Here is a 115,343-nt window from a genome sequence, read left to right on the forward strand (position 1 = left end):
GACGACGGATGGGCTTGCGCTGACACAAAACGCGTTCAATGGAACGGCGCACATTGTGACGGTCGGCCTTACCTTCTCTCCGCGATCGAAGCGCTTCGGACGGCCTTAAGGAAAAACATGCTTGGACATCGTCCCCTGAAGTTGGAAGATTACGTTGCGATTCTGAAGCGGCGCGCGCTGTTCATCGCGGCGCCCGCAGTTCTGTTGCCGATTCTTGCATTGCTGTTCTCTGCCACAATTCCCCCGCAGTTTGTCTCGCAGACACTTGTGCTCATTGAGCAGCAGAAGGTTCCCGACGAGTATGTGAAGCCGGTGGTCTCGTCTGACCTGGACCAGCGGCTTGCTTCCATGAAAGAGCAGATCCTCAGCCGTTCGCGCATCGAGCCAATCATTCAGCGTTTCAACCTGTATCCCGGTGCGTCCGCAGACGATCGACTTGATCGCGTTCGCAAGAACATTGACATCAAGCCCATTAAGTCAGAGATTGCCGGCGCAGGCGCCCTGCCGGGTTTCTTCATATCGTACCGCTCGTCCGATCCGCACACGGCACAGCAGGTATGTGGCGAGATCACATCCCTCTTCGTGAACGAAAATCTGCGCGCTCGCGAGCAGTCTGCGCAGGGAACGACATCCTTCATTGAAAGCCAGCTTGCCTCGGCCAAGAGCAATCTTGACCAGCAGGATGCCAAGCTGGCCGAGTTCCAGCGCAAGTACATCGGTCGTCTGCCGGGTGAAGAGTCGACCAACCTGAACATGTTGAATAGCGTGAACTCGCAACTGGAAGCCGCTACGCAGGCGCTTTCCCAGTTGCAGCAGCAGAAGGCGTACCAGGAATCGATGCTGACGCAGATGACGCACGAAGCGTCCCTCACGGCGCCCGTTGCGAGCAAGGCAGCCCCCGATGAGCGGCAGACACAGCTTGACGCTCTGCAGGCACAGGCCAACGAACTGAGCACACGCTACACGCCCGACTATCCCGACCTGATTTCGCTCCGCCGGAAGATCGCCGACCTGCGCCGCGAGATCAGTCGCTCCCCTTCCGCAGCAGCGGCGGCGGCAGCGCGCACGTCGGACTCCGCCGGCGTGCAGCAGATTCGCGCACAGATACAGGCGACGAACCAGGGCATTGCGGCCAAGCAGTCAGAACAGATGCAGTTGCAGAGCGCCATCAACGGCTACCAGGGCCGTCTGCAGGCTTCTCCGCAGGTGGAAGAGCAATACAAGGCGTTGACGCGCGACTACCAGACTGCTCAGAAGTTCTACGACGAACTGCTGGCCAAGATGAACCAGTCGCAGATGGCAACCGACCTTGAGCATCGTCAGCAGGGAGAGCAGTTCCGCGTGATGGATGAGCCGAACCTGCCAAACAGCCCGGAATATCCGAAGCGCAGCCGTTTCCTGCTGGGCGGCCTTGCTGCCGGCCTGCTGCTTGGCCTTGGCGTTTCGGCATTCCTTGAGTACCGCAATACCGCAATTCAGAACGAGGATGACGTCTTCGCATTCACCAAGTTGCCCACGCTTGCCGTCATTGCGCGCGCCGCAAATGCGTCCGATGAAGAAGAAGTGAAGATACCTGCCTGGAAGTTCTGGCTGAATCAGAACGCCCCGCTGCCCGAGAAGAGGGGCTAGCGCATGTATCGTGAGTTCTTCCAATTGGAAAAATATCCGTTTAACAACAGCCCTGATCCGGCGTTCCTTTGCATGCTGCCGCATGCACGCGAAGCGCTGGCGTGCCTCGAGTACGGCATCGCTGCAAGGAAGGGTTTTCTTGTGCTGCTGGGCGAAGTAGGCACTGGAAAGACGACCTTGCTGCGCAGCGCCATCAACACACTGCGCGGGACGTCCGTCCATACTTCCTTCATCTTCAATCCGCGGCTTGAGATGCTTGAGTTCCTGGAGTTCATGCTCTCGGACTTTGGCCTGACGCCCGTCAATAAAACCAAGTCCGGCATGTTGCTGCAGTTGAACCGTTGGCTCGTCGATCGCTTTGCGGCCGGCGACACCTGCGTGCTGATTGTGGATGAGGCACAGTCTCTTTCCACAGAGCTGCTCGAAGAAATTCGACTGCTGACCAATCTCGAAACGGACACACAGAAGCTGCTCCAGATCGTTCTCTCAGGGCAGCCTGAGCTCGAGTCGACACTGCGGGATCCCGGACTGCGGCAGCTACGGCAGCGGATTGCGCTATGGTGCAGAACGCAGCCGCTCACGCGGGAGCAGACCGGCGAGTACATGCAGCAACGATTGACCATTGCCGGCGCGAAGGAAGCGATCTTCCTGCCGGACGCCATCGACACGGTGCATCAGTTCAGCCGCGGCATCCCACGGCTGATCAACCTGCTGTGCGAACACTCGATCATCCTTGCGTACGTCGAGCGTCTGAAGCAGATTCCCGGATCGCTTGTATATGCCGTTGCCGCCGATCTTGATCTGGGCGACGACAGCGCGACATCACTGACCATGACAGGCGGGCCCCGGCGAACCGAACAGATTACCGCGGCTGCACGGCCGGATGAAAAGGAACGCTTATGAGCAAGATCTACGAGGCGTTGCTGCGCGCAGAGTGGGAGCGACTGACTCCCGAGGAACAAAAAGAGTACGACCTCAACCCCGATGCATTCCCAAGCATTGCATCCATCATGGGTCGCACGGAAACCTCTGCATCGATTGGTTCGATGACAGACGAAGCACAAGCGGTGCTTGAGCACCACCGTGCCTCACGCCCGCTTGGTAATGTTCGCCGAGCCACCTGGAAGCCCGATCTCGAGAAATTGCCGGCGTTGCAAAGCCGCAGTGCTTTCACGGAACAATTCCGCAGCCTTCGATCGCGGCTGTATGAGTACCGCGGCTTTAACAAGCTGAAGACGGTGCTGGTCAGCAGTGGCATGCCGAAGGAAGGCAAAACGTTCGTTGCGGCGAATCTCGCCCTGAGTCTTGCACGGTATAAGAACAACCGCGTGTTGCTGATTGATGGAGATCTGCGTCGGAACTCTCTGCACACGCTGCTCGGCTGCTCGGCGTCACCTGGCCTGTCGACCTACCTGAGCGGAGACGCAACCGCGCTTGAGGTCATGCAGCGGTCTGACCTGGAGCCGGAACCGGACTCTGAACATCCGCCGGTGTTGAGCGCTCTCACTTTCATCGCAGGTGGAGCTGGCGGAGACGCGGCTGCCGATCTCTCCGGCAACTCGCGCTTCGCGGAACTGATTCGCTTCGTGTCGCCACACTTCGACTGGATCATCGTGGACTCGTCGCCGGTGAATGTTGTGTCGGACGCTGTGAACCTGGCACCTGCCTGCGACGGAGTGTTGCTGGTGGTACGCGGCGGACAGACGCCTTACGAAAGCGCGCAGCGTGCGCAGAAAGAATTCGCCACGGCCAATCTTCTCGGCGTTGTGTTGAACGGCGTTGAGAACGTACCTCATCAGGCCTACTACGGCTACGGAACGGAGCCAGAGAAGTAGATGATCCGGTTCCTAAACGTCTATTACCCAACGCGCTCGGTTCTACAACTTCTCTCCGAGGCCTTCATCATCTGCTGCTGCTACCTTGCAGCGGCTTCGCTGGTGCTGCGTTCCGACACCATCAAGGTACTGACGTACGAACACAACCTGGCCAAGGTCTTCGCCCTGACGCTCGTGACTGTCGTCATCGCGTACTACTGCGACCTGTATGAGCCCCAACTGATCTCGGGTCCTGGTGAGATCCACCTCCGCATCTTGCTTGTGCTGGGCCTTGTAAGTTTTCTGGCTTCGGCTGTTCTGTATGTCTTCCCTTCCTTCGGGATTGCGCGCTACATCACGTCTGCGGGCATCATTCTGATCGCCTTCGCCCTCATTGTCTGGCGGCAGGTGTTTGAGTGGATGCAGGAACGCGAGATGTTTCGGGAGCGCGTCGTCATCTTTGGCAACGGCCCCTACGCCGAAGGCCTGGCGAGCCTGATCAGCAGCCGCCGCGACGTTGGCATGGAGCTGGTGCAACCCACCGATGCCAACGGCGATCCGGTCACTGCGAACCACATCGTGGAATGGATCGAGGCTTATCAAAAGCCGATTCATCGCATCGTCGTTGCAATGGAAGACCGCCGCGGCGGGCTTCCGGTCGATGACCTGCTGGCGGTGCGCTTTCGTGGCATACAGATCGAAGAAGCAAGCGCGCTGTATGAGCGGCTATCCGGCAAGATTGAACTCAGCAGCCTGAGGCCCAGCAGCTTTCTATATGGCGGAGGATTCCGCATTCAGCCATCGCAACTGGTTACCCGGCGTCTTGCCTCGATCCTTGCGGCAGGCCTTGGACTGCTGATCTTCGCACCGTTCTTCCCGCTGGTCGTCCTGCTCGTCAAGTTGTCCTCGCCAGGGCCCATCTTCTTCCGACAGGTCCGCGTGGGTGAAGCTGGCCGGAACTTCTATGTGTACAAGTTCCGCAGCATGCGGACGGATGCAGAGAAGGGCGGCGCACGATGGGCGAGCAAGAACGATCCTCGCGTCACAAAAGTCGGCATGCTCATGCGCAAGACGCGCATCGATGAAGTGCCGCAGCTATGGAATGTCCTGCGCGGCGACATGGGTTTCGTTGGTCCCAGGCCGGAGCGTCCCGAGTTTGTGCCATGGCTGGCGGAGCAATTGCCGTATTACAACCTGCGGCACCTGATTCGTCCGGGACTCACCGGCTGGGCGCAGGTGCGCTACGGTTACGGCGCCACGCTGGAAGAGAGCCGCGAGAAACTGCAGTATGACCTGTACTACGTAAAGCACTCATCCCTTGGCCTTGATTTGCTGATCATGTTTGAGACGATCAAGATCATCCTTCGCCGCCGGGGCGCGCAGTGAAAGCGCTGTTCTTCGTATCCATCGCGATCGTGCTGTACACCTATGCCGGTTACCCGTTGCTGATGGCGCTGATCGCGTGGCTGCGACCGAAGCCATGGGTGAACTCCACGGAGCCGCGGTCAGCGAGTGTGATTCTGCCGATCCACAATGGCCACTCGCTGCTGCCGTGGAAGCTTCATAGCCTGCTGGCGATGGATCCAGCCGTTGTCAAAGAGATCATCATTGTTCTCGACGGCTGTACGGATGGTTCCGCCGAATGGCTGGCATACATTACCGATCCGCGGCTTCGCACCGTGGTGATGGAAGAACAGGGTGGCAAGGCGGCTGCGCTGGGCCGCGGCATGTCGCTGGCAACGGCCGAGCTGCTGCTGTTCATCGATATCCGACCTGAGGTCACCGAGTCTGCGATTCGGCAATTGACCAGCAATTTCGCGGACCCGACCGTCGGTTGTGCCGTGGGCGAGTTGCGCGTCCGTATCGATTCCGCACATGGCGAAGGAACATCCGCCATTGGTGGCCTGTACTGGAAGTACGAGCAGTGGATTCGCAACTCAGAAGCCGCGTATGACTCTCCTGTCGGTGTCTACGGCGGCTTCTACGCGATTCGTCGAACTCTCGCTTCCAACCCTCCGGAGGGTCTCATCCTCGATGATATGTTCCAGCCGCTGAATGTCATCCGGCAGGGCTATCGTAGCGTCGTGGATCAGGAGGCGCTGGTGTACGATCGCTGGCCCAGCACGGCTGCTGGAGAGTTCCAGCGCAAGGTGCGCACGCTTGCGGGGAACTTCCAACTGGTGGCTGAGAATCCGTGGATCCTCTCGACGGAGAACCGCGTGCTCTTCCAGCTCGCCTCTCACAAACTGCTTCGCCTGATTGTTCCCTACTGCCTGACGGCCATGTTCGTCAGCGCAGCCTGGCTCGCGCCGCACTCCTCCGCGTGGTTCGGTGTTGCGTGTGTCCAGACCTTGTTGTTGTTGGTGGCGCTGCTCGGCCTGCGTATGCAGGTGCCGCTCATCGGCAAGGCGGCGTCCGCACTGAGCGCTCTGCTGCTGTTGAATGCCGCGGCTGTCTGGGCACTGTGGACGTTCGCCTTCACGCCCGGGCCGCTCTGGAAGATCTGGCGACCCACTCCTGTCCAGCAGGAACCCGCAGGTTAGGCTGAAAGAGAGCGCTTGCCGGTGCGGTACAGCCTGGCATATGCGGCTTCCATGCATTCCAGGGTAAATTCACGCTCGTAGGTTTCTCGCGCGTTCCTGCTGAGCTCTTCCCGCAGCGCTGGATCCTGCATGATCCGAAGAATCGACTCGGCCATGGCCTTCGCATCACCGACAGGCGATATCAGTCCACCGTGTGAAAGAGCAAGAATCTCCTGCATGCCACCCACCGCAGTCACCACCAAGGGAAGTCCAAGCGACATGCCCTGCAGCAAGGACATGGGAAGCCCTTCCGAAGTGGAGGACATTGCAATGGCATCGGCCGCGCTGAAGAAGCGATCGGTACCTACCTGCTGCCCCCAGAAGGTGACGACATCAGACAGGTTCAATTCACGAGAGAGAGTCTCCAGAGAGGCACGGACCGGTCCATCCCCGACGATGGAGAGTCGCAGGCGCGGATCGACCTGATGTGCGAGCGCGACGGCCTTTAGCAGCGTGCCCAGATCCTTGATGGCGGCCACCCTCCCCACGAACAGCAAGCGGAAGATCCCATCCTGTCGCAGATCGGAAGGAGCATGCTGGACGGCTGAAGCTCCGTTGTAGACACGGACGATTCGATCAACGCGTGCCAGGGGGGTTCCACGAAGATTCGTGCAGGTGATGTCGCAGATGCCGACGACCCAATCCAGGCATCTCGAGATGATGTTGAACTTAATCTCAGCCGCAGTGTCATACGGAGGGGAAACCAGGCTATGCCGCGTGGCCAGAACACATGCCGCTCCGGAAAGCCGGGCGCCCAGGGCAGCCTGAAGCGTCGGCGCGGGATTATGACAGTGAACGACGTCAGGCCGCATGACACGAAAGAGGCGCAGATAACGCAACACCGTTTTTGCGGGATGCGCCTCGCCCATTACATGAATGTTGATACCTTCCTCAAGAAGTCTTTCTCCTAGTATTCCCAGCGTGCTGTAGGCGCATACTGTTACATCGTGACCTTTTTTGCGCTGCAAGCGGCTGAGCTGCGCAACCAACATCTCGGCTCCGCCCATCTCCATGCTGTAAACAACGTGCACGATCTTCATCCGTAATCAAACGATACGCGATGGAGACGATGCCACTGGATAAGCGATGAATCTTCCTAGACACGCCGAGCTGTGGCTTGCGCCATACCTCAAGAACCGGCTTGAACACGCTCTGAACCGCACTCCCCCCAAGCGGTTGTGGGTGTCCCTGACAGACCACTGGGAGCCGTGGGGAGGAAACGCGAGCGAAGAGACGGCTACTGCGCGCGTCAAAGCATGGACCGATCACTGGCCCAAGATCGCATGGGACGCACCGCCCGACGCAACGGGCCGGCCCCCTTGCTACACCTTCTTCTATCCGCAGGAGGAGTACCACGCGAAGACGCTGAGTGCCCTGGAGCCGATGGTGGCGGACGGCGTCGGCGATGTGGAAGTCCACATTCACCACAAAGACGACACAGCGGAAACTTTCTCGGAAAAGATTCGGCACTTCTGTCAGCAGCTTCGGTACGACCACAACATGCTGCGCGAGCGTGACGGCCAGATCATCTTTGGGTTCATTCACGGGAACTGGGCGCTGGACAACTCCTACCCCGACGGACGCCTGTGCGGTGTGAACGGTGAGATCTCCGTGCTGTCGAAGCTTGGCTGTTATGCGGACTTCACCATGCCTTCCCTGCCCTCGGTGACGCAGGGTCGCGTCGTGAACCAGGTCTATTGGGCGACTGGATCGCCTGACCGCAGCAAGAGCTACGATCGCGGCGTACAAGCGACAGTAGGCGGCGGGCGTCAGGGCGAGTTGTTGCTGATTACAGGCCCGCTGGGCGTTCGCTTTCGCGGCCGCCTGGTGCCGCGTATCGAAACAGGTGAGATCGCCGTCTATGACTGCCCGACGGCATACCGCGTGGAGCGATGGCTTGACCTTGCCCCGCGCATTGGCGACGATCTGTTCCTGAAGCTGCACGCGCATGGTGCTCGCGAAGACAACGCCCGCGCGCTGCTTGGAACGGGAGGACTTGCTCCCATGTTCCGCTGGCTTGCACAGGCGGCGGCCCACCGCGGTATGGAACTACGGTGGGCCAGCGCCTTTGAGATGGCCTCGGCGGTCGAGAGGCTGACGCAATCGCGCCCGGACGCTAGTTCGCTGCCGGTGGCCGAGAGGGCTTCAACGAAAGCTTTGTGAGATCCAGCACGGGCAGACCACTGTTGCGGATCGCGGCGGCTGTTTCGGCGGTGGGTTTCTGCGCAATCACGATTGCGTCGACCGCGCCGAGCAGCCCGTCAAGGGTCCGCTCCATCAGGCGACCGATGTGTGGAAGGGCCGAGACCACGAAGCTGAGATTGCTTCCATAGATCTCATCGAGACGAATATGCGGATCGAAGATGCGCGTCTCACGACCTTTGCCGAGCAGGTGCTCGACGATGGTGATAACAGGGCTCTCACGAAGGTCGTCCGTGTCTTCCTTGAAGGCAAGGCCGAAGATGCCAATTCGCTTGCCGGGTAGAGCAAAGATGTCCCGGATGCTGCGACGAAGATGTTCCTCGTTTGCCGGCAGGACCGCTTCCAACATCGGCAGCTTCACGTCCAGGCGTGAGGCACGGAAGGTCAACGCTCGCAGATCCTTTGGCAGGCACGATCCACCGAACGCAAATCCGGGCTTCATGTAAGCAGGCGAAATATTTAGTTTCACGTCCTTACACATGGTTTCCATGACCTGCATAGGATCGACCCCAAGTTCGGCGGCAAGCGAACCAATCTCATTCGCGAAACCGATCTTGACGGCATGGAAGGCATTGCAGGCGTACTTGATCATCTCGGCAGTGCGCAGGGATACGACAGCGCGTTCGACGGGCAAACCGTCATACAAGCCCGCCACGAGCTCAGCAGCAGCCTCTGTGGTCCCGCCAACGACCAGCAAGGATGGCTCCAGGAAGTCCTTGACCGCAGTGCCCTCACGGAGAAACTCCGGATTGGAGGCAACGGCGACATTCGCGTGCGAGGAGAAGATGGTCTCCTGCAGGCTCTCGCAGGTACCGGGAAAGACTGTGCTGCGGACCGTAACGACCAAGGGACGCTCGCGTGGCTGCATCAGATCGGCGATCTCCGCACACACGCGCCGTAGTTGGCTCAGATCGATGTTGCCGTTTGCCTGGGAAGGCGTGCCGACACACAGGAGCACGACGTCGGCCTGTGCGATCGCCTCAGCATCAAGCCCACCCGCCCGTAAACGTCCCGCGGAGACGTTCTGCTCGATCAGTTCTTCGAGCCCCGGCTCGTAGAAGGGCGAACGCCGCTGGTTGATGGTGGATACTTTGTACTGGTCCCGGTCAACACCGAGAACTTTATGGCCCAGGGAAGCAAGACATGCGGAACTGACGCATCCAACATAGCCGAGCCCCATAACGATTACATTCTTACTTGAAGCGCTTTCCATGAACATCCTTGCTGCGGCGCGTATGCACGCGGACGCACGTGAGTGTTATACGTAAAAAGGTTTGAAGGAGTTGTGCCGCAGACATGAAGATCCTCTGGGTCAGTCCTTTTTTCCTTCATCCAACAGATCGCGGCGGCCAGATACGGACACTCGGCACTCTTAAAGAGTTGCACAAACGTCATGAGGTCCACTTCTGCGCATTGAATGCTTCCAGTAACACGGAAGGACCACAGCGCGCCGGGGAGTACTCCACCCGATCCTTTGCAGTTCCTCATGATCCCATCCCGCGGGCTTCCCTTCGCATTCTGCCGCAACTCTTTCAGGCAATCTTCTCGCCGATACCACTCGCCGTCTCTCGATACCATTCCACCGCGCTGGAGCGGGTCATCGCCGAAAGACTGGCGGAAGAACGCTACGACTCAGTGGTATGCGACTTCCTGGCATGTGCCCCGAACTTCCGCGAGATGGAACCCGCTGTGCTATTTCAGCACAACGTAGAGACAACAATCTGGCAACGTCATGCGGAACAAACTTCATCGTCGCTTCGCCGACGCTTCTTCGGGTTGCAGGCCCGCAAGATGGCGGCGTATGAAGCACAAATCTGCCGTAGATCGCGGTTTGTCATCGCCGTCTCAGACATTGATGCGAGTCGCATGCGCAATGACTTCTCGGTCACTCGGGTCGCCAGCGTGTCGACCGGCGTGGACGTCGATTCGCTCGCGCCACCACCCCATGCTGACCCGGTCAGCGATCTGATCTTCTCAGGCTCGATGGACTGGCTGCCCAACATCGATGCGATGGAGTTTTTTCTGAAAGAGATCTTCCCGCTGGTGCAGCAGGAGCTACCCAGAACCACGCTGACCATCGCGGGGCGTGCGCCGGACGAGCGCGTCCTGCGCGCCGCAGAGGGAGTCGCAGGCGTCACCGTGACTGGCAGTGTCCCGGACATGCGCCCTTATCTTTGGGGATCGAAGGTTTCGATCATCCCCTTGCGTATCGGCGGCGGGACACGCCTTAAGGTCTACGAGAGCATGGCTGCGGGCGTGCCCATTGTCTCAACGACCATCGGAGCCGAGGGCCTTACGTATACTCCGGGTCGTGACCTTTTGATTGGCGATACTCCCCAGCAGTTCGCACAGCAGTGTGTGCGGATGTTACGCGATGCGGACGATCGTGCCGCAGTAGCCGGTAATGCCATGCGACTGGTCCGGGACAACTTCTCATGGGCCGCTGTCACCCAGGAGTTCGAAGCGATTCTGCAGCAAAATCGCCTATAGGTGCGAAGCAAGGTATGTTGAGCGAACTGAAGCGGCGAAAGCTGAAAGTGGCAGTCATTACCGATTACTTCCCAACCTCCGTGCAGCCGTGGGCCGGCCACTCTGCGTACCAGACGCTTCTAAGGCTTGCGAAGCAGTGTGATGTGGAAGTGTTTTACCCCGAATCGGTGTATCCCAAGGTCTTCACCCCACGGAGCCGGACTTACCATTCGCTGGACCGGACCTATGAACCACCTGGCTTGGTCACACACTATCTTCCGTTCTGGGCGATGCCTGTGATCTCCCGTCCTTTGAACGGATGGCTCGCGGCTCGCGCCGTTCGCAAACAAGTGGAAGCGTTTGCACCGGATGTCATCCTGAGCTACATCGTCTATCCGGACGGGTATGCCGCAGTCCGAGTCGCCAGGCGCCTCCACATTCCTGCCGTACTCACGGCGATCGGCTCTGACCTGAACCGCATCAGCGGTTCGCTTGTGAAGCGCATGACACGCTACGCACTGCGCAGGGCGACGGCGGTTGTAACCGTCAGTCGTGATTTACTCGTGACGGCTCGGCGCCTGGGCGCACGGGTCGAGCGCAGCGAAGCCATCCTGAACGGATGCGACACCCAGAAATTCAGGCCAAGGGATCGCCTCTCCGCACGCAAGACGCTGGATGTACCGCTCAACCAGCAGATCGTGCTGTACGTCGGCCGGCTTGACCTCCGCAAGGGCCTCATCGAACTCATCGAGGCAATGGCAGCCCTGCGCCAGCGCCGGCCCAAAGTGCACTGCTACATCGTGGGCGAAGGAGCGGATCGTACCCTGCTGAACGATTGCGTGGCGCGCTGTGAGATGGAATCGCACATCACCTTCGTCCCATCCTGCTCGACCGAACGCGTTGCGACCTGGATCGCCGCTGCAGACCTGCTCACCTTGCCTTCGTATAAAGAAGGCTGCCCGAATGTGATCCTGGAGAGTCTCTGCTCCGGCCGGCCAGTGGTTGCGACGAACGTGGGCGGCATCCCCGAGCTCATGGACGAGGCGAGTGGCAGGCTCGTCGCACCGAAGAAAGTGGATCAGCTTACCCGGGCGCTCGATGAAGTCCTATCGGAGCATTGGAACGCGGACGCATTGGCGGACAAACACCATAGGAACTGGCAGGATGTCAGCGATGACCTGTATGCAGTGCTGGAAAAGGCGACCGGAATAACCGACCGCTCCTAATAGTTCGCGGCGTGAAGGGCGCTGGAAGGAATCGTATGCACGTTGGACTCGTTATGCTGCGAAGCACCGTAGTCGCTTAGCTTGTACAGCAACGAGCGGTAGCTGATGCTGAGCCACTTCGCCGTCTTCTGCCGGTTCCAGCCGTTCGCCTGCAGAACCTTCAGAATGATCTGACGCTCGAGATCCTGCGTGACTTGCCGCGTGATTTCTTTCAACGCGACAGGGTGGCTCACGTCCACCTGATCCAGTGCCCAGTTGCGAGTCAGACCATTCTTTGAATCCATAAGCTCACGCGTGATGAGTTCTTCGGACCCCATGAGCACGAAGTTCCGGAGCAGGTTATCCATCTGGCGTATGTTTCCCGGCCAAAAGTATCCCTCCATCATCTGCATCACGTCCTGGGAAAGAATCGGTCGCGGCCGCATGGTTTCGCGTGAGTGCTTCTCAAGAAAGAATTCGACCAGGCCACGGATATCCTCTGACCGCTCTCGAAGAGGTGGCAGAATGACCTTGACCGCATTGATGCGATAGAGCAAATCAATTCTGAATTTGCCTGCGTCAATCAAGCCCTGCAAATCCACAGTGGTCGTGGAGATCACCCGCACAAACCGCCCGCCGGAAGGCCTCGTATCGTGCTGATTCAGTATGATGAGAAGCTTCGACTGTGATGTCAGATCCAATTCGTGGATACCATCCAACAGCACGGTGCCACCGTCACGGAGCAATGTCGCCAGTTCCGATTCCGCTGAACTAGCTTCGAGCAAATCGTCTAGTACTGTTGTGATCTCTTCCCGGGAGACGCAACTCAGCTTGGCGAGGCGATCCGAATTCTTGGACTGCAGATGAAGCAGTTCAGCTACAACATCCTTGCCGGTTCCGCTCTCACCTTCAAGCAGCACCGGAAGATCCGTCTGCGCGAGAAGTTCGAGGTTCCGCCTGATCTGTTGCATATGGAGCGTGCGGCCGAAAAACGAACTCGCAAACGTCGACGAAGGCGAGAGAAAGGGCCGCTTTGCAGGGTTCAGAAGTGTCATCAGATTGCTGCTCAAAGTTGTGTTGTGCACACCAACAGCCAATCGCGAAAGCGATTGCACGACACGCCAATTTGTGCCATCTTAAGCAAGTTTTAAGTGGTGATGTGCAAACTGGTTGCCTGCCGAGGCGAAGGTGGGCACAGACAAATTAGGCCCGGTAAAACATTTATCGCTTTTATGAAATAAATCACCACTATGACGTCACGACCTAAATAATTTTTGGCCCACTTTAGCCCATATGCAACGTTTTGCATGTATTGCCTATCAAAGGGAAAGGCGGTACTTTGGTTAGCAACAAGCACCTCAAGTAGCGATCCATTTACCACTTCTCTCCCCGGAGTTTCCCGTGTCCACATCAGCACTGCTGCCGCAGGCTCGTCAATTCACAGCACGCCCGCAGGTTGTTGTGTTCGATCCGAATGTTCGCCTCCTCGAGTACATCCGGGAGAACCTGGGCGATACCTACTCTCTGCATCTCTTCTCCGAGAAGGCTTCGCTGTGGCGTGAACTGACGTCGGACCGCAAGCCGGACATGCTGCTCTTCGCCTGGGAGAACGCTGGCGAATCGCTGATCCTGCTGCAACAGATCATGGGACAGGCAGGATCTATACCAGTCCTCGTACTGGCTTGCACGCCAGACACACACGAGATGCGCCTCATGATGACTATGGGTGTGCGGGCTGTCGTCCTCAAGCCTTTTGACGAGCAGGATCTTCAGCGGGTCCTCGAAAAGCATCTGCGCCCAGCCGGCCCCGAAGCTCCGTTCGTCATGTCCCCGCAGAAGGACGTCGAGATCCCCCTGGGCGACGATCGTTACTTCGTACGTGCCAGCCCGGCCATGCGCGCGCTCGAGCAGCAGGCGAAGATCATTGGTGCGTCGGACATCCCGGTGCTGGTGCTTGGTGAGAGCGGCACTGGCAAAGAAGTGCTGGCACTCTTCCTTCATAAGAGTTCGGCACGCAGCAAGCAGACATTTCTAAAGGTGAACTGTGCGGCAATGCCCGCAGATCTTTTGGAAAGCGAACTGTTCGGATATGAGCAGGGTGCCTTCACCGGTGCGGCGAAGGCCAAGCCCGGCAAGTTTGAAATTTGCAACGGCGGAACAATCTTCCTGGACGAGATTGGCGAGATGCCGGCCTCACTGCAGGCGAAGTTGCTGCATGTATTGCAGGACGGTACCTTCACCAGGCTGGGCGGCAAGACCCCGCAAAAGGTCGATGTTCGCGTGATCGCGGCGACCAACATCAACATGAAGCAGTCGATCGCGCAGAAGAGCTTCCGCGAAGATCTCTACTACCGCCTCAACGGTTTCTCTCTGGTGTTGCCACCACTGCGGGAACGCCGCGAAGAGATTCAACTGCTTGCCGACTACTTCATGCGTCGTGCGGCCGCAAAGTACAGCCGGAATACCCTGCCCTTCACACAGCGCATGATGCAGGCGATGACGGAATACTCCTGGCCTGGCAATCTGCGCGAGTTGGAAAACATCGTCTCGCGCTATCTCATCCTTGGCGACGAGATGTCCATCCTGTCGGAGCTGCATTCCGTTGCTTCAACGGCACACGCTGCGACGCCCACACTGACCCAGATGATCGAAGCACCGCGCACACGCCCTGAGCCCGCTGCGGGCGAGGGTCTCAAGAGCCTGGTGAAGAGTCTGAAGGGAGACGCAGAGGCACTGGCGATCCTGGAGGCTCTGGAAGCCAATCGTTGGAACCGGAAGGCCGCAGCCAAGAATTTGCAGATCAGCTACAAAGCACTCTTGTATAAGATCAAGAACTACAACCTTGGTGCGACGAAGTAATGGAAGAGCAGAGCAAGATAGTTATCAAACTTCCGGAGGGTATGGTCAAAGGCTATTTGACTGAAGATTCCCTGCGGAGTCTCCATACCCCCTCGGCTCATCCCGAGACCGTGATGGTCAAGCTGGCCGAAAACGGAACCGAGAAGGAGATCACGCTGCAGGATGCCAAAGGCATCTTCTTTGTGAAGGACTTCAACGGCAACGTCGATCATTCTGATCTTCGCTTTCACGATGGAGCGTCACCCGCAGGGTTTCTCTGGGTTCGGCTTACCTTCCTGGACGGCGAGATCCTGGAAGGCATGGTCAAGAACTCCTGCAAGTTTGTCGTCGCGCAGGGCATCTGGATCACGCCGACCGATCCCACAGGGAACAACCTGCTGATCTACGCGACCAAGTCGCACCTTCGCCACTTCGAGATACTGGGACTTCGGCAGAAGTCGCAACGCAGGGACGCTTAGTCCCTGCGCAGCATCTTTTCCAGCCCCTCTTCAAAGCTGACCGAGACACGATAACCTAGCACATCCTGTGCCCGTGAGATATCGGCCACGGAGTGACGAATGTCTCCCTCGCGCTCAGGCAGATAGTTCGGCCGCCCTTCAAAACCAAGCACGCGGCTGATTGCGTCAAAAGCCTGGTTCAGGGTCACCCGATGGCCCGTCGCGATGTTGTATACGCCTCCAGACGCCTTCGAAGGCGCCCGTACCGCCAGCAGATTTGCCTGCACGACGTTGTCGACATGGGTGAAGTCGCGACTGGTCTCGCCATCACCGAAGATGGTTGGGCACTCGCCGCCGGACATGAGAGAGATGAAACGCGCCAGGACACCCGAATACTGTGAGGATGGATCCTGCCGATCGCCGAAGATATTGAAATAGCGCAGTGCGACCGTCTCCAGACCGAAGACCTGGGCATAACTGCTCATGTAGAGCTCACTGGCCACCTTCTGGACTGCATAGGGCGAGACCGGTTCAGGGATCATGTCTTCGCGCTTGGGCAGCTCGGGGTTGTTGCCATAGGCTGCTGAAGATGCCGCGAACACGAAGCGTTTGACGCCCGCGGTGCGCGCCGCTTCCAACATCTGCAATGTGCCCTTCAGATTCGGGCCATCGGTGCCAATCGGGTCAGCTACCGACTTCGGAACAGAAGGTATTGCTGCTTCATGGAAGACGTAGTCCACGCCACGGCAGGCGGCCATGGTGGCATCGGGATCCTGAACATCGCCCTCAATGAACTCAATGCGATCGCGAAGGCCCGAGAGGTTTTCCAGGTTACCCGAGCTCAGGTTATCGAACGCTCGAACCTGTGCTCCTTCGGCTGCAAGACTATGCACTAGGTGCGATCCAATGAAGCCCGCCGCACCGGTAATTAAAACACGTGACATCCTGCTCCTATTGGCTCTGTGCGAACACTTGAAACCCAAATACCGGATCACGATACCATCTACCTGCAGTGCGGTGGTATGACGCATCCGGGGAATGGAGGAGCATCTTGCGCGTCAGCGTTGTTATACCCGCTTACAACGCGGAACCCTATCTCCACGAGTGCCTAAGCAGCGTGCTCACGCAGACACATCCCGTCGAAGAAGTGATCGTCATAGACGATGGTTCGACGGATCGCACGCGGAGTATCGCTGAGTCGTTTGGTTCACCGGTTCGCCTGCTGCAGCAAAAACAGGGTGGCCCCGCACGCGCGCGCAATCTCGGCGTCAAAGAGGCGCGTGGCGAATGGATCGCATTCCTGGATGCAGACGACCTCTGGCTTCCAGACAAGGTGAGAAAGCAACTGAGCGCGTTGGCTGCCGCTCCGGAAGCAGTCCTTTGCTACACGGGCCTGCTGGCGCTGAAGCTGGATGGCAGCAGGGTCGCGGTTCAAGCTCCAAGCCTGTCGCACGTGGATGCCATGTTGTCCTTGACGAACGTGGGCATCCCTCCATCCGCCGTGATGCTCCGTCGCGAGACCCTGTTGCAGGTGGGCGGCTTCAGCGACGTGCAGAAGGGCTGTGAAGACTGGGATCTCTGGTTCCGCCTTCGCAAAGTCGGCACGTTCTGCATTGTCCCGGAAGCTGAGACGGTCTATCGCGAGTCGCTGGGTGGGCTAAGCTCCAACGCAGAGCATATGTATCAGGACTTCCTGCGGATGCTCGATCGAGTGCTTCTGGCAGATAAGCATGGGTGGCAACGCCACGTGTGGCGCCGCCGCATCATGAGCTACCAGCAATACAAGGCAGCCATGACCGCCAGGCATGCAGGTCAATCAGCGATCGAGAGAAAGTTCCTCGCAGCGTCGCTCGCCACATGGCCTTCGCCGCTGTGGCATCCAGAGCGCTTCGCAGCTTCACTCGTCCATCTGCGTCGATCGCTCACGCGCTAGTGACCGGGACTGATGGGATTCACGCGTCCTGAGTCTGGCAGCAGACGAAACGCTGACTCATCCACGGCTTCGAAATCCTCTGCTTTCAGGAGCGAAAGCTTATGGAGATCATCGTCACTCCATCGCGAGTCGGGTACGCCGCTGAGGTAGAGCGCCCCGCCATTGTCGGCAAGGATCATGCCGTACTGCTTGAGCGCCACGGCGATGACACGCGCCTGCGGTGGCAGCTTTTGCACATCGAAGCTTGACCGTAGTCGAAAGCGCTGTCCCAGCGGGGCGTAGTTCGGCGACACCAGCTTCGAAGCCACATGCCGCGCAGGCCAGACATAGGCTGCCTGCGTCTGGGGCAGGGTGAAGCGAATGGCATGTCTGATCTGGCCTGCTCCGACTTCTTCGTATCGCACCAGGCCGGGCAGGATCGGCAGTCCCGCAGCGTCAGCCGACGTCTTATGTTCCGGACGGAGAGCATTGCTGGTCAGGTCCACGACGATGCCGGAGCCGACCTTCCATCCGTCACCCTTACGCTCTGCTGCAAACAACTCGTAGAGCACGCAGCGGCCCTCATCGATCAGCAGGATATGGCGATCTCCCATCCCCTGCGAGCCACCTTCAACCTTCGGATTCGGCGGGATGGGGTAGGGCACCGCATCGCTCTCATCCGCATAGTCAAAGCTGACCGTCTGCCCCGTCGTACCCGCGGGGACTTCAGTGATCGGAATACCTGCGATCTCCGACGTTCCGAAGTCGGGATGCACGCCGTGCAGAGGACCGATGCTGTCGATGTAGGACTGTGACTGAGGGGCCCTGGGCAGCTTGTCGATGCGTGTGTTCCACACATTGTCAGCGGGCAACACTGGACACGGCCCGAAGGATGGCCCGCCAGCGGCGGCCGTGGATTGAACCGCCCCAACCGGGCGACTGGCTTGGGGAACAGGCTTCGGCTGAAGAAGCACGTAGACCAGTAGAAGGACGGCTGCGATCACACCAAGGCCAATCCAGTTCATCTTTCGCTGCGGGGTCATTCCATCTTTTTACTACGCTGCTGTGAGGATGCAGTTCCGGCCGGCTGCCTTTGCCTCATAGAGTGCGCGATCCGCACGGTCGAACATGTCCTCAATGGTGTCTTCACCTCCACGATAGCTGGTGACACCCAGGCTAACGGTGATGCGAAGCACCTTATCCTCACCGCGAATCCTTAACTTGATGGGCTCTTCGATGTTTCTGCGGATGCGCTCTCCTACCAGTTCTGCAGCGTCTACCGACGCACGCGGAAGGAGTGCAACGAACTCTTCCCCGCCCCACCGTGCCAGAACATCGATCCCTCGAACGGAGTCCTGCATGCGCTCAACGCAGATGCGAATAACTTCATCGCCGGCATTGTGCCCCATGGTGTCATTCACCCGTTTGAAGTGATCGAGATCAACTACCAGTAAGGAGAATGGAACACTGGTGCGAAGGCTACGGAGTAACTCGCGCTGCATCCATTCGCGAAAGACGCGTCGATTCGCCAGGCGGGTCAGTGGATCGGTTCCGGCCATGTTTTCCAGCTTGGTCGTGAGTTGCAGCGTGGTGAGCCAGAAGAACCCTGCGAGCGCCCACAAGAAGCTGAGCAGATACAGGAAGATCGTGATGTTCTGGTACCAGTTCCCCATCAAAGGGCTTCTTGGAATCCAGTACCGGACAACAATGATGATCTTTGCGCCCTCTAAGAGCGCGAAGCTGCACATACCGGCAAACGTGAAGCGGATGGCATGGCGCAGGTGCTTCTTCCGCCTGGTCCACAGCAGTTGAGCATTGCGGCCCACCTGCAGCATCATCATGGCGCTGATAAGGATCACCCGCGCGCGATAGTCGTTATGTTCATAGGTTACAAACGGCAATGCGAGCATGCTGATCGCGACAACGGCGAGATTCAGCTTCGGGACACGCGCTTCGTTCTCCAGCAACTCAATCAGTGATAACTCGATCAGTACGTTTGCAAGTAGCCTGAGTTCACTGGCAAGGACCACGGAGAACATTAAGGGGAGAGTTCCATAGTAAGCGGCGAGCAACAGGCTTCCGCCACTGAGAGCCGCAGCACCAGACAGCCAGCCGAGCCCACGGAGCGCAGAACTGCTGAGGCGCACGGCCAACAGCCAAAGGCTTCCGGAGAGGAGCAGCGCCGCCGCAAAAATCATGACAACGCGCATTTCGATTTGTGGGCCGGAGCCGAAAATTTGCTCGTAGATGTCAGACCTACCTGGGGAACAAGACTCCATTTTTTTGAAACAGTTGCTGCAACTTCTGCGTTGGCGTTAGGGAGCGCAGAAGGGCAAGCCCGCTTGTATTCACGGCTGGCTTGTTTCAACCATGCTGTCATTCAAATCAGTGAGAACCACTTCCTGCCAGTCGCCACGTTCTATGCCCGCACGGATCTGCGCGACAGTCTTACCTTCACGATGCTGGGTGTAGGCATACGCGGCTTCTGACATACAAGTCGTGCAGACAGCTGCATGTGATACTTCGAAGCAGGAATGAAGGCTCTTATGCTTCATGGCACGGTCACATCGGCAGTAACAGGGCAGCTGATAAAGAATTTCAGGTATTGCATCGGCCATTTTGTAGCTGGTGATCTGGAACGGCCTTGAAAAATAGACACCAGTTCGTTCCGCCTGCGCCAGCAGTCGCGGCATGGGGCCGCGTGCTGCAGCAGCATGGAACGCTGGAACGTCGGTCCCAGACCATTGAGCAGTTGCAGCAACGGTTACCACCGCAAGAGCCACTGCCCCAAATGCTCGATTGATATTCAAGTATCTAAATCCCATTCTTGTCATATTTCATAGTGCATTTCGAGAACCAATTGGCCAGCAAGCTGCATACTGGTTGGGTGTATGAGCAGGAATTCAATCATTACAACAAACGATGACGAGAACGGCATGGAAGACCGTTTCCGTTGCGACCCTTTTGAGCGAGCACAAGCTGGATTGCGCGCGATACTCGCTGCCCACTTTCATACAAATCGGCGGCCGTGGGGTATCGTGACTCTTTGCCGTCAGCGCATCCTCATCTCGGAAGCTGAAAGCACCATATGCGACATCTGCATCGTAGGGTCGGATGCGCCCGTTTCTCGCGTGGTACGCTCTCCACCCATGATTTGTATCGACGTGATGTCCGAAGAGCCCTTGGCCATGGTGCAAAACAGGGCTGATCTTTATGAAAGAATGGGCGTTAAGCATATCTGGCTATTGGACCCCACCTATCGCGCAGCATGGAGAGCTACCTCATCCGGCCTTTTTCAGGTGCGTGACGATCAGTTAATGATCTCTGGTACCTCCATAGGATTCCGGCTCAGCAGCATTTATCAGGAACTCGACGAAGTACTTCGACCCTCACAGCGGATGTCTGTTTCCGCAGCGATCGACCGGTCGCGCAACCGCGAGTAGCATCAAATCCATGACCGACTCTACACTGCATATATAGGGAAAACCATTTCCATTTATGAGTAATAGGATTTCCTTCCAACTTGTAGTAGCAGGTGCAGGCCCGGGAGGCCTGGCACCGCTCTTCGCTGCGGCCCGATATGGGAAACTTCCGGAGCTTCTTGCAGGCGGAGTCCTGGTCGTTGAGCGATCAGCCACCATCGGGGCGGGCTTGCTGGGAAACTACTCGATACCCTCGGATAGTCCGGCGGAAGCCTTTCTGGACTCCATTGAGAATTCGTCAGAGCCTGAGCTACGCGAGCTTCTGTCACACCCTGAGGCAAAAGCGCTCGCTGACCTGCGCGGCCAGACCGCTCCGCTGCGTGTGGCAGCAGCGTTTCTAGCGCTCGCTGCTCAGCGTCTCTGCTCCATGGTGGAGCAGTCGTTGCACAGCGCGGTGCTCCGCGAACACGAAGTGCTTTCGGTTCGCCAAATCAGCAACCGGCTATGGGCGGTCCATGTGCGGGATCTGCGCACTGGCCGTGAGCACACGTTTCGGAGTCGCTCCGTCCATCTGGCGACGGGTGGGCACCAGCCTGCTGACCGCCTCCGCACGGAGCGGGTTGGCGATGCTCCTCTTACGCCCCGGTTCTCCGAAAAGCTGATTCAGTCTGGTGAACTATTTGTATGGCACGGCACAGATGCAGTGATGGATCGTCTTCGCGACAAACCGCAGCCGCGGATCACGGTCGTCGGCGGATCCACGAGCGCCGGGGCTATCGCAGTACAACTTTTGCGCCAGACTTCCCTTGCATTCCCAGCGGGTGGTCTCACCCTGCTGCACCGGAGCCCACTTCGTCTGTTCTACGCGTCGGCAGAGGAGGCGAAAGCGGATGGATACTACGACTTCAAGTCAGAGGATATCTGCCACATCAGCGGACGCGTCTTCCGCCTGTCCGGCTTCCGATTCGAGGCAAAAGACCTGGTCCGCAACGCTCTGGGACTTCAAGGGCGTGTGCCCGACCCACGGCTGAAGCTGATCGCACTGAATGGCGACTCAGCCGCCGCGGAGGCAGCTCTGCAGGAAGCAGATCTGATCATTGCAGCCATGGGATATCGTCCCCGGATGTGTCCGGTTCTGGATGCGGAAGGAAACGCGATCCCTCTCCACGACCCTGTCTCCGGAGATTGGGCAACCGTCGATCAGCGTTGCCAGGTAATGACCCGCCAGAAGGAGCCCCTGCGCGGTCTGACCGCCATGGGCCTGGCTGTCGGTCCCGCTGCGAGCCATGCGCTGGGCGGCGAGAAAGACTACCGCGGCCAGGTAAATAGCCTGTGGCTGTGGCAGAACACGTTGGGACTGCGCGTTGTGGAAGAGGTTCTCAAGCGAACCGCTGACACCACGCTGCCTCTTCTGCGCCCTTCAGTACCCGCTCTGAGTCAACACGTAGCTGCGATACAAGCAATCGAAGAGTCGAACACCTACTCAAACTTCGGTCCCGTGAACACTCGCTTTGAACACGAGGTCGTTGAGTCGATCTTCGACGGTGAAGGTTACTGCGTCACGGCCTGCAATGCAACGCTGGCGCTCATGCTCGCTATGCGCGATGCGATCGGCGAGACCTCGGCGTCGAAGCGCTACGTGCTGATGCCTTCGTTCACCTTTGCGGCATCCGCACAGGCCGCACTCTGGTGTGGTTTGACACCCCTGTATTGCGACATCGATCCAGACACCTGGCTTCCTTCACGCGAGAGCGAAGAGCAGTTGCTGCGCGACTACGCGGAGCAGATTGCCGTGATTGTTCCCAACGCCACTTTCGGGAACAACCTCGACCTGCAACGGTACGAGGAACTCGTGGACGGTACGGGTATCCCAGTCGTCATCGACGCCGCTGCGTCACTCGGTTCGCGCAATGATCGAGATGAAGCGTTCGGCAAGGGATCTTCTTTGCCGCTGATCTTCTCCATGCATGCGACGAAGAACTTCGCGACCGGTGAAGGCGGGTTGTTGTACTGCTCGAAGCCGGACAAAATCGAACGGCTGCGTACCATGGCCTCGTTCGGTTTCGGAGAACGCAGGGTCGCTACGATGCCCGGACTGAACGCAAAAATGTCTGAGGTTGCAGCGCTGACCGCAACGCTGCAACTGAAGCAGTTCCCCGCGCTGATGTCAGAGCGAGACAGCATCTCTCGGATGTACGCGACGGAACTGGCCGGCAGACTGCAGCGCCAGACGACCCGTGGCCAGCGACAGGCTCGCACGTTTGAGAGCCTCCTGCTTCCCCGAACCCTGGCGCCTTACCGAGAAGAGATTATGCGGCGGATGCTGCAGCAGGGCGTGACGACTGGCTCCTACTTCAGTCCACACCTGGCCCGGCAACCCTTCCTGCGCGATCGCTCGATAGTCCCGCCGCTTCCTGTAAGCGACGATATATCGGCACGTATCCTCTCCCTTCCCCTGCATAATGGGATGACTCAGGCCGACGTGACAGCCGTGGTGGGGGCTCTGTTTGAGACCCTTGAATCGCTTGAATCCTGAAAATTGGGTTCAAGTGCAACGTATCGGACATTGAAATCACTCTCAGGTGCAGTGACGAACGATCGCAAAGCAGCAGTCGAGCCAGCGGCCACACCAGCAGCTCCTTCGCTGGCGATCGTGATCCCTGTCTACAACGGCAGAAAGCATCTTGCGGAGACGTTGCAAAGTTGCGTGCAGCAGCTGTGCCCGGCCGATGAGATCATCGTCGTCGAAGACGGTTCGCCGAAATCATCGCGTGACATCGTAGAACTTCTACCCGGCGTCCGATATGTCGACCAGCCGAATGGCGGCGTCTCCAGCGCGAGGAACCACGGCGCTTCCGTGGCAACCGCTGATTGGATCTGCTTCCTGGATCAGGACGATCTGCTTCTTCCCGACCATCTGGAACAGCTTTCCAAAGCGATTCAGAGCGGTGTTCGTGCCGATCTCTTTTACACTCCGCGCGTGGTACTCTCGTGCGTCGACGGCGTCTGGACCACCCGAGAGTCCCAGTCGCCACCTGCTGCGCGGCATCTCGCGAGGGTGCTTCCGATTCGCTGTCCGTTCCCGCCGAGTGGAACCTGTGTGCGGCGATCCGTCTTCGAAGCTGCAGGCGGATTTCGATCAAGATACGACCTTGCCGAAGATTGGGAGTTCTGGCTGCGCCTCAACGCGATGGGCGCAGTCTTCCATCTGCTGCCTACTCCTACTGTCTGTTACCGCGTACATATGGAGAGCAATAGCCACAGGCCTCTGCCGATTCTGAACGCGAACCTACGGGTCATCCGGGAGCAGATACTCCCTTCCGTCTTCTTTCTGAAGCGGCTGTGGGTTGGAAAACGACTAATCAGTACGCAGGAGGCCGACGCGGCGATCCTGCTGCGGCAGATGGGACAGGACGGCGGCCAGCGCCTGCTGTTGCGTTCGATTGTGCGACTGCCACTCGGCAACTGGCGGCGCTACAAGATCGCGGCTCACATGCTGACCCATGGCCTGAGAAATGTCTCTCATAAGGACACGTCGCGCTTCCGCGCCTGAACTACTTGCCAGCAACCGTCGCCAGGTAAATTCGCAGACTCTGAAGCTTGTTTGTGAGCGCGTCGGTATCGATGAAGCTCTCGTCAGGTGTTCCAAGGTTCGTTACGTTGCCGGAACCAAAATGAACGCTGTAGTCCGACGCACGGTACTCGCCCGCACGTTCCCCATCGAACGCGGGAGTGACCCCGTGCAGCGTCACGCTCTTGTCCCCCGGCTTCAGGGAAGCTTGCGCAACTCCCAGGACGGCAACCAGGTGTAAATCCTCTTCGGCCTTCTTGCCTTTAATTTTCCGCGTGAGGCTCACGTCCAAACGAGCGGCTCCCAGGTTGACGGGAATCGACGGACGCAATGGTACCGAGATCCGAAAGCGCTCCTCTGGTCCCAGGTTGGAGATGCCCGACGCATCCAGATCTCGCTCCGGCTGCCCGCCTGCGACTGAGCTTCCCGCGCTTTGAACAGGGGCGGCAGACGAAGTCTGCGCCGCGGCAAGAGAGCCGAAACACGCAGTCATCAGAGTGAGAGCCGCGATAAGGCTGGATCTGGCGATTTGCAAGAGGAACCTCGGATGCTTCCAAGTTCAAAATCCTGACGCTCGGTACGCGAGATCGGAATGCCTAGCTGCGAGATCATTGCAGTCGTGACCTCGAGTGAAGCAACTTCGGTCTCGATAATGTTGAAGATACGTCACGCCGCAATCTTTCCACCAGCGATTCTTCTTGCGAGTGGAACCGGAATGAATGGCGGGTCCCCTCGAATCTCCCAGAAGCGACTTCGTTCAGGGGATGTAAAGAACCTCGCGCTCCGTAGTCGTGTGGGTTAGCTGGCTTGCCCAGAAGCAAGGGCAGGGTTGGGGAATGACTCCCCCGACCCTGCCCAGTTCGCTCCCCAGGAGATGCCCTTAAAGCGCTGCCATGACCTCGCGGTAAAGATACTGGGCGCCTTCAATACCGTCCCAGGGACCATCTTCATACTCCAGTGCAAAGACACCCTCGTAGCCGCTGTTCAGCATGATGCGCACGTTGCGCTGAACGTCCGGATTCTCCCAGCGGTCCCAGAACTTGGCATGGCAGGTGGTGTGGGCGTAGGGTGCCAGGTCCGCTAGTGCGTGGTACAGCAGGTACTTGTGCTCCCAATTGCAGAAGTCGGGCGAAGCCTCGCAGAATGGGCTGTTGACTTCATCCACGATGATCTTGATGTTGATCGGATTCGCGGTCAGGCCCCAGTGGTTTTCCAGTGTGACTTTGACGCCCAGCTTCGATCCGTATTCTGCCATCTCCTGGAATGACTCGATGCACTTGGCGAGGTACTGCTCAAGCTTTGGGTTCTTGGGATAACTGGTCTCATTGGGTTCCGGCCATGGTGCGATGCGTGGGCCGCCGCTGTTCACACGCATGCTCTTCGCGCCAATGATTGCGGCGCCATCGAGCCACTTCTTTGCGACCTCAACGCCTGCGCGACGCTTGGTCTCATCCAGTTCGCAGATGTCACGCGGTGCGTTGTTCGAAATGTGATGACAGAAGACACCCTCCGCCTTCTGCTTCGCTGCCATGCGTTCCAGCCACTTGCGTGCGTTGGGCTTCGATGGATCGAACTCCGTAATATCGCGCGGCTTGCCGTCGTAACCGAAGATGGTCGACTTCACATACTGACTCTCGTCATTTGCATCACCGAACAGGCTCGACCACATGTCCATCTTGGTGACGCCTTCGAAGGTCTTCTTCGTAAAGGCAGGAAAGTCCAGCATGGTGATGGTGCCGTACTTCGCCTGCATTTTGTCGACCGTCGCCTTGTCGCCAACGTTGCCACGGTTCTTGAAGATCCAGCGGATGGGATAGCTGTTCGACGCGATGCGGGCGACCTTCTCGTGGTCGCTGAGAGCGCGCTTCACACCGGCATGCGTAATCGGCTCGGGCGTGCCGCCCTTGGGCAGCGACTGTCCCGCTGCTTCTGCCGCAGGGCCAGCCAAGAGGGTGGCCGCAACAGCACCACCGGCGCCACGAAGAAAGTTTCGTCGATCAAGACTGTTCGTCATCTCTGTGCGTGAAGTCATGTATTTCTCCCTTGCTGAGTCGTTCGTTGGAGTGACGCCGCGCTGTGGCAACGCGCTTATGTGAGAGGTTGCTTCCACTGATTGAGTCGCTTCACTCCAAGCTCGATGTCGGCCTTCCGCTGTGCAGCATCAGGCTCCTCACGCTCGATCGTCAGCAGCCCCTTATAGTTAATTTTCTTAAGCAATTTCAGAAAACCGGGGAAATCGACTTCGCCTTCTCCAAGCGCCACTTCATGCCCGAGCTCGCCTGCCGCCTTCGGGGAACGGCCATCCTTGCAATGAACAGACAGCACCTTCTCACCAAGCAACTCAAGCGCCTGCAGAGGGTCGCCGGAGCCGTAAAGAATCATATTCGCGGGATCGAAGTTCACCCTGATGTTTGACCGCTCGACATCACCGAGGAAGCTCAGCAGCGTGGCAGCGCTTTCCTGACCTGTCTCCAGCACGAAATCCTGTCCATTGGCCGCGCACGCATCACAAAGCTCGCGCGCGATGGCAAGCAGCTCCGTATAGAGCGGTGTGGACTTGTCCTCAGGGATGAATCCGATGTGACAGGAGAGGGCGGTCAGCCCCAGTTCCTTCGCGAAGGCAGAGACTTCTTTCGTGCGTGCGATGCGCTCTGCGGCATAACCCGGCGCGGTGAAGCCTACGGTCTTATGAACCTGCTCCAGGTTTGCATAATCCTCGCCCTCGTAAGAGGCAACCGCGCTGCTGCAGAAGACACCGGCACTCGCGATGGCGCTCTTCCAGGCCGCAGCCGATGCCTTGCAGTCCATGCCCGGTGGTACGCCCAACTGACATGCGCTCAGGCCGAAGCCCTTCAACTCTTGCAGGTGTGTCGCTGGATCTTTCTCTGCCCAGAACACCAGTCCAAGCTCCATTGCTTCTACCGCCATGACAATTCCCTTCCGTTCTCATCCCTGGACTGCTCAAGCAGCAGTGCCAGTTTTACTGCCTTTGCCGAATCTGCCGGCAGACACATTGTGGGTAGCTCCGCCTTGCGGCAGCAGTGTACAAAGTAGGCGATCTCGTCGAAATAAGCATCCTGCTCTGGCTGCTCGACTTCTTCAGTCTCTTCGTTGCGCGTCAGATACAGCTTGCCGTCCTGAAAAGCCAGCTTGCTGTCCGTCGTCTCAAGGGTGTAATTCGCCGAGAATGGAACGTCGGGCTGCATCCATCCACCTTCCACAACGACCTGCATACCTCCTGAGTAGCTCATCGTTGCGCGCATCGTGTCGACCTCACCGATGGACACGGCGCTCACGCGATCAGGTTCGCCAAACCACTGCAGGGCCTGGTCGAGATCGTGACTCAAGAGATCTAATACAGCACCGCCACTGACTTCCTTCTTGCCGAGCCACTGGCTCCATTGCGGATATCCTGTGCTGCGCTGCAGGGTGCAGGCGGTGACGGCATCGCGGCCGACGGTGCGCACGAACTCCAGCGCAAACTGGTACGGGAACATCCAACGGAGCACCTGCGCGATCATGAACGTCCTGCCGGACTTTTCTGCTAGCGCGAGCAGCTCCGTACAATCGTCCGGCGTCAATGCCATGGGCTTCTCGCAAAGGACATGCTTGCCCTTTGCGAAGGCCCGCTCGATCACCTGCTTGTGCAGATGCGTCGGCAGGCAGATGTCGATTGCGTCGATTTCGGGATCGTCGACAATCTCTTGCCAGTTGGGAGTCCAATGCACCGAGTCGGACAACGGACCCGCTTTCAGATCAAGGTTGCCGCGCACCGGACCGTCTTCCGACGGACGGGTCCGCGACGCAACCGCAGCAAGCGTGACACCCGGCAGCTGTGCAATGGCAGCAGCGTGTGCGCCACCCATGAAGCCGTAACCAATCAGACCAATCTTCATTCCAAACCCCTCGTCTTCTGTTTTACGCGTGATGCGGCGCGCGGACGGAAGTGTAGACGCTGGGCGTGAAGGTCAGGTCATCGACGAACGGAAAGGTAGGCGGCCGAAATTTGTTCTTCGGCAGGTGCACGATGTCCTGAGGGATGGCGCCATCGGTCAGCGCCATGATGTTGTTGCCGTTTGCAAGCTGCTTGATCTGCGGCTCAAGGTAACCGGACTTCACGACAACGATCTTCGCATTGTGCGGATCGATGCCCAGCTTCGTGAAGTCGACGATCTCATGATACGGGCGACGATAGGCGCTCAGAATGAGCGTCACACCATCGATCTGCACGGCCGCTTCGCGCTTGGCGGGATCGACGTTTGCGAGCAGCGCCTTCACGGTCGCCTTCACCTGCACCGGCTTACTGGCGTACGGATCGAGCGTAGCGCCAATCGTAAGCGGGATCGTCGCCCCAACACCTGCCTTATAGCAGGCTTCGGTCGCGGGACGGTCGGCGATGCCGCCGAAGACAACATCCTTCGCACCCGCCTTCAGCAAAGCTTCCAGCACGGTTGCCTGGTCGCCGTTGCCGCCACCAGTGGGGTTATCACCAGAGTCTGCAAGGACGATGGGGTGCTTCGGTGCCTTCATCGCCTTCGCAAGGCAGGTGTCCAGATCACAGACCTCGTCACCGAAGGCGAACTGGCGGCGCGCATCCCAATACTGCTGGGCAAGATTCTTCGCGACCTTCGCTTCGTTTGCCGGGTTCGTGCCGGTCACAACGACCGAGGCACCACCACGCGGCTCATCAGCCCAGACATAACCTACGAGCATCGAGACATCCAGAACGCCCGGCGTCCTGTTCAACTCAGGCAGTTGAGCCCACAGATGCTTCGCCGGCTCCCACCCGGTGCTGCTGCGCTCGCCCGGCATCAGTACGGGGATGGTGGCCCACATCAGTGTGGGACGAATCTTCCGCTGGATGCAGTTCACCAGCATGTCCGTGGCGCGCAGCATCGTCTCTTCGCGATCAATGTGCGGCGCGGTGCGATAGGCGGAGAGGCAGTCCAGCGCATCGATAATGCGTTTGCTGATGTTGCCATGCAGGTCGTAACTGGCGGACATCAGGCAGCTGGGCCCAACGACCTTGCGAGCAGCCTCATACCAGTCAGCTTCCGCGTCCTGCATGCCATCGACGAACATGGCGCCGTGCATGGGAAGGTAGAGTCCATCAAGCGGCATAAGAGCCTTCAGGCGGTCAAGAAACTCTGCCTTGATCTTGTCGTACGCCTCACGCGCGATGGGGCCACCGGGCACGGCAGTCGCTACGAGCGTCGGCATGAATGGGACATCGGGGTAGTGCTTCTTCAGAGGCAGGAAGCGGGCGTTGTCATCGGCTTCTTTGCCACGAAGAATCGTGAATTCGTCATAGCGTGCGCGGATGTGACCGTAGGTGCTGCTCTCAATGCTGATGCCGCCGTACGCAATGCGAGGAACCTTTGCTGCAGCGAGCGAAGACCGCGTGGCAACCGTGGCAAGAACAGCCATGGAACCGGCCTTGAGAAAGGAACGACGCTGCATAACGAATTCTCCTGCGGTGCGCGGGTTAGCAAATCCTAGAAAAAGATGGGCGGCTCACGAAGGAGCCGCCCATGTGATGCGCCGAAGTTAGAACTTCAGCCTTGCCGCGAACTGGATGAGACGCGGGTTGTAGGCGTTAGCGGTGGCGGAGATGACACCGAAGGTCGAGACCGGCGTGAAACCAGCGACCGGGAACCCATTGCAAGCGGTGGTACACGGTGTGTACTGCAACGTCGCACCCGGGTTAACGAACTGCGCCGTGTTGAGTACGTTGAAGGCTTCGGTACGGAATTCGAGCTTTACGTTCTCAACGATGTCAAAGTTCTTGAACAGGGACAGATCGACGCGCTGCATGCCAGGACCGTAAAGCTGGTTGCGATGCTCGCTGCCGACCGTACCTGCAGGCTGGTAGACGAAGGCGTTGGTGTCGAACCACTTGCCGATCGTCGGGTGCGATACCTTGCCACTCGCGATCATGTTTGGACGATCGCTGCCAGTTGTTCCCGGACGCGTACCGCTGCGGTTGTTGCTGTTGGTTACCGAGAACGGCATGCCGGTCATCCAGACGACAAGTCCGTTTGCCTGCCAACCCTTGGTCAGGAAGCCGCGAACACCGTGCGTGCCTTCGCCGAAGGGCAGCGCGTAGTTGAACGTGGCAGTCCACCGATGACGGTTATCAAGGTTGCCGTTGCCATACTCGACGGTCGGAATCAGATCCGCCGAGGAACCGAAGCCGTTGCCACCGTTGTTGCTGATGGATTCGGAGTTGTCGAGCAAACGCGAGAGTGTGTAACCGACCTGTAGATCGAGGCCCTTGCTGAAGCGACGCTTCAGGACAGCCTGCATGGCGTTGTAGCTGCTGGAACCCGTGCTGCGGTAGAGCGGCACGCTGACTACGTTGGGAGACGTCGCGTTGAACCGGCGTCGTGTATTGAAGTCAGTTGCAGTTGCGGGTGCATTGGTCGTGGTGTCTCCCCGCGCCGCAGGCGCAAAGGAAAGCGCAGACTGAGCAAGAGGAATCGTGTTGTAGTCAGACAGGTAATACGCGTTGCGACGACCCAGTTCACCGACGTACGAGAGAGTGGCAATGAAGCCAGCAATTTCGCGCTCTGCTGTCAGATTGAATTGCTCGATGTAGGTGGACTTAAAGTTGGGATCGAGCGCTGCAGTGATGGAGCCCGAGGGACTGGTGGCACTGTTCGGTCCCGGAGTCGGAAGGCCGCCTGCAAACTTCGCATAGCTGCCGGGATTGCTCAGGCCGATCGTGGTAGCTTGCGCCACGGCCTGTGCTGGGGTGTATGGGCCCCATGTTGCTGTGAAGGGCTGGTTCACCAAGGCTGAACCAGACGTGGTGTTTTCCGGTGCGTATGTAAGACCGAAGCCACCGCGGATGACCGTCTTGGCAACTGGTGTGTAAGCAAAGCCAAAGCGCGGCGCGATGTTCGTGTAGTCCGTCTTCACATTGCCGGTGCTGCTGACGCCCGTCGTACCCGCAACAACAATCTTGCCGGTCGTGATATCGAAGTTCGACAGGATGTTATTGGTCTCGGTATAGGGCGTGAAGAGGTCATAGCGCACGCCCATGTTGAGGGTGAGCTTCGACGTGACGTGAACATCATCCTGAAGGAAGAAGTGGGGTTCCCACGTCCGGTTGCGCGGCGTGTAAAGGATGAAGTTACGTCCACCGCTGACATAGTCACCGCTCAGCAGCGTAGAAAAGTCGGCAAAGGTCCAATTGCCTTCGCCGTGTCCGTCTGCGTGGTCGCGTCCTGACGACGGATGAGGCCTGCACCGACCTTGATAGTCTGCTTGCCATGGATGTAGTTAAGGATGCCTTCATACTGCCAGGTGTTCTCGTGATAAACGATCGGTGGACGATTGCCGAGGGTGGCGCCGCCGAGGGTCATCGTGACTGCCGACATTTCCGCGGTACGTCCATCCACATTGATGTTGGGCTGACCGAAGGCAGAGTTAATCGCCTTGCCAAAGTTCAAGGGGTACTGCGCGTTGTCAAGCAGCGTGTAGCCAGCCTTGAGTTCAAGCAGAACATTCGGAGTGAAGGTGTGCACGTAGTTCAGGTGCGCCTGGTGAGCGCGCGTCGTAGCCGGGCCGGGGTAGCTACCTAGGTTGCCTCCGGGGAGGATTGTTCCAGCGGCGCTATTCACTGCGGGGAAAAGCGATCCGATCGTCGTATCAACGGCGTTGTAGGTGTAGCGGCCGTAGACCAGATCGCGAGGACTGAAGCGGTGATCGATTCGTGCATCACCCGTCTTGTTGAACTGCGAATCGGAACGCGTTCCAACATAGTTGTTCAGAGCTGCGCTGTTTGTGGGCAGCGGGAACAGGTTGAAGTATTGACGGCCAATGTTGTCGATCGCTGTGACGGTGGGATTGACTACCGAGCAGGTACGAACGCCGTTTGTCGTCGAGCAGGTGTCCGTGAAGTTGCCGATGTTGTTGCGCTCGAAGAGCGTTGGAACCGTGGTCGTGGTGGGGTTCTGGTTGCGGATAATGTTCAGGCCTTCGTAGTCCGCAAAGAAGAAGGTCTTGTCCTTGAAGATCGGTCCACCAAGGCTGCCACCAAACTGATTCTGGCGGTACTTCGGCTTGGGTATGTTCGCACCGAACTTGAAGGGTTGCGCATTCAGGACATCGTTACGGAAAAATTCGTACGCCGTGCCATGGAATTGGTTCGTACCGGTCTTGGTGATGACGTTGACGATGGCGCCGGCAGCGCGGCCCACTTCAGCGGTGAAGACGTTCGTCTGAACGCTGACTTCCTGAATGGCATCGACAGAGGGACGGACACCGATGGAACCAATGACGCGCTCGTTGTTATCGATGCCGTCGATCGTCTGGTTATTCATCATGTCGGCCTGACCGTTCATGGAGATCGACGAAGTCTGGCGGCGGTCGTCAGGGCGGTTACCTGATGCAAGGCCGTTGTTCAGACCTTCTGTTGCGCCCGGAGTGACCTGCACCAGGTTGATGAAGTTACGGCCGTTCAGCGGCAATTCCTGCGTCGCCTTTTCGGTAACGGTCGTGATCATCGCGGAGGAGTCAGTGCGCAACGCGGGCGTGGTCGCCTCGACGTTTACAGTCTCACCTTCGGAACCAGCAGCAAGGTGTGCATCTTCACGTGCGCGATCACCGGCGGACAGATTGAACGATGCGATTTGGAAGCCTTTGAAGCCCGGTGCCGCAGCCGTCAGCGAATAGGTGCTGGGCTTCAGCAATGTGAACGTGAACTCCCCGCCCGAGCCGGTCTTCAGAGTGCGGATGTCATGTGTATTTACGTCCGTCAACGTCACCGTTGCGTTCGGAATCACAGCGCCCGTGGTATCCGTGACTGTACCGATGACATCGCCCGTGACACTCTGGGCCAGCATGGGCGTGCTTGCCATTGCGGTGAACGCGCTCGCAAATGCGAGGTTGCGAAGTGAACTCTTCAGCACCGGCGAAAGCCCGGTACCGGTGCTTGTCTTGCCTTGCGGCTTACAGCGCTTCGAATGGTCTTCCATTGTCCGCCTCCAAAATGTGTGTGCAGCGTGATGAGTGTTCCGTACGCGTGTGCTGATGCAGCGTTTACCTCGCTTGCAGAATCTGCAGCGGGTGTTTCAAGGGAACGTTTTGGGGAGCACGTGCTGCTTCCCCGCAAGACAAAGTGCGTACCGCCGAGAACAAACTGCAAAGCTCGCGTTCGCCCCTCTTCGCTCTCACTTAATTCACAGTGTGAAAGAATTCGAGCTAGTATTGGTGCGGCTGTTGTAGTATTTCCAAGAAATCCGGTCAACAATGTTTTGGTAGGTGGATGATATCCACGGACCTAGTGCTGGTCAAGCAAGGATTTACAGGAACTTCACAACACAGACGTAGAGACGCTTCGAGAACGATCCGGAGAACGCTTTGAAGGTGTCCTTCCGCTCCGCGAAAACGGCAGTCATCGCGGCACTGCTGCAGAATGACCAACTCTCCCGCCTTGAGCTTAGTGAGCGGGCGGCGGTAAGTCCTGCGGCCATTACCGAGGTCACCCAAGGTCTTCTAAAACAAGGCCTTCTGCTCGAAACACCAGCACCGTCCGCGGATAAGCGGCGTGGGCGCCCGGCCGTTCAGCTCTCTCTGCAGGCCTCGCATTCCTGTTTCGTCGGCGTCAGCATTGGCGAAGAACAGACGCAACTGGCGATCACCGATCTCCGTGGCGAGGTCCTGGCCAGCGATGCCTTCGCCGCCTGCGTATTGCCCTCCGACATCCCGGATGCCGTCCGCAGCAGCTTTTCAAAGGTACTGAAGGAGTCAGGCATCCCCCGCGCACGCGTTCGTGGAGCGGGTATCGCCGTCGCAGGCATTGTGGACGCGGAGGAAGGTATCTGTCGTTACTCGGCCGGTCTCGACTGGCGAGACGTTCCCGTTGCGGAGATGGTCGGCAAGGCCCTGCGCCTGCCGGCCTGGGCAGACAACGACGCGAATGCCATCGCCATGGGCGACAAGATCTTCGGCCGCGCCCGGGAATACGATAACTTCTCCAGCATCGTGCTTGGCAGCACGATTGGCTCGGCGCATTACATGAACGGCATGTTGTATCGCGGGCATGATGGCAGTGCAGGAGAGATTGGGCATATCACCGTCAATCCTGATGGTCTGCTGTGCCGCTGCGGACGCAATGGATGTCTGGACACGGTGGCTGGGGGCTTCGCACTTCGCCAGGAGGCCAAGGCTAAAGGAATTGCCGTGAGCGGCATGCGGGATCTGGAGGCGCTCGCCATGCAGGGCAACGCAACCGCCATACAGATGCTGCGCAAGGCGGGCAAGGCGCTGGGCAGCGCGATTGCGACGCTGGTACACCTGAACAACCCGAAGGCCGTGGTTTTTACCGACATGGAGGGCTTTGAGAATGGTATCTTCCGCACCGCCACGCGGCAGGCCATTGAGAACGGTATTCTTCCACGCTTTCTGGGATCGACGGAGATCGTATTTGGCGATGTGGAACCGGAATCACTGCCGCGTAGTGCGGCCTCAATCGCAGCCTTCAACTACCTCATGACGCTCTAGCGAACATCCGTTCTGCAGTTTTATGAAAACGCATCGGTGCCAACGATGCCATCCGACAACAAGGGGAAAGCCGATGCGACACAAGCAGCAACAGGCAGTAGAGTCCATCAATCAGGGGCGGCGTGATCTGTTGAAGTACGCCGCGCAGACAGCAGCCGTAGCAGGCCTCGCCGGTTCTGGAGCGCTTACGGGCCTTAGCCATGCGCAGATCAGGAAGCAGCCCTCGCATGCTCCCATGGCGCTGGGGCTTCTGATCAAGCCCTTCCCTGATCCGGAAGCGCGGATCAAACTGGTCCATGATCTTGGGTTCTCAACGTGCTTCCTCTCGCTGGATAACTACATCGGCAAATTCACGCCGCAGATGGCGAAGCAATTCAGCGAACTGCTGGACAAGTACCAGGTCACCGCGACGACGGCGGAGGTCGTCAATCCTCAGCCGCTGAAGTGGAACTTCATTGAGGGACCGGCAACAATTGGCCTTGTGCCGCGTGCCTATCGCCAGGCACGCATGGATGCCCTCAAGCAAACCTCAGACTTTGCGAAGATGCTTGGCATCGGGCGAGTTCAGACGCACTGTGGTTTCATCCCGGAAGACCCGAAGGATGCACTGTATGAGGAGACTGTCGTTGCCATCCGGCAACTGACCGAGCATTGCGCTGGCAACGGTCAGAGCTTCCTGATGGAGACCGGGCAGGAGACACCGACCACGATGCTGCGCATGATCAAGGACGTGAACAATCCTGCGCTTGGCGTGGGTCTCGATACTGCGAATCTCATTCTCTACGGCAAGGCCAACCCCGTCGACGCCTTGAAGGTGCTTGGACCGTATGTGCAGGGCATGCATGCGAAGGATGGCAAGTGGCCGACAGATCCGGCAAAGCTCGGCGAAGAGGTCTTGATTGGAAAGGGTGATGTGGACTTTACCGCTGTGTTCAAGCAGCTACACGCCCTCAATTACAAGGGCGCAGTGACGATCGAGCGCGAGACCTCAGGCCCGCAGCAAGTTGCCGATGTGAAGGCAGAGAAGATTTATCTGGAACGCATTCTGAACGAAGTCAACCACGCGTAGGGAAACGGAGAGCACCGATGGATCGCAGAAAATTTCTACAGGGTAGTGCAGGCGCCTGCGGGCTTCTGTTTGTAAAACCCAGCACTGCCTTCGGCTATGCTGCAAACTCCGCTGTGCGCTACGGCCTGCTGGGTTGCGGCAAGCGCGGCACGTCTGTGGCGACGTCTTTCGCGAAGAACACGGACGCGCGCATCGTTGCGCTGGGAGATATCTTCCCTGACCAGCTAGCCAAGGGTAAGACTCACTTCGACGAAGTGAACAAGGGCCTTGGCGTCTCCGCCATCGATCCGAAGCTTACCTTCCACGGCCACGACGCCTACAAGGCGATGGCGGCAAACCCAAACATTGATGCTGTGCAGATCTCGACGCCGCCGTTCTTTCACGTGGAGCACATGGACATCCTGACCGCCGGCGGCAAGCACGTGTACTGCGAAAAGCCTGTGGGTGTTGATGTGCCGCAGACGCGCCGGGCCCTGGAAATTGCAAAGCGCATCAACGGCAAGGTGAGCGTTGCGGTTGGTTTCCAGATCCGTAAGGCACCGCCTTTCGTTGAGCTCGCGCGCCGCATCCAGGCAGGCCAGATCGGCAAGATCGCATCGCTCAGCGGCTTCTACAACGCACCGCCTGCGACCTATCCAGACCGCGGCAATATGCCGAAGGACGAGCAGCGCCTGCGCAACTGGCTGTGGGACAAGACCATCTCCGGTGACATTCTGCTGGAGCAGAACATCCACGTCATTGACGTCTGCAACTGGATCATGGGAGCGCATCCCATCAAGGCTGATGCACGCGCCAGCCGCAAGGTCATTCAAAACTTCGGCAACATCAATGACAACTACGAAGTGATCTTCACGTATCCAGGCGGGGTCGAGTTCGTATTCAACTCCACACAGTTCAACCAGAATGGCTTCTTCGACGTGGCGGAGCACTTCTTCGGCACGGAGGGACTTGCCGAGGCACCGTACAAGGGACCGCTGCGCATCCTGGGCAAGCAGCCATGGGCGTGGACGAACAACGCAACACCCGCCGCTGCCGATACAAAGTTTGCGGCAGACGGAGCGTTCACGGATAACCTGGCCGACGCCGACAAAATGAAGGATCGCGACTTCATCGACAGCATCACCGGCCACCAGTATCAGAACCAGATCGAGACCGGTGTGCAGAGTGCGCGTAGCTGCATGCTTGGCCGCAAGTCTGCAGAGCTTGGCCGGGTGGTCACCTGGGATGAGATCGAGAGTGATCGCGAGGAATATCGACTCGGAATCGACATCTCAAAGTTCGTCTAAAGAGGCACGACGGCCCGGGGCGAATGCTCTGGGCCGCTGCTGCTCCTAACAACAGACGACCCGCACGCCGCGCTTCTCAAGTTGCTTGCGCTTCGCTACTGAGAGCCCTGTGTCTGTAACCAGGACATGCACTTTCTCGAGTGAGCAGATGATGCTTGGTCCGGACTTTCCGATCTTTGAAGAGTCGGCAACAACAATCACCTGCTTCGACTGTTCCAGCATCTTGCGAGACACAATGGCCTCTTCAAGCTCCAACGTTGTCGCACCTCGCTCAAGGCTGAAGCCAGTGACACTCAGGAAAACCTTGTCCAGGCAGATGTCTTCGAGTGTCTTGATCGCCTGCGGGCCAGCCAGAGCGAAGGCCCATGCCCACGCGAGGGTGCCGCCGGTCAACGTTGTTTTGATGGAGGGCTGGTTGCACAACTCCATGCCGATGTTGATGGCGTTGGTGACAACGTGAACACCCGCGCGATGCCGCAATGAACGGCCCACTTGCGTGGTTGTGGTACCAGCGCTGATGCCGATGGTTTCATGTTGCTGGATCAACTCCGCGGCGGCGACGCCGATGCGACGTTTCTCGTCTGCATGCCGCGTCTCACGCGCCTGAAAGGAAGTGTCGTGACGGAATGGTTCATACAGCAGCGGCTCGACGAGCGCTGCGCCGCCATGCGTGCGGAGGATGAGACCACGCTGTTCCAGGCGGGTGAGGTCGCGGCGGATGCTGGGCGCGGAGCTGCCGGTCTGGTCTACCAGGTCCTCCACGGAGACGGTGCCTTTCCGCAGCAGCACCTTCATGATCTGGTCGGCGCGTGCCTCAGTTTTTACGGACATGATCTCCTGCGAAGCGGTGTGTCAAGGGAGCCTGATGAGCGTGCACGCGATCAGGATACAACCACGCAAACGCATTGCCCTGCGATGTAGCATGGCGACACTGACCCTGTTGGAGATAGAGCTTGAGTAATACCTCAGAACCCGTTCGCGTCGCGCTGCTTGGCTATGGCTACGTGGGCAAGACCTTTCATGCACCACTGATCCAGGCAATCGATGGCTTGGAGCTTGCGCTCGTTGGATCCAGCAGACCCGATGCGGTGCACGAGCGTATCCCCGGCGTACGTGTCTCGCCCGTTGCAACGGCCGCGACGGATACCGATGTGGATCTTGTTGTCATTGCAACACCGAATGACTCGCACTTCCCTCTTGCCGCAGCAGCGCTGCGTGCGGGCAAGCATGTGGTTGTCGACAAGCCGTTCACTATCACGCTTGAAGAAGCTGAGTCGCTGGCGGGCATAGCGCAGGAGCATGGACGGATGCTCTCCGTATTCCACAACCGCCGCTGGGACAGCGAGATCCTCGCAACCAAGCAGGTACTGCAGGCTGGCGTTCTGGGTGATGTAACGCATTACGAGGTCCACATGGATCGCTATCGGCCCAATGTGAGGCAGCGCTGGCGTGAGGATCGTGGCCCCGGCTCCGGCCTTTGGTTTGACCTTGGACCGCATATGATCGACCAGACATTGCACCTGTTCGGCATGCCATTGGCAGTGCAGGGATCGCTGGCGACGCTGCGGCGTGGCGGACAGACAGATGACTGGGGGCATGCTGTGCTTCACTACCCGCACATGCGAGCCGTACTGCATGCTTCGTTGCTCGTGTCAGGTGGCGGACCGCGGACGCAGGTGCATGGCACGCTTGGCAGCTGGGCAAAGTTTGGGGCTGATACACAAGAGCCACAGCTGCAACAGTGTATGAGCCCGAATGATCCGGCGTTTGGTATCGATCCGGATGAAGGCATCTTCTATGACGGCGCCACCGGCGTTCAGACGCCAACGCCTTCTCCAACAGGCTGCCAGCAGCGCTTTTACGAAGGCATGCGGGACGCGATCACATCGGGGGGTCCGCTGCCGATACCAACAGAGGACGCGATCCAAGTGATGAGAGTCCTCGAAGGTTTCTACGCTTCAGCGCGTGAAGGACGCGTGGTGGAGTTTGCATGAACGTGAGTGAATCCGAAGTAGATCGATCGGAACTACGATAAGCTGCACCGACAGGGGAATTCATGGCACTTGCAAGCACTGGACAGGAACAGCCGGCGGTAGCGGCCAAGGGTGGCAGCTACGCGTTGCCGCTTGCGTTGATTGTGGCGTTGTACTTCGGCATCGGTTTCATCACGGCGATGAACGATGTCCTCGTGCCTCACTTCAAGGACCTGTTCCAACTCACTAATGTGCGTGCGCTACTGGTGCAGTTCGCATTCTTCGGCGCGTACTTCCTTCTGTCGATTCCGTCGGGCAAGATCGTCGGACGCATTGGCTACAAGAACGGAATCGTCGCGGCGCTTGCCACCATCGGCTGTGGCCTGCTGCTGTTTCTGCCGGCGTCCATCGTCATCGCCTATCCCTTGTTCCTCTTCGCACTGTTCCTTGTGGGTTGCGGTCTTGCATTGTTGCAGGTTGCTGTGAATCCGTATATCAGTGCCCTGGGCGATCCGGCCAAGGCTGCATCACGTTTGAATCTGGCTGGCGGCTTCAACTCCGTGGCCGGCACGCTGGCTCCACGCGTGGGGGCAATCTTCATCTTCGTTGCCGCTGGCGCAACGACTGCCGAACTGGCACAGTCTGTACGTATGCCTTACGTTGTATTGTCGATGCTGGCGTTTGCACTCGCTGTCCTGACGAAGGTGATGCATCTGCCCGACCTGATTCCGCAACGCGACCCGAGCGAGAGCGGCGGTGGCAGCGCCTGGGACTTCCGGCATGTGCGCTTCGGCGCCTTCGCGATCTTTGCCTATGTGGGCGCTGAGGTTTCGATCGGCAGCCTGTTGATCAATTATCTTGGACAACCTTCGATGGGCGGCCTGAGCCATGCTGCTGCTGCGAAGTATGTTTCGCTGTACTGGGGCGGCGCGATGGTGGCGCGCTTCATTGGGGCATGGGCGCAGCGTTATGTGGCGCAGGCGCGGGCACTTACGTTTGTCGCGTCGATGGGCTGCATCTTCGTTGCCGCCGCTGTCTTTGGCCACGGCCCCATTGCCCTGTGGGCGATTGTCTCGTGCGGTTTGTTCAACTCGGTGATGTGGCCCTGCATCTTCCCGATGTCGATTGAGGGTGTGGGTAAGTACACGAGCCAGGCCTCGGGCATCCTGGTCACGATGGTCGTTGGTGGTGCGGTGGTGCCAGAGATTCAGGGGTTCCTGGCGGATCATTATGGCTACCAGCCAAGCTTTCTGGTCGTCCTGCTTTGCTATGCCTATGTCCTCTTTTTCGCCCTGTACGGACATCGGCCCATGCGCGTCAATGGTGAACCGATTCTGCCTCCAGCGGTGATTTAGAGCGACATTGAGACGATTCAGATTGTTCTGCGTGTCTCATCCGTCCGTTATGATTGATTCAAGCTCAAACGATCAAAAATGAGGTAAGCGTCGACATGTCCGACACCGCTACACCTGCTCCTTTCCCGCACTGGATGCTCCGGGAGATCCACGAACAGCCGGAGACTCTCGCCGCGACGCTCGCGACCTTTGCAACTGCCGATGGCTTTGTCGAAGAGGCCTGTGAACCGGTGCGGCAGTGGCTCCGCGGGGCCAAGGGCGAAATCGTCATTGCCGCCAGCGGCTCCAGCCGCCATGCAGGTCTTGTCGCCGAACTACTGATTGAAGACCGCAGCGGTATCGCGGTCGACGTGGAGTACGCGAGTGAGTACAGCTATCGCTCGGAACATGCGCTGAAGAACGCTTCGGTCCTCGTGATCTCGCAATCCGGCGAGACGGTTGATACGCTACTCGCGCTGCGCAAAGCGAACAAAGCTGGCCACCAGACGATGGCGATCACGAACGTGCCCGGATCGACCATGGCACGTGAGGCGACTGTGTCGATGCCGACCGCCGCCGGTCGCGAACGTGCGATCCCCGCGACCAAGAGCTTCACGGCGCAGCTGCTGAACCTGTATCTGCTGTCCCTGCTTGCCTCGGAAGAGCGCAAGACCCTTTCCGTTGCTGATCTCAATCGTCTGCTTGCTGAGGCCGCTGCCTTGCCCGAGTCGGTACGCCGTCAGCTGCCGATCTGGGAGAGCACCGTACGCAGCATCGCGGAGACGCTGCACAAGGCTCGTACATTTCTGTTTGTGGGACGCAGCGTGCACTACCCCATCGCTCGTGAGGGCGCGCTGAAGTTGAAGGAGTCGTCATACCTGCACGCCGAGGGCTACCCCAGCGGCGAGCTGAAACATGGCCCCAACGCGCTGGTCAGCAAGGAATCGCCGCTGGTGATGATCGCGACCGTCGATCGTTCGGACAGCGAGTCCGTCGAGCGTTACGAGAAGGTCGTTCAATTGATGAACGACATGCGGACGCAGGGCGCAACCATCGTTGCGATCGCGAATACGGGCGACACCACCGTGGCTGACCTTGCCGACCACGTGATCCCCGTCGATGAGGCTACCGAGGCATTGCTGGCCATCTGCGAGGTCATCCCGTTGCAGATCTTCTCGTACTGCATGGCCATTCAGAACGGCATCGACGTGGACAATCCCCGCAATCTGAACAAGGCTGTTCTTGCGGAGTAAATGCGGCTAGAGGTCGGCAGCGAATTGTACGCCGATCCCACTGCGAGCCCGGTCCAGAATCGCCATTGTCGCTCTCGAGTGCGCGTGGGTCATCAACGGGCTTTCCGTCGCGCCATACCGCAACAGATCGCAGAAGTGTTCTGTCTCATATTGGAAGCCACTGCCGACGGCAGGTTCGTGCAACGTGACGAGCCTGCCGTCGTTGTATTGGAGGGTGATGGTGTCGGGTCGCCACCATGTTCCGGGCATGGTGATGGTGCCGTGCTCACCGACGAGCGTCGCGCCGGCTGAGGCGTTCCGGTCCAGACCGCTGAACCATTCCGCGTCTCCGATTTCGTGTGAGGTCTTCACAGTTGCAAAGGCATCAACGTTGCTTGAGGCCAATACGCCGTGAGCCTGTACATCGTTCGCTGCACCGAGCCAGTCGACGGACAGGAACGCGTGGTAGACCCCGATGCCCAGAAGGCTGCCGCCTGCAACTTCCCGTCGCCATGAAGGATGGTGCGGTTGGGTCAGGGTTGCAAAGCCGGATTTTACGTGGGTGATGTGCCCGATGGGATCGCGCCGCAGGTGTTCTGTCAGCTTGCGATAGACGGGGAAGAATGGCGGCTTCATGGCCTCCATGAAGAGGCAGCTCTTTGCGAAGGCGAGGATTGCTTCCAGTTCCCTGCTGTTGACTGTTACTGGCTTCTCGCAGAGGACTGCTTTACCTGCTTGTAAGGCTGCTGTTGCAATGGACGCGTGTGAGTCGGGTAGCGTGGCGATGTAGATTGCGTCGATCTTTGAATTTGCGAGGAGAGCATCGAACGATTGCGTGTGAATAGCACCGCAGCTCTTCGCGAGGGCTGCTGATGTTTGCGGGTTGCGGCTCCATACGTCGGTGATGAACGCGTTGGGTACGTACTGCATCGCGTTCGCGAAGCGTTGGGCGGCGTCGCCGGAGCCTGCGATGCCCCATTGGATTGTCTGTGTGTCGGGCATCCGTGTCTCCACGTTGAGATGATGATAGGTGCAGGTGGTCGTCCCGTTACGAGGGACAGCAGAGCCACGCCACGTTGCCGTGGGTGGGTTCTGCCGCGGGCCTGCAGCCCGCCGGACCCTGTTCTTCTCCGGACTCAGAAAGTCGCCCTCGGTCAGAAGGCAGGCTTCTGTTCCTGATCACGACGTCATGATCGCGGAGAGCCCTCGGATCGCGCTTTGCGCGATAGCCCAACCTTTGCTTCGCAAAAAACGGGGTACCCGGATTCTCGCAGGGCCTGGAGGATTCGACGTGTCGATGCGGCTAGTCGGTTTCGTACAGCGCAAAGCCACAATCGGAGAGCCTGGTTTGCCAGACTCTCCGATTGATCAAGCAAACGTGGTGCGGGTCTAGTACAGCAGGAACGAGTAGAGCGTGTCACCGGATGCTGCGAGGACGTACTGGTGGCCGTCGAGCATGTAGGTCTGGGGCGGGTTGCTGACGTTGCCGATGCGTGCACCCCAGAGAGCCTTGCCAGTCGCGGCATCGAGAGCGACGAGGTTGCCCGATCCATCTCCGCTGAAGACGAGACCTCCGGCTGTGGCGAGGAGGCCACCTCCGCCGAAGCCCTGCGTGTACAGCTTATGGCGCCAGCGTGGTTTACCTGTCTTGTAGTCGATACCGATGATGTAGCTGTTCGTGGTGCCGATCGACAGTTCGTCCTTCCCGCCAAGCCCCATTGCACCGCGCGGATCTGGATCGGTGAGATAGACCATGGAAAAGCTGTTGGACTCGTACTGGTAGAGCAACCCTGTCTGGGGCGAGTATGCGGGTGGCTGCCAGTTCACGGTTCCGCCAGAGTTAGGGGAGATGAGTGTCCCGCCGATGGACGCATCCTTTGCCGGGTTTGTCTTCGGTCCGCCGTGCGGTGTCAAACCTTCGGCCCAGTTGGTCGTTTCACCATACTTACTTGTGAGCAGGTGTTCGCCGGTAATGCGATCGACTACGAAGAAATAGCCGTTGCGCGATGCGGTGAGGGCCATTTTGCGCGGGCGCCCATTGAAGATGCCATCAACCAGCACGGGCACCTGCGACGAATCGTAGTCATGGGTGTCATGCGGTGAAGTGGAGAAGTACCACTTCAGCTTCCCGGTGTCGACATCAAGCGCGACCAGCGAGCAGGTATACAGGTTGTCGCCGTCACCGCGGAGGCCGGTCTGCCAGGAGGGCGTTGGATTTCCCGTTCCAGTGATGTAGAGATTGGTCTCCGGATCGTAGGCTCCCGGCATCCAGATGTTGCCACCACCGTGGCGCGCTGCGTCCAGGCTCTTCCATGTGTCGAGGCCGGGGTCTCCTTCTTTCTGCGGTGTGACGTAGAAGGTCCACTGCAGATCGCCGGTCTCCGGATCGTAGGACTTCAGGAAGGCCGGCGCATCGATGTCATTGCCCGTACCAGCCAGCACGTGGTCTTTCACGATCATTGGCGCAGGTGTGGAGAAGTAGCCACCTTCGACCTTCGCGATCTCGCGGTGCCAGCGTTCCTTCCCGGTCTTTGCGTCGAGCGAGACCAGGTAGTTGTCGGGTGTTTCAAAGAACAAATAGCCATGCCAGAGGCCGACGCCGCGGCTGGCGATGTGTGTGCCGCCACGCGCCTTCCAATAGTAGTGCCACAGCGTCTCGCCGCTGCGGGCGTCCACGGCCCATACGTTATCGGGCATGGTCGCGTAGAGGATGCCATCAACCTCGAGCATGGTGGCCTTGATGGATCCGCCGGAGGAGTTGAAACCAATAGTGCTTTCGCCACCGGTGATCTGCGAGGGGCGCATGCGGCTGTAGCCGGTAAGCGGCGGCAGGTTTTCGCCCTGCGTCATCTTCGCCGTCCACGCGGGCGTCAGGTTCTTCACCGTCAGCCGGTTGACAGCGGTAAGCGCGCTATATCGGCGTGCAGTGTAGTCGCCGCTGTGCGAGAACCACGAGTCCTTGAGCGGCTTGAGCAGGTCTTGCTGCGTCACGTTCTGCGCAGGCGCAACGGGTGTGAGGGCCAGCGGAGCAAGAACCATTGCAGCGGCCAGAGAGAGAATCCTTCGCGCCATCACTTCAGGGTCACCAGGTAAGCGGTTATGTCGTGGATGTCATTGTCAGCGGTCACGGGCCACAGATTGCGATGGGCTTCGAGCGGATCCTTCACAACGACCTTTGGCAGGTCACCGTTGCGGCGGATGGTGCGTACGGAGCCGTCGGCTGGCTGCAGCGTTACCAGGAAGTCGTCGATGTGAATGAGCGTTCCTTCGGTCACTTTGCCACCCTCCGTAAGAGTGACCTTGATCGGGGGCTGGGGCACGCCCAGATGCGTGCCACGCAACCATGCGGCCTGCAATGTCTTGGGATCCGGCACCTTCTTCGCGTAGCCCTTCAGATCGCCTTCGGCCGAGTGGCAGCTGGCGCACTTCGCATCGAAGTACTGCTTGCCGCGACTGGCGTCTCCGACAACGATGTTGAGCTTCTGTGTTCCATCACCAGGCGGACGACCCTGGCTACCGATGAGCGCAAGGATGCTGCGCATATACGTTGCAACGGCTGCCGATTCATCCGTGTTGATGGCGATCTTGTGATTCGGGAACATCGGATCCTGACCCTGGATGATGGCCGTGATGTTTTCACCCTTCTTGTCGGTCAGCGCTCCCTGCGAACGCAAAATGCTCGGACCGGCGGCGCCGCGCAGATCGGCAGCGTGGCAGGACTGGCATTTCGCCTCGTAGATGCCCTTGCCGCGTGCAATCAACTTCGAATCTTCCTTGGGCCGCACCGGACTGGAATTGAAGGTCGAGGTTTCGATGTGCTGTGCCAGGCCGCGCAGGGCGAAGCCGGCAGGCACCAAAAAGACTGCAGCCGCAGCAACGCGAAGGCGAAGGCTGCGGCTTGTGTTCCATCCACGCATGAAGAGGGTCCTGTGGTGCGAGGTAAGTGCGATTGGCGCGTTACAGTATCGTGCCGAGAATCCTAGGATGCATCAGCGCTTCGAAAGGTCTCGGATCCAGATGTCCTTGAATTGCATGTTGCCAGCGCCACCGGCATGTAATTGAAGTGCGATGGTACCGTCCGGCGCGCCGGGCTTCGGATCGGTGAAATCCACCATTTGGACGCCATTCAGGCGGGAGCGATAGCGGTTGCCGACGACCTCAACCAGATAGTCGTTCCACTCCCCTTTGCGTACTACACCCTCGTTCTCAGGCGACGGCCACACGACCCACCCGCGACCGTCTTCCGCGTAAACGCCGGCGGTGTGATGCATCATGGTGCAGTCGATTTCAAACTGGAAGCCCTGCGTGGCATCGACTCCCTTGAAGCCGGTGTGGAAGAAGACACCGCTGTTACCGTCGCCGACACACTTGAAGCGCAGCGACAGCTGGAAATCCTTGTAGTTCTTATCGGTCTGCAGATAGCCGTAGGCCTTGGTCAGACCTTTGCCATGCAGAATGCCGTCGCCTTCAACGCTCCAGCTTTCCGCGCCTACATTGCTCCAACCGGTCAGATCCTTTTCGTTGAAGAGCTGGATCCAGTCGTTGCCAGGGGTCTTGGGCTTGGGTTCCTGTGAGGACGAGACACCCACGGACAGAAAGGCGGCCAGGACGACGACACCGCAGGCAATGAAGCGGCGCCAGGACGAGCCTGCAGAGGACGCGGAGGGGGCAGCAGAGTCGGTCGCGTGAAGGGCCGGACGGTTCATGGGGAGAAATCTCCTGGGCTCGGAAGTTCCCACAGGATACATGGCAAACTAGCGATGGCGGGGTGGAAAGTGATCGTTTCGCTGCCAGCCAATCAGAATCGAATTTCTCTTGCATTCAGGCGTCTGAGCGTCTTTGATGGGCGAGCGCTCACCGCAGGTATCAAATGACGCCTCCAACGATCGTGCCAGCACACGATCGGTCGGGCGACGCAACCGTCCCGCACAGTAAAGTGAGACATGGCTTATTTTTTGGCGATCGATGCAGGCGGCACAAAGACAGACTTTGTGCTGGCTGATGAGATGCGCGTTTTAGCCCGGCATCGGACCGGGACGATCAAGCGTCTTCGGACAGATACGGACACGGCGCTCCGCAACCTGGATGCAGGCCTCGCCGAGTTGACCAGGGCGAGCGGTGTCCCCATGTCGGCGGTGTTGCGCACGTGCCTTGGCACGGCGGGTGAGACGGTGCCGCTGGTAGCGGACTGGCTTCGACAGACGGTCGCAGAGCGGGTCGGCGGCAGCCTGCTGCTGCTGGGCGATGTGGAAATTGCACTGGACGCGGCCTTTCGAGGCGGGCCGGGCGTGCTGATTCTTGCGGGCACCGGATCGAATGTGGCGGGACGCACGCCTTCAGGAGCGATGGCGACCTGTGGTGGCTGGGGCCCGATGCTGGCCGACCAGGGATCCGGCCACGCCATCGGCGCGCATGCGTTACGAGCGATCTTCCTTGCCATCGACGAGGGACGCACGACCACCTTGCAGGATGCTGTGCTGGCCTTCTGGGACCTTCCGTCCATTGACCTGCTGGTGGAACACGCAAATCGCACGCCGACTCCGGACGTGTCTCGACTGACGCACCTGGTGTTGCAGTGTGCCGAAGCTGGCGACACTGTCGCGCAGGAGGTTCTTCGGACCGAAGGCGAGCAACTTGCCTACCTGGTGCGGCTGCTGATCCGCCGCCTGCGTGCTCTGCAGGGAGACTCGACGTTCGTTCCTACGCTGGCCTTCGCCGGCAGCATCATGGAACGCGTAGCCCCCGTCCGCGATGCAATGGTGGAGTCGCTACGCGAAGAATTTCCGCTGCTGAAGGCCTCGCCGGGCGTGGTTGATCCCATTGAAGGTGCCCTTTGGCGTGCACGCGATGAGCAGGCCTTTACGACTCGCGCGAATGCCGTTGCGAACGAAACAAACCGGAGCAGAGATGCCGAAGAACAGACTGTCTAGCGGTGTCCTAAGGACGCTGGCTGGCTGCTCCCTTGCGATCGCCGCCGTTGCGTCGTCGCAGGTGGCCGGCGATGGTGCGCACATGGGCTGGTCGGCCTATGGCGGTGCTGAAGATGGCTCGCAGTACTCCGCACTGAAGCAGATTGATCGCACGAACGTGAAGACTCTGCGACAGGTTTGGAGCGTACCGACGGGCGACGTGCGTGGCTATGCATTTAATCCGCTGGTGATCGGCGAGACCATGTATGTGCTGGCGCAGAACAACAGCATCGTCGCGCTGCATGCGGCAACCGGTGCGCAGGTCTGGGCGCATCCGCTGCATCCGAAGACACCGCTGGTGACCAACCGCGGTCTGAGTTACTGGCAGAGTGAGGACGGTAAAGATCGCCGACTGATCCTGGCAGTGGACAACCACCTGGAAGAGATCGATGCCACGACCGGCAAGTCCATCACGAGCTTTGGCAAGGACGGGCATGTCGATCTTCGCGAGGGCCTTGGACGCGATGTGCAGCGCCTGACGTTGGTGCAGTCCTACAACCCGGGCCGCATCTTTCACGGCTTGATCATCTTCGGATCCGCGACGAACGAGGAGTACGACTCGGGGCCCGGCGACATCCGCGCTTTTGACATTCGCACTGGCCGTGCGGCGTGGACGTTCCACACGATTCCGCATCCCGGCGAGTTTGGCTATGACTCCTGGCCGAAAGATGCCTGGAAGACTGTGGGCGGCGCAAATGCGTGGAGCGGCATGGCGCTGGACGAGAAGCGCGGCATCGTCTATGTGCCGACTGCAAGTCCTAAATACAACTTCTACGGCGGCAATCGCGCGGGCAACAACCTGTTTGGCGATTCCCTGCTGGCGCTGGATGCCGGCACGGGCAAGTTACTGTGGCACTACCAGATGGTGCATCACGATATCTGGGACTACGACAATCCCAACACGCCGATGCTGGCGACGGTGCGGCACAACGGGAAGCTCGTCGACATCGTCGCGCAGACGAGCAAGACTGGCTACCTTTGGGTCTTCGATCGTGTCACCGGCAAGCCATTGTGGCCGGTGAACGAGCGTGCTGTGCCGAAGTCGCCGCTGCCCGGCGAGGTCGCCTCGCCGACGCAGCCCGTGCCTTCCAAGCCCGAGCCGTTTGGCCGTCAGACGTTCACCTCGAAGGATCTGAGTCCGTACCTGGAACCGGAAGAGCACGAACGGCTGAAGAAGCAGATCGATGCGGCCCGAAACGATGGCCTGTTCACACCGCCTTCTACGGAAGACACGGTTGAAATGCCCGGTAACAATGGCGGTGCCAACTTTGGCGGCACCGCCATCGACCCGGTGCATGGCTACCTTTACGTGGTTTCAAAGGATCTGCCTGCGATGTTGAAGCTGCAGCTGCCGCCCGCGGCTCCTGCGGGCAACACGGCGGAGGCGCGCGGAGCGGCTGTGTATGCGAACACCTGCAGCCTGTGCCACGGGATCAATCGCGAAGGCAAGTTGCCCGTGATTCCTACGCTGGTGGACATCCACAGCCGCCTGCCGGAAGCGCAGATCCGGGAGACGGTGCGCTATGGCAAAGGCATGATGCCGTCGTTTGGCAGCCTGCCACCCGCGCAGGTCGACGACCTGATGAAGTTCCTGAAGAACCCCGGTTTGCCGGCATTGCAGACAACCAGTGCCGCCGCGTCGACGGCCGATCCGAAGACACTGCGCTATCGCAGCGGCTTTGGCTTCATGTTTGCCGAAAGTGGCCTGCCGGTCATCGCGCCACCCTGGACAACGATGACCGCGTATGACCTGAACACCGGCAATGTGCAATGGAAGATTCCGCTGGGCGAGGTACCCGAGCTCGCCGAGAAGGGCATCACCGGCACCGGCTCGCACTTCCCCAAGGTGAACCCCGTCGTCACTGCGGGCGGACTCATCTTCACCGGCACACGGGATCGGAAGGTCCGAGCGCTCGACGCCAGCAACGGCAAGGTGTTGTGGGAGGCGGAGGTGCCTGCTGCGCTTGAAGGCATGCCCGCGATCTACCAGGTGGCGGGCAAGCAGTACGTCGTCTTCTGCGCTGCCGCCCGATCCACCACACGCACCCATGCGGTCCCCGGACATCCGGCTTCGCAGGATCCGATTCACGGTTCCTACGTGGCTTTTGCTCTACCGAACTAGCGAATCGCTCGAGGCGTGGACGATGCTGCTTAACGTCCGCACCGCGTCGACGGAGATGTTCCCTGTGGCGGGTTGCCACAGCACATCACCCACGACCGGTGCGGACTTTGGACGCAGGGACGCGTGCAGGTCAAGCCCCGGAATCGCAGTCAAGCTCGACGCATTCTCAAGCGTCACACCACCGCCCGCTGCGACGCGCAGGCGTCCCGCTGCCTGCTGTGCCAGCCGCGCAAGGGACTCGCGGCCTTCGGTGACGGTGGGCCTGCCGCCAGAGGTAAGGATGCGGCTGCAACCCAGGTCGATCAACACATCGAGCGACACGGGAAGATCATTCGACTGGTCAAAGGCGCGATGAAAGGTGACAGATCTCCTCTTCGCGAGCCTCATCACCTCGAGCATCCGTACACGATCAACCTGACGGTCCGCCGTCAACATACCAACGACTATGCCTGCGGCACCGGCAGTCATCGCTGTCTCAATGTCCGTGCAGATCATGCGGAACTCGGCCTCGGAATAATGAAAGTCGCCGCTGCGGGGTCGGATCAGCACATGGATAGGAAGGTCCACAGAGGCAAGCGCTTCGCGAAGAAATCCGGGGCCCGGAGTGACACCGCCTTCCGAGAGCGCCGCGCACAACTCAATGCGATCCGCTCCACCCGCCTCCGCTGCTTCGCAAGCCTGCAACGTCTCGACACAGATTTCCAATTCACGCATCTTCTGCACGCCTGATTCTTCTTCCCTTCAAACTCACGATCCTTCCACACTACCGTAAGGACGAGCCGAGCAATTCGGCTGCTCCTGTGGGCTGGATGCCTGCGGCGCCGGCGTTGGACGATTGAGCAAGACCGACGTGGTTTGGCAGGACACAACCAATTCGCTCCACATGAACAGGCGAGCGAAAAGAGTTTACAGACAGCAACGAAAAGACAGAGACTTCTCGGACCATGTTGGTTCGATAGTAGTGCCAGTCTCACAGTCGAGGTTCTTCTGTGCGTTCACTCCGCCTCTTCCGCCCCTTTGCCGCCCTGTGCCTTAGCCTGCTACTGGCGGGCTGCGGTTCGGGCGCCTCGTCCTCAAGCGGTAGCAGCCCAACAACGGGCGGATCCGGGTCATCCGGCGGCACTGGTACGGGAACGGGAACGGGGACTGGGACTGGGACTGGGACTGGAACGGGGACTGGTACGGGTACGACACCTACGACCAGCGTGACGACAGCGGCGCGCCTGCTTGATCAGGCGACCTTCGGACCGACCACCACAGAGATCGCGAATGTTCAGTCCGTGGGCGTAAGCGGCTGGCTGGCAGCGCAGTATGCCCTGCCTCAGACGTCGCTTGCGGTGATCCCAGCCACTCTGCCTGCGCAATGTCCTACGACGCCACAAACGTGTTTCGAGTCAGAGTTCTGGCAGACGGAACTCAGTGCACCGGACCAGTTACGGCAGCGCATTGCTTTCACGCTCGGTGAGTTGTTTGTAACAAGTACGCAGAGCGAAACAGCGTTCGTCATGGTGCCCTACTACAACACACTGGCGGCGGACGCCTTTGGTAACTGGCGCACACTTATGGAAGATGTGACGTTGTCGCCGGCCATGGGCAATTACCTGAACATGATCCAGAGCGCGAAGCCCGCGGCCGGACAGCATGCGAATGAGAATTTTGCGCGAGAGATGATGCAGCTGTTTTCCGTGGGGCTTATAAAGCTCAACATCGATGGCACGCCGCAGGTCGACAGCAACGGCTACTCCGTGCCGGAGTTCACCGAGGCACAGGTCCAGGCGTTCGCGGACGCCTATACCGGCTGGACTTATGCGACCAGCACCGGCACAGCACCTGCCAAGTTCCCTAATACAACAGCCAACTACTACAGTCCCATGCAGCCAGTAGACAGCGCCCATGACACCACACAGAAAACCCTGCTGAATGGCGCGGTCATTGGCACTGGCGGCACGGCGCGCGGGGATTTGAAGGTCGCTCTGGATAACCTCTTTAACGATCCCAGCCTGCCACCGTTTGTCTGCAAGCAACTCATCCAGCACCTTGTGACGAGCATTCCTTCCCCCGCTTATGTATCGCGTGTCGCCAATGTTTTTGTGAACAACGGCAAAGGTGTCCGTGGCGACATGCAGGCGGTGTTGACCGCGATCTTTACCGACACCGAAGCGCGTGCGGGTGATACGAATGCGGCCTTCGACGGCGGGCATCTGCGCGAGCCCATGCTGTATCTGCTGAGCGCCATGCGTGCTCTGGGCTATACCAGCACGAACACCGACGTCACGAATCTGTATGCGTACGCCGGCCTTTCGAATTACACCTCTCCGCTGGGTGAGCAGCCTATGAGGTCTCCGAGCGTCTTCAATTTCTTTCCGCCGGAATATGTGATTCCGGGCACAACGCTGAATGCGCCGGAGTTCAGCCTTGAGAATACCGCGAGCGTGAATCTGCGACTGACGCTGGCGAACTCACTCAGCACCGGCAAGCTCACCGGCTTCAGCACCGATCTATCGAAGACAAGCGCGCTGGGAGTGATGGCGGCGGATCCAGGGGCGGTGACCGATGCGCTGGGTGTGCTGTTCCTGCATGGGCAAATGCCGGCTTACATGCGCACAGCGATTGTGAATGCCATTGCACCCCTCACGGATTACGGTCAGCGCGTGCGCGTCGCCGTCTTCCTGATCCTTTCCAGTTCGCAGTACAAGGTCATGCACTAAGCCGGAGTCCACGATGCCACCAAAGCCCAACAACGCCACCAGCCGTCGTTCCTTTCTGCGTTATGCTTCCCTCGCCGCAGCGGGTAATGCCGCTGGCCTGCGTCCCTTCGGCATGCTGAACGCACTCGCGAGCAGCGGCGCAGCCGCAGCGGCAGCACCCGCCAGCTATAAAGCGCTGGTGTGCGTCTTCCTTTACGGCGGGAACGACGGGAACAACACCATCATCCCGTTCGACGCGACTGGCTACGGCAACTACACCAAGCTGCGCGGACCACTCGCGCTGGCGCAGAACAGTCTGCTGACGTTGCCGGGCCTGCCAAACTTTGCGCTGCATCCCAATCTGCCGGAGATACAGGCGTTAGTAAACAGCGGGCAGGCTGCAATCGTTGCGAATGTGGGCACTTTGCTGCAGCCGACTACGCGCGCCCAGTATCTTGCAGGCGCCGTGAAACCGACGAATTTGTTCTCGCACCCGGACCAGCAGGAAGAGTGGCAGAACGTAAGTGCCAGTGGCAGCACATCGACAGGCTGGGCTGGTCGCCTGGCCGATGCGATGGGCTCCTCCCACAACGGAGGTGCGTCGATTCCAATGGTGACCAGCGTCGCGGGGGACACCCTGTTCTGCAACGGCGCAAGCACGACACCGGTTGCGGTATCACCCGGCAACACCAGCGGTTCCACGTGCTCAGAAGGCACCGAGTGCACAGCCCGCCAGACCGCTGCGCAGTCGCTGCTTACCTTCAACAGCGGTTTGTCCCTTGTGACGGCTGACGATGGGATCACCGCGAACTCTTACAGGTATGCCAAGACACTTGCGGATGCTTCGGCGAGCGCCGCTCCGCTCAAGACAGTATTCCCCGCAAACAATGGGCTTGCCGCCCAGTTGAAGCAGATCGCACAGATCATCGCGATCCGTTCGGCGCTTGGTGTTGATCGGCAGATATTCTTCTGCGGTATCGGTAATTTCGACACTCACAGCACGCAGTTGACGACGCAGGCCACGTTACTGGCGGGCATCTCGGCAGCCATTGGTGCGTTTTATCAATCCACTCAGGAACTTGGTGTAGCCGATCAGGTGACAACCTTCACCATGAGCGACTTCGCACGGACTCTGCAGCCGAACAGCAACGGCGGCAGCGACCACGGATGGGGTTCGCATCACTTCGTTGTGGGTGGATCCGTGCTCGGCAACAAGATCTACGGTACTTATCCCACACTGGCACTCGGCGGCCCGGATGACAGCGGCACGAACGGACGGTGGATACCTTCAACGGCCAGCGTGCAATATGCTTCCACGCTGGCGCAGTGGTTCGGCGTAGACCAGTCTGCGATGGCGCAGGTATTCCCCACCCTGAGCGGCTTTAAGACGACAAGCCTGGGCTTCCTGGGATAGCAGCAGAGTAAATCCCCGCGGTGAACAGAGCCCATACTTCACTGCTGCGCTGGAAGTCCCGGGCCCACTTTGCCTGTCGTCAGCGCTCAATCGAAGGAAGGTCTATCGGTCGCTGCGCGCTAGAAACTGTACCGCAGGCCACCCTCGACGCGGCGTCCGTTGTCTGCCTGGTAGGGCTGGTTAAACAGCGGGGATCCGACAACACTTCCCACCGAAGAGACGTTCCGGTGATTCAGCACATTGGAACTGCGGACGTTCGCGGTCAGCGATTGCGGATGCTCTGCCTTTGCGTCGTGCCTGAGTTTGAAGGTCCGCTGAAGGTTGGTATCGAGGTTGAAGGTCCAGGGCATGTGCCCCGCGTTACGTCCAAGCGTGGGGCCTGCGCCCGCTGTCGCCAGGAAACCATACGGTGTCCTGTAGCCGCAGTTGCTGGTCACAGATGCGGAGCAGATCGGTGTGCCAGTCGCAGCGAGACGCGGACGATCGTTGAAGTTTCCATCGCCATTGTTATCAAAGCCAGTCGTGATGTTGAACAGCCGGTCCCCCTGCGCATTGAGATTCCCGCTGAGCTGCAGAGCCCAGGGTAGCTTTGCCGTGGCGTTGCCGAAGACGTTCCACAATGCGTTCCCTGCACGTCGGGCGAACTCTCCCGCGTTCGATCCGGTTGTCTGCGGTGCCGTGAAAGGGTCGTCGTTGTTCTCGTCGATGATCGCCTGACGTGTGCTCCCGATCGTAAGCTGTACACGCTTCAAGGACTGATTGCTCAGGCCCATGAAAACAACATTGCCGTAGCCGCGAGCCGTGGGCTGCCACTGCAGGATGTTGACGTTTGGCTGGAGCGGACGCGGGCCCAGTGGATCGCCGTTCGTCGGTGCGTTGATATTCTCTGTGCGCGTGTAATGCCAGAACTGCGCCAGATGATAGTCCGCGGAGATGGTCCATCCCTTGCCGATGGTATGGCTGAAGCCGATATTTTCAATGCCGTAGAACAGATTCGGCAGATGCGGCTGAATGGTTCGGATGGACTGTAGTGGCGTGGCTCCAAGGAACGCGTTGCACGTGTCGGGATCAAAGCTGCCCGGGCACATCGGCGAATAGATGAGGCTGGTCACACGGTCGGTGCCGTCCATGCCGAGTAACTGGGCAAAGCTATGCGCGGTGAACCGGCCCGAGAAAAGTCCCGCGTGCGCGTGCAGCGTCCATGTGGATTTCTTATCGGGCGCCCAGGAGATTCCAAGACGCGGATTGATGTTGTTATGTACCATCGGTTTGTTTTGCGTGTAATACCGCAGCCCGAGCGCGACGTGAAGACGTGGCAATACCTTCCAATCGTCCTGCACAAAGAATGCAAACCGATACTGCGTCATGTTGAGCGTGGGCGTGCCACTGACATTGGAGTACTGCGTCGGCGCGCCGCCGGCCCATCCGTTCAGGGCGCGCACATACTGCTCGACGCCCGTAATCGTCTCGCTGCCCGCGGTGGCGTTGTGGTTTGCATCCAGGACCGGCGCGGTACCGCCCCCGAAGATCCACGACCCGTTGAATTTGTTGGTATAGCGGAAGCGCTCGCGCAGGAACTCCGATTGAAATCCAACCTTCAGCAGGTGCTTCGAGAAATTGAAGATGACGTCGTCGTCAAACTCTGCATCAACCTCGTGGTCACGCAGAGCTCCATCGCTGTTGCCGCCTGAGGTGAAGGCACCCGCCACCTGCAGCTGAGGTTTGAAAGAATTCGGAACCTGGTCTCTGCCGTCAATCTCGATACCGAGACGTGCCTCATGCATCGCCTTTGCGGAGAGCGTTGTGACGTCGGTGAGGTGGACGTTGTGATCGTAAAGCTCACCGTCGTACGCTCCTTCCGCAAGCGTGGATCCGCCAGCGCCGACGTTCTCACGATGGTTGTGCCAGGCATCGAAGCTCGCGATCAAGGTGTTTTTCGAACCCAGCTGCCAGTCAACCTTCGCCATGCCGACCCAGAGACGTTGCGGTGCTGGTACATTTTGGAGGATTGCCGTCTGAACACCCGCGGCATTCACACCTACCGCATTGACGGTGGCGAAGTTGTCGATCGAGCGATGTTCAAGATTCAGGATGAAGTCAGACCCTTTGCTTCGGATGGGGCCGGTGAGTTCGAAGCCATAGCGCTGTTTACCGATGGCAGCCCGAGTGACGGAGAACGGGTCTCGAGCATTCATCCACGCGCTTGAATTGGTGGTGAACACAGCCCCGTGGTATGCCGACTGGCCCGGCTTCGTATACACCTCGATCTGTCCACCGCCGAAGGGTGGGTTGCGGTATTCCGAGGAGAAGAGATCCGGGTTGACCTTGATGTAAGCAATCGAGGACTTGGGCGGCAGCGTCACATGGTTGTCGCCCCCCTGAAAGCCGTCGACGGAGACCGTGGCGCTGGACGGACTGCCGCCGCCTGCAGCGGCCATCTGCTGCAGTTCGCGGAGAAGATCATCGGGATCATCGGCAAGAGATTGCAGTTGCTGGCCCTTGATGGTCTGCGTGGGGCCAGTCGAGACGGGTGAGTTCTCAGCAGCAGGATCGTCGTCATTGTCGCTAACGTCGACGCTGGTTGTGACGACAGCCGGCACCATTCGAACGGCGAGATCCGCAGCTCTGGGCACGCTGACAGGAAGGTCAACCGACGAGAAGCCGTCGAACGTGATGTGAAGCATATGACGCCCAGCAGGAACGCAGGCGATGCGGAAACGCCCGTAGGCATCGCCGAGCACCGCATCATTGGAGTCGAGTCTTACGGATGCGCCAGGAATGATGGCAGAGGTCGCGTCATGGACCACACCCGCAACTGGCGTGCAGCCGGTTTGTGCCGGTGCAGTCGTGCTGAAGGCGAGCGCGGGCGCAACGCCCGCAGCAAGGGCGAATAGAGACTGGTTCACGGCTTACTCCTGAATCGTTGATCTACACGTCGTTGATCTTCAGGCGGAGACCAGCCCGGGCTTCTTGAAAGGTGACGGTAAGTACGCGGACTGAGTGGGATTTCTGCACACGAATACGAACGCCCGGGTTCGGGGGAACGCAAAATCTCGTAGAAATAAAGAAGGACGCGGCGGGGGATGCCGCGCCGCCCCATTACTCTTCCAGCTTGAAGATCTTGATCTTGATGAGTTTCGCGAGTGTCAGGTCATTCAGGCCGCGCGCACGCATGCGGTCCACAAATGGCCGATCGATTTTGAAGATCGACATCTGGATCAGCTCTGACTCAGTCGGTTGAAAGCCCAGTGCCTTCGCCTCTCGCACTTTGTCTGGGGTCACGCCAACTGCTTTCATTTCGGTGAGCTTGCCGGCACGCAGTTCGGGATACCCGGCAGCAGCCATCGCATGGATGTAATTGCCATCGACATGAAGGGCACGTAAGCCGGACAGCTTGCTGGTGGAGAGCTCCGTCACGCCAAGTTCTTTCATCTCTCTTGCCCACGCAGGCGTGATGTCCAGCATGAGAAAGCTGAGTTGCTTGCGCGGCGTGATGCCGTCAAAGCCCATGGCCGCCATTCCACCGGCGAAGACGGGGCTGGCATTGAAACGGAAGCGTCCTGAGAGCGCGCCGTCATGCACGATGCCCTCGCAGGCCAGGTCCCCCGCATCTCCGGTGGCGTGTGCCGACAGCTGCGCGCCATCAGCCTGGAGCGCCTGTTGCGTGATGCCGGTCCAACGCCGCCACTCCATGCTCGAGTTCGACATCTCCATGCATCCGCCCGAGTCCTTGTCGCAGTTGCTCTCCGACAACATGACCTGCGCCGTCGATGGCTTGTCCGTCCGTTGCGATGCTGAGATGATGCATAGACCGCCCATCGTCTGCGACACACAGGTTGCTGACGGCATAGAGACAAGCAGTAAGAGAAGAAGTCGTTTCATGATCATCACCCTTGTGTTGGTGCTTCGTTGGAAATGGACGCAGATGTCCTTCTGCTCTCAGAAGAGGGCAGCGACGGAGGTAGAGCGGGCGTTTTAATTCGTTAGTTCAGCAGACCGGACATCTTAAGCTTGGTAAGTTTCTCCAGGCTGGCGCTATTGAATCCGTTGGCCTTCGCTTTCGCGATAAAGTCCGCATCGATATGGAATACCGTCGCCTGACGCATTGCGTGGCTATCCGCGCCCGGGAAGGTGGACTTCAGCCACTTTGCATACTCCGGTGTCATACCCTGGGCTCGCATCGAAATCAGCTCATGTGCATTCATGCCGGAGAATCCCGCAGCCGCCATCGAGCTTGCATACTCCGGCGTCACACCAACAGCTTTCATGCTCACAGCCTCATGCAGATCGGCAGGCGCAATGCCGCTGGACTTCAACGCTGCGACATACTCCGGGGTTACGCCGACAGACTTCATGCTGACCACGTCATGCATCGTGGGCCTGCCCAATCCCAGCGACTCAAGTGATCTCGCATACTCGGGGGTGAGGCCGAGGGACTTGATGGTAACCGCGTCATGGAACGAGGCCGGTGCAAGCACCGAATCCTTCAGGCTTGCCACGTACTCGGGTGTGATACCCACCGACTTCAATGTCACCAGATCGTGCAGCGACGGCGTGCCAAGTCCCACCTGCGCCATGCTCTTCGCGTATTCCGGAGTGACCCCGACGGATCGGAGTGTGACGATCTGATTGAGGTCCTTGTCCAGATCCAATGGATAGCCGGCTTCACGCATCCTTTGGATGTATTGGAGACCACTGCCCTGCGGCGCTGCATCTGCTGAAGGTTGTGGGTTGGGATCTGGTGCGGGCTCAGGAGCTGGAAGGGCAGACGGCTGCGAGGCGGGCTGTGGAGCTGGAACGGGGGACGGCTGCGGTGCGGCCATAGCCATTGCAACGGGACCTGGATTGGCTACGGTTGCCACCGCAACGACGCTAGGTGCCGTGTCCGTGTTCCCCGTTGCTACGAGCTGGTCCGCATGATTGCGCTCGGACTTCAAACCATGGGCCACGTGAGGCGCTACATAAAGACCCAGCAGCACCACGGTGACCGCTGCCATTCGAATTCCGCTCATCGATTTCTGCTCCATCGCCTTCTCTCCCATAATTCTGCGTACTCGATTCAGAAGTGTTCCGCCATCGCCATGCAACGCAACGGCTAGCTGTAGGTGTTGCGCTCGTTGTTCTTCCAACTTCAAGAGGGCCTCTGCATATACCACAGGATCCGCGCAGCCCCTCGCGGCCACTTCATCGCAGCAAACTTCGCGGAAGTCTCGTGTTCTGCGGCTCACCCACCACATGGCCGGCTGAAAGAAGAAGAGGCATTCCACCAGCGTCTGCAGCAGGTTGCAGAAGTAGTCCCATCGCCCCACGTGCGCGAGTTCGTGAGCCAGCACGGCCTCAAGCTGATCCACCGGTAAGGACATCGCTGCGCTTAGCGGGAACAGCACGATCGTTCGCCAGATGCCGAAGACCATGGGCGAGACGACCTCGTCAGAAACACGCAGAACCACTCTGCGACTGAGTCGGAACTGCACGGAGAGTCGGTCGAAGCTGTCACGCAGATGCTGCGGCACCTTCGCCTGCGCCCTCATCCTTAAGCCTCGCAGCTCTAACCATCCACCCGCCGCGCGCAACGCAAAGACGAGCACACCCGCGAGCCAAAGAGCGTCCATCCAGGGCAAAAGAAGACTTGCATGTTCCGCGATCCATAACTCGCTGGTTCCCACCGCTGGGGCTGCCACTGGCAGCTGCTGCATGAGCGCGGCATGCATCGTGCCCAGCTGCGACACGGCGAAGTGCTGTTCGCTTTGCGTCGCATGCGAGACAAGCTGCTCCTGCTCGAAAAACGTCGCAATCGCTACCAGCGGCATCAAGGCAAGCGCGGTGAGCGCGATGCTGTAACGGACCGTCGCCGCGGCCCGTGCGGTGCATCGATCGATCACCGCGTATCCAATGGCGATGGCGGTGCTCTGCCAACAGAAGTGCAGCAACGTCCAACCCAGCGCAACCACTTCGCCCGACGATATTCCGTTGAGAGTGCTCATCCCTGCCTCCCCTTTTACGAACGCTTCCTGGCTATGAGTTTGCGAATCTCATCCAGCTCTTCATCACTGGCCGGTTCCATCTCCAGCGCACGCAGCGCAAGCTGCCCGGCGCTGCCCGCAAAGAAGCGATTGCTCAGCTCGCGCATGAATCGCTGTTCGGTCTCTTCCTTCGCAACGGCCGGACGATACACATGTGCCCGCTCCGTCACATCGCGAAGCAGCAGCCCCTTGTCCAGCATGATCTGCATCAGCTTCTGGACGCCCGTGTAGACCACCGGCCGATTCTTGTTCACTTCGACAAAGACGTCTCGCACGGTAGCTGGACCGAGCTCCCACAGGATGGAGAGTAACTCCAGCTCGCCTTCGGTCGGCTTTGGAATTTCCTTCAGTTTCTTCATGAGCCAAACCATATCCGAAGACATTCGTACATGTCAACGAAAACCTTCGTACGATGATTGTCGGCTATAAGACGCAGCGATGATGGGCGTGAAACTGGATCGTAGGCACTCGCCGCCTCCAGCAGCTTAGAGCTCACCACATGCTGAGCGAACGATCGAGCCGTAGTCGAAAACAGAATGGCGGCATGCGTGGGTGCATGCCGCCGTGACTGCCTTGAAAGCTGTCTTTTGCTCTACCAGCCGACGGCGTATCCCGTACGGCGAGGATCGGCTCCAGCGGTCATCGTACCGGTCTCCTGATCGACCACAACAGCCTGCATGCCGCCCACGGCCGCGGTGAAGGCGCCACCCGGATTCAGCACGTAGCCCATCTTCTTCAAGGCATCCATGGTGGCAGCGGGGATACGGTTCTCGATGGTGATGGAGATGGCCGCACCTGGCTTGTAGAAATTCGGTTTGGCATCCACCGCGAAGCGAGGATTCTCGACGGCCTGCTGCACAGGCAGCTTGAAGTCGATGAGGTTGACGAGCATTTCGAACTCGGTCTGGCCGATGGTTTCACCGCCGGGCGTGCCGTAGACGATGGCGACCTTGCCGTTCTTCATCACGATGACAGGGGCGTTGTTTAACAATGGGCGCTGCCCCGGCTTCACGTAGTTCACGTTGTCTGGATAAGGCGACGTCGAACCGAGGCGCATGCCGTTGTTCAACAGCAGTCCGGTATTGCCTACGACAACACCGTTGCCGAAGCCGCCACCGATGGTGGGTGTGCCTGCCACTGCATTACCGAAGGGATCGATGATCGAGAAGCTCGTGGTGTCCCGCTCGATCTCGTAGTCGTCGTTGAAGGCGGGCCCCTTTGGCGTCTCGAGCTTCGCCGTGGTTGTTGCTGGCAGCTCACCCCAGCTGGGATAGGGAATGGCCCTGCCCGCTTCCATCAACTTACCGCGCTCCAGCGCGAACTCCTTCGACAGCAGTTGCTGCGTGGGGACCGTGGTGGTGCGAGTATCGGCAACGTAATGGTAGATGTCAGCCTTCGAGATCTTGATGGCTTCCATCTCGAGGCGCAGAGCCTCGGCGCTCTGGTTGCCCATCTTCGCCAGGTCGTAGGGCTCAACCAGGTTGAGTGCCATTTCCAGTTCGAAGCCACCGCGCGACGATGAGGGATCGCTGTAGACGTCATAGCCGCGATAGGTGACGTGCAACGGCTCGGCCCACTCGGGCTTCACGGCTGCCATGTCTGCCTTGGTGATGAGGCCGCCATTCTTTTTGAAGAAGGCGTCGAACTCTTCCGCGATGTCTCCCTTATAGAAGCGATCGTAGGCTGCCTGGATGGCGGCTTCGCGTGACTGACCCTTCTTCAGCGCCATCTGCTCGGCTTCCACCAGCTTCTTCAGCGTTGCGGCGAGTGCGGGATTCTTGAAGGTGTCGCCTTCCTTCGGAGCTTTACCACCCGGCAGAAAGACTGCGGCCGTCGTCGGGAACTCAGAGAGGCGTTTCTGTGCACCGGTAATGGCGACTGCAAGCGTGCGGTCCATGGGATAGCCGTGCTCTGCGTAGTCGATCGCCGGCGCGAGGACTTCCTTGAGACTCATGGTGCCATACTTCTGGAACTGAACGAGGTAGCCACCGATGTTGCCGGGCGGCAGACCCGCCTTAACGCCCCAGTCGAGGGATTCGGGCGTCAGTTCCGATGCCTTCAGCGAAAGGGGCGCAGCGCCCGCCATGGCGAGGGTGACGACCTTCCCTTCTTTCTTCGGGTACATGGTCATGAAGCCGTTGCCGCCGATGGAATTCATCTGGGGTTCCATCATGTTGAGCGTGGTGCCGACGGCGATGGCTGCATCGAAGGCGTTGCCCCCCTTAAGCATCATCTGCAGGCCCGCCATCGCTGCCAGGGGATGCCCCGCCGCGACGATGCCGTGGACCGCAGGCACGTTGGGCCGATAGGCAGGCAGAGCGCGACCACGTCCTGAACCACCATCAGGATCCTGTGCGTGAGCGGTGCGAGAAGAAGTCACAAGGCAAGCAGCAACTGCAATGGCGGCGACAACACAACGGGTACGCGTCATGAAACGATCTCCTGCGGTGAGGGTGAGTGCATAGTAACGAATGCGGAGGCAACTGGAGCAAAAGTGAGGAGTGCGCATGGAAGCGCACTCCTCATGGGAGGAAAGGAGCAGATCCTAGAAGCGGAAGCGACCGCCCCACTGCAGCTGACGAGGATCGAGAGCGGCGGTCGGGATCATGTACGACGCCGAGTTCATGGAAGAGTTCGGAGCGTAACGGGTAGGATGGTTCGCCAGGTTGAAGCCTTCAAAGAAGCCTTCCAGCAGCATGTGATCACCGAAGTGGAAGGACTTGGTGATACGTGCGTCCCAGGTCAGCGTTGCATCGGGGACAATCTGCGAACGGTTGATGTTACCCGGCGTTGTCGCGAGTGAGCAGGTAGCCGTTACGTAGTAGAGCGAGGCGCAGGGGTTCACTCGATAGGCGTTGATGATGGCGAGCTGACCTGTGACATCTCCGCGCCCGATGTACTGCGGCAGGCCGCGAGGACGATCGTTGGTCGCCTGGCCATCACCATCAAGATCGAAGCCCGCGGTGGTGGCGTAAGGGCTACCCGACAGGCCGCGGAAGATGGTGCTGACACGGAAGCCGTGGAAGAACTCTTTTGAAGCGGCGGAGATGCTCAGGTTGTTGGGCGTATCCGTCGGATTGTAGGAATAGTTCTGCGGCGTCCGCTGCGTACCGACATAGGTGGAGTAGTACGTCACGGCGTTGATCATCGAACGCGAGTAAGCGTAGGAGACCACGAGCGTCTCAAGCCCCTTGGGACGCGTGCGGTACTGCACTTCGAGGGCATCGTAGCGGGAAGAGCCGTCGTTGAAGACGGAGCCGAAGGAGCTGAAGCGCGCGACGGGACGCGCCGCAAGTGCTGTGCCGGCAGGCAGGGTGGTCTGCGCATTGGGCAGGCGGATGACACCGGTTGCGGGCAGGTTCACGTCGTGTGTTCCGACTTCGCGGACGGTGTGGTCGTGAACAAAGGTCACGTTGACCGACGACTTGTTGTCGATCTGCCAGCCGAGACCGCCGGTGAAGCTCATCGTAATGGGCAACGAGAAATTATTTGCCAGGCTGTTCGCTGCACGTGCTCCACCGTTCGCGACGTACTGGTCCAGGGACTGACCGTTCAACACGCCAGGAATGCTCGGATAGTTCCTTAACTGTGCTGCAGACGTGATGTTGACGGCAGCACCCAGGGTCTGGGTCTGGTCCTGCAGTCCCCAGTAGGGACGGAAGCGGGTGGTGTACATACCAAAGCCGCCGCGAATGACCAGCTTGCCCTTGCCATCCACGTCATACGCGGCACCCACACGGGGCTGCATGCCGCCTGTGAAGTCTGCGCCACGATTGGGGCTGATGAAGTTGTTCACGCCGGCGAAAAAAGTGTTGTTCAGCAGGCCCGTATAGAACTTGTCATTCCGCATGTTCGTGTTGAAGTCGTAACGGAAACCGATGTTCAACGTCAGGTTCGGGCGAACCTTGTAGTCATCCTGGATGAAGGCTGAGTACTGCAGTTGACGATAGAAGTAGTTGCCGTTGGACTGCTGGATGAAGAGCGTCGGGTAGTTCGGCGAGGCAGCATTTGGATTGAACGGCGTGTCGCTGGTGAAGGTGAACTGACCGTGCTCATAGTAATGCGACTGGTAAGTGCTGTAGACCTTGGTCAGTTCCCCACCGATCTTGATGTCGTTCTTCGCGCCTGAAAAGAAGACTGTATCGCCGATGGTGTGGTTGGTGCGCGGGAAGTACTGCGGCAGCGTGGGGTTCTGACCGAAGGAGTAGTCCGGGTAGATCAGCTCCGTGTTGAAGTTTGACGGTGTCGTGTAGAGGTTATGGCTCAGGTAGTAGTAGCGCGCCGTGTTCACGATGCGCGGCGAGATGACATAGTCATCTTCGAAGACAAGGCTGTGTGCGATGCTGTTGTCCGTCGTGTTCGCGGCGGAGTTCACAGGACCACCGCTGGGCAGGAACTGGTGGTCGTAGGCATAACGCGCGTACGCCGAGTGCTTCGCGTTGAAGGTGTGATCCACCTTCACATCGGCAATGTTCTCCCACTGCGTGTAGGGATAGTTGCCATTCACCTGCGACGCGAAGGGATTGCTCGCGGGCAGCGCAGTGATCTGGGCCGTGTTGATCCGAAGGTACTCATAGCTACCGAAGAAGTGCGTCTGGCTCAGCTTCGGAATCGGGCCGCCAATGGTGGCTCCAGTACGCAGCAGGCTGTAGGGCGGCTTCGTGGTGGCAAGCGCGTTCGTTGCGTTCAGGTTGGCGTTGCGCCCGAAGTAATAACCGGTGCCGTGAAATTTGTCGCCGCCCGAGAGAGTCACGACATTCACGACCGCGTTCAGGGCGTGACCGTATTGTGCGTCAAACTGGTGCTGGTAGACCTTGAACTCCTGGATGGCGTCCTGCGAGATGTTGATGACAGGCGTGCCCCAGGTGGAATCGTCCAGCGGTGTGCCGTCAATGATGGTGGTGTAGCCATTGCGCTGGTCGGCATTGCCACCGAACTTTGATACGGCAAACTTCGTTGTGACGCTCATGGCGCCGATGGGCGCAACGCCCGGCATGGTCTGCGCAACGGCCAGGAAGCTGCGATTCAGCACGGGCAGAACGGCGAGCTGGCGGTTATCGATGACGGCAGAGGGCTGTGACTTGGTGGTCTCCAGCAGGACGTCTGCACCGCCCGCTTCTACCGTCACGACGTCTGCGGTGCCTGCATTCCCCAATGCGATGTCCGACGTCAGTTCCGAACCGACGATGAGTTCTACGGTTCTCTTCGTGGATCCGAAGCCCGGGGCCGCAGCACTGATGGTGTACTGTGCCGGCTGCAGGTTAACAACGCGGTACTCGCCCTGGGCGCCCGTCTGCATGGTGCGTGCTTCGCCCGTTGCCAGATTTGTGATGGTCACGCTCGCATTCGGAACCACTGCACCGGACAGGTCCTTCACCGTGCCGGAAAGGTTGGCACCAACCTGCGCAATTGCGGCCGGTGCGCACATCACCACGGCGGACGTGGCTGCAATCAATCCCCTGCTGGCAGCTGTTGGTAGACCGGGAAATAAGCGCAAGTGAAACCTCCTGAGTTCGGTTCTGTCAGACAACCCCGTAACTGCCGATGTGTACGACGGTCAGTACGGTCGCTGAGCGAATGCTTCAAGTACGTGCGGTTCCGTGTGGTGTGTCACGGCGCGTGGACGGAGTGCCGATACCAACCGTCGCAAAGCTTTGGTTAACGGAGTGAACAATCGTGCAACCGGGACAAGAGCGTGACTTTCCGATCAATACGAAGAAACGGCGATACGGAAGCAGGCACAGGGCCGCGACTGCAGAGCAAAGCTGCCCTGATACGAGGCTGGACCGCGCTGAACCCTGCGGAACGGCCTTTTTGACTGGCTTGATTGAAAGAAGCTTAGCCCGAGCGCCGCGGCGGGTCTAATCGAAAGATTGTGTGAATCGATAGCGAATTTCTCTCGAATCCCTGTCAGGCTTCCCGCCGTCACGTGCTTTGACCTCGGCGAGCGATACAGCATGGCTATGAGTGGCTCTAGTTTTTCGATTAGACGCGGCTCCTTACTGCCTCTAGAGTTTGGCTCACACAGTCATTTCTTCCCGTGCGTTCGATCTGCCCCGCGATGGGGTGAACGCACTGTCGCCACAGCGCACACGCAAGCGTTCTGGCAAGACGCATCTTTAGCAGCAGGCCTGGCCTGTGAAGAGGACCTTGAAAACATGCCTTCCGGCTTCAGAAAGACCGCAGTCCTTGCTGCGTATCTCGGTCTCGCGTGCACCGTCATCTCGGCGCGCGCCCAGAATGTTGACTGGCCTTATTACGGCGGCGACCAGGGCGGGATGAAGTACTCCACACTCACCCAGGTCGACAAGTCCAACGTCAGCAAACTAAAGCTGGCCTGGCAGTGGAAGACCGGCGAGAAGGCGATGCCGGAGTACGGCGTGAAACCCGGCGTGTTTGAGAACACGCCCCTCGTGGTCGATGGCGTGATGTACGTGAGCACCGGCTACAACAAGGTGGTGGCGCTTGACCCCGTCACCGGTGCGGTGAAGTGGACGTACGATCCTGAAGCCTACAAGCTGGGCCAGCCGTTCAATGGAACGGGCTTTGTTCACCGCGGCGTCGCGCTCTACAAGGATCCAAAGACCGGCAAGTCGACCATCTTCATCAACTCTCGCGTGACGCTGATCGCACTCGATGCGGAGACGGGCAAGCCGGTCGAGACCTTCGGCAAGGATGGCAAGATCGACCTGCTGAAAGGACTGCGCTGGGAGATCGATCCCAAGCGTTACTCGAACACGTCCCCGCCGGTTATCTACAAGGACATCATCGTCGTCGGCAACGGTGTGGGCGATCGGCTGATGTACAAGAAGGATCCGCCGGGCGACGTCCGCGCCTATGACGTGCACACGGGCAAACAGCTTTGGTCGTTCCACACGGTACCGCAGACGGGCGAGTTCGGTGCGGACACGTGGAAGGATGGCTCCAACGAATACACCGGTCACACCAACGTGTGGCCGCCCATGTCTCTGGATGAAAAGCGCGGCCTGCTGTACATGCCGGTCACCACTCCAAGCAACGACTTCTATGGGGCGCGCCGCAAGGGTTCCGGACTGTTTGCGGATTCGCTCGTGTGCGTCGATATCGCGACGGGCAAGCGTGTTTGGCACTACCAGCTGGTTCATCACGGCCTGTGGGACTACGACCCACCGTCACCGCCAAGCCTGATCACCATCACGGTGAAGGGCAAGAAGATTGACGCAGTGGTGCAGCCCACGAAGCAGGGCTTCCTGTTCACCTTCGATCGCGTGACGGGCAAGCCTGTCTGGCCCATCGAAGAGAAACCGGTTGAAAAGTCCACCATCGACGGCGAAGAGTCGTGGCCGACACAGCCATTTCCTACGCTGCCCGAGCCCATTGCGCCGCAGGGTGTTTCCCTCGACGACGCCTTCGACCTCAGCCCGGCACTGCATGACGAGGCTGTCGCACGGCTGAAGACGATGAAGCTTGGCCCGCTGTATACGCCGCCTTCCTACCAAGGCACGATGATGCGTCCCGGCATCCTTGGCGGCGCGAACTGGGGAGGCGCCGCATGGGATCCCCAGACGCACATCCTCTTTATTAAAGTGAACAACCAGGCCGCACTTGCGAAGCTCGGCATCTTCGATAAGTCGGGCCCGCGTGCCAGTGAAGTCGATTCGGACTACGTAACGGAAGGCCGCACCAACGCGGTCTTCCACGACGGTCTCTCGATCCTGAAGGGACCGTACGGCTTTGTCACGGCAATCGACATGAACACCGGCAAGAAACTGTGGCAGATCCCCTTCGGCGACGACGCGGAGATGCGTGCCAATCCCGCCCTGAAGGGCCTGAAATTGCCGAAGCTGCTGGGTGCCGTCGGTACCCAGGGAGCGATCGCCACAAAGGCCGGCATAGTGTTCGTGGGAGGTGGCGATACCGCCTTCCATGCGCTGGACGAGAAGGACGGCACCGACCTGTGGAGCTTCGACACGAAGGTCCGCACCGGCGGCACACCCATGACCTACATGATCAACGGCAAGCAGTACGTGGCAATCACGGTGGGCTCTGGTGACGACACCAGCCTGATGGTCTTCACGCTGTAATGACCTTCTCAATGAGGAATCGAACGATGCGTGTTTCACTTCGCAATCTTTGGCGGTCCGCCGCTGTGCTCTCCGTACTGACTGTTGCTACTACCGGCGTCTTTGCGCAGGCGGCCGCGCAGAAGACGATCGCGCTGGTGGGTGGCATGCTCATCACCGGACGTGAAGAACTTCCCATCAACCACGCAACCGTCCTCATCCAGGGCAACCGCATCCTTGCCGTCGGTCCCATGGATCAGGTGAAGATCCCTGCCGGCGCAACGGTGATCGACACGCATACGCAGACCATGCTGCCCGGCCTGATCGACACGCACGTCCACATGGTGCTGATCGGCCATGGTGACTACCCCACCTACTTCAAGTGGCTGGATAACCACCAGAAGGACTACCCGCTCAGCCGTATCATGGACATCTCGGCCGAGCAGTTGATCGATGCCGGGGTCACCAGTGCGGTGGACCTGGGGTCGCCGTTGCAGGACATTCTGGATCTGCGCACACGCATCAACAAGGGCATGCCCGGACCCCGTCTGCAGGTTAGCGGTCCCTGGCTAACGCGCCACGTTGCCATCTTCCCGGACAACTATCAGCACAATGTCACTTCGCCGCAGGATGCTGCGGACTACGTAACGATGCTGGCGAACGCCGGTGTGGATGTCATCAAGGCGCACTCCGGCCTGACGCGTGATGACTACTTTGCCATTGTGAAGGCTGCGCACGCGAAGAACATCAAGGTGCACGCCCATATCTACGAAGAAGAGTCGGTGCGGAATGCCTTCGACGCCGGCGTAGACGTCATGCAGCACGTCGGTTCCGCCGGGCTGCCGCCTTACTCACCCGCCCTGCTGAATGACCTGGCGCGTAGCGGCCGGCCTGTTGTGCCGACGGTGTATCACCGCGCCTGGCTGTATCCCGACACAATCCAGTTCCCCGAGCGCCTGGACGATCCGCAGTTCAAGGGAGAGCTGGGCGAGCCGCTCTACACCGAGATGATGAACTCGTTCAAGAACTTCCCGAGCTTGTCGTACTTTCAGCGCGTGGACCGTGAGGAGTTCTTTGGCGACAAGTCGATCCGGCAATGGATTGATAGCGGCACCGTCGTCGGCATGGGTACCGACAATGGAACACCCGCCAACTTCCACAAGGACGCCCTGTGGCGAGAGATCAAGGTGTTCGTCGATCACGGCATGCCTCCCATGCGCGCCATCATTGATGCGACCCGTGTCAATGCGCGCAACATCATGGGCAACCGCGACCTTGGGACCATCGAGCCGGGCAAGCTGGCCGATATCATCGCCGTAGACGGCAACCCCCTCTACGACATCGCAGCACTCGGCAATGTGAAGGTTGTCGTGAAGGACGGCGTGATCTACAAAGGTGGACCGAAGGCGGAAAAAAACAAATAGTTCTCTTCACTAACAAAACGACGGAGCGGCGCCAGAGTGATCTTCTGGCGCCGTTCTACGTTTGACGCGAGGGCGCACCTGTCCTAAGCTTGGGTTCACCGAAACAAAATTTCAAACGACACAGTCACCCCAGTGCAATGGAGGCGGAAATGGATTTCCGGATTCGGCAGTTGGAGTACTTCCTGGTTCTGGCTGAGAAGCTGAACTTCAGGCGGGCCGCCTTCGCCCTCGACATTGCGCAGCCCACGCTTTCGTTTCAGATCAAGTCGCTGGAAAGCTCGTTTGGCGTCAACCTGTTTGATCGCAGTCAGCGAGAGGTCCGGCTTACCGCGGAAGGTGAGCGCCTGCGCGACCACGCCCGGGCGATCCTGAGCCATGCTCGCCTCGCCATGAATTCCGTTCAGAACCAGACGAGCGCATCACTCACCATTGCCTGCGGACCTGTTGGCCAGTACACCCTTCTGCCCCATCTGCTGCGCGAGTTGAAGGAACGGGCGCTCGATATTGCGCTGACCGTGAAATCCATGCCGCCCGAAAAGATGAAACAGGCCGCCGCCGACGGCGAGGTCGACCTGTTGCTGATGACGCCGAACTGGCAGTTGGCGGGCATGGAATACCAGGCGCTGCGATCGGACCGACTGTCGGCTGTCTTGCCGGACCGTCATCCCGCGGTGCGGCGGGGCTGGATCACGCTGGAAGAATTCAGCCGTTCCCCCGTCCTGATCATGGCGGCTAAAGATTGCGGCAAGCACCGTACCTTCGTCTCAGGCCTCTTCATGAAACAGCACCTGACGCCGGAACTGATGGAAGTGCCGTTCGTCGACGGTATTCACTTTGCCATGGTGGCGGCAGGTCGAGGAGTCGCGCTTGCAGCGGGTTCCATTGCCAAGGCCAATTTTCCCGGCATCCAGTTCGTTCCGTTCGATCAGCCCATCCACAACATGGAGCTGGGTATGATGTGGCATCCCGGCAACGAGTCCGCGGCTTTGAAGCCTTTCTTGAGCATGGTCGAAGATGTCGTCAGGTCCCAGGACGAAGCCGATCTTGAAGAGACGCTCGCGGCCCACCGCGCTGTGGAACGTCACGCCATCGCACTCGCCTGAGCACGATGGCGTAACGCTATTCCGGTTCGAAGGCAAGTATCACGTTGCCGCGCAAGGGGCCGCCGAACAGGTCGGCATTGCCGGAGGTTGTGAAGAGCTTCCCTTCTGCAACCACTGCTCCCGCTGCTCCGCCGAAACCGCCTCCTTTACCCTCAACACCGTTCACCGTCTTGAAGTTTGTGTTGGTGTCGAAGTTCCAGAGTGCGTGGCCGTCCGCAGTTGAGAACGCGTAGAGCATGCCCATGTTCGAGCCTTCAAAGACGACGCCCGGCATGACGGTTGCGGGTGCAAGACTTGCGATGGCCGGTGTTGTGCGCCAGGCGATCTCACCGGTCAGCAGGTTGACCGCCCCCATCCCCGCACCGGCGCCGCCACGCGTGAGCGGGAAGTAAACCTGCGTATCGTCCGCAGCGGACCCCCACTGCATGCCACCTCCGCCTGCGTCGACACCCGGGCTCATTGGCCGCTTCCAGACAACGGCACCCTTCTTGTCAGGATCCAGCGCCCATCCGCTACCGTCCTTTTGCCCGATGACGATGAGCGAGTGGCCATCCGCAAAGTTGCGCAGGATGGGCGCGTTGCCGAAGTCCACATCCGGGCCAAGCGGCGTGGGACAAGTTTCGGAGACGTTCTTCGTCGAGACGTTCGGACGATACTTGCCGGGGCAGTCGCGAACATAGCCATCATCAGCGCGCAGTTGGTTCTTCCAAAGACGTGCGCCTGTCTTCATGTCGAACGCCATCACCGCGTCCGAGGTGTCTGCTGCGGGCATCGTGTACGCGTTGCCAGTCGCAACATAGACTGCGTTCCGCTTCAGATCGAGCGTCGGCGCGGACCAAAGACCTGCTCCCGCAGGTCCATAAAGTTGCGTGCCGATGGAGGTCACGGTCGTTGGCTTTGCCGGTTCGGCGATCGTGTAGGACTTCCACAGCAGCTTGCCGGTATCAGCGCGATAGGCTTCGATGGCGCCACGGAAGGTGCAGCACGGATACTTCGCGTTACCGCCACCGGACTCTTCCAGCGACGAAATGGGAACGTAAAGGATGCCCTTGTTCAGCACCTGCGCGCCGGTCAGGCGTGAAAGCCGATGCAGATCGGCGCGCACCGTCCAAACCAGCTTTCCCGTCGCAGCGTCGATCGCGTAGAGATTGGCGCGGATGTCGCCGAAGAACGCGAGGCGCCGCCCCTTTCCCGCTGGGCTGAGCACGACCGGTGTGCGAACACCCGCATTGGCCTTGAACGACCAGTAGGCGCAGCCGGTCGAGGCATTCAGTGCATAGATGAAGCCGGTGTCCGAGCCGACAAAGACGCGGCCATCCGCGACCGTGGGCTGGCTGTACGCCGAGTTGCCGTTGGGAAACGCGAAGGCCCACTTCAGTTTCAAGTGAGGAACCTGATCAGCAGCCAGACCGGGCGTCGGCTGGTAACGAGAGTTCGTCTCGTCCACACCCCAGTTCGACCAGCTCGGAGCGCCGGAGGTCTTCCAGAGACCGCCCACGGGACATTGGCCGGACGGCATCGCCGACAGCTCGCCTTCGGCCGAGGAACCAAAGGGACGCCCTCCCACATACACAGACAGGATGCGCTTCTGCAGCTCGGTCATGCCGTCCGTAAACTTCGCCATGGTGCCATCACCGGTCAACGATTGCATCACCTGTTCCGGCGTGTACTTGTTCAAGGCATAACGATCCGGCGCTCCGCCCCGGGCGTTGTCGTGGCATGAGCTGCAACGATCCGAGAAGGTGTAAATGCCAAGGTTCGTTCCCTGCGCGTGTTTCAGCTCATCCGCGGCGGACTGACCCTGTGCGTGTACCAGCATGGTTGACAGAAGCGACAGGGCGGTCAGCATCCAGAAAGCAGGTTGTCTCATTTGGACAAAGCATAAGGCCGCATCCATCCATCCAGTGTTCGATTTCCTCTATCAGGCGTTACAAAAGCTTGATCGACCGTCATGTGGTTCATTTTGCTAACTATCCGAGTTTGCGACGAACCTGGCGATTCATCGCCTATTGACATTCCACGGCGTGCACTGCAAGCTGAAAACACCGCTCAAGAAGTTCCAATTACAGATGGCCGCTTGTCTCCGAAGCGCCCTCTGGCAGGCTTGTCTCCTTCCCTCACACGGATCCTGGTGAACGCACAATGGACTTTCGCATCCGGCAACTGCAGTGCTTCCTGACCCTTGCGGAGCTGCTGAACTACGGCAAGACGGCGCGCGTGCTGTACATGAGCCAGCCCACCATCACCTTCCAGATCCAGTCGCTTGAAGAGGCCTTCGGAGCAAAGCTGTTCGAGCGTGATCGCAAGCAGGTGCGGTTGACAGCGGCCGGTGAGTCCATGCGCATCTACGCGCAGACCATCATGGACACGATCAGCGACGCGCGCGAACACCTGAAATCGTTGGCGGCACCTCGCAAGATTCGGATCACCTGCGGACCGTCGGGCATGCTGGACCTGCTCCCTGCAGTGCTCCGTACGCTGGTCCGCTCCAATGCAGGTTTTGAGGTTGAGGTTGCGGACCTGACGACGGAAGAACAGATGGAACAGATGGCAGATCGGCGCATTGACGCCATGATCATGATGCCGTCGCTTCCCATTGCCGGCGTCCGCTTTGTTCCGCTATGCTCCTTGCCTTTACGGATCCTTATGTCGCGGCGCAACCCGCTTGCTTCGCGGAGCTTTCTTTCCATCCGCGAACTCCATGGGGCGAACGTCATCGCATCGCGCCCGGAAGACTGCCGCTACCAGGGCCCCTTCCTCTCAAGCCTTTTCGCTCCCTTTGACGTGGTGCCCAGGCTTGTCCACGTTCCACAATCCTGCTCCGTCCAGTTCGCCTACGTAGGAGCGGATGCGGGCGTGATGATTGCTCCCTACAGCGCAGGCTTCGCCGACCTTACGGATGTAGTGTCGATTCCGTTCCTGGAAACGCTGCCTGAAATGGAGCTTGGATACAGCGTATTAGCCGAGAACAAGAATGAGGCATTGCCCATGTTCCACCAGATCCTGTCGCACTGTGCGTCCAAGCTACAGGGCGCGACGCCGGCGGCAAAGGGAACGCGGTCCGAACGTTCGAGGCTGATTGAGTTCCCTCACCTGCGAGATGCTGTCTAAGCAGGCTCCCGCGACGATCAGACTCGCGCCGCTCTCAGCCGTTTCGGCGTGACCGCGATGCTGATCAGGCTGATGCAGCCGGCAAAGGCAACGTAGACAGCGGAGGACGCGATCGTCTCTGTGCTGGATGCAAGCGCTGCGTAGATTGCCGGTGCAAAGCCGCCGAACAACAACACACCAAAGTTGAAACTCGCGCCAACGCCACCAGCCCTGACGTGCGTTGGAAAGAGCATGGAGACGAACCATGCCTGCGGCGCGCTATACAACGCACTGAGGACGGTCAGGAGAGTGTAGGCAACAATCAGCGCCGCCCGGCTGCGGTAGACATCCAGCATGTGCAGCAAAGGCCAGATCGCCAGCAGTGTCGTGACGATGACCGCCGACATCCATCGCAGGCCATTCCGCGGTGTAACCAGGTTCGCGCTGAGAGGAACCAGCACCATACTGCTCAAGGCTGTGATCAACATCAACAGAGCGCTGGAGGCGATCGGGATGCCGAGCCGCGTTTGTGCGAAAGTCGGCAGATAGACACGCAGATATATATTCGCTGAGAGCACCGCGGTGGATGCTGCAGCCACAGCGATGCGCTTGCCGTGATGCCGCAGGAGGTCGTGTATGGGATGCCGCACCGGCCGTGTATGCAGGAAGGCTTCGGTATCTCGCATGTGCTTTCTTAGATAAAGGCCGATCGGGGCCAGCAGCAGCCCCACGGCGAACGGCACGCGCCATCCCCACGCTGCCATCTGCGCGTTGCTCAGGCGTGATACCGCGAACATCACAATCGCCGTCAGCAGAGCTCCGAAACCCTGTGAAGCAAACTGCAGACTGGCATAGAGCGACTGCTTCTGCAGCGGGGCGTTCTCGAGAAGATAGGCGGCAGTGCTGCCGAACTCTCCCCCCAGCGCCAGTCCCTGCAGAAGCCGCGCGCACAACAGCAACACAGGAGCCCAGATGCCGATGGTCTCAAAGGTTGGCGAGAAGACCAACAGGACGGTGCCCGCGAGCATCAGCGAGATCGATAGCAACAGCGATGCGCGACGGCCTGCCCTGTCTGCATAGGCGCCCAGGACCAGACCGCCAAGGGGACGCACGATGTACGAGACACCGAACAGGCCGAAGGTAAGCAGCATCGATCCGCTGAAACGACCTGCGGGAAAGAACAGCCGGGACAATGTGACCGCGACAAATGCGTAGATGGTTACGTTGTAGAACTCAAAGCCATTGCCCACGCAAGCGGCCAACAACACAGGAAGACGAGTACGGGGCGAGTGATTTGCATCGGTCACCTTGATCCCTCTGACCGACCGGCCTCGGCCAGACGGGACTGTGCTTCCATGACGATCGGCATGCAAATGCTGATGTCGGACTCAACCCGCTCGATTCACAATGAACGCGCATGGTTTCCGAAAAGCGATGCTCGCATCGGCGACGATAGCAGCGCTTGATCGGTTCCTTCGCCTTTTCGATTGGACTCCTGGCAGGCGCCGCCCTATCCTCACTCTAATCACTTTCAGTTGCACTCCGAACACTCCGACGCTACGGGACAGGTCGCGGCCCTCTCGTCCGTGGTCAACCTCGCGTGCGTAAGCCAGGGTGACAGTCGTGACCTTGTTGATCGACAGCATCCTGGCACACGGCCTTTCGCTACTTACATCTCAACGCATTCGCAATGAAGAGGTTTTCAAATGCAACAGAAGCGCACGCAAAGGAAGCTCGCCGGCATTGCGCTGTCGGCAGTCATGGCCTTGTCTGGTGTGGTGGCTCGGGCACAAGCGGGTCCTTCTCCGCTGGCAGCAAAGGTCGCCGGATTGACGCGGCTGGACGGCTACATCACGCTTTTCCTCGATCCCAGGGGTGACAAGACCTATCTGCAGATCGACAAGCTCGATCAGGAGATGCTGTACGAGCAGCAACTGACCGACGCCATCGGCGAGTATGGTCTGGATCGTGGTGCCGTGTATCACCCGAATCTGGTTCAGTTTCATCGTGAAGGCGGACGCGTTCTGCTGAAGGCGGAGAATACCGCATGGCGCACAGCCAGCAGCGTCCCGGAGGCGTCCGAAGCCGTAAAGCGTTCCTTCGGCGAATCTGTCATCGGAACCTTTCCCATCGTGGCCGAAGAAAACGGATCTCTTCTGGTCGATGCCACGGATTTCTTTGTACGTGATTCGTTTGGCGTCACAGAGCGACTGACTTCCGCCAGGGAGGGTGCGTTCCGGCTCGATCCCACGCGGAGCGCGATCTATCGCGAACGGACACGGGCCTTTCCCAGGAACACCGAAGTGGAAAGCATGTTGACGTTCGTCAACCCGGAAGCACGCCGCCGCCCAATCTTTGATGGGGACGGTCAGCGGCAGGGCCTTGCCGCGGTCGTGCCAGACCCGCGCTTCGTGACGGTGCATGTGCACCAATCCTTCGTGGAACTGCCGCCCCTGGGTTTTCATACGCGTGAGTTTGATCCGCGCGCCGGATACTTCAACAGCGTGATCTACTTCGACTGGAATAAGCCGCTCGACCAGCCGCTGGATACCCACCTGATGCTGCGCCACCGGTTGGAGAAGAAGAACCCTGGGCAGGCCGTCAGCGATCCTATCAAGCCAATCGTCTATTACGTGGACCGCGGGATTCCCGAGCCGATCCGCTCCGCTATTGTGGAGGGTGCAAGCTGGTGGAACCAGGCCTTTGAAGCTGCAGGCTTCCACGATGCCTTCCAGGTAAAGCTGCTGCCTGAGGGCGCCGACCCCATGGACATCCGCTACAACATGATCCTGTGGGTCGAACGTTCGCAGCGCGCCTTTTCGAACGGTGCTGAAGTTATCGACCCGCGCACGGGCGAGATCCTGAAGACGGAGGTCTCACTTACGTCAGGACGCGAGCGCCAGCTCTTCCTGATGACGGAGTCCCTGCTTTCGCCGTACAGGAACGGCTCGAAGCCCGATCCGGCGCAGGAGAAGATGGTGCTTGCACGGATGCGACAACTGGCCGCACATGAGGTCGGTCATACCCTGGGCCTTGGTCACAACCATGCATCCAGCAACTTCGGTCAGGGCGGCTCCGTGGAAGACTATCCCTTCCCCGACGTGCAGATTGACTCGAACGGCAAGCTCGACCTGTCGAAGGCCTACCAGCCCGGTATCGGCGAGTGGGACAAGGTCTCCATCCGCTATGGCTATAGTGAGTTTCCGAAGAGCAGCACGCCCGATCAGGAGAGGGCTGGTCTAAATAAGATCCTGGATGATGCCTACAAGAAGGGCATGTATTTCATCACCACGCAGGATGCCGGATCGATCGCTTCCATCCACCCGTATGCCAGCCAGTGGGACAACGGCAAGAATGCCGTTGAGGAGCTTCAGCACATCCTGAAGGTCCGTGAAGTTGCACTGAAGCAGTTCTCCGAGGCGGCGATTCAGCCAGGTCGTCCGTGGTCACAGTTGGAAGACGTATATGTGCCCGCATACCTGTTCCACCGCTACCAGACTGAGACTACCGCGAAGCTCATCGCAGGCCTGGACTTCCGCTACTCCCAGCGTGGCGATGGCGAGATGGTCACCGCGTTTGTCAGTCCCGACGAACAGAAGAAGGCTCTCGCTGCAGTGCTGTCAACACTCGACGTAAAGCTGCTCACAGTGCCGGAAGCCCTGCTCAATCTGTTCCCGCCGCGTCCACCAGAGTATGGTCGCACGCAGGAGTCCTTCGTGGGCTATGACGGACCGGCATTCGACGCTATTGGACCGGTTCGTGCGGCTTCGGATCTTACTCTCGATGCACTGTTCGAGCCCGGCCGTGTCAGCCGACTGGTGGACTATCACGCACGCGATGCCTCCAATCCGAGCCTGAGCGATGTGGTCCGCGCCACCCTGCAGGCGACCGTCTATACGAGCCTGCACGATGGCCTGGAAGGCGAGACCCAGATCGCCATCAATGAAGCGGTCATCTCTCACCTGCTGACCGCTGCGGGCTCGTCCGCGGTGAGTCCGCTAGCACGGCAGATCCTTCGCCGTGAACTGGCTACCGCTCGCGAGTGGATGACCCAGCACGCACCGGCAGCCAGTCAACCGGAACAGCAGGCGGCTTACGCGGGCTGGATCAGTCGCATCACGGCTGCAGACCGCGCTCCGGCAGACCGCCCCGAGACGAAACCGCTGCAGGAGCGTGTGCCTGAGGGAGCACCGATTTAGATCCTCTCATCCAAATGCTAAGAGGGGTGCAGCCACGCTGCACCCCTTTTTCGCAAGCGACCGTGACGAGAAATCATCCAAGACGCGTCGAGTTTCGGCCTTCTTGCTTGGCCCGATAAAGAGCTTCATCTGCCCGGCGGATAAGTGTGGGGATCTCGTCGCCACGAAGCCTTGCCGTGAGGCCAACACTGACAGAAACCGTTGGGAGTCGAACCGTGACGCTGTGACGTATGCGCTCGGCTACGGTGAATGCCTCATGGGCGTTGGTTCCTGGCAACAGGATCAGGAACTCATCGCCGCCGAAGCGGCCCACGTAGTCATACGGGCGAAGCGAGGACACTGCGAGGCTGACAATCTCGCACATAATCCGGTCGCCTTCCGAGTGTCCGTCGGTGTCATTAATGCGTTTGAAGTGGTCGATATCGATCAGGCCCAGTACAAAGGGCTCGCCGTGGCGGCCGCTCCGTTCCATCTCTGCACGCAGGGCGCGTTCAATGCCGCGGCGATTCAACGCCCCCGTCAGGAAGTCGCGCTCGGCTTCGTCCTCAAGCTTGCCAACAAGTTCGTCGTTAAGCAGCAGGAAGAGGAAGAGGCCCGCCGCGATCACGAAGATCATGTAGAGAAAGAGCACGGACGATTGAATGAAATCTGGCCGCATGTAGTCGGCCGGCGCCCCGGTCGCAAGTGTTCCGAGCGCCTGCCATAGAGCCACGACGGCGAACAGAAACATCACGCCGGCCAGAGCTCGTTGCGAACTGCGCCTGCCATGCCGCACAAGATCCAGTCCGATCAGAAGGCGAATGAGAAACCCATAAATCGCGAGGACAACGATGCGAGCCAGCATCGAATCCCGGAACTCCGTAAAGAAGATGAGTAGAAGAAACGGGAAGACCGGAAGCGCCGCGATGAGCCTTCGATGTTTGGGAAGGACGAGATTCGCACGGACGCCAACTTGCAGCAGCGTCAGGAAGACGCAGACAAGAGTGTCGCCTACGACGACATTCAGAAACGTGTCCCACCCACCGTCGGCATGAACCAGTGCGAAGAGGCAACAACTCAACGCGCCAGCAAAAAACGCCGCGCAAAAATACCCGGCGCCCCTGGTGCCGCGATTCGTCAGCCGCACCCCGGCGAATGCACACGCCAGAAGCGTGGCCGCAGCGAAGAGGCAGAAAAGAATGGTTAGGTTGTCGAGGCGCAAATGTTTTTCATTTCCACCTTGAGACTAATGCAATAAACCGGACACGGATCGAACCCCGCTCGGGTCGAGCATGACCGTGATGGCATCTGTTTGAAATGCCTCCAAAAAAGACCGATGGGGAGCCACGCATCAGCGGGCTCCCCCATCGGTCTCTCTGTGGATGCCGGTCAGAAGTTACGAGCGTAGGTATCGCGGGGCAGCCCGACCTGTCGGGCGTGATTCCGAAGAGCGAGCGCGCTCACCGAATCGGATGGACCGCCCAGGGCTACAAAGTAAGGCGCATGGCCAGTTGGCGAGAAGACCTGAGGCTGCAGGGCAACGTACTTGCGGCGCAGCTGCTCAGCCTTCGCCTGGGCCTGTTGCTCGTAGTTGTAGGTGTAGGCGATGACGTGCCAGCCGGCCTGCATGCCAGACGCAACCAAAGACTCCTGCGTAGGGCGACGCTCCGGTATTGCTGACGGCTTCGTCGCGGATGCTGCCCCCTTGCGCGGCAGAGCTGGCGCAGTCTGCCTCGATGCATTTTCGGCGACGGTCGTTTGCGCTGCAGCCGCGGGATGCTTCGTGTCGCGTGCGGTATTCCAGAGCACCAGACCAAGCATGGCTGCAGCAGTTCCGGAAGCAATCCACACCTTACGGCCGATCGGTCGAGCATTCATCGGCCGGAATCGCTGCAGGACGACTTCTCCGAGGGCCCCCATAGAGTTGCGCCGCTCGACCACGGGCAATACCATCTGCCCCACAGGTTTCGGCATACCCGAATAGACCGGTGTCTCGGACGCCTCATCGGTACGCATTGGAAGACCCGTTTCCCGAGGAAGCGTTGCTGCTGCAGCACCCGTCGTAATCGGCCGTGCCGCAGGCACCACAACGGGCGGCGGGTTCAGCATCGCCACCAGGCCCTCTGCCGTGAGCGTGCCCTCGAGGAGACGCGGGATGAGCTTGTCAAAAGGGCTCGGTAGCGGCGCGGGAATGGTGCCCTGCCAGTCCACCGTCAGGCAGCGAAGGAGCAGCAAACCCAGGTCATGAACATCAGCCTGCCGCAGCGCTTCGCGTGCCTCGGGCGTGTCTGCCTCAAAGTCACCGGTGCACTCTCGAGCGCAATCGCAACGGAGCTTTACGGTTTCGCCCATGGCGAAGACATTTGTTGCGTCGATGTGTTCGTGGACCAGGCCGGCGGCGTGCAGTGCGGCAAGCGCGCCTGCAACAGCTTCTGCGACATCCTTCGTCTCACCGCTCGAAAGCACGCGGTCGCGCAGGACGTCAGACAAGCTCTCGTCGATAGGTTCTATGAGGCAAAACGCAAGGGGGACGCTATCGTAGGTGGTTCGCCCCGTCTGCAAAATGCCCTGCAGATTTGGATGTGAGACGGCAGCGATCTTCGTCCAGCGACCAAGAAGCTCCGTCTCGTCAAAGTGCGCCTCCGTCAGCCGGAGGATGGCTGCCTGACCTTCCGGAGTGGTCGTGAGAAAGAACGCGTTCCGGCCCTCGGAACGGTGGAGACGGCGCAGCGGATAGCCAGCCAGGGTGGTGCCTTCGTATTCAGTCCACAGATGCATAGGTCTCGATCCTGATTCTTCACTGTTCATAATGCACGTTTTGCACCAAAACAATCGCTCAGGCGCAGTGCCGCTTTTTTGCGTTCTCGGAAGTATCAGGCCCAAGATTCAGGAAGATCCTGCCGTGCAGTCGCGAAAAATGTGGAAGAATTTCGGCATCCAGCAAGATACCTCTGGCGTGCGAGACGCATCGATGGGTCGCTTGCAGCTGCCGGTGGATGCGTCAGATTGGCAGACGACTTTCTTCAACCTGACCCCGTTGTGGGAGTGTGAGCGTGCTTGGCGTGGCTTAGCTTGGGATTTGCACATGAAACAGCATTGAGTGGATGCCGAGATGGTCGATGACGGCTTACATGAATCGGATCGAACGAGAAAGAGAACCGTTCTCGTTTGCCCACAGTTGCCTCAGAATCATCACAGAGATTCGATCTTTTTTGCGTGAGGCGGCATGACATCCATGGAAAGCGGCCTTACAGGGGAAGAGGCGATCGCGCTGTTTGAGGACGCGCCGTGCGCCTACATCTTCACGGAGTTGACCGGGAAAATCCTGCGAGTCAACAACACCTTCGCCAATTGGGTGGGGCAGTCGAAGACCGCCCTGCTGATGATGAACGTGCAGGAAGTTCTGACGCCGGCCAGCAGGGTTCTGTACCACACCCACTACCATCCGCTGCTGCAACGTAACGGCTCCGTGAACGGCATTGCCCTCGATTTCCTGCAACCCAATGGGACCTCGTTTCCCGTTGTCGTTGCGTCTGTTTTGAAGGATGCTACTCCCCTTCTGGCAGCCCATGTCAGCACTACCTTCGTTGGCATCGCGGAACGGAAACGCCACGAGCACCAGATGTTGGCAATGAAGCGGAAGGCGGACAGCCTGGCTGACCTGGTGCGATTCTCTGACCGTGCCATCATCACCACATCCTCTTCCCTGACCGTTGAAACCTGGAACACTGCCGCGACCGCCTTGTTCGGCGACGTTCTTACGTCCGGCATTCACGTGCACCAGCTCATGGCCGCGCAGGAGGTTGGGATTCTCTCCAACACTCTCCAGAGCGCGGTGCCTTCGGTCTTCGAAACCACGATGTCGCCGCCCCACCTGTGGCAGGTGAACGCCTATCCCATCTCGGAAGGCCTTGCCATCTTCTTCGCGGACATCACGAAGGAACGGATATGGCAGCGTGGGCTTGAGACCGCGCACGAACGATTCAGCCTGGCCACGATGGCTACGACCGAGGGCATTTGGGATCTGGACTGTGCCAGCGGAAGCGTCTTCTACTCGGCACGATGGCGATCCATCCTTGGCCTCCCTGCTAAGGAATTCGTCGGGACTATGGCGGACTGGATGGGAAGACTCCATCAAGCGGACGAGGAACGCGCTCGTGAAGCGTGGAAAGAACTACGGGCCAACGCCGACAGCAACTTCGAAATTGAACTGCGACACCGGCACGAGGACGGATCGTGGCGGTGGATTCTCTGCCGGAGCCTTTGCCAGAGGGATGCAAGCGGTCAGCCAACGAGGGTCACCGGCTCCATCAGCGACATCACCGCGCGTAAGATCGTCGATCCACTGACGAACCTGCACAATCGCCTTTCGCTCCTTGAGCGGCTCCAGTCGAGAATCGAGAACAAGCTGCTCCACGATCGCTGCTATGCGCTCCTGTTCATTGACCTTGATCTCTTCAAGCGGATCAACGACAGCCTGGGGCATCTGAAGGGAGACGCTCTGCTGGTAGAGGTCGGCCGACGTCTTGAGGAAACGGTGAGACTGGTGCCGGGCAGTATCGTCTCGCGCCTGGGGGGCGATGAGTTTGTGGTCCTGCTGGGTGACGTCACGCATGAGGAAGACGCTCTGACCTACGCGTCGATGCTGGAGTATCTGCTCGAGATCCCGATCGATTGTGAAGGACACGAAGTCTTTATCTCCGCAAGCATCGGCGTAGCGGTCGGGCACCCCGGCGACTACACCAGGGCCGAGCAGATGCTGGAAGACGCTGACGTCGCCATGTACGCGGCAAAGGCGAATGGCAAGGCCCAGTCCGCGACCTTCACCAAGCGGATGCGTTCTGAGGCAACCGCCCGACTGAGCGATGAGGCCGCCCTCCGCACCGCGGTCACGGAGCATCAGTTTGAGCTTTTCTACCAGCCGAGTGTCCACCTTAGCTCTGGCGCGGTGCTTGGCTTTGAGGCATTGATCCGCTGGCATCACCCTTCTCGCGAACTGATGCTGCCGGCGGGTTTCATCTCACTGGCGGAAGAGACCGGCGCGATCCTGCAAATCGGACGGTGGGCTCTCGCCGAAGCGATACAGCAACTTGCGTCGTGGCGAGGTGACCAGCTTGTCTCGCCCACAGCCACCATTGCCGTCAACCTTTCCGCAAAACAGTTGAACGATCCGCATCTGGTCGTAGATATCTGTCACCTCTTGAAAGCCGCCGGCCTACCCGCCGAGTGCCTTGTCCTGGAGGTCACTGAAAGCATGCTGATGGATGATGCGGAAGGCGCTGTCACCATACTGGAGTCGATCGCCAGGGAGGGGATCGGACTCTACATTGATGACTTTGGAACGGGGTACTCCTCGCTAAGCTACCTGCACCGATATCCGTTCCAGTGCCTGAAAGTCGATCGCTCCTTCATCATGCGCATGGAGGATCATCCTCAAAGCGTTACGCTTGTCTCCGCGATTGTCGCTCTGGGATCTTCGCTGGGCATGGCGGTTATCGCGGAAGGGGTCGAGACAGAGTCGCAAAGACTCCACCTGATCCGCATGGGATGCCAGCAGGCACAGGGCTTCCTGTTCTCTGAGGCGCTTCCTGCGGATGCGATAGCGAGAATGCTCTCCCAAGATCCTTCTTCGCAGCCGTATGCGCCGTGCTAGGCGTCGACCACGCAATCGATCGCTTGCATGCTCTATGAGAACTGGCAAGGCTGCCTTTGGGCCCGGCAACTTCGTACAGGAGGCCATTCGCCGCACGTTGATCGACCGGCTCTGACGCTGCCCACACCGACCCGGAACCACTGCAAGCAGTGCATTAGTCTTGTCCTGAAGAAGGTACGCACATGAAGGCAACGATCGAAGGCAACGAGCTCGTCATCCGAATTCAGCTACTCCCGGAACCCACTCGATCCAAGAGCGGCAAGACGATGCTGGTCGCCACCAGCGGTGGCAATGTCGTCACGGAAGCGATGGTCGATGGAAAACCGATCACTGTCGGACTCAACGCCTACATCCCAAAGTAGCCGCATCCAATCTCCATTCGACGGCCGGGATGGAAGGTGGGCCGCATGCGTCCGTATCCAGAGTCGAGCGTGCCGTTGACTTGACCGACAGTCGGCACGCAACCATCCGCCTCATGAGCGTGCTACCAGTGTCCCTTCCCCTTGAGGCCAGCGCGCCGTAACGAGCTTTTTCTTCTGTCACAGCAACGATGGAAGTGCCTACCCTGCGAGGGGTGGGTCGAAGCAGCCTGCTTCATTTTGAAACGTTTCAATCAGCCCCGACTCCCAAACGCTCCCCGATGAAGCGCTTGCCCGATTTCTGTGCTTGACAGTGACGGCTTCTTCCCCGTAGTTTTGCCGCGCTTGGAATCACAAAAACGTTTCGTGGCGAAGCCGTCTCCCCCAGCCGGCTTTGTTTCTTTGAGGAGCTTTATGAAGGCCAGATCAGTCACTTCGAAATCCAGAATTTACAGCCGGATGCGAACCTGCGCATGTGTCGCTGCATTCCCCATTCTGCCGCTTGCTGCGGCTGCCGTCCTGCTGATGCCGGCATCGTCGTATGCGCAGACAGCCGGCACCGCCAGCGTGCAGGGAACCGTGAAAGACCCTTCCGGCGCCGGCATTCCCAATGCGACCGTCGTGTTTCTGAGCACGGAAACCGGCACTCGGCGCGAGGTCAAGACTGCGAGTTCTGGCGACTACTCGCTGGCGAACGTCCCCGTCGGCGCTTACACGCTCAGCGTTACCGCACCCGGCTTCTCGGGATTCAAGCAGTCCGGCAGCCTCGAGGTTGGTAACAACGCCACGATTGACGCGCCGCTGACCATTGGCAGCGAAACACAGTTCGTGGAAGTGCAGACCGGCGCTGTTGCCCTGGAGACAGAAACAGTCAACTACAAGCAGGTTGTCGACCAGCAACGTATCAACGAGCTACCGCTGAACGGTCGCCAGGCAACGCAGCTTGTGCTCGTCACTGGCGGCGCAGTCACGTCTCCGGGCAATGACATGGTTGGCTCCAAGAACTATGCGAGTTCAACCGTGATCGCGGTGGCGGGTGGCCAGGGAAACTACAACAACTACGTTCTGGATGGCGGCTATCACACTGATAACTTCACGAACGTTAATTTGCCATTCCCCTTCCCTGACGCATTGCGCGAGTTTTCCGTCGAGTCCAACTCACTGCCGGCACGTAACGGCCTGCACCCCGGCGCGCTGGTCAACGCCGTGACAGTGTCGGGCTCGAACAAGTGGCACGGCTCCGTATTCGAGTTCATTCGCAACAACGTCATCAATGCCACGAACTTCTTCTCTGTTAATCCCACGACAGGTGCGCCAATCCGTGACTCACTGAAACGCAACCAGTTTGGTGGAACCTTCGGTGGCCACATCGTCAAAGACAAGCTCTTCTTCTTCGGCGGCTATCAGGGTACGCGGAATAAGCAGGTTGGCAACGCCACGAACTATTGCCTGCCCACACCGGCTGAACTTGCCGGCGACTTCAGCCAGATGGGCGGTGGCTGCGCGAAGAATGCCGCCGACGGCTCCAACCTGGTGAACCCGTCCAATGGTACGGCTATCAGCACCACGCCCGGCTCAGCAAACTACCGCAAAGTGAATCCGGCGACTTACTCGCCGCAATCACTTGCATTCGTAAAATACCTGCCACTCGCGCAGGCGGACCAGTTCGGTCTTGTGAGCGTGGCTCTCCCTGCCAACAATCAGGAAGACCAATACGTTGGGCGAGTGGATTGGAATATTTCGCAGCGCCACATGATTTACGGCCGCTATTACCTTACGAACTACAAAGCAGCGTCTTACTACTCGCCGACAAACATCTTGCTGACCACGACTGCAGGTAACGACGAGCGCGTGCAGACTGCCACGATGGGCGATATCTTCAACATATCACCGACCATGGTGAATACCTTCCACGCAACCTGGGCGCGTCGCCGCGACACCCGTGGGCCAACAGCCGGTGGCATCAATGCTCGCACCCTTGGCGTGAACGTTTACACTTATGTACCGGTTGACTTCCGCCTGAGCGTCACCAACGGTCCTTCCGCTGGTTGCGGCACCTGCTCGCCCGGCTTCTTCAACAGCAACAGCGAAGACTTCTCTGACGACATCGACTATCAGCGCGGCAAGCACGCCTTTGCCTTCGGCGCTGAATACATCCGCGCCGCGGATAACACCAACGCGGGGTATCTGCAGAACGGCCAGTACACCTTTAACGGCCAACTCTCCGGCGTAAATAACAAGAACGTCGGTGAGGGCATGATTGACTTCCTCACGGGCCGCATGCAGAGCTTCGGCCAGAGCCGGTCACAGCAGACCGCTTTCCGAGAGAACATCTTTTCCGGCTACGCGCAGGACACCTGGCACGTGAACAACATCATGACCCTCACGTATGGTCTTCGCTACGAGCCCATGCTCTTCCAGCAGGATAAGTTCGGTCGTGGCAGCACCTTCGATCAGGCCGCCTTCAACAGCAACACCCACTCAACGATCTATCCCAACGCACCTGCGGGCACACTCTATCCGGGCGATCCCGGTGTCCCTAAAAACCTCACGAACAACCGGCTGAACAACGTCTCTCCGCGCGTTGGTATCGCGATCAACCCGCACCCGACAACGGTCTTCCGCGCAGGTGGCGCGGTCATGTATGACAGTCCAGCGCTTTATCTGAACCAGCGCCAGATCACAAACGCGCCATTCACCAACGAGATCGGCATCACTGGCAATCTCTCCTTCGCGGATCCTTACAACGGATATGCCGGTGGCAGCCCCTTCCCTGGTGTTTTCCCGCCGGATAAGACATCCGTCTTCCCAACACAGAGTGCCTACGTCATCATGAAGCGCGATGCTCGCACGCCGGCCATCTACCAATGGACAGCAAGCCTGCAGCAGGAGATCGGCAAGGGCTGGACGTTCTCTGCGAATTACCTCGGCAATCGCAACATCCACCAGTACATCGGTGTATACCCCAATCGCGCCGTCTACATCCCCGGAACGTCAACAGGCCGCGCGGGATCCTGCGGTGCGCTGGTGGCTCCGAATCTACCGGCCGCTGGCTCGCCTTGCTCCAGTACCGCATCGGCAAACGCCAACGCACGCACGCCGCTCTCCTTAGCAAACCCCGCGCAGGGCGCCTACTACACACAAACACTCACCGTCATCGATGATCACGGCTACTCGAACTACAACGGTGGCATCTTCACCATTCAGCACCGCAGGGGTAACTTCAACTTCCTGGCGAATTACACCTGGTCGAAGTGCCTCGACCTTACGGATAACCAGGGAGACATTGCGCAATCGTTCCTGCAAAATTCCGGAAATCCGCGCGGCGATTACGGTGCGTGCGGCTTTGATGTGCGGCACATCGCCAACATCACCTTTGTCACTGAGAGCAAATTCAACAGCCTTCACGGATTCGCTGGAGCGCTCGTAAACGGCTGGCAAATCGCTCCCTTGATTCGTATGACCAGTGGACTCCCGATCAACGTGACGACCGGATCAGACGTCTCCCTGACTGGCCAGGGCCAGGATCGCCCCAATCTCGTCCCGAATGTTCCGCTCCGCACCAACGTCAAGGTGACCAGCCTTGCCGCGGGTGGTAACCGCTTCTACTTCAACAAGGCTGCCTTCACGGCAGCTCCGACCGGAACGTTCGGAAATCTGCCGCGTAATTTCCTGCGCACTCCCGGCCAGTACAACATTGACCTGTCGCTCAGCCGTAATTTCAACGTCTATGAACGGCTGAAGTTTCAGCTCAGGCTCGAGAGCTTTAACATCCTCAACCATCCCAACTTCACCCAAACCGGTTTCACGACTGCGAATCCGAGCAGTTCGACCTTCGGTTACGCCAATACTGCGGGCGATCCTCGTATCTTCCAGGCCGCTGCGCGTTTCACCTTCTAACCAGGAACACGTAACGAAGGCGCGGGCCCCGGCTCGCGCCTTCCTTGTCCGCAACGAGAGACACGCTCAGCGCAATTCCTGAAATCCTGAACAAATCCCCACCGATCTATGGAGCAGACCATGAGTGAGATAACCCGCCGCGGGTTCATGAAGCAGGCCGGTATTGCAGCAGCCGCAGCCACCGTCTGGGACGCCAAGAGCTACGCTGCAATCCTGGGCGCGAACGACCGTGTGCGCACCGCAGTAATCGGCGCTGGCGACCGTATGCGTTCCGCGCTGATCCCTTCTTTCCTGCAACACGCGAAGGAGATGAACTTTGAGTTTGTCGCTGTCTCAGATATCTGGAACAAGCGTCGCGAAGATGGCGCTGCATTCGTCAGCAAGAAGATGGGTGGCGGGAAGGTCGACGCGGTGCGCAACAACGATGAACTCTATGCACGAAACGACGTGGATGCCGTTCTGATTGCCACCGCCGATTTCCAGCATGCGATGCATGGCGTAGAAGCGGTGAACCATGGCCGTGATGCCTACGTCGAGAAGCCGATGGCGCACACCATGAGCGATGCTCGCGCCATCCGCGATGCTGTCCATAAGTCCGGCAAGATCGTACAGATCGGCACGCAGCGCCGTTCGACACCGTCTTATCAGCGGGCCTATGACTACATCCGTTCCGGTGAGTTTGGCGACATTGTGAACGTCGAGATGACGTGGAATGTGAATCAACCCGGTCGCTGGCGCCGCCCCGATGTTGTGCCTCTGTTGAAGGAGGCGGACACCGACTGGAAGCGGTACCTGGGCAATCAGCCGTTCGAGCCCTTCGATGCTCGCAAGTACCTTGAGTTTCGCCTGTTCTGGCCATACTCCTCCGGCATTCCGGATCAATGGCTCGTACACCAGATCGATACCGTGCACTGGTTCACTGGCTATCCCCATCCCCGTTCGGTTGTTGCCAACGGCGGCATCTATGCGTGGCATGACGGTCGCCGCAACTGGGACACTCTTACCGCAGTCTTCGACTACGGCCCGCTGGACGACATGAACAAGGGTTTCCAGGTGATCTACTCCTCACGACAGACGAACGAAGCGGGCGGCGTGAAGGAGATCTACCGCTCAGTCGGCGGCTCGCTCGACATGGACAAGCAACTGGTCACGAACGAGGGCGGTCTGACCGCGAAGTATGCTGCAGAGATGAAGATGCAGCCGCGACAGTTGAAGACCTTTTCCCTCGGTGACGTGGAGAAGGTCTCGAACGATGCCAACACCGGCGCCGATCCCCAGACCAGCGCCAATATGCGGAACTGGATGGAGTGTGTCCGCAACCGGAAGACGCCGAATGCCAGCGTCGATGCAGGCTATAGCCACTCGGTCGCGCTGTGCATGTGCATTGCCGCCATGCAGACCGGCGCGAAGGTCACCTTTGATGACAAGACGCAGCAGGTGGTCGCGGGAGGTAAGCATGTCGGGTAAGTACACAGCGCTGGCAGTTCTAAGCGCTTCTCTCGGGCTCACTGCAGCGGCACAGGTCACCGTCACGCCGCATGAAGCGGACAGACGTATCGATGTCACCATCGATGGCCATCCTTTCACCAGCTACATGTGGCCCACGAGCCTCGATAAGCCGGTACTGTATCCGCTGATCGCGCCCGATGGCACGACCGTTACGCGCGGCTTTCCATTGGAGCCCCGGCAGGGCGAGCGAGTCGATCATCCGCACCACGCTGGTGTTTGGTTCAACTACGGCAACGTCAATGGCTTTGATTTCTGGAATAACTCCGGAGCAATTCCTGCGGCGCAGAAGCCAAAGATGGGTTCCATCCACCACACGCGTGTCGTCTCCACGAAGTCGGGCAAGCACGAGGGCGAGATCGTCACGGAATCCACCTGGACCGATAGCACCGGCGTCGATCAAATGAAGGAACTGACCCGCTATATCTTCCGCGACGAGAACGGCATGCGCTCAATCGACCGCATCGCCACCCTGACCGCACTCAAACCGGTGACCTTTCATGACGACAAAGAGGGCTTGCTCGGCATTCGCATCGCACACTTCCTTGAGTCGGCAACGGAAAAGGGCGGAGTATTCAACGACGCGTCGGGTCGTCCTACCAAGGTCGCTGAAGGAGATAACACTGGTGCGACGGGCGTCTATCGCACCTCTGCCGGCGTCACCGGCGACAAGGTGTGGAGCACGCGCGGCGCGTGGTGCTCGCTCACGGGAACCAGCCCTGAAGGCAAGACCGAGACGGTCGTCATCCTCGATAATCCAGCAAATCCTGGCTTCCCAAGTTACTGGCACGCTCGCGGCTACGGCCTGTTTGCCGCAAATCCGTTGGGTGACCACATCTTCGACCCGAAGGCGCCCGAGCACAACTTCACCATTGCGCAGGGACAGTCCGCAACGTTCCGATACCGCATCCTTCTGAATTCAAGCGCCATGACGCCGCAGCAAGTTGACGCTGCGGAAGCAGCCTTCGCGAAGGTAAAGTAAGCGCAAGGATCTGAAATCGAGGTATCGCTTCGAAGGTGATTGCGAAGTGCGCAATCGCCTCGAAGCATTCAGGTGGTGAGGTTGAACATCAGTATGGAAACTTGGAAGTGCTCGCCCATGTCTTTGCTCAGAATGGTGGCTCTCGGATGTATTGCTTCAACTGCCTGCGCACAACAGGCTGCGCCCACCATCACGCTACAACTTCGCGACTATCTGACGCTGCCATCCGCAGAGAAGCTGGACCCCACCACGCAACAGCAGGGTGAGTTGTCACGCGTAAATTTCCTGCGCGAAGAGCCCGGTCCCGACCGGGGCCGCATCTTCCTCAGCAATCTGAACGGCCCCCTGTACATCCTCGACAAGAAGACCAAGGAACTGACGACCTATCTCGACTTCAATGGCCGTGATGGACGCAAGGGCATCTTCCACCGCCTGAACTTCGCGACCGGCTACCAGAGCGGGCTGATCACGGTCCAATTCGATCCGGACTACCGGCACAACGGCAAGTTCTACACCATCCATATGGAAGACCCGAAGGTGGATGCTTCGGCTGTGCCGGACAATACAAGCGTGCCTGGACTCAACGTCACGGGCTACCAGGTCACTGCGCCCGTTCGCACCTCCGGTCCCGCGGAACGCGAGTGTGTGCTGATCGAATGGACCGATACAAACACCGCGGACAAAACCTTCCAAGGCACGGCGCGTGAAGTTCTGCGGATTCCCTATCTCGGCCATATTCACCCCATGGGCGACATCACCTTCAATCCCACCGCACGCCGTGGTGATCCTGAGTGGCACGTGATGTACGTGTCGAGCGGCGATGGCGGATCGGGCGAGACACTGAAACCCATTACGCGCAACAACCCGCAGCGGCTGGACACCATGGTGGGGAAGATTCTGCGGATCATTCCGGATCTGACGGAGCAAACCAAGACAAGCAAGCTCAGCCCCAACGGTCGCTATCGTATCCCGGATGACAATCCATTCGTGAATACTGCCGGTGCCTACGGCGAGATCTGGGCGTATGGCCTGCGCAATCCTCACCGGCTTACGTGGTATGTCGATCCGCATGGACGGAAACCATACCTCATCACGAATGTCATCGGCCTCGCCACGTGGGAGACCGTCGATATCATCCATAAGGGCGCGAATTACGGCTACTCAGAGCGTGAGGGAAACGAACACCTGAAGGCAAACAACCGTACGGAGCCCATCCCTGCGGACGACCGCATCCCCGTTCGCATCGGCGACGAGCCCGGCGCGGAGATGGTCAAGCCTACCTACCCGGTTCTGCTCTATCCGCATAAGGAAGGTGGGGGCGATGCCATCTCCAGCGGGTTCGTCTATGAGGGCAAGATCGCGGCGCTAAGGGGTAAGTTCCTCTTCGGCGACATCACCACCGGCCGTATATGGTGGGCGGATATTCATGAGATGATTGCAGCCGACGACGGCAATCCCGCCACCATGGCAACCATGCATCCCATCCAGATCGAGTACACCGACCCGCAGGGCAAGAGTCAGACCTACCCAAACTTAGCTCCGATCGTGACGGCGGCGTATCACGCACGTGGCGGTGTCGCCCCCTACATGCCTGGCTACGGCACACCGGTGGGCAAAGGTCGTGCGGATATTCGCCTGGTCATGGACAATGCCCAGAACATTTACATCATCAGCAAGAGTGACGGCATGCTCCGCGCCGTGACGGGCGCCTCGGAAAAGTAAGCGTTGCAACCGCACACGCTCGCGTCCGATTTCACGATATCGGATGCGGGCGTGGCGTGTACTGCGTCATTCCCATCGACCACTTCAACGCTTCCAGATACATGGTCTGAACCTCAGGCTTGTTCCATGCGGCAACCGGATGGCCGAAGGTGGAATAAAAGACATTCCCCTTGCCGTACTGTTTGGCCCAGGCCACGGGAAAATCCCCGTCGGTACGGTGCAGATCCTTCACCTTCAGGTCTAACTTCGCAGCGTCCAGCCGCGCCAGCACATCGACATCTTTGCGAGAGTAGGGCTTATCCGTCGCGACATAGATTTCGTCCTGGATGTAGAACTCTTTTGGAAATTGTTTGAAACCAGGAAACGTTGGCTGCTCCACGATGATCGGTGCGTTGAATACGCCCCACGGATGATTGTCAAAGTAAGCGCCTAACATCTGTCCGTACTCCGGCCAGGAGAAGAACGCGTCAATGGCAGAATGAGCGCCGACGAAGCCCTTGCCATCGTCATGGATAAACGACAGCAGATCGCGCTTCTGATCCTCGCGCAGTTCTTCCTCGCCAAGACCGTAGAAGAATATCGCGTCGAAATCATTCAGGTTCTTCGCATTCGTTTTGCGTTCGCCGCCCGGGCCGTACTTACCCATGCCGTACACCGGTGACTTCGTGATGAGCTGCGTGTCGGTGTGGATATAAGTCTCAAAGAGACCTGTGGAAGTACCAAGATGTTCAATTGTCGCCAGCGCGTGCGACACCGAATCATGCTGATAAGCCGTATGCACATCCCCGATCGCGAGCACACGCTTCGGCCGTGGTGCCTGGCCCGCGAGCATTTGCGGCGCGGCCGCTGCGACTGCCGTGACAGCGCCCAATCCCTTCAGAAAACCACGTCGTGTCGATCCATTCATTGTGACGCCCTTCATCCTTCTGCAAGTTCACGGTACGCGGCGGTGACGTTATCGCTCGACACTCCGATCACCACCCTGGATTGGTGCTGAACAGTAATGCGAGCACGTCCATTCGCGAGCTGCACGACGCGCGATCCGTCTGGCGTACCGAGGTTGTCGATAAGCTTGCCATCGCCTGCAAGAGAGAAGCGTACGACAGCGCGCGAGTCCAGGCAACGCACACCCGCAGAATCTACCAGCTCCGCTTCCACAGTAGTCTTCCCCTGCCGCTTCGTGACGGTGCTCAACGACAGCTTTGCGGGCTTTGACCACGGACGCGTCTCGTAGCGAAAGCGCACTGTGTCTTCGAGAGCCTTCCCACCTTCGCGAGCTACCGCCCGCAATTCGTTCTGCCCCTCTGCAAATGCGATTTCCCAACGCAACCCGGCACAGGGGAAATCCTTCGGATCACGCTTCCGTTTGCCAACCGACTTGCCGTTCAGGAATAGCTCCACCTCGCCACAGTTGGAATACACGCGCGCCGTGCGCATCTGTCCAGCCTTGCCCCAGCGCACGGGAAAGCTGTGGCCATACAGGCGCAGCATAGGCTCCTTTGACCAGTAAGACTGGAAGACGTAATACCCTTCCTTGATCTGCATGTCCCGCGTGATGACACCCTTTTGATTCACACGGGGCACTGGATTCTCCACACGGAGGGGTGTCGTGAAGTCTTTGAAAACCCACTGCGCCGTGCCCGTAAGCCATGGAGTCGACTCGGATGTCTTGAGATACCAATCGAAGAGATCGCATGCGTAGGTTTCGCTCCACTCACCATCCTTCGCCATGCGTTGCGACCCGCCAGTAAGTTTGTAGTCGAGCCCTTTTTCCGCTGTTCCTTTACCTGTGGCAACAGTGCCAAGTGCAGGATCAGGATCTTCCGCATGACGGCCCGCGTGGCTGTCCGCACCCCACTCCATGTGGATGAAGTGCGGGACAGAGTTTCGTGCCTTCTCCAGCGACGCAGCATATTCTGTGTAACGTCCGCCGTACCAGCCGGCCCAGATCGATGGCGAGTAGACATCGGGAATGTCCCGCGCGAAATCGCAACGCCGGTATGAAGTAACACGCGACGGGTCAAGTTGATGCGCCAACTCATGTAACTCCCGCATGTACCTGCGAATCGCGTCCCGATCCTCTCCATTAAGCTCACCAGGCCAGTCGTCCTCATTACCCAGGCCCCACATCAGCACGGATGGATGATTGCGATGCTGATCGATCATGGCTGTGAGCGTGTCTTTGCCGTGTTGCTGGAACGAGGCCGTACCGACGCCGCTGCGGCACCAGGGCACTTCCTCCCATACCAGCAGGCCGAGTTCATCGCATAGGTCGAGGACAAGCTGGGACTGCTGATAGTGCGCAAGCCGAATGAAGTTCGTACCCATCGCTTTAATCAGCCGGAACTCTTCGCGTACCTGGTCAGCAGGGACCGCTGCGGCGTAGCCCGCGCCATCTTCATGACGATGTGTGCCGCGCAGCAGCAGACGCTTCCCGTTCAGCAGGAAAGGGCCGTGCACTTCGAACTCTGCATGTCGAACACCGAAGCGATGCGTCACAACCGACGTATCCGCCCCTGTACCCATGGTGACCTCACACTGGTAGAGTGTCGGACTCTCCGGCGACCAGACCTGCACGCCTGGGATCGTGAGTGTCGCAAGCTCGGCCTCCCCGTGCCAGGGCTTCTTGCTTACCTGCTGTTGCGCGACCACCTTGCCGGAGGACTCCATGAACCGGATCGTGAACGGGATTGGCGCGGCCGCAGTGGCTTCATTGCCAGATAAACGCGCCGAAAGCGAAACAACAGCCGCTGTCTCTCCCGGCTTCCACACGGGCATGGAATGAATCGATTCAATCGCGAGCGCCGGCAGGTATACCAGGTGCACGGGCCGGAAGAGTCCACCATAGAGCGTGAAGTCGCTGAGATCCGATGGCATGCGGTCAAGATCACGCGCATTGCTGCAGTGCACGGCTAGCAGGGCATCCTTTGCGCCCTTCAACGCTTCGGTGATGTCGACGGCAAACTCGCTATAGCCTCCCTTGTGTCTGCCGACCATAGTGGTGCCGAGATAGACCTCGCTGGTCTGCGCAGCGCCTTCGAACAGCAGCATGGTGCGTCCGTTCCGATACGGATTCGCGTGCTTCAGCTTCATGCGATACCAGCCCGAGCCGCGATAGGCCGGCGAGTCAGGATCACAGGCGTCATAGTGATTGAAGCAGTGCGGCACCGTCTGCGGCTCCCAGGTGACAAGCTCCTCGCTGTGCCACACTTGCCACGGTTCCAACGGCCCCTGATAGAACTCCCAGTCCTTTTCGAGCTGGGTTACAGCAGGCGCCGTCGTCCTGGAAGGAGCCTCCAGCCCGGACGCCGCCAGCTTGGACGAGACCAGTGTCGTGGCGCAGAGCGCGGCGCTGCCAGCGAGGAAGGCGCGTCGTGTCGGGATCATGCAGGTCTCCTATGGGTAGCTGTGGAGCGTTCAAACTAAAAGACATTCAACCGCGCGCCCTATTGCCGAACCACAACAGCGGCTGACGTACGGGATAGTTACGAATGATCTCCGGATCGGTAGGATCGGCAGGCAGCGTCTTCCAAAGAGCGAGATAATCAGCGCGGCCGCAGGCAAGGCCGGTGAAGAGCAGTCCCGGTGAGCGCACCGGCCACGACTCGAAGTGCTGCACATCCTTCGTGTAAGGCCATGAGGACTTGTCCTTCAGATATGGATAAAGAAATGCAGCCCCCTTACAAATGCCCTGTCCCGTTGGCAGAGCGAAGGCATAGACATCCCTGCTGCTCTCCAGAAGGGACTGGCAGAGCATCGCCATGACATCGAAGTTGAAGATCGAATAGCCATAAGGCTTGGTGCGCGCGAGCTCCAGCGGAAAGCTGCCGTCAGGCGCCATCTGCTTCGTCAGGAAGATCGTCTCGTACTGCGTGCGCACTTCACTACGTGTGGCCTCATCGCCAATCAAGCGCGCGAATTCAGAAGCCTGCAGTGCCCAGCACACGGCGTGATTGTTTTTAGTGTCGCGCTCGGCGATCCCGAATGCGCTCGTCTTCATCCAGTGCAGATATTCGGCGAACCACGCGTGCAGTGCCTGCCGATCGGCCTTGCTCATGAAGGCAGGCGCGACCAGACTCGCCGCTCGTGCGACCTCCACCAGGTGCAGCGTATCGATGATGCCGAAGTTCCGTCCGGTGGACACGCCATGGACTCCCTGCGAGAACTGCAGGTTTGGATTCATGCGCGTCGCTGGCGTGATGAACCATGCCCGCAGATGGTCGGCGGCGAGCGTGCCGTCGGTGCGATTACCCGTCAACACCCACGATGCGGTTAGCGCCGGCATCTGGATCGACAGCCGAATCATCCGCTTGCGGTGTTCGTTGAAATTGCCCGGATTGCTCTCCCCGTCACGGTTCTTATAGGGCCCGTTTGGGTTCGCAGGATCGGGCCAGAAGTAATCGGCCTCTGAGAAGAAGTCGTGCGGTCCGCCCGGCGAACGAGGCGAGGTAACAGCGGTAATCGTCTCCGGCTTCTCCAGCCGGTAGCGGGCCGCTGCTGCCGTAATCCGATTCCGGTCGGTTTGTGCGACCAGATCGTAGCCCGCGTTGTGCTTTTGCGCGAACGCGCTCAGGGGTGTTCGTAGAGCAGCCGTGACGGCTGCGCCAAAGCAGAAGGTACGGCGACTCCACTGCGTTGAGGGATCCATGGAAAACCTGCTTCTTCAGGGGAGGGTGCTGCTTCCCTGCCGACGACGGGCCGGCAGCAGAGACGCAGACAGCAATGCCTGTGAAGTACAGATTCCCGAAATACATGGGCTTTATGAAGTAACTAACCGTTTGAAACGTGAGAGAAGCGGCCCTACAGGCGTGGCAACGTGAGGCCGCCGTCCAGTACCAGCACGGCACCGGGTGCGTAGGGCAGTTGGCCTGTCGCAAGCATCGCAACGGCGACGCCCACATCGTTGGGTGTGCCCCACCGCTTGTCCAAGAGCAGTTCGCCTTCGATGAGTGCGTCGTATTTGCCTTTGACTCCCGCCGTCATGTCGGTCGCGATGACGCCGGGTTGCACCTCGTACACGCCGATGCCGAACTGCGTCAGTCGTGCGGCCCATAGCTTGGTCGCCATGGCGATGCCTGCCTTACTGATGCAGTAGTCGCCGCGGTTGACGCTGGCGACGGTGGCCGAGACGGAGCTAACGTTAATGATGCTCCGATGCTCGCGTTCCTTTTCCTGACGGGAGATCATCCTCTTAGCCACGGCCTGTGTCAGGAAGTAGGGACCCTTCAAATTGGTACCAATCAGATCGTCGAAGCTCTCTTCTGTCGCTTCGAGGATGTCGGCGCGAACTCGTGGTGCGATGCCGGCGTTGTTGACCAGCACATCCACGCCACCAAAGGCCCCGTCAATGGCATCCAGCATAGAGTGCCGCTCTGTCGCGCTGGAGACATCGGCTTGCTGATACTCCACGCGCTGCGTCGGGGTGATGAATGACTGCGCAACATCGAGCAGCGAATCCGCGACGTCGGCTTTATCGCGACGACCCGTGATGACGACGTCGAATCCGCTCGCCGCCAGGCACTTTGCGATGCCCAAACCGATGCCGCGTGTGCCGCCGGTAACCAGTGCGAGTTTGCCTGAATTGTTATTGCTGGTCGCCATGCGTGTGTCCTGTCGATGTTAGAAAAACGTGTAGTACTTGTCTTCGGCCAGGCGAGACAGAAGGAGACCAAGCTCGAGCATGTGATAGTCACCCCACATGCTCGATTCGCCATAGGGAATCGCCGAGCCTGCAGGCACGTAGTCCCAGCCATTGGGACGGTGATAGATGCTGTGCAGCAGGATGCCTTCATGCTTTGGGGCCGTGGAAAGATACGGTTCCTGCAGCAGCGCCTTCGCGACCGTGAGACCTGCCTGGAAATACTCCTTGCCTTCCGCACCCAGGGCACGGCCCAGACGCAGCAATCCCTGCGCGGCAATTGCGCTCGCCGAAGCATCTACTGGCTCGAATGCGTTAAAAGGATCAGCCGCCGCGGACTGCCAATCGCCGAGCTTATACAGGCTGGGTGCGCCTGTGTCCCAATAGCAGATACCATCGGCTGCAGTTCCCTGCTGCATATAAAAGTCACACGTTGCTTTCGCGGTGCGCGTCATCAGAGCGATCGCTTCCGCCCTGGTCATGACTCCCGTTGCAGCGAAGTCGACCTCTTCACGCGAGAGGACAAACTCAAGCTGCTCTGCGTAGCCCAGCATGGCCCATGCTAGGCCCCGGGTCCATGTGGTGAAGGGCGTATACCCCTGCTGCGTGGAGGGACAACGGAACGTGCCGCTCGCAGGGTTAAAGACTGCTTCGTGCACGGTTCGGCCGCGTAACTCCGGCGTGTCATAGATATCACGGCCTTCGCCGAAAAAGATGTTGTACTTTGACGACGTCTTTGCGTGGATCAGCATACGAGCGAGCAGGTTGATGGAGCGGTCTTGCTCGCCCAGCAGCGTGTGTCCGAGCGCGTGTGCGGCGCTGCAGATGCGAACGGTGCGCATGGTGTCGATGAAGAGCGAGTGCGATCCGTTGAAGGAATAGACGTAGCCGAGGCCCTCAGGGAGGTCCGTCCAGCGCGCGGCCTGCACGGCGCCGCTGGTCTTGATGGCGAGCTCGCAGAAGTTGAGCTCCCATTCATTCCGTTCGGTCTTCCCTTCCAGCATGAGGCGGCGAAGCTGGCCGTAGGTGGAGAGGTTATTGAAGCCGTGGTCATGCACGCCGGTGTGCGAGATGTGTTCCGCCATGTGGTGCAGGGTATTGTCGCGGCCGATGCGCAACATCTCCTGATCGCCCGTCATGTCATAGCAGAGGAGCGCGTTGCCGTAGGCGAAGCCCTGTGTCCATTGCGTCCAGTTGCGACCCTTGTAGACGCCGGCTGCGGTGACTACGGGTGCGCCCATCTGCGGTGTCCAGCGGTCTGCGATGCGTGCTGTCTTCTCGGTCGCAAGCTCGAAGAGTCGCGCGAGTGGGGCAACAAGTTCGGAGGCCTTCAGTTCGTTCTGTATCTTCATCTCAAATTTCCTGTATTAGACCAGTGCGGTGAAACGCTCGACGACCTTAGTCAAGACCTCATTGCCGGGCGTATCCCATAGCGCCTGGTTAAAGATCTCAACTTCAATGGGGCCGTTGTAGCCGGCGGCGTCGACGGCGAGGCGCAGTGCGCGATTGTCGATGACGCCATCGCCCATGACGCCGCGGCCCAGCAGCGTGTCCGGCAGCGGCACCAGCCAGTCGCAGGCGTGAAAGCCGAAGATGCGGCCTGCGGCGCGTTGGATCTGTTCAAAGACGGTGGGATCCCACCAGATGTGAAAGACATCGAGGATCAGACCCACTTCGTCCGCACTATAGGGCGCGGCCATGGCGAGTGACTGGTCGATGGTGTTTAGGACAGATCGGTCGCCTGCGTACATGGGGTGCAGCGGCTCGAGGCCAATCTTGACGCCCTGTTCGCGTGCGTACGGCACCAGCTCCGCAAGACCGTCCGCGACCATCTGACGTGCGTCCGCGATGGGCACTTCCGTGGAGGCGCCGACGACCAAGACGAGCGAGTCGGCGTTGAGTTCCTTCGCTTCTTCAACTGCGCGGAAGTTGTCCATGATGCGCTCTTTGCGCTCGGCAGCGGAGGGCGCGATGAACATGCCGCCGCGGCAGACGCTGGAGACGTGGAGGCCCGCGTCGCGTACGTGTTGCGCGCTCTGCTGCAGGCCTGCCTCATGAATTTTGTGACGCCAGAGAGCGATGGAGGGAATGCCGTGGCGGACACAGCCGTCCACGGCTTCCTTCACACTCCAGTTCTGCACGGTGGCCTGGTTCAGGCTCAGCCTTTGGATATCGGCCATGCGTTACGCCTTCAGCACGTCTGCGTCTTTGATGACGGGGACGTCGAGCCAGCGACGCTCTGACCAGGACTTCAGGCCAAGTTCGGCAAGCTGTACGCCGCGTGCGCCGTCGACGAAGGTGTGCGGGAAGGGCGTGCCAAGTACAACATGCTTCAGGTAAAGCTCCCACTGCACTTTGAAGGCGTTCTCAAAGTTAGCGTTGTCGGGCACTTCCTGCCAGTGTTCGCGGAACTTGAAGGGGTTGGGCAAATCAGGGTTCCACGTGGGCTTGGGTGTGTTGACGCGGTGTTGCGTCTTACAGTCGCGCAGGCCGGCGATGGCGCTGCCCTCCGTGCCGTCGACGTGCAGGTTGAAGAGTTCGTCGCGATAGACGCGCGTGGTCCACGACGAATTGATCTGCGCAAAGATATCGCCTTCGAGCTGGAAGGAGCCGTAGGCTGCGTCGTCTGCCGTCGCCTGGTAAGTCTTGCCGTTCTCATCGACGCGCTGGGGGATGTGCGTGGCGCCCATGCAGGAGACAGACTGGACCGGGGCGAAGGTGTGATCCAGCACGTAACGCCAGTGACAGAACATGTCGAGAATGATGCCGCCATCCTCTTCCTTGCGGTAGTTCCACGACGGACGCTGCGCGGGCTGGCCACCCCAGTCGCCCTCGAAGACCCAGTAGCCGAACTCTCCACGTACGGAGAGGATGCGACCGAAGAAGCCGGAATCGATGAGGCGCTTGAGCTTGCGGACGCCGGGGAGAAAGAGCTTGTCCTGCACGATGCCCTGCTTCACGCCGGCGCTTGCGGCTTTCTTCGCGAGGCGCAGAGCGGACTCTACGGTGGTGGAGAGCGGCTTCTCGCAATAAACGTTCTTACCGGCGTCGATGGCCTGCGAGACGAAGGTTTCGCGGAGACCGGTGGTGCCGGAGTCGAAGTAGATCTCGTCTTTCTCGTCGCCGAGGCAGCGAGCGAGATCGGTGCTGTAGCGTGTCACGCCGTTTGCATCGGCGATAGCCTTAAGCTTTGCTTCGTTGCGACCGACAAGAATTGGATCGGGCATCAACACAGTACCATCGCCGATGGGCAGACCACCGTTGTTGCGGATAGCGAGCACGGAGCGAATGAGGTGCTGGTTGAGGCCCATGCGTCCGGTGACGCCGTTCATGATGATGCCGATGCGCTTCTCTTGCATGTGCTGTTTGTCCTTATGCGAGTAATGCCGTGATTATTTTGCGGAAGGCGTCTCGATGGCGAGCGCTTCGGGCGACGCCATGATGGTAGCGCGTGGCGCGCGAATTGCGTAGATCGCTGCTGCCCCGAGGAGTGCGGCACCACACATGAACTTCCATGCAGGATCGTAGCTGCCGTAGCGATCGAAGATGCGTCCGGCGATCCATGGGCCCATCCACTGGCCAATGGAATAGCCCGCGATGATGAGTGCGAGAAGCTTGCCCAGCGACTTCACGCCGAAGCACTCCGCGGTGACCAGCGGGATGAGCATGTAGTCTGCGCCCATGGCGAAGCCGAACAGGACTGCGAAGCTGATTGCGGCTACCGGCTGGCGCGCTAGGAAGAGGATTGGAATGGCCGCGCCGAGCAGCGCATAGAAGAGCGTCATGGTGTTCTTCTTGCGGAAACGATCCGCGATATAGCCCACGATGACGCGTCCGCCGAGACTTGCGAGTAGCAGGATCGAAAGGATTCGCGACGCATTGACAGCCGAGTAACCGTTGCTGACCAGGAAGAAGATGAAGTGCTGGATGACCGCGTTCATCGCGCCGATGACGAGCGCCGATCCTGCGAGGATCAGCCAAAAGTTGCGCTCCCGCATGGCGGTGCCGATCACACTGAAGACGCCGCCTGCTGCGGGTGGTTCCAGCGCAACTGGCGCGAAGGCCCCGTCGGGATGCAAACCCATGTCAGCCGGGGTAGAACGCGTGAGGAAAAGACCCACCGGGAAGAGCACAAGAAGGATGACGGAGCCGACAATCTCCAGGGCATGGCGCCAGCCAACCGTACGGATGAGCCAGTTGATGGTGGGGGGCGCTACCGCGCCACCGAGACCGAGGCCCAGGTACGCATAACCCATGGCACGTCCGCGACGCTCATGAAACCAGTGCGCAATGAGTACCTGGTTGGAGATGGGGCCGGCGAGTACATAGCCGATGACCTCAACGATGCATAAGATCTGGTATTGCCAAAAATGATGCATGAAGCCCATGGCGATGAGTGGAAAGCCGATGAGGCCTACACCGGAGAGAATGACGGCGCGAGCCCCGATACGGTCGATCAGAATGCCGGTGAGCAGACCAAAGGGCAGACCGACGATGAGGAATCCAAGCAGAAACCCCTGCGTGACCTGTCCGCGGTTGAAGCCGAGCGCCGAGACAAACGCAGGATAGAAGACTGGGAAGCCGTAGAAGATGACACCCACAGCCAAAAACAGATTGAGAAACGCCGCAACGACGATCCACCAGCCGTAGAAGATCTTTCCGTTCACCACATTCGCCAAGAGCAATCTCCATATTCGGCAGTCAGCAAAAGGCCGGGAGTACCGCTGCCCAGCCTCTTCATCGTCACTCGCAGAGTTTTGCCAACCACGCTAAGGCAAAACCGGCAGCGAAGCCATGGTACTTCGCTGCCGTTGGTAGAAGACGGTCCAATTTAGAACAAAATGCGGCCGCCCACCTGGATGATGCGGTTATTACCAGACGTGCTGGTGACCTTGCCGTAGTTGGTGTTGTTGGCAACGGAGGTAGGCTGGCCGAGGTTGGTGAGGTTGAAGACGTTGGTGGATTCTCCACGGATCTGGAACTTGAGCCCTTCGCCATGGAGCGGGAAGTCCTTGAAGATGGAGGCGTCGATGTTGCGGTAGCCGGGGCTGTCGAGCGTGGATGCGCGGAAGTTGCCGAGGAGGCCAAGCGGGCCGACACCGGGGCAACCTGCGTCCACACCGGGACGGCAGAAGGCCGAGGTATCGAACCACTGGTTCATGGCGGTTGCGCGCGAACCATTGTTGTCCAGGACGCGGGGTGTCTTGCCCGGGACGACGCTGACACGGTTGTTGCCGTTGCCGGAGAAGTAGTTGTCCACGCCGGTGGTGATGGTGAAGGGCTGGCCGCTGTTTGCAGTCCAGATGGCGGTGATCGTCCAGCCGTTGGCGAAGTAACGGACGGCATGGTTGAAGTTGTCGAAGTAGTCAGGCTTCCAGACGATGGTGGCCGTCATCATGTGGCGACGATCCTGATCGGAACGCTGACGGGCCTCGAGCTGGGGATAGTTGTTGTCGACGAAGACGCCGTTCATGCCGCCCTGGTTGTTGAGGTTATTGCTCTGCAGCGTCTTGCTCCAGGAGTAGTAGCCGCGTGCGCTGACACGGTGGGTCAGGCGCTGTTCGACTGTTACCTGCAGGCCGTTGTAGTTGGAATTCTGGTTCGACCGGATGATGTAGACCTGGCTGTATAGCGGATTCGCAGCGGAGGCCCCGAACTGCGAGTTCAGCGGACGGCGGTTGTTGACCGTGTTGCTGTTGTTGGCGTAGCCGCAGGCCTTGGTGAGATCCGTGCAACTGGCACCGCTGGTCCCCGCAGCCGTGATGTTGAACTGTGGACCGTTGATGTCGTTATAGAGCGGCAGCTTGCGGTTCAACGATCCGACGTAGTACGCGCTGATCGCGAGTCCCTTGGTCAGCTGGTGCTGGAAGCCTGCGTTGATCTGGATGGAGTATGGCCACTTGTAGTTGGGGTCGAAGGCCACGACCTGGTTCAGCGGCAGGAAGGTTACGTTGCCATCTCCCTTGTAGCTGAGTGCTGGATAGGGATTGGTTCCCGTCGGGAACTCCGTGGGATCGCCCTGATAGGGGTGCGTGAGCGAGACGACCTTGTTGTAGGTGTTGCGGACGGCGTACGGCGCAAAGTTGGATGGGAACTCCCACTCGTTGCCTGATATCCCGCCGAAGAAGAGGCCTGCGGCGCCGTGGAAGACCGTCGTCCCTCTGCCGCCCGGATCGTAGGCAAAGCCGAAGCGCGGCGAGAAGTGATTCTTCGGTGTGAAGACGCCACCGCGCGGCACGCCCGGGTCACCCGGAAACTGAAGGCCAACGGGTGCGAGCTGCGGGCCTGTCTTGCCGACGATGTTCACGTTGGGGAACGCATGCGACTGCGCGCCGGGAACGAAGTTTGTCTGGCGTGACAGGGGCTCGGTCGGTGCCTGCTGCCAGTCATACCGAAGTCCGAGGTTCAGCGTAAGGTTGCTGAGGATCCGCCAGTCATCCTGCGCAAAGACGCCGTAGTTGAAGTAGCTTGCGTTCGCATATAGGCCCGTGTCCTGGGCCATAGTGGCAGGGACGCCCGCCAGAAAGTCCGACAGACCATTGGTGGTGCGAGCGCCGGAAGCGCCGTTTGTGGTGGAGAAGGTGAAAACACCGTAGTTGGACAACGAGGTGAGCTGGAAGTCTTTCTCCAGACCTGCCTCACCACCGACGTAGAGAGAGTGCTTACCGCGGGTTGTCGCCAGCACGTCGCGCACGTTGTAGACGTTAGAACCCGCTTTGGGACCGGTGATGGCCTGGCCGAGGGTGAAAGCCTCTACGCCGCCGACGGCGATCTGGCCGCGCGAGGGCGTGCCAACGACTCCGAAGTCTGAGCCGAAGTCGGCCAGGGTGCTGTTGCCCGGAACCGGGTTGCGGCCGCCGTTCTGGCGCGTGTAGCCGACGAAGAACTGGTTCACGGTACGGTCGCTTACCGTCCAGGTTTCGCCAACATTCGCGTTCTGCTGCTTGTTCGCGTAGTCGGAATAGGACCAGGCCTGCGTAAAGGTGCTTGGAACGCTGCGAACCTTGTAGTCCAGCATGAAGTAGCTCAGCGTCAGACGGTGCTTTGCCGCGATCTGGTGATCGGTCTTGATCAGGTATTCGTTGTTCTGCTCCGGCAGCGGAGAACGTGTCCGGTAGGTGTACTGGGTGTCGCCAAACTGCGCGGGCTGCTGGGTGGGCAGATTTGCGCGGATGTACTTGAGGATATTGACGGCGGTGGGGTCTACCGTGGGTAACGTGTTGTTCGCATACGGGAGGCCAGTCGCCGGGTTGCAGACCAGGAAGTGTACCGCCGTGTTGGCTGCTGCCGTTGGCGTCGCTTTGCAGTTGGCCTGCTCGGCAGCCGTCGGGGTGTTCTCAGAGAAGTTGCCAGCCTGTTGCGCCAGGCTGGGCAGGCTGCCACTGTAGTTGCCGTACTGGATGAAACGGAATGCTGCGGCGCTGGCGAAGAAGAAGTCCTTGTCATGCCGGATGGGGCCGCCCACCGTTCCGCCGAAGCGGTGCTGGTTGTAAGGGTTCTTGCTGCCCTGAAGGTGGGTCGTCGCGTTAAAGTTACGCGACCGGTAGAACTCGAAGGCCGATCCGTGGAACTTGTTCGTACCGCTCTTGGTGATAACGCTGACCACGGCAGACGAATACTTGCCGAGCTGGGCACTGTAGTTGTTCGTCACCACGTTGAACTGGCTGACGGCATCCGGGTTCGGCACCGCGTTGCCGCTGTTGCGCAGGCCGGTCATGTTCAGACCGCCGTCCAGGTAGTACGAGGTCTGCCCCACCAGGCTGTCCGCTGCGCCATTGACGAGCACGTGCAGTTCCTGGAATCCGAGGCTGTTGGACGTCTGCACGCTCTGAACACCAGGTACCAGTTGCAAAAGGCGGGTCACGTCCCGGTTGATCAGGGGCAGATTGTCGATCTCGACGTTGTCGACCGTGTTGCCCAGAGTGGAGTTGCCAATGTTGATCAGGGGGACGTCGCTGCTGACGTTGACGGTGTCCGCGGCGCCGCCAATCTCGAGGGCCAGGTTCACCTCTGCGTTCTGCATGACGGAGAGAACGACCCCGGAGCGCTCCAGTGTTTTGAAGCCGGCCGAACTGACGGTGATCTTGTAGGGTCCAACCGGCAAAAACTCTACGTGATAGCTGCCGTCTTCCTTGGCAGTGATCTTGCTGCTGAAGTTCGTTTCCGTCTGCGTGAGGGTGATGCTGGCGTTCGGGATCGCGGCGCCGGAAGCGTCGCGGACAACGCCGAACATGGTCGCGGTACTAAGCTGTGCGGACGCGGCCCCGCCGGCGGTCGCGCAAAGCACCAGGGCAGATGCTGTCCCCAGGATTCTGTTGATCTTCATGGTTGGCTCTCCAAAGGCAATCGGTTCGCCCGCCAGAGCGCCATCACTGCAAAATTTGCGCAACGGTCGGGGTTACTGGCAGGCGGGTGGCACTTCGCGGAAGGCGTACAAAACGTACGAGTAAGCCTGTCCATTACGCCAAACACCCTCTGCTCCGGCACAGTGAGGGGGCAAGTGACTCACCGTTTGTCCCGCTTTGACACGTCGCGGGGTTGATCTACTCTGCTCGCGCACAGAACGGTCATGTGCAAACGCCTGCCGCTTTGGCTATGATGGTGCCCGCCGATGGTCATACAGAAGACAGATCGCGAACTTTGGGCGCCGGAGACGGACGCAGACCATAAATTCGTCTGGGCCGAGTTGGAAGGCGTACTGCACAGCCCCCAGTTTTCCAACAGCAAGCGGTATCCCGCCTTCCTCCGTTACGTCGTCGCACAGACGCTGGAGGGTCACGGTCCTCAGATCAAGGAACGGACGATCGGCATCGAGGTCTTCGGCCGTCCAAGTGACTACGACACCAATAACGACACGGTCGTGCGGTATACGGCGGGTGAAGTCCGCAAGCGCCTGGCGACTTATTTCCACGACCACGAAGACGCCGCGCTTGAGATCACCATCCCGCACGGGTGCTACGTTCCGGAGTTTCACCGCGCGATCGAGGCGGTTCCCATTGCTGAGGCCGACGTTATACCAACGTTTGGCACGGTGACGACACCGCCGTACCCTGCCCTGACGTTACCCGCCGCAGCTCTCGTGGCGTCATCCGCACAGTGGCGGCGGTCGCTGCCGCTCTATGTATTACTTACGGTGATCGGCTTGGGACTCGGCCTGGCCATGGTCAGCCGTCGCGTTCAGGCTGCGCGAACCTCTGCGGTGGATCGTTTCTGGTCACCAGTGCTGCATGATCGCGGGACACCCCTGCTCGTGCCGGGGGTGGTCGTGTACTCGCCGAATCCATACTCCGGCACGGAAACTGCCACGAAAGAAGCCGAGTACCCCTTTGTCTCAGTCCAGGTCGCCGCGGCAACCGCGCGAATGAGCGGACTGCTGCAGAAGAATGGCAGCAGCTACCAGATGCAGCCGGCGAACACGACCACTCTGAGTGAACTGCGCGACCGTTCCGTCATCCTGATCGGCGCTTACAACAACCCATGGACCAGGCGCCTGCTTCAGGACACGCACTATCGACTGGATGTCCCAACCACACCGGCCATCCTGAGTTCGTCGGATCCGCAACAGCATTGGCAGCGCGACCATACTCTGCCGTATGCCGCGTCCGATGACTATGCCCTTCTGGGCCGCTTCCGGGATAAGACCACCGGCAGCCTGATCGTGGTGGTTGCTGGTCTCGGCCGCAATGGGACCGAGGCAGCCGCAGAGTTCCTGACGGACCCGCAGTACATGGCGGAGCTGGAAAAACGGTTGGGCAAGCCCATCGGCGATCAGAATATGGAAGCCGTGCTGAAAATCAGCGTTGTCGATGGCAAGACCGGCGCCCCATCGCTGCAGGCCGTGACCGTCTGGTAGATGCTGCACGTCCGCCGCTGAGCGAATGCCCTCTACTCAACGACTCTAGGACGATAGTTGTTGCCCCACTGCGATGGCCGTGCGCCCATGACGAAATGCAGCGTGCCTCCCGCCTGGATTTGCTCCCAGGTGAGAACCGGCTTCTCCAGCGACGTGCCGTTCAATGAGGCGGACTTGATATAGACGTTCGTCTTTGAGTTGTTCTGAGCGGTGACGGTGAAGGTCTTGCCGTTCGCCAGCCTCAGGCTTATGTGCGGATAGATCGGCGAACCAATCATGTAGTCGCCGCTTGCCGGGTTCACGGGATAGAAGCCGAAGGATGTGAAGAGTAGCCACGCGGACATCTGGCCGCAGTCATCGTCACCATCCAGACCACCGGGTCCGCTGCTGTATTCCTTCGCGGCGATCTCGCGCACCATGGCCTGTGTCTTCCAGGGCTGGCCTGCGAAGTCATACAAGTAGCCGTAGTGGTGACTTGGCTCGTTCTTGTGAACGTTGTGGCCACCCTCGAAGTGCTTGTCGAGTTGCGATGCGTACTTCTGCGGGCCACCCATCAGGCGCATCAGACCGGCCTGATCGTGAAACATGCTGAAGGTGTAGACCCACGCATCGCCCTCGGTCCAACCCGATACGGAGCGATTCTCGTTCGTGTCCTCGCTGCCGCCGATGGGTGCCCACTTGCCATCGCTGGTGCGAGCATTCATTAAGGAAAGCGCAGGGTTGAAGAGGTGCTCGCCGTTGAGCGACCGATGCAGGAAGAACTTGTAGTCGTCGGTCTTGCCGAGTGCATGCGCCACCTGCGCCACGCACCAGTCGTCATAGCTGTCCTCCAGCGTGCGGCTGGCGGCTTCGTCTGTCTTGTCCGTGGGGATGTAGCCGAGCGTCTTGTAGTACGTCAGGCCCGCACGCGCTTCGTAAGGCGTGTGCTCTTCCCTGTCCAGCCAGCGGCGCGTGGTATCGCCATCGGGAGGAGACATAGCATCTTTATAGACCGCCTTCCACGCCAGTTCACGATCGAAGCCGTGGAAGCCTTTGCGGATGGCTTCTGCCACAAGCGAGTCAGCATGTGTGCCGATCATGATGTTGGTGTAGCCCGGGTTCGGCCACTTCGGCATCCATCCGCCTTCTTTGAAGTTCTGCAGCAGCGCGGTGATCATCCCGTCCACACGCTCCGGCGCGAGAAGCGTGATCAGGCTGTTCTCGGCACGGAAGGTGTCCCAGATGGAGTAGGCGGTATAGCTCTCGCCGGTATGAATCGTGTCGTCGAAGGCGCTGTAGTAACGGCCATACTCTGAGAACTGCCGCGGGTACAGCAGAGCGTGGTACATCGCGGTGTAGAGCATGGTCTTGTCGCTGTCACTCGCCGTCACCTGCAGACGTTGCAGCTTGTCATTCCACTGCGCACGCAGCTTGCGCTGCGTTGCGTCGAAGTCCCACGTGGGGATCTCGCGCTGCAGATTTTCGCGGGCCTGGTCGATGCTCAGGAACGAGGTGCCGACCCGCATCTCAACTTCCGACCTGGGTGCGAACTCGACGTACGCGCCACGGTAGGCGTTGGAGTCGTTCTCGCCGTAGGTCTTGCCTGCGCGCGGCACCTCACGGAACTGCACAACGAAGTACCCCTTGAACGACGGCAGCGCGGCTGCGCCCTTGTCCGGCCCCAGGTGCGCATCCATGCGATGCGGGTTGTAGCCCGTGATCTCATGCTTCTGTAAGTCGACTTTGGCAGAGCCGTTGATTCCGGGCCGTGAAGCTTCGACGAGAATTCGCGCAACGCCCGTCTTCGGAAAGCGAAAGCGCATTAATGCGGCGCGGTCGCTGCCCGTCATCTCCGCATGCAGGGACGAAGCAAGCGTGACGGCGTAGTAGTCCGGCCGGGCTGTCTCGTCTTCGTGGCGAAAGGCGACGGCGCGCTCTTCCGGCCTGGTGCGAAGTGCACCGGACTGCGGCACGATGGTGACGTAGCCATAGTCGCCCATCCACACGGCGGGCTGGTGTGTGCCGATGAAGCCGCTGATGGTCTTATCGTCGTAGTTATACGACGTGATGCTGATCTTGTTCTGCCGGGTCTGCGCGACCCAGCTGGTCATGCCGAAGGGTGCCGTCACAAAAGGCATCGTTGCGCCGTAGCCGATGGCGCTCTTCTGTGTCCCGATCAAGGGATTCACATACGAGACAGCGTCACGCTGTGCTGTGACAGCAACGGCTGCGCCGCGTGCGCTGAGCACGAGCAACAAAAGGCAAAGAGCTTTCTTCATCAGGTGCCTCACGGGCAAGACTGCGCCCTGCTCCACCCTCGCGGACAGAGCAGGACGAATCTACAGGATTGTTACGGGTGATGCTGTACCGATGGCTTGCCGGCACTCTTCGCACCGGGCTCAAGCAGGTCTTCCTTGCACGTCTTAGGCGCACTGATGGGATTGCAGCGAACGGGCATGCCGTCCGGGAATCCGACGGAATATCCACTCCAAACGGATGGCTCGGAGAGCGGATAGTCCGTGCTGATCATGGTGGCACCGCTGCTCAGAACTTCATCACGGCGGGTGGTGTTGTTGTCACGCGCAGCAACCGTCCCTTCGTCTGTGCGTGTGCGCACGATGAAGCCCTGCTTAATGACAGCATCGATCTCTGCCTGTGTACCGCCGTTCATCTCCACAAAAGCGGCATCGGGCTCGCTGGGAATGGCGTGGGTAAACAGCACGCGACCCTTGAGGTTGGGATGGCCTTCCAGGTAGACCGGGCTCGCGTTGCGTTGATCCATCAGGAAGATGACCTTGCCGCGCGACTCAGCCAATGTGGGCCAATGGCCGGCGAGAACAGCTTCGCGCAGCGTGGGATAGGAGCCTCGCACCTGGTCCGGAAGGATCATCTCCTTATCGGAGAAGACAGAACGAATTTCCTTGTCGAGCGCGTCGAACTCAGTCTTCGTCCAAAGCGGAACATCCACGCCGCCGGGCATGTTGCTCTTGCCGCTCTTATTCTCAATCAACAGAAACAACGGCACATGGTTCGGGTGCGCCTTGGACCAGTCACGCACTTGCTTCAGGCACTCCGTGAAGAGCGGGCAGGAAGACCGCTGATTCAGATCCTGCACATGGATCACCTTGATGCCGGGCTTCTCCATCTCGTGCTTCGGGTCGAAGTACGGATCTTCCGGCAGTCCCTTTTCCTTGGTGATGCGAAGGATGCTGGGATGTGCGAAGCGACCACCCTGCGGATCCGGGAAGACATCGATCTCGAGCTGGCGCACACCACCGTCCAGTTGATTGGCAAGCGACTTGTGCGAGTATTCCAGCGACTCGTACGACTTCGGCTTCACGGACTTGAGGTACGCAGCTTCACTCGGAGCAAAGCCCAGGTTGTAGCTGTTGTGCGATCCGATGACCTGGATCTGATTCAGCTTGAGCGTCTTGTCCTGCTGCGCGGCGTCCTGCTTGCTTTGTGCGGGTAATGCTGCGGCCACGGCCATTACTGCAAGTGCGAATAGCTTCACGGGAACTTGTCCTTCTACTGCGAATTGGGAGAACGCGGAGCGAACGAGCTGCTCCACGCGCTAGTCTGCACGGCCAAGGTTAAAAGATGACTGTCATCGCTGGGAACATCGGGCGCCAAAAAGCCCCGACAAAAATCGGGGCTTCCGGCGATGCGTACCGACCGTACTTACCAGGCGAGCTTCTCCGGGAAGAACTCCGCGAACAGATCGTCGTAGTACGGCTTCAGTTCGGCCAGGTTCGGCTTGGTGTGGCCCTTCGAGTACAGGTCGTACGGGTTGAACTTGAGCACGGACGGCAGCATGGCACGGTCCTGCTCGTTGCACAGATGGTCATACGCTCCGTGGCGGTGCCACGCGTAGAACGAGTGGTAACGCAGCATGTAGAGCGCTTCCATCGGCAGGTAATTCTTCATGACTTCGTAAATGTAGCCGTCATGGCCGAAGCTCATCTTGACCTTGTCCAGACCGCAGTTCGGCTCGTAGATGCCGTACTTCGTCTGGAACACCGGGTTGTTGTAGTCCGGGTTGGCCTTGAAGTACTCCGGGAAGACCACCTGGTCGGAATACGCGCAGCCAGTCGGAAAGGTGTCGCCCACAACGCCCCACTGCGGTTCACCGTAAAGGCAGAGACACTTGCCCAGGTCATGCACGAAACCCGTTGCGACCATCCAGCGCGGCTCGTTGTTCGCGCGCATGGCTTCGGAGGTCTGCAGCAGGTGCTCCATCTGCGTGAGATCCGTATCGGGATCGCTGTCATCGACGAGGGTATTGAGGAACTCTGCGGCTTCCCAGATGCTTTTCATCCCGCGCTTCAGGCCGAAGTATTCCTTCTCCTTGCCTAGGACGTACTCATGCGTCTGGAACTGGTGGTTCAGGCGATAGAACTCGGCCACACCGGGGTTCGCCTCAGCGTCGTACTGGCGGAACTCCGTCTCGGTCTTGCCTTCCTTGTAACGACCTTCCAGAAACTCATCCCACTCATCCATATCCCCGAGAGGGTTATGTGCCGGCGTCGCAACTGCTGTGCTCATGGCGAAACTCCTTCAATGCCCCGGCGGGGCGGCGTCACCCGGGTGGCTTAGTTAGCGGTAACTATACGCAGACTGAAGAATCATTCGCAAGCATTTCCACAAATTATTTAGGCGAGGTTTTTCTCTACGAAAGGACAGTAGATTCACGCTGAATCAGCCGCGGCTCCAGCAAAACGCTGCTTGCCGCAAGTTCTGGATTCGCAACGAGTTGCAGAGCCAACTCACCTGCCCGGGCGCCAAGCTGCTGCGTATCGTGGTCGATTGAGCTGAGTGGCGTCTTCAGGTAGGTGGCGTACCGCATGTTGCCGCAGCCGACGAAGGCGACATCCTGCGGAATCTGAAGACCAGCCTCACGCGCGGCCTCCATAGCACCAATGGCCGTCAGATCGTTGTAGCAAAACACGGCATCCGGACGAGGCTGCGCCTTCAACAGCTGCTGCATAGCGGCATGACCCTGGCTGTCGCCAGTCTCTTCGAACCGTTCCAGCGTCAGAATAATGCTTTCGTCGACTGGCAAGCCGCTCTTCGCCAACGTGTCCCGATAGCCGCGCATGCGTTCCAGCGATGGACTCATATCGCGGCCGCCGATATGGGCGATCCGGTGACGGCCAATGTCGATGAGGTGCTGCGTGGCCATGCATCCGGCCTTGTAGTCGTCCGACCCTACAAAGTGCGCGGCCAGGTACGGAAAGTTGCGGTCGATCAACAGGTAGGGCGTGCGCTCGTCGCCAAGTTCGTAGAAGCTCTTGAGCTTTGGCTGGCATGACGCAATCAGCAGAACATCCACGCCGCGGCTCATCAGCGTGCGAATCTCCTGCTGTTCAATCTCCGGACTCTCTTCCGAGGATGCGATCAACAACGCCCGCTGGCTGGCGCGCAGCACGCCGGAGAGCGACTTGGCGAACTCCGCGAAGAAGGGGTGGACGAGATCCGGCACCACGAGACCCACGGTGAACGTCTTGCCGCTTGCGAGTCCACGGGCAAGCATGTTGGGCTGATACTTCAATTCCGCCATGCGCTTGAGCACGCGCGCGCGGGTCTTCTCACTGATGTCGGAATTACCGCGCAGTACCTTCGACACCGTGACGGTGGAAACGTTCAGATCGCGAGCGATATCTTTGAGCCGGACAGCCACATGCTCTCCTGGTACGAGTGCGATGCTGCCAGTCTATCTTCCTGCCGCAGCCCCGTCAGACGCCATTACGAGAAGCGCGTCTGACGATGCAGCCGATAGGTGGCATAGCCAAGGCTGCCGAACAGGATGGCCACCAGGATGGCGATCCAGCGGTAGTTCATGGCAAAGGGAGGCACGACCGCTCGCGACCCAAGGAAGATAAAGAACCCCGTGGCAACGATCACGATGGCATAGTCCCACCAGCGTTTGCGCTCCGAGCGATCTCCGAATTCATCACCGGCCTGCGCCAGCAGCGTCTCGCGATAGTCCAGGCCGTAGCGCGAGCACTCGCGTTCCAGTGCGCGATTGCGCGACGAGTGTTCATTGACCGACGCCTTGGCCGTGCTGATAAAGAGCGCACCAAGGATCATGATCACGGATCCGCCGGCAACCAGCAGCTTGTGCTGCAGATCCGCGTGAGCAAGTTCGCCAAAGACCAGCGCGCCCCACGCCAGCCCCCAGAGCTGATTCGTATTCGACAACGGGATGCCGCGGCCGATGCCGACATACTTCGTCGCAAACTGTTGGAACAGATCGCCGATGACCCAGACGAACCCGCCAAGGAACAGCCAGAACACCATGGAACTGCTGTGCGCCAGTTGGAAGGCAGAGGAATGTCGACCGCCATCCAGCGTCCAGGTGAGCAGGAAGACCGTGAGTAGTTCGCCCACGGTGAAAGCCGTCACAAAGGACAGCGGATTCATGCCGCTCAGATACGCCTTGCGATACGGCACATACATGGTGCCCCACATAAAGCTGGCGCCAATGGCCGCGAGCACGCCGCCGAGCGCGTTGTGCCCTGTCGCCGTTACGCCGCCGTGGATGGTGCTGAAGCCAAGCATGATCGCGGCCACAACGATGCAGGTTCCACCAAGTACGACCTTGGTGATCGTTTTGCCGTCGGCGCCCTGCAGCTCGCGGAAGAGCAGGCGCCCCCACAGCAGGCCGATGAGGGAATTGGTATTCCACATCGGAAAGGCGATGGCCAAACCGACGTCGCGAATCGCAAAGACGGTAAGCGTGTTCGCCACAGCCCACAGCGCTCCTGCCAGCAGCGCCCAAACCAGCAGGTGCTTGCGCGCCATCAGATCACGGAAGACGTAGCTCGTCCCCTTCAGCAGGGTTGGGAAGGTCCACCGCGCGGTGAAGACGCCGGCCACCATGCAGAGCGAGATGGCGAAGGGCGAGAAGCCCGCCGTAACCAGCTTGGTAGGCGCTTCCGCCGCACCAAGCCACACACCTGCCGTCAGGCCGCAGAGAACGCCCAGACCATGCAGAGAATTTGTTTTCGAAGATGAAGACTTGGTCGCCAGCGTCTTTGCCCGTTCGCCTGAGAAGATTAGTGAAGCACGATGAGCAACGCAATACCGAGGCCGAGTACAACGACGGGAATCCAGAATTGCGCGTCCGTGAGGATCGCCTTTGCCATGTTGTTCTTACTCAAGCACTGCTCCCGCGTTACCGCTTACTACGCCGCCAAACTAGGCGTTCTCCGAAAGGCTTGTCAAGGCCGATTATCCATTACCAGCATCAGAATGCCTGAGGTCACTTCTTGATCGTAAAGCTTTGTGCTGCGGAAGATCTGCCGTCCACCGGCGAATTGAAGTCCTTCCGCGGCGGAAACAATTTCGAGATCTGCGTCGCGCAACTGGAGCGCGGCGAACTTGTCGCCTTCGACAACCGCTGCCCGCACCAGGCTGCACCTCTCTCCGCCGGCCAGATGGAAGGCTGCCGCGTGATCTGTCCGTACCACGCGTGGAGCTGGGATGTCACCACCGGCAAGTCGGACAACGCGGCCGACCCGGACCTGCCCCGCTACGAAGTGAGGCGGTACGGCGACGAGGTGTTCATTCAGCTTCCGTCGGCCCCCCGTTGAAGTGACAGACGAAGCGGAGGAGTCGATCAGGCGTCGTGACCATGGAGGAAGCAGTCGAGTCCTTCCCTCACCTCTTGCCGGTTTGCGAAGACAGGACTCACGGCTCGATCTCTATGATCAGACGTATCAGAACTACCTGGAACTGATGAGAGGGTACGAACCTCCGCATTGCGCGCATCGGGTTTGAGCACACCATCGCACTGCTTACGGGACAGGCTGAGTCATCCCGTGGCGCGCAAGTCGACAAGGGGCCGGTTCATCGAAGTTGTGGTCAACTTCTGAACCTTCGCAATGACACACGATCAAATTTTCCGGTGGCCACGTGTCGTCGCAAGTCTCCGGGTTTGCGTCACGAGAGGGCGGCCGCTGACCGGCCAGCACCACCTGAAAACGATCATGGTCGTTGAGGGCCCCACAGCCTTTGCACGTGATTCCAGCGGTGCACACCAGCCGGCAGCCGTGAGTCCCACCAAAGCGCCCTGGACCATGAATTCCAAATAGGTTGTCTGCGATTTCCCTTTATTAACGGGCTTTTCTAAGTTATTTCCAGCCTTACTTCCCTGCATTTTTGACGAATTATCTACAACCTTAGAGTCAGG

85 protein-coding genes (1 of these 85 cut by a window edge) are annotated in these 115,343 nt (G+C 59.3%); 40 read left to right on the plus strand and 45 right to left on the minus strand.

The genetic code is table 11. From position 1 onward, the window contains the following. The 6 genes in view from BLW03_RS03550 to BLW03_RS03575 are tightly spaced (at most 8 nt apart) and all read left to right on the plus strand, a layout consistent with a single transcriptional unit that may run on beyond the window. Nucleotides 1-109, plus strand: the end of a protein-coding gene (locus BLW03_RS03550; protein ID WP_074652378.1) for a hypothetical protein. The gene continues 1,193 nt to the left of window position 1, outside the view; 109 of the gene's 1,302 nt are visible here — the last part of the coding sequence; the start codon falls outside the window, past its left edge; its stop codon occupies nucleotides 107-109. An 8-nt stretch (nucleotides 110-117) separates the two neighbouring features. Next, entirely contained in the window at nucleotides 118-1,629 is a 1,512-nt protein-coding gene (locus BLW03_RS03555) for a GumC family protein (protein ID WP_074652379.1), read from the plus strand. A gap of 3 nt (nucleotides 1,630-1,632) precedes the next feature. After that, complete coding sequence (locus tag BLW03_RS03560) at nucleotides 1,633-2,532, plus strand: ExeA family protein (protein ID WP_074652380.1); 900 nt, start codon at nucleotides 1,633-1,635, stop codon at nucleotides 2,530-2,532. Then, nucleotides 2,529-3,464 carry a CpsD/CapB family tyrosine-protein kinase gene (locus BLW03_RS03565; protein WP_074652381.1) on the plus strand — a complete coding sequence of 312 codons (936 nt, stop codon included), beginning with the start codon at nucleotides 2,529-2,531 and terminating at the stop codon, nucleotides 3,462-3,464. Before BLW03_RS03560 ends, BLW03_RS03565 begins: the two co-directional genes overlap by 4 nt. Next, nucleotides 3,465-4,829 carry a TIGR03013 family XrtA/PEP-CTERM system glycosyltransferase gene (locus BLW03_RS03570; protein WP_074652382.1) on the plus strand — a complete coding sequence of 455 codons (1,365 nt, stop codon included), beginning with the start codon at nucleotides 3,465-3,467 and terminating at the stop codon, nucleotides 4,827-4,829. It begins immediately after the preceding gene. Beyond that, the gene (locus BLW03_RS03575; protein ID WP_074652383.1) at nucleotides 4,826-5,986 is read left to right on the plus strand and encodes a glycosyltransferase; all 1,161 of its coding nucleotides are present in this window, start codon (nucleotides 4,826-4,828) and stop codon (nucleotides 5,984-5,986) included. Before BLW03_RS03570 ends, BLW03_RS03575 begins: the two co-directional genes overlap by 4 nt. Here BLW03_RS03575 and BLW03_RS03580 read toward each other — a convergent pair. After that, the gene (locus BLW03_RS03580) at nucleotides 5,983-7,065 is read right to left on the minus strand and encodes a glycosyltransferase family 4 protein (RefSeq protein WP_074652384.1); all 1,083 of its coding nucleotides are present in this window, start codon (nucleotides 7,063-7,065) and stop codon (nucleotides 5,983-5,985) included. The two genes, BLW03_RS03575 and BLW03_RS03580, sit on opposite strands and share 4 nt — an antisense overlap. A 46-nt stretch (nucleotides 7,066-7,111) precedes the next feature. Here BLW03_RS03580 and BLW03_RS03585 point away from each other — a divergent pair, with 46 nt between their 5' ends. After that, nucleotides 7,112-8,188, plus strand: coding sequence for a hypothetical protein (locus tag BLW03_RS03585; protein ID WP_074652385.1), 1,077 nt, complete (start codon nucleotides 7,112-7,114; stop codon nucleotides 8,186-8,188). Here BLW03_RS03585 and BLW03_RS03590 read toward each other — a convergent pair. Beyond that, complete coding sequence (locus BLW03_RS03590; RefSeq protein ID WP_074655744.1) at nucleotides 8,142-9,440, minus strand: UDP-glucose dehydrogenase family protein; 1,299 nt, start codon at nucleotides 9,438-9,440, stop codon at nucleotides 8,142-8,144. The two genes, BLW03_RS03585 and BLW03_RS03590, sit on opposite strands and share 47 nt — an antisense overlap. Before the next feature lie 83 nt (nucleotides 9,441-9,523). On the opposite strand from BLW03_RS03590, the gene BLW03_RS03595 reads away from it, so the two are divergent. Together BLW03_RS03595 and BLW03_RS03600 are read left to right on the plus strand one after the other, a co-directional pair. Continuing rightward, entirely contained in the window at nucleotides 9,524-10,717 is a 1,194-nt protein-coding gene (locus BLW03_RS03595; protein ID WP_074652386.1) for a glycosyltransferase family 4 protein, read from the plus strand. A gap of 14 nt (nucleotides 10,718-10,731) precedes the next feature. Further along, nucleotides 10,732-11,922, plus strand: a complete 1,191-nt coding sequence (locus tag BLW03_RS03600) for a glycosyltransferase (protein WP_244501942.1) — start codon at nucleotides 10,732-10,734, stop codon at nucleotides 11,920-11,922. Here the strand turns inward: BLW03_RS03600 and BLW03_RS03605 are convergent. Next, on the minus strand, nucleotides 11,919-12,956 hold the full coding sequence (locus BLW03_RS03605; protein ID WP_139285078.1) for a sigma-54-dependent transcriptional regulator: 1,038 nt from the start codon (nucleotides 12,954-12,956) through the stop codon (nucleotides 11,919-11,921). The two genes, BLW03_RS03600 and BLW03_RS03605, sit on opposite strands and share 4 nt — an antisense overlap. A 346-nt stretch (nucleotides 12,957-13,302) precedes the next feature. Between BLW03_RS03605 and BLW03_RS03610 the strand changes: the two genes are divergently transcribed. After that, nucleotides 13,303-14,760, plus strand: a complete 1,458-nt coding sequence (locus BLW03_RS03610; RefSeq protein ID WP_074652388.1) for a sigma-54 dependent transcriptional regulator — start codon at nucleotides 13,303-13,305, stop codon at nucleotides 14,758-14,760. Continuing rightward, nucleotides 14,760-15,218, plus strand: coding sequence for a DUF6982 domain-containing protein (locus BLW03_RS03615; RefSeq protein ID WP_074652389.1), 459 nt, complete (start codon nucleotides 14,760-14,762; stop codon nucleotides 15,216-15,218). Before BLW03_RS03610 ends, BLW03_RS03615 begins: the two co-directional genes overlap by 1 nt. Here BLW03_RS03615 and BLW03_RS03620 read toward each other — a convergent pair. Then, nucleotides 15,215-16,141, minus strand: a complete 927-nt coding sequence (locus BLW03_RS03620) for an SDR family oxidoreductase (protein ID WP_074652390.1) — start codon at nucleotides 16,139-16,141, stop codon at nucleotides 15,215-15,217. The genes BLW03_RS03615 and BLW03_RS03620 overlap by 4 nt on opposite strands. A gap of 107 nt (nucleotides 16,142-16,248) precedes the next feature. On the opposite strand from BLW03_RS03620, the gene BLW03_RS03625 reads away from it, so the two are divergent. Continuing rightward, entirely contained in the window at nucleotides 16,249-17,130 is an 882-nt protein-coding gene (locus tag BLW03_RS03625; RefSeq protein ID WP_074652391.1) for a glycosyltransferase family A protein, read from the plus strand. Here BLW03_RS03625 and BLW03_RS03630 read toward each other — a convergent pair. From BLW03_RS03630 to BLW03_RS03640, 3 genes are all read right to left on the minus strand, one after another. Further along, nucleotides 17,127-18,152 carry a hypothetical protein gene (locus BLW03_RS03630; RefSeq protein ID WP_244501943.1) on the minus strand — a complete coding sequence of 342 codons (1,026 nt, stop codon included), beginning with the start codon at nucleotides 18,150-18,152 and terminating at the stop codon, nucleotides 17,127-17,129. The two genes, BLW03_RS03625 and BLW03_RS03630, sit on opposite strands and share 4 nt — an antisense overlap. A 12-nt stretch (nucleotides 18,153-18,164) precedes the next feature. After that, entirely contained in the window at nucleotides 18,165-19,319 is a 1,155-nt protein-coding gene (locus BLW03_RS03635; RefSeq protein WP_074652392.1) for a GGDEF domain-containing protein, read from the minus strand. Nucleotides 19,320-19,457: 138 nt separating this feature from the next. Further along, entirely contained in the window at nucleotides 19,458-19,919 is a 462-nt protein-coding gene (locus BLW03_RS03640) for a CYCXC family (seleno)protein (RefSeq protein WP_244501944.1), read from the minus strand. A gap of 81 nt (nucleotides 19,920-20,000) precedes the next feature. Here BLW03_RS03640 and BLW03_RS03645 point away from each other — a divergent pair, with 81 nt between their 5' ends. Genes BLW03_RS03645 through BLW03_RS03655 form a run of 3 tightly spaced genes read left to right on the plus strand, consistent with a single transcriptional unit; the run spans nucleotide 20,001 to nucleotide 24,084 of the window. After that, nucleotides 20,001-20,552, plus strand: a complete 552-nt coding sequence (locus BLW03_RS03645) for a type 1 glutamine amidotransferase family protein (protein ID WP_074652394.1) — start codon at nucleotides 20,001-20,003, stop codon at nucleotides 20,550-20,552. A 55-nt stretch (nucleotides 20,553-20,607) separates the two neighbouring features. After that, entirely contained in the window at nucleotides 20,608-23,067 is a 2,460-nt protein-coding gene (locus tag BLW03_RS03650) for a DegT/DnrJ/EryC1/StrS family aminotransferase (RefSeq protein WP_074652395.1), read from the plus strand. Between the two features lie 51 nt (nucleotides 23,068-23,118). Beyond that, nucleotides 23,119-24,084, plus strand: coding sequence for a glycosyltransferase family 2 protein (locus BLW03_RS03655; protein ID WP_074652396.1), 966 nt, complete (start codon nucleotides 23,119-23,121; stop codon nucleotides 24,082-24,084). 1 nt (nucleotide 24,085) lies between these two features. Here BLW03_RS03655 and BLW03_RS03660 read toward each other — a convergent pair whose 3' ends face one another. The 7 genes from BLW03_RS03660 to BLW03_RS20965 all read right to left on the minus strand — a co-directional run bounded on the left by BLW03_RS03660 (nucleotide 24,086) and on the right by BLW03_RS20965 (nucleotide 33,083). Continuing rightward, complete coding sequence (locus BLW03_RS03660; protein WP_139285080.1) at nucleotides 24,086-24,595, minus strand: hypothetical protein; 510 nt, start codon at nucleotides 24,593-24,595, stop codon at nucleotides 24,086-24,088. 387 nt (nucleotides 24,596-24,982) lie between these two features. Continuing rightward, a complete protein-coding gene (locus tag BLW03_RS03665) occupies nucleotides 24,983-26,134 on the minus strand; it encodes a TIM barrel protein (RefSeq protein WP_074652398.1) in 1,152 nt (383 codons plus the stop codon). Between the two features lie 56 nt (nucleotides 26,135-26,190). Then, complete coding sequence (locus BLW03_RS03670; RefSeq protein ID WP_212733123.1) at nucleotides 26,191-27,030, minus strand: sugar phosphate isomerase/epimerase family protein; 840 nt, start codon at nucleotides 27,028-27,030, stop codon at nucleotides 26,191-26,193. Continuing rightward, a complete protein-coding gene (locus BLW03_RS03675; protein ID WP_074652399.1) occupies nucleotides 27,021-27,998 on the minus strand; it encodes a Gfo/Idh/MocA family protein in 978 nt (325 codons plus the stop codon). Before BLW03_RS03675 ends, BLW03_RS03670 begins: the two co-directional genes overlap by 10 nt. A 22-nt stretch (nucleotides 27,999-28,020) precedes the next feature. Beyond that, entirely contained in the window at nucleotides 28,021-29,562 is a 1,542-nt protein-coding gene (locus BLW03_RS03680) for a M81 family metallopeptidase (RefSeq protein WP_170834946.1), read from the minus strand. An 87-nt stretch (nucleotides 29,563-29,649) separates the two neighbouring features. Continuing rightward, complete coding sequence (locus BLW03_RS20960) at nucleotides 29,650-31,146, minus strand: outer membrane beta-barrel protein (RefSeq protein ID WP_074652400.1); 1,497 nt, start codon at nucleotides 31,144-31,146, stop codon at nucleotides 29,650-29,652. Nucleotides 31,147-31,265: 119 nt separating this feature from the next. Further along, the gene (locus BLW03_RS20965) at nucleotides 31,266-33,083 is read right to left on the minus strand and encodes a TonB-dependent receptor (protein ID WP_074652401.1); all 1,818 of its coding nucleotides are present in this window, start codon (nucleotides 33,081-33,083) and stop codon (nucleotides 31,266-31,268) included. Nucleotides 33,084-33,474: 391 nt separating this feature from the next. Between BLW03_RS20965 and BLW03_RS03695 the strand changes: the two genes are divergently transcribed. The 3 genes from BLW03_RS03695 to BLW03_RS03705 all read left to right on the plus strand — a co-directional run bounded on the left by BLW03_RS03695 (nucleotide 33,475) and on the right by BLW03_RS03705 (nucleotide 36,966). Further along, complete coding sequence (locus BLW03_RS03695; protein ID WP_244501945.1) at nucleotides 33,475-34,611, plus strand: ROK family protein; 1,137 nt, start codon at nucleotides 33,475-33,477, stop codon at nucleotides 34,609-34,611. Between the two features lie 73 nt (nucleotides 34,612-34,684). Continuing rightward, a complete protein-coding gene (locus BLW03_RS03700) occupies nucleotides 34,685-35,680 on the plus strand; it encodes a sugar phosphate isomerase/epimerase family protein (protein WP_074652403.1) in 996 nt (331 codons plus the stop codon). 17 nt (nucleotides 35,681-35,697) lie between these two features. Next, nucleotides 35,698-36,966 (plus strand): Gfo/Idh/MocA family protein, encoded by a 1,269-nt coding sequence (locus tag BLW03_RS03705; RefSeq protein WP_074652404.1) that lies wholly within the window; start codon nucleotides 35,698-35,700, stop codon nucleotides 36,964-36,966. A gap of 45 nt (nucleotides 36,967-37,011) precedes the next feature. Here BLW03_RS03705 and BLW03_RS03710 read toward each other — a convergent pair whose 3' ends face one another. Continuing rightward, nucleotides 37,012-37,797 carry a DeoR/GlpR family DNA-binding transcription regulator gene (locus tag BLW03_RS03710; protein ID WP_074652405.1) on the minus strand — a complete coding sequence of 262 codons (786 nt, stop codon included), beginning with the start codon at nucleotides 37,795-37,797 and terminating at the stop codon, nucleotides 37,012-37,014. A gap of 122 nt (nucleotides 37,798-37,919) precedes the next feature. On the opposite strand from BLW03_RS03710, the gene BLW03_RS03715 reads away from it, so the two are divergent. The 3 genes from BLW03_RS03715 (at nucleotide 37,920) to BLW03_RS03725 (ending at nucleotide 41,526) form a co-directional block, all read left to right on the plus strand. Beyond that, nucleotides 37,920-38,960: an oxidoreductase gene (locus BLW03_RS03715; protein WP_074652406.1), complete on the plus strand. Its 1,041-nt coding sequence runs from the start codon at nucleotides 37,920-37,922 to the stop codon at nucleotides 38,958-38,960. A 62-nt stretch (nucleotides 38,961-39,022) separates the two neighbouring features. Further along, nucleotides 39,023-40,294, plus strand: a complete 1,272-nt coding sequence (locus BLW03_RS03720) for a sugar MFS transporter (protein ID WP_074652407.1) — start codon at nucleotides 39,023-39,025, stop codon at nucleotides 40,292-40,294. Between the two features lie 95 nt (nucleotides 40,295-40,389). Continuing rightward, on the plus strand, nucleotides 40,390-41,526 hold the full coding sequence (locus BLW03_RS03725; RefSeq protein WP_074652408.1) for an SIS domain-containing protein: 1,137 nt from the start codon (nucleotides 40,390-40,392) through the stop codon (nucleotides 41,524-41,526). Nucleotides 41,527-41,532: 6 nt separating this feature from the next. Here BLW03_RS03725 and BLW03_RS03730 read toward each other — a convergent pair whose 3' ends face one another. The 4 genes from BLW03_RS03730 to BLW03_RS03745 all read right to left on the minus strand — a co-directional run bounded on the left by BLW03_RS03730 (nucleotide 41,533) and on the right by BLW03_RS03745 (nucleotide 46,211). Further along, complete coding sequence (locus BLW03_RS03730; protein WP_074652409.1) at nucleotides 41,533-42,507, minus strand: Gfo/Idh/MocA family protein; 975 nt, start codon at nucleotides 42,505-42,507, stop codon at nucleotides 41,533-41,535. A gap of 387 nt (nucleotides 42,508-42,894) precedes the next feature. After that, nucleotides 42,895-44,577 (minus strand): acido-empty-quinoprotein group A, encoded by a 1,683-nt coding sequence (locus BLW03_RS03735; RefSeq protein WP_074652410.1) that lies wholly within the window; start codon nucleotides 44,575-44,577, stop codon nucleotides 42,895-42,897. Beyond that, nucleotides 44,577-45,422, minus strand: a complete 846-nt coding sequence (locus BLW03_RS03740; RefSeq protein ID WP_074652411.1) for a c-type cytochrome — start codon at nucleotides 45,420-45,422, stop codon at nucleotides 44,577-44,579. Before BLW03_RS03740 ends, BLW03_RS03735 begins: the two co-directional genes overlap by 1 nt. Before the next feature lie 72 nt (nucleotides 45,423-45,494). Continuing rightward, a complete protein-coding gene (locus BLW03_RS03745; RefSeq protein ID WP_083350296.1) occupies nucleotides 45,495-46,211 on the minus strand; it encodes a 3-keto-disaccharide hydrolase in 717 nt (238 codons plus the stop codon). Nucleotides 46,212-46,448: 237 nt separating this feature from the next. Between BLW03_RS03745 and BLW03_RS03750 the strand changes: the two genes are divergently transcribed. Then, nucleotides 46,449-47,435, plus strand: a complete 987-nt coding sequence (locus BLW03_RS03750) for an N-acetylglucosamine kinase (RefSeq protein WP_074652412.1) — start codon at nucleotides 46,449-46,451, stop codon at nucleotides 47,433-47,435. Continuing rightward, a complete protein-coding gene (locus tag BLW03_RS03755; RefSeq protein ID WP_074652413.1) occupies nucleotides 47,413-49,596 on the plus strand; it encodes a pyrroloquinoline quinone-dependent dehydrogenase in 2,184 nt (727 codons plus the stop codon). Before BLW03_RS03750 ends, BLW03_RS03755 begins: the two co-directional genes overlap by 23 nt. Here the strand turns inward: BLW03_RS03755 and BLW03_RS03760 are convergent. Further along, nucleotides 49,585-50,310 (minus strand): copper homeostasis protein CutC, encoded by a 726-nt coding sequence (locus tag BLW03_RS03760; protein WP_074655750.1) that lies wholly within the window; start codon nucleotides 50,308-50,310, stop codon nucleotides 49,585-49,587. The two genes, BLW03_RS03755 and BLW03_RS03760, sit on opposite strands and share 12 nt — an antisense overlap. A gap of 275 nt (nucleotides 50,311-50,585) precedes the next feature. Between BLW03_RS03760 and BLW03_RS03765 the strand changes: the two genes are divergently transcribed. Continuing rightward, a complete protein-coding gene (locus tag BLW03_RS03765; RefSeq protein WP_083350298.1) occupies nucleotides 50,586-52,304 on the plus strand; it encodes a DUF1800 domain-containing protein in 1,719 nt (572 codons plus the stop codon). Between the two features lie 13 nt (nucleotides 52,305-52,317). After that, nucleotides 52,318-53,697, plus strand: a complete 1,380-nt coding sequence (locus BLW03_RS03770) for a DUF1501 domain-containing protein (protein WP_074652415.1) — start codon at nucleotides 52,318-52,320, stop codon at nucleotides 53,695-53,697. A 119-nt stretch (nucleotides 53,698-53,816) separates the two neighbouring features. Here BLW03_RS03770 and BLW03_RS03775 read toward each other — a convergent pair whose 3' ends face one another. From BLW03_RS03775 to BLW03_RS03800, 6 genes are all read right to left on the minus strand, one after another. Continuing rightward, complete coding sequence (locus BLW03_RS03775; protein WP_074652416.1) at nucleotides 53,817-56,603, minus strand: TonB-dependent receptor; 2,787 nt, start codon at nucleotides 56,601-56,603, stop codon at nucleotides 53,817-53,819. A gap of 193 nt (nucleotides 56,604-56,796) precedes the next feature. Next, nucleotides 56,797-57,579 (minus strand): hypothetical protein, encoded by a 783-nt coding sequence (locus tag BLW03_RS03780; protein ID WP_074655751.1) that lies wholly within the window; start codon nucleotides 57,577-57,579, stop codon nucleotides 56,797-56,799. Between the two features lie 101 nt (nucleotides 57,580-57,680). Then, nucleotides 57,681-59,681: a M56 family metallopeptidase gene (locus tag BLW03_RS03785; RefSeq protein WP_074652417.1), complete on the minus strand. Its 2,001-nt coding sequence runs from the start codon at nucleotides 59,679-59,681 to the stop codon at nucleotides 57,681-57,683. A gap of 14 nt (nucleotides 59,682-59,695) precedes the next feature. Then, entirely contained in the window at nucleotides 59,696-60,079 is a 384-nt protein-coding gene (locus BLW03_RS03790) for a BlaI/MecI/CopY family transcriptional regulator (protein ID WP_074655752.1), read from the minus strand. Between the two features lie 233 nt (nucleotides 60,080-60,312). Beyond that, entirely contained in the window at nucleotides 60,313-62,151 is a 1,839-nt protein-coding gene (ggt, locus tag BLW03_RS03795) for a gamma-glutamyltransferase (RefSeq protein WP_074652418.1), read from the minus strand. A gap of 114 nt (nucleotides 62,152-62,265) precedes the next feature. Next, nucleotides 62,266-65,217 carry a TonB-dependent receptor gene (locus BLW03_RS03800; RefSeq protein ID WP_139285081.1) on the minus strand — a complete coding sequence of 984 codons (2,952 nt, stop codon included), beginning with the start codon at nucleotides 65,215-65,217 and terminating at the stop codon, nucleotides 62,266-62,268. 661 nt (nucleotides 65,218-65,878) lie between these two features. Here BLW03_RS03800 and BLW03_RS03805 point away from each other — a divergent pair. The 3 genes from BLW03_RS03805 (at nucleotide 65,879) to BLW03_RS03815 (ending at nucleotide 70,289) form a co-directional block, all read left to right on the plus strand. Beyond that, nucleotides 65,879-67,783, plus strand: coding sequence for a pyrroloquinoline quinone-dependent dehydrogenase (locus BLW03_RS03805; protein ID WP_170834947.1), 1,905 nt, complete (start codon nucleotides 65,879-65,881; stop codon nucleotides 67,781-67,783). A 26-nt stretch (nucleotides 67,784-67,809) separates the two neighbouring features. Further along, complete coding sequence (locus BLW03_RS03810; RefSeq protein WP_074652420.1) at nucleotides 67,810-69,186, plus strand: amidohydrolase family protein; 1,377 nt, start codon at nucleotides 67,810-67,812, stop codon at nucleotides 69,184-69,186. A 149-nt stretch (nucleotides 69,187-69,335) separates the two neighbouring features. Continuing rightward, entirely contained in the window at nucleotides 69,336-70,289 is a 954-nt protein-coding gene (locus BLW03_RS03815) for a LysR family transcriptional regulator (protein ID WP_170834948.1), read from the plus strand. Between the two features lie 16 nt (nucleotides 70,290-70,305). Here BLW03_RS03815 and BLW03_RS03820 read toward each other — a convergent pair whose 3' ends face one another. Next, nucleotides 70,306-72,159, minus strand: coding sequence for an outer membrane protein assembly factor BamB family protein (locus BLW03_RS03820; protein WP_170834949.1), 1,854 nt, complete (start codon nucleotides 72,157-72,159; stop codon nucleotides 70,306-70,308). A gap of 272 nt (nucleotides 72,160-72,431) precedes the next feature. Between BLW03_RS03820 and BLW03_RS03825 the strand changes: the two genes are divergently transcribed. After that, on the plus strand, nucleotides 72,432-73,400 hold the full coding sequence (locus BLW03_RS03825; RefSeq protein ID WP_074652422.1) for a LysR family transcriptional regulator: 969 nt from the start codon (nucleotides 72,432-72,434) through the stop codon (nucleotides 73,398-73,400). 17 nt (nucleotides 73,401-73,417) lie between these two features. Here the strand turns inward: BLW03_RS03825 and BLW03_RS03830 are convergent, their stop codons facing one another. Continuing rightward, entirely contained in the window at nucleotides 73,418-74,644 is a 1,227-nt protein-coding gene (locus tag BLW03_RS03830; RefSeq protein WP_212733124.1) for an MFS transporter, read from the minus strand. 441 nt (nucleotides 74,645-75,085) lie between these two features. Here BLW03_RS03830 and BLW03_RS03835 point away from each other — a divergent pair, with 441 nt between their 5' ends. Further along, nucleotides 75,086-77,578, plus strand: a complete 2,493-nt coding sequence (locus BLW03_RS03835) for a zinc-dependent metalloprotease (protein ID WP_083350304.1) — start codon at nucleotides 75,086-75,088, stop codon at nucleotides 77,576-77,578. A gap of 73 nt (nucleotides 77,579-77,651) precedes the next feature. Here the strand turns inward: BLW03_RS03835 and BLW03_RS03840 are convergent, their stop codons facing one another. Then, entirely contained in the window at nucleotides 77,652-78,422 is a 771-nt protein-coding gene (locus BLW03_RS03840) for a GGDEF domain-containing protein (RefSeq protein ID WP_139285082.1), read from the minus strand. A gap of 72 nt (nucleotides 78,423-78,494) precedes the next feature. Here BLW03_RS03840 and BLW03_RS20290 point away from each other — a divergent pair, with 72 nt between their 5' ends. Then, nucleotides 78,495-78,764: a hypothetical protein gene (locus BLW03_RS20290; RefSeq protein WP_139285083.1), complete on the plus strand. Its 270-nt coding sequence runs from the start codon at nucleotides 78,495-78,497 to the stop codon at nucleotides 78,762-78,764. Between the two features lie 182 nt (nucleotides 78,765-78,946). On the opposite strand, the gene BLW03_RS03845 is transcribed toward BLW03_RS20290, so the two are convergent. Next, a complete protein-coding gene (locus BLW03_RS03845; RefSeq protein ID WP_074652424.1) occupies nucleotides 78,947-80,335 on the minus strand; it encodes a hypothetical protein in 1,389 nt (462 codons plus the stop codon). 40 nt (nucleotides 80,336-80,375) lie between these two features. Between BLW03_RS03845 and BLW03_RS20770 the strand changes: the two genes are divergently transcribed. The 7 genes from BLW03_RS20770 to BLW03_RS03880 all read left to right on the plus strand — a co-directional run bounded on the left by BLW03_RS20770 (nucleotide 80,376) and on the right by BLW03_RS03880 (nucleotide 91,679). Continuing rightward, a complete protein-coding gene (locus tag BLW03_RS20770; RefSeq protein WP_212733125.1) occupies nucleotides 80,376-80,657 on the plus strand; it encodes a PH domain-containing protein in 282 nt (93 codons plus the stop codon). 126 nt (nucleotides 80,658-80,783) lie between these two features. Continuing rightward, a complete protein-coding gene (locus BLW03_RS03855; protein WP_074652426.1) occupies nucleotides 80,784-83,210 on the plus strand; it encodes a sensor domain-containing protein in 2,427 nt (808 codons plus the stop codon). Between the two features lie 182 nt (nucleotides 83,211-83,392). Continuing rightward, a complete protein-coding gene (locus BLW03_RS03860) occupies nucleotides 83,393-83,572 on the plus strand; it encodes a hypothetical protein (RefSeq protein WP_074652427.1) in 180 nt (59 codons plus the stop codon). A 456-nt stretch (nucleotides 83,573-84,028) separates the two neighbouring features. Next, nucleotides 84,029-87,469 carry a TonB-dependent receptor gene (locus BLW03_RS03865; RefSeq protein WP_244501946.1) on the plus strand — a complete coding sequence of 1,147 codons (3,441 nt, stop codon included), beginning with the start codon at nucleotides 84,029-84,031 and terminating at the stop codon, nucleotides 87,467-87,469. A 120-nt stretch (nucleotides 87,470-87,589) separates the two neighbouring features. Further along, a complete protein-coding gene (locus BLW03_RS03870; RefSeq protein WP_074655757.1) occupies nucleotides 87,590-88,936 on the plus strand; it encodes a Gfo/Idh/MocA family protein in 1,347 nt (448 codons plus the stop codon). Next, nucleotides 88,926-89,957 carry a DUF6807 domain-containing protein gene (locus BLW03_RS03875; RefSeq protein ID WP_074652429.1) on the plus strand — a complete coding sequence of 344 codons (1,032 nt, stop codon included), beginning with the start codon at nucleotides 88,926-88,928 and terminating at the stop codon, nucleotides 89,955-89,957. The genes BLW03_RS03870 and BLW03_RS03875 overlap by 11 nt, the downstream gene beginning before the upstream one ends. 117 nt (nucleotides 89,958-90,074) lie before the next feature. Next, nucleotides 90,075-91,679 (plus strand): PQQ-dependent sugar dehydrogenase, encoded by a 1,605-nt coding sequence (locus tag BLW03_RS03880; RefSeq protein ID WP_244501947.1) that lies wholly within the window; start codon nucleotides 90,075-90,077, stop codon nucleotides 91,677-91,679. 31 nt (nucleotides 91,680-91,710) lie between these two features. Here BLW03_RS03880 and BLW03_RS03885 read toward each other — a convergent pair whose 3' ends face one another. From BLW03_RS03885 to BLW03_RS03925, 9 genes are all read right to left on the minus strand, one after another. After that, nucleotides 91,711-92,586, minus strand: a complete 876-nt coding sequence (locus tag BLW03_RS03885) for a ThuA domain-containing protein (protein ID WP_074655759.1) — start codon at nucleotides 92,584-92,586, stop codon at nucleotides 91,711-91,713. 11 nt (nucleotides 92,587-92,597) lie between these two features. Continuing rightward, nucleotides 92,598-95,066: a glycoside hydrolase family 2 TIM barrel-domain containing protein gene (locus tag BLW03_RS03890; RefSeq protein ID WP_074652430.1), complete on the minus strand. Its 2,469-nt coding sequence runs from the start codon at nucleotides 95,064-95,066 to the stop codon at nucleotides 92,598-92,600. Nucleotides 95,067-95,112: 46 nt separating this feature from the next. Further along, entirely contained in the window at nucleotides 95,113-96,327 is a 1,215-nt protein-coding gene (locus BLW03_RS03895) for an alginate lyase family protein (RefSeq protein WP_074652431.1), read from the minus strand. Between the two features lie 152 nt (nucleotides 96,328-96,479). Beyond that, nucleotides 96,480-97,280, minus strand: a complete 801-nt coding sequence (locus BLW03_RS03900; RefSeq protein ID WP_074652432.1) for a 3-ketoacyl-ACP reductase — start codon at nucleotides 97,278-97,280, stop codon at nucleotides 96,480-96,482. An 18-nt stretch (nucleotides 97,281-97,298) separates the two neighbouring features. After that, nucleotides 97,299-98,669 (minus strand): glycoside hydrolase family 88 protein, encoded by a 1,371-nt coding sequence (locus BLW03_RS03905; protein ID WP_074652433.1) that lies wholly within the window; start codon nucleotides 98,667-98,669, stop codon nucleotides 97,299-97,301. A 15-nt stretch (nucleotides 98,670-98,684) separates the two neighbouring features. Then, the gene (locus BLW03_RS03910; protein ID WP_074652434.1) at nucleotides 98,685-99,497 is read right to left on the minus strand and encodes a sugar phosphate isomerase/epimerase family protein; all 813 of its coding nucleotides are present in this window, start codon (nucleotides 99,495-99,497) and stop codon (nucleotides 98,685-98,687) included. Nucleotides 99,498-99,500: 3 nt separating this feature from the next. Then, nucleotides 99,501-100,676, minus strand: a complete 1,176-nt coding sequence (locus tag BLW03_RS03915) for a Gfo/Idh/MocA family protein (RefSeq protein ID WP_074652435.1) — start codon at nucleotides 100,674-100,676, stop codon at nucleotides 99,501-99,503. A 33-nt stretch (nucleotides 100,677-100,709) separates the two neighbouring features. Next, nucleotides 100,710-101,987: an MFS transporter gene (locus BLW03_RS03920; protein ID WP_244502185.1), complete on the minus strand. Its 1,278-nt coding sequence runs from the start codon at nucleotides 101,985-101,987 to the stop codon at nucleotides 100,710-100,712. Between the two features lie 161 nt (nucleotides 101,988-102,148). After that, the gene (locus BLW03_RS03925; protein ID WP_074655760.1) at nucleotides 102,149-105,643 is read right to left on the minus strand and encodes a TonB-dependent receptor; all 3,495 of its coding nucleotides are present in this window, start codon (nucleotides 105,641-105,643) and stop codon (nucleotides 102,149-102,151) included. Between the two features lie 285 nt (nucleotides 105,644-105,928). On the opposite strand from BLW03_RS03925, the gene BLW03_RS03930 reads away from it, so the two are divergent. Then, on the plus strand, nucleotides 105,929-107,170 hold the full coding sequence (locus BLW03_RS03930; RefSeq protein WP_074652437.1) for a hypothetical protein: 1,242 nt from the start codon (nucleotides 105,929-105,931) through the stop codon (nucleotides 107,168-107,170). 32 nt (nucleotides 107,171-107,202) lie between these two features. Here BLW03_RS03930 and BLW03_RS03935 read toward each other — a convergent pair whose 3' ends face one another. The 6 genes from BLW03_RS03935 to BLW03_RS03960 form a co-directional block, all read right to left on the minus strand. Further along, on the minus strand, nucleotides 107,203-109,428 hold the full coding sequence (locus BLW03_RS03935; protein ID WP_074652438.1) for a GH92 family glycosyl hydrolase: 2,226 nt from the start codon (nucleotides 109,426-109,428) through the stop codon (nucleotides 107,203-107,205). 71 nt (nucleotides 109,429-109,499) lie between these two features. Continuing rightward, complete coding sequence (locus BLW03_RS03940; protein ID WP_083350686.1) at nucleotides 109,500-110,663, minus strand: phosphatidylinositol-specific phospholipase C1-like protein; 1,164 nt, start codon at nucleotides 110,661-110,663, stop codon at nucleotides 109,500-109,502. A gap of 167 nt (nucleotides 110,664-110,830) precedes the next feature. Beyond that, complete coding sequence (locus tag BLW03_RS03945; RefSeq protein ID WP_074652440.1) at nucleotides 110,831-111,694, minus strand: inositol oxygenase family protein; 864 nt, start codon at nucleotides 111,692-111,694, stop codon at nucleotides 110,831-110,833. 124 nt (nucleotides 111,695-111,818) lie between these two features. After that, a complete protein-coding gene (locus tag BLW03_RS03950; protein ID WP_074652441.1) occupies nucleotides 111,819-112,829 on the minus strand; it encodes a LacI family DNA-binding transcriptional regulator in 1,011 nt (336 codons plus the stop codon). A 65-nt stretch (nucleotides 112,830-112,894) separates the two neighbouring features. Further along, entirely contained in the window at nucleotides 112,895-114,106 is a 1,212-nt protein-coding gene (locus BLW03_RS03955; RefSeq protein WP_244501948.1) for a GRP family sugar transporter, read from the minus strand. Nucleotides 114,107-114,207: 101 nt separating this feature from the next. After that, nucleotides 114,208-114,312, minus strand: coding sequence for a translocated intimin receptor Tir (locus tag BLW03_RS03960; protein ID WP_074652443.1), 105 nt, complete (start codon nucleotides 114,310-114,312; stop codon nucleotides 114,208-114,210). 108 nt (nucleotides 114,313-114,420) lie between these two features. Here BLW03_RS03960 and BLW03_RS03965 point away from each other — a divergent pair, with 108 nt between their 5' ends. Continuing rightward, nucleotides 114,421-114,744, plus strand: coding sequence for a Rieske (2Fe-2S) protein (locus tag BLW03_RS03965; protein ID WP_074652444.1), 324 nt, complete (start codon nucleotides 114,421-114,423; stop codon nucleotides 114,742-114,744). Nucleotides 114,745-115,343: the final 599 nt, after the last annotated feature.

Source organism: Terriglobus roseus, from assembly GCF_900105625.1.
GTDB lineage: Bacteria > Acidobacteriota > Terriglobia > Terriglobales > Acidobacteriaceae > Terriglobus > Terriglobus roseus_B.

Bases quoted from the DNA above. Each gene is read 5' to 3' on its own strand.
- BLW03_RS03555 (WP_074652379.1), top strand. From the start codon at position 118: ATGCTTGGACATCGTCCCCTGAAGTTGGAAGATTACGTTGCGATTCTG.
- BLW03_RS03560 (WP_074652380.1), top strand. From the start codon at position 1,633: ATGTATCGTGAGTTCTTCCAATTGGAAAAATATCCGTTTAACAACAGC.
- BLW03_RS03565 (WP_074652381.1), top strand. From the start codon at position 2,529: ATGAGCAAGATCTACGAGGCGTTGCTGCGCGCAGAGTGGGAGCGACTG.
- BLW03_RS03570 (WP_074652382.1), top strand. From the start codon at position 3,465: ATGATCCGGTTCCTAAACGTCTATTACCCAACGCGCTCGGTTCTACAA.
- BLW03_RS03580 (WP_074652384.1), bottom strand. From the start codon at position 7,065: ATGAAGATCGTGCACGTTGTTTACAGCATGGAGATGGGCGGAGCCGAG.
- BLW03_RS03585 (WP_074652385.1), top strand. From the start codon at position 7,112: ATGAATCTTCCTAGACACGCCGAGCTGTGGCTTGCGCCATACCTCAAG.
- BLW03_RS03590 (WP_074655744.1), bottom strand. From the start codon at position 9,440: ATGGAAAGCGCTTCAAGTAAGAATGTAATCGTTATGGGGCTCGGCTAT.
- BLW03_RS03595 (WP_074652386.1), top strand. From the start codon at position 9,524: ATGAAGATCCTCTGGGTCAGTCCTTTTTTCCTTCATCCAACAGATCGC.
- BLW03_RS03600 (WP_244501942.1), top strand. From the start codon at position 10,732: ATGTTGAGCGAACTGAAGCGGCGAAAGCTGAAAGTGGCAGTCATTACC.
- BLW03_RS03605 (WP_139285078.1), bottom strand. From the start codon at position 12,956: ATGACACTTCTGAACCCTGCAAAGCGGCCCTTTCTCTCGCCTTCGTCG.
- BLW03_RS03615 (WP_074652389.1), top strand. From the start codon at position 14,760: ATGGAAGAGCAGAGCAAGATAGTTATCAAACTTCCGGAGGGTATGGTC.
- BLW03_RS03620 (WP_074652390.1), bottom strand. From the start codon at position 16,141: ATGTCACGTGTTTTAATTACCGGTGCGGCGGGCTTCATTGGATCGCAC.
- BLW03_RS03630 (WP_244501943.1), bottom strand. From the start codon at position 18,152: ATGACCCCGCAGCGAAAGATGAACTGGATTGGCCTTGGTGTGATCGCA.
- BLW03_RS03635 (WP_074652392.1), bottom strand. From the start codon at position 19,319: ATGCGCGTTGTCATGATTTTTGCGGCGGCGCTGCTCCTCTCCGGAAGC.
- BLW03_RS03645 (WP_074652394.1), top strand. From the start codon at position 20,001: ATGAGCAGGAATTCAATCATTACAACAAACGATGACGAGAACGGCATG.
- BLW03_RS03650 (WP_074652395.1), top strand. From the start codon at position 20,608: ATGAGTAATAGGATTTCCTTCCAACTTGTAGTAGCAGGTGCAGGCCCG.
- BLW03_RS03660 (WP_139285080.1), bottom strand. From the start codon at position 24,595: ATGACTGCGTGTTTCGGCTCTCTTGCCGCGGCGCAGACTTCGTCTGCC.
- BLW03_RS03665 (WP_074652398.1), bottom strand. From the start codon at position 26,134: ATGACTTCACGCACAGAGATGACGAACAGTCTTGATCGACGAAACTTT.
- BLW03_RS03670 (WP_212733123.1), bottom strand. From the start codon at position 27,030: ATGGCGGTAGAAGCAATGGAGCTTGGACTGGTGTTCTGGGCAGAGAAA.
- BLW03_RS03675 (WP_074652399.1), bottom strand. From the start codon at position 27,998: ATGAAGATTGGTCTGATTGGTTACGGCTTCATGGGTGGCGCACACGCT.
- BLW03_RS03680 (WP_170834946.1), bottom strand. From the start codon at position 29,562: ATGCAGCGTCGTTCCTTTCTCAAGGCCGGTTCCATGGCTGTTCTTGCC.
- BLW03_RS20960 (WP_074652400.1), bottom strand. From the start codon at position 31,146: ATGGGCGTGCGCTATGACCTCTTCACGCCCTATACCGAGACCAATAAC.
- BLW03_RS20965 (WP_074652401.1), bottom strand. From the start codon at position 33,083: ATGGAAGACCATTCGAAGCGCTGTAAGCCGCAAGGCAAGACAAGCACC.
- BLW03_RS03700 (WP_074652403.1), top strand. From the start codon at position 34,685: ATGCGACACAAGCAGCAACAGGCAGTAGAGTCCATCAATCAGGGGCGG.
- BLW03_RS03705 (WP_074652404.1), top strand. From the start codon at position 35,698: ATGGATCGCAGAAAATTTCTACAGGGTAGTGCAGGCGCCTGCGGGCTT.
- BLW03_RS03710 (WP_074652405.1), bottom strand. From the start codon at position 37,797: ATGTCCGTAAAAACTGAGGCACGCGCCGACCAGATCATGAAGGTGCTG.
- BLW03_RS03720 (WP_074652407.1), top strand. From the start codon at position 39,023: ATGGCACTTGCAAGCACTGGACAGGAACAGCCGGCGGTAGCGGCCAAG.
- BLW03_RS03725 (WP_074652408.1), top strand. From the start codon at position 40,390: ATGTCCGACACCGCTACACCTGCTCCTTTCCCGCACTGGATGCTCCGG.
- BLW03_RS03730 (WP_074652409.1), bottom strand. From the start codon at position 42,507: ATGCCCGACACACAGACAATCCAATGGGGCATCGCAGGCTCCGGCGAC.
- BLW03_RS03735 (WP_074652410.1), bottom strand. From the start codon at position 44,577: ATGGCGCGAAGGATTCTCTCTCTGGCCGCTGCAATGGTTCTTGCTCCG.
- BLW03_RS03740 (WP_074652411.1), bottom strand. From the start codon at position 45,422: ATGCGTGGATGGAACACAAGCCGCAGCCTTCGCCTTCGCGTTGCTGCG.
- BLW03_RS03745 (WP_083350296.1), bottom strand. From the start codon at position 46,211: ATGAACCGTCCGGCCCTTCACGCGACCGACTCTGCTGCCCCCTCCGCG.
- BLW03_RS03750 (WP_074652412.1), top strand. From the start codon at position 46,449: ATGGCTTATTTTTTGGCGATCGATGCAGGCGGCACAAAGACAGACTTT.
- BLW03_RS03755 (WP_074652413.1), top strand. From the start codon at position 47,413: ATGCCGAAGAACAGACTGTCTAGCGGTGTCCTAAGGACGCTGGCTGGC.
- BLW03_RS03760 (WP_074655750.1), bottom strand. From the start codon at position 50,310: ATGCGTGAATTGGAAATCTGTGTCGAGACGTTGCAGGCTTGCGAAGCA.
- BLW03_RS03770 (WP_074652415.1), top strand. From the start codon at position 52,318: ATGCCACCAAAGCCCAACAACGCCACCAGCCGTCGTTCCTTTCTGCGT.
- BLW03_RS03780 (WP_074655751.1), bottom strand. From the start codon at position 57,579: ATGAAACGACTTCTTCTCTTACTGCTTGTCTCTATGCCGTCAGCAACC.
- BLW03_RS03785 (WP_074652417.1), bottom strand. From the start codon at position 59,681: ATGAGCACTCTCAACGGAATATCGTCGGGCGAAGTGGTTGCGCTGGGT.
- BLW03_RS03790 (WP_074655752.1), bottom strand. From the start codon at position 60,079: ATGAAGAAACTGAAGGAAATTCCAAAGCCGACCGAAGGCGAGCTGGAG.
- ggt (WP_074652418.1), bottom strand. From the start codon at position 62,151: ATGACGCGTACCCGTTGTGTTGTCGCCGCCATTGCAGTTGCTGCTTGC.
- BLW03_RS03805 (WP_170834947.1), top strand. From the start codon at position 65,879: ATGCCTTCCGGCTTCAGAAAGACCGCAGTCCTTGCTGCGTATCTCGGT.
- BLW03_RS03810 (WP_074652420.1), top strand. From the start codon at position 67,810: ATGCGTGTTTCACTTCGCAATCTTTGGCGGTCCGCCGCTGTGCTCTCC.
- BLW03_RS03815 (WP_170834948.1), top strand. From the start codon at position 69,336: ATGGATTTCCGGATTCGGCAGTTGGAGTACTTCCTGGTTCTGGCTGAG.
- BLW03_RS03820 (WP_170834949.1), bottom strand. From the start codon at position 72,159: ATGAGACAACCTGCTTTCTGGATGCTGACCGCCCTGTCGCTTCTGTCA.
- BLW03_RS03825 (WP_074652422.1), top strand. From the start codon at position 72,432: ATGGACTTTCGCATCCGGCAACTGCAGTGCTTCCTGACCCTTGCGGAG.
- BLW03_RS03835 (WP_083350304.1), top strand. From the start codon at position 75,086: ATGCAACAGAAGCGCACGCAAAGGAAGCTCGCCGGCATTGCGCTGTCG.
- BLW03_RS03840 (WP_139285082.1), bottom strand. From the start codon at position 78,422: ATGCTGGCTCGCATCGTTGTCCTCGCGATTTATGGGTTTCTCATTCGC.
- BLW03_RS20290 (WP_139285083.1), top strand. From the start codon at position 78,495: ATGTTTGGGAAGGACGAGATTCGCACGGACGCCAACTTGCAGCAGCGT.
- BLW03_RS03845 (WP_074652424.1), bottom strand. From the start codon at position 80,335: ATGCATCTGTGGACTGAATACGAAGGCACCACCCTGGCTGGCTATCCG.
- BLW03_RS03855 (WP_074652426.1), top strand. From the start codon at position 80,784: ATGACATCCATGGAAAGCGGCCTTACAGGGGAAGAGGCGATCGCGCTG.
- BLW03_RS03860 (WP_074652427.1), top strand. From the start codon at position 83,393: ATGAAGGCAACGATCGAAGGCAACGAGCTCGTCATCCGAATTCAGCTA.
- BLW03_RS03865 (WP_244501946.1), top strand. From the start codon at position 84,029: ATGCGAACCTGCGCATGTGTCGCTGCATTCCCCATTCTGCCGCTTGCT.
- BLW03_RS03870 (WP_074655757.1), top strand. From the start codon at position 87,590: ATGAGTGAGATAACCCGCCGCGGGTTCATGAAGCAGGCCGGTATTGCA.
- BLW03_RS03875 (WP_074652429.1), top strand. From the start codon at position 88,926: ATGTCGGGTAAGTACACAGCGCTGGCAGTTCTAAGCGCTTCTCTCGGG.
- BLW03_RS03880 (WP_244501947.1), top strand. From the start codon at position 90,075: ATGTCTTTGCTCAGAATGGTGGCTCTCGGATGTATTGCTTCAACTGCC.
- BLW03_RS03885 (WP_074655759.1), bottom strand. From the start codon at position 92,586: ATGAATGGATCGACACGACGTGGTTTTCTGAAGGGATTGGGCGCTGTC.
- BLW03_RS03890 (WP_074652430.1), bottom strand. From the start codon at position 95,066: ATGATCCCGACACGACGCGCCTTCCTCGCTGGCAGCGCCGCGCTCTGC.
- BLW03_RS03895 (WP_074652431.1), bottom strand. From the start codon at position 96,327: ATGGATCCCTCAACGCAGTGGAGTCGCCGTACCTTCTGCTTTGGCGCA.
- BLW03_RS03900 (WP_074652432.1), bottom strand. From the start codon at position 97,280: ATGGCGACCAGCAATAACAATTCAGGCAAACTCGCACTGGTTACCGGC.
- BLW03_RS03905 (WP_074652433.1), bottom strand. From the start codon at position 98,669: ATGAAGATACAGAACGAACTGAAGGCCTCCGAACTTGTTGCCCCACTC.
- BLW03_RS03910 (WP_074652434.1), bottom strand. From the start codon at position 99,497: ATGGCCGATATCCAAAGGCTGAGCCTGAACCAGGCCACCGTGCAGAAC.
- BLW03_RS03915 (WP_074652435.1), bottom strand. From the start codon at position 100,676: ATGCAAGAGAAGCGCATCGGCATCATCATGAACGGCGTCACCGGACGC.
- BLW03_RS03925 (WP_074655760.1), bottom strand. From the start codon at position 105,643: ATGAAGATCAACAGAATCCTGGGGACAGCATCTGCCCTGGTGCTTTGC.
- BLW03_RS03930 (WP_074652437.1), top strand. From the start codon at position 105,929: ATGGTCATACAGAAGACAGATCGCGAACTTTGGGCGCCGGAGACGGAC.
- BLW03_RS03935 (WP_074652438.1), bottom strand. From the start codon at position 109,428: ATGAAGAAAGCTCTTTGCCTTTTGTTGCTCGTGCTCAGCGCACGCGGC.
- BLW03_RS03945 (WP_074652440.1), bottom strand. From the start codon at position 111,694: ATGAGCACAGCAGTTGCGACGCCGGCACATAACCCTCTCGGGGATATG.